Consider the following 113090-nt stretch of genomic DNA (forward strand, 5'->3'; position numbering starts at 1 on the left):
GCCCTCCAAGCACGCCGCGGCGGAGAAAGCATAGCGCGCGAGCTGGCCGGTGCGGCCAGCCCGCACGGCCAGCGCATCAGAGACGTCGACACGTTCGGCTCCGTGGGCGGGCAGTGGCGCCTACGGTGCCACCATCGACACGCCGTACTGCGCAAAGATGCGCTGCAGCTCGCCGCTGGCGCGCAGGGCATTGAGGGCGCTCTCCAGCGCCTGCGCCAGTTCACGTTGATCCGCCTTGACGGCCATGCCGATCGCCCAGCCGCGGGCGGGCAGTAGGGGCGACTGCAGCTCGGTCGCCACAAAGCGTGTGGCAGATGGATTCTGCGTCTTCAGCGCACTTTCATATTGCGCCCGCGTCACCATTGCCGCGGCAATCTGGCCGGAGAACAGCGCACGTAGCGCCTCGTTGGCCTCCGGGTAGATCTTCACCTTGTCGCGCAGGGCGCCGTTGGCGCTGGAAAGCAGCGCGCTTGCGCCGCCCGATCCCTGCTCGGCGCCAGTCGCCTGGCCGGCGAGGTCTTCGAAACTGCTGACCTTGCGGACGCGCTCGCTGTCGTACACCAGCACGTAGCCTTCGCGAAGGTACGGCGCGAAGATCAGCACCTGCCCATTCTGGCGAATGAAATTCGGGTCGACCGGCACATGCAGCATCACGTCGGCCGGGCCGTATCCCAGGTAATGCCCCTTCCAGACCATATTGCGCAGGTCGCCCGACATGCCGTCGTCATCCGCATCAAAGGGCAGCAACGACGCCGACAGGCCCATCTGCTTGCCGAGCGCATTGGCAAGCGCCACATCAATGCCGCTGAATTGCCCCCCGACGTTATCGGAGAACGGTGGCAGGCCCTTGTACAGCGCGACCTTCAGGGCGCCGCTCTGGCGGATCTTCGCCATGTCGGCGTGTGCCGGCACGGCGCCCAACACCATGGCTGACGCGGCAAGCAGGAGGCAGGCAAGGCGGCGAAAAACTCCGGCCGCAGCCAACCGAAAACGGGCGTTCATGAGACATCTCCAGGCGGAAAAAAATGAGCGAGCCGATGCACACGAAGGCAGGGACAGCACCGGCTCGCCAAGCTGCCAACTGAGGCAGGCCGACCTACTAGTCCTGTACGCGGCGCGATTCCAGATACGTCTTGATCGCCCAGACCGCTTCCTGGGTCAGCACGCCTTCAAACGGCGGCATGTAGACACGACCGTCACGGGTGCGGCCGTGGCGGACGGTGGCTGTGAAGTATTGCGACACCTCGCCGTAGCAGGCTTCCTTCTTCTTGGCGTCGGCCAACGACATGCAATCGGTGTCGAGCTTGCGCAGGTCGGGGGCGATCCCGCCCGAGATGGCCTCCAGCCCATGGCAGCGCGCGCAGTTCTGGTTGAACCCGGAGGAGCCGATCCGCAGCGCTTCGTCGTGTGCGGGACCGGTCCGGTATGGATTGTCCTGACGCCAATCGGCGCCGAGTTGCGGTAAGGTGTGCGTGTCTACGGCCTGCGGCGTGACATCGCCGTGAGCGGATGCGGTTGCGGGCAATCCCGCGGCCAGGAATGCGCAGGCAGAAAGCAGCGCGAGCAAGTTGCGAGGCGTTTTCAAGAGTGTCTCCTAGTTGTCGTTGAAACGATTTTTGGAGGCATTTCTGCAAGAGCCATACCAAGTCGAGAATCTGCCGGGAGACACCGCCAAGATCCGCCAAACGCTCCAGATATCGGAGGCATGGGTTGGCACAGGTGCTCAGGAATGCAACACCCTGGCAAGGGTCTTGCTTCATGGCGCAACACTTCCGGTTCGCTCCCTGCTTAAATGAAGCGATCCGGGCGACCCGCACACAGATTGCGGGCGAGGTTTTAGGAGACACACCATGACCCCTCACGCGGCAGCCGGCACGCGCGCTTCCGACAACGCCCCGGCCACGCTCGGTGACGCACCGCACGATCAGCCCGAACTGATCGCGCAATCGCACGAACGATCCAAGTCGTACGGCCTGCGGCCCTATGAATCGCCCGACTTCTGCCCGGTGCTGCATAACGAGCTGAAGACCGAGATCGAGCGCAGCCAGTCGCTGTTCACGCACGCGCTGCCCGTCATGGAGACGCTCTACAGCCAGATCGTCAACACGCAGAGCATGGTGATCCTGACCGATACGTCGGGCCTGATCCTGCATTCGATGGGCGACGACGATTTCCTGGCCCAGGCCAGCAAAGTGGCCCTGCAGCCGGGCGCGCTGTGGTCGGAAGCGAGCCGTGGCACCAACGCCATCGGCACGGCGCTGGCCGACGGCAAACCCACGCTGGTCCACGGCTCGGAGCACTACCTTGAGGCCAACCAGTTCCTCACCTGCTCGTGTGCGCCGATCTTCGATCCGTACGGCGCCACCGTGGGCGCGCTCGATGTGACGGGTGACCATCGTGGCTTCCACAAGCACACCATGGCGCTGGTGCGCATGTCGGCCCAGATGATCGAGAACCAGCTGTTTGCCAACACGTTCCAGGACGTGGTGTGCATCCACTTCCACTCGCGCCCGGAATTCATCGGCACGCTGGTCGAAGGGATCGCGGCCTTCACGCCGGCGGGGCGCTTCCTGTCGGCCAACCGCAGTGGCGAGTTCCAGCTCGGCCTGTCGATCCGCGCGCTTCAAGCACATACCTTTTCGTCGCTGTTCGGGCTGTCGATGTCGCAGTTGATCGACCGGGAACGTACCGCGGCGGCAGGCATCGTGCAGCTGCAGTTGCCCAGCGGCGTGAAGGTGTTTGCGCGCGTCGAATGGAAGCGGCCGGCCAACCGCATGGTGGGCGGCGCAATGGGCGCAGAACGTTCGACCGACCACGACACGGCGCCGCGCCGCGCCTACATCGAGCCATCCCGGCAACCGGCAAGCCTGGAGGCACTGGATACCGGCGACGCGCAGATCCAGACCGTGATCGGCAAGCTGCGCAAGGTCATCGGCAAGGACATTCCTGTCATGGTCCTGGGCGAAACCGGCACCGGCAAGGAACTGCTCGCGCGCGCCATCCACGCCGACAGCCCGCGCCATGCCGGCCCCTTCATCGCCGTGAACTGCGCGTCGATTCCGGAAGCGCTGATTGAATCCGAACTGTTCGGCTACGAAGAAGGCGCCTTTACCGGCGCGCGCAAGAAAGGCGGCATCGGCAAGATGGTGCTGGCCAACGGCGGCACGCTGTTCCTCGACGAGATTGGCGACATGCCGCTGCACCTGCAGGCCCGCCTGCTGCGCGCGCTGCAAGAGCGTGCGGTGTCGCCGCTGGGGAGCAACAAGCTGATCCAGGTGGATGTGACCGTCGTGTGCGCGACCCACCGCAACATGCGCGAGATGGTGGCCAGCGGGCAGTTCCGCGAGGACCTGTACTACCGCCTCAACGGCCTGGTCGTGCGCCTGCCGGCACTGCGCGAGCGCACCGACCTCGACGTGGTGGCCGACAAGCTGCTGAAGCTCGAACAGGCAGACGCGCCCCCCATCAGCGAAGCCGTGATGCAGATGTTCCGCTGCTACCACTGGCCCGGCAACATCCGCCAGCTCGGTAATCTGCTGCGCACCGCCCGGCTGATGGCCGAAGGCGCGCCGGAGATCACCGAAGACCATCTGCCCGACGATTTTCTTGAAGACTGGCAGGCGCGCCACGGCGACCAGCCGGCGGCAGACAACGCGGTGGCGCCGACAGCGGCTGTGCCGCCCGTCACTCAAAGCGTGGGCGGCTCCCAGCCCAAGCGGCTTGCCGATGTGGAGAGCATGACCATCATGGCGGCCGTGAAGGCGCACAACGGCAACATCTCCGCCGCTGCCAAGGCGCTCGGCATTTCACGCAACACGATCTACCGCAGGATCGACGAGGCAGGCGGTTTGCCCTCAGACACCGACTGACCACGCCGACGCACGGATGGCAGCGCCCAGCGCGTTCGCCATCTCCCCTACCGCCAGGTGCCCGCCCGGCACCCACACCAACCGCGCATGCGGTATCGCTGCAGACAATCGCAGCGCATTCCGGGGGTGGCAAACGTTGTCTTGCCGCCCATGCAGTAGTGTGACCGGCAATCCCCTCGCGCCGATACGCGCAGCCGCCCGCAGCAACGCAGCTTTCCCAAGCCCCGCCCGCCGATACAGGTAATGCGCCTGCAACTGATACTTGCGCACGAGAGCCATGCGCTGCTGCCATGTTTGGCGACGTGCCTGCGGCCGCAGCCCCAACAACCGATGCTCCGCACGCTGCCACGCACAGGCGATGTTCAATTTCTGAACAGTTGTACCAGGCTGCAACATGTCTGTTGCAACGAGAAGGCGACCACGGGCCGCGGGAAAACCCTCGCCGCGCGCGTCGACGCTCCGCAAGAGATCACGCCCGGCACCGCGCGCATTGAACAGCGCCTGCACATCGTCGAAACCGGTCAGGAAAGTGCCGCGCAGCACCAGCGCCGATACGGCATGGGGAAAGCGATCGGCATAGGCCAGCGCCAGCGCCGCACCCCATGACCCGCCGACCACGCCCCAGCGCGCAATGCCAAGTGCGGCGCGCAGTTGCTCAAGATCGGCCAGCAATGCCGTCACCGTATTGCGCCGTAGCGTGCCGGCCGGTCGCGAGCGCCCTGCGCCGCGCTGGTCCGGCAGCACGGCGCGATGCCGCAGCGGATCGAACCACGCGGCCATCGATGGCACGCAGCCGCTGCCCGGCCCGCCATGCAGCACCAGCCACGGTTCGCCGCAGTTAGGGCCGCATTGCCGCACATGCAAGCAGTGGCCGTCCGGCGCGCGCAGGTTGAAGCTGGTGGACGTGGTTGGCCAGTCGGAAGTGGGCATGGATGTTGCCTTGATGACGATGCGGCTGTGTTCGGCAAACGCCTGCGTCAGCCGCTGAACAACGCAGTGCACTCACTAACTATGCCAACCCTCAAGGAGGAGACATGAACTGGACGACGCCCGCCTATACCGAACTGCGACTCGGGTTCGAAATCACCATGTACATCGCCAACCGCTGATGCTGCGCGGCTGAGCACGCAAGGCTCCACGAGCCCGCCGGTTCTTCACGGCGGGCTTCTTTTTTTTCGGCGCGCGGCGCGCATGCCTCAGCGCCATGCCCTGGCCGACTTCTTGCTCAATCCGCCCGACACGTTGGATTTGCATCATGACCATACTCAGGGTTCTCGGCTCGGCCGCCGGCGGCGGTTTCCCACAGTGGAACTGCAACTGTCGCAACTGCGACGGCGTGCGGCGCGGCACCGTGCGTGCCACCCCGCGCACGCAGTCTTCCATCGCACTCGGCGACGGCCAACACAACTGGATCGTGGTGAATGCCTCGCCTGACATCCTCGCGCAGCTGCGCAGTTCGCCGGCGCTGCAACCGGCACGTGCGCCGCGTGATACGGGCATCGTGGGCGTCGTACTGATGGATGCGCAGATCGACCACGTGACCGGCCTCTTGATGCTGCGCGAGCATCGGCAAGCGCTGCCGGTCTATGCCAGCGCGGCCGTCATCAGCGATCTGTCCACCGCTTTCCCGCTCACACGCATGTTGTCGCACTACTGCGGGCTCGACACGCGCGCGCTGGCGCTGGACGGCACGGCGTTCTCGGTGCCGCCGCTCGACGACGTGGCGTTGACGGCCATCCCGCTGGAGAGCAAGGCGCCGCCCTATTCGCCCAGCCGCAACGCGCGCCGCGTGGGCGACAACATCGGCTTGCGCATCGTCGACAGAAAGAGCGGTCGGCGGGCGTTCTACGCCCCCGGCCTTGCCCGCGTCGAACCCCATGTGTTCGACGAACTGGGCGCGGCCGATGTGGTGCTGGTGGACGGCACCTGCTGGCAAGACGACGAAATGCTCGCCCTGGGTTTTTCCACCAAGACGGCAGCCGACATGGGCCACCTCGCGCAATCCGGCCCCGGAGGCATGATCGAAGTCCTCGACCAGCTGCCGGCCACGCGCAAGGTGCTCATCCACATCAACAACACCAACCCGATCCTCGATGAAGACTCGCCGCAGCGACGCGAGTTGGAGGCGCACGGTATCGAGGTGGCTTACGACGGCATGGAAATCTCGCTATGACACATCCTGTTGCCTGGACTGCCGAAGACTTCGAAGCGCGACTGCGCGCGAAGCAGGCGGGCTATCACATCCATCATCCCTTCAACCTGCGCATGCGCGCCGGCGAATGCACTCCCGAGGAAATCCGCACCTGGGTCGCGAACCGCTTCTACTACCAGGTCAACATCCCGCTCAAGGATGCGGCCATCCTGTCCAACTGCCCTGACCGGGCAACACGCCGTGAGTGGATCGTCCGCATTCATGACCACGATGGCGACGACGTCCAGCCGGGCGGCATCGAAAGCTGGGTGCGGCTGGGCGAAGCCGTGGGCCTCACGCGCGACGCACTGTGGTCTCACCGGCATCTGCTGCCGGGCGTGCGCTTTGCGGTGGATGCGTATGTGAACTTTGCGCGCCGCGCGCCTTGGCAGGAAGCGGTGTGCTCCTCCCTCACGGAGATGTTTGCGCCGGACATCCACAAGGAACGGCTGGCCGGCTGGCCCGATCACTATCCGTGGGTGCAGCCGGAAGGGCTGGCGTACTTCCGCTCACGCATTCCGCTGGCCTCGCGCGACGTCGAGCACGGCCTGCGCGTGACACTCGACTACTTCCGCACGCCCGAGCAGCAACAGCGTGCGCTGGACATCCTGCAGTTCAAGCTCGACATCCTCTGGTCGATGCTCGATGCCATCCAACAGGCCCACGCACATGAGCCCTCCCTTGCCTGATCCGGCCCACCCCATGCTGCACCGGACCTTCCGGCTGCAATGGGAAGACATGCAGCAAAGCTGGGTGCTGCTGTACCCCGAGGGCATGGTCACCCTCAATGACAGCGCCGCCGCGATCCTGCAGCGCTGCGACGGTGCCCATACCCTCGACATGCTGATCGACGACCTGCAGTCCGCCTTTGGCGTGCAGGGCATCGCTCCGGAGGTCCACGCCTTTGTCAAACATGCACTTGAACGCGGCTGGCTCGTTTGAGGCCGATTCGCTGCTGGCGCCGGCCGCTACGCCGATGCCCGGTCCGCCGCTCTGGCTGCTGGCCGAGCTGACCTATCGCTGCCCGCTGCATTGCGCCTTCTGCTCCAACCCGGTCGACTACACGCGGCACGACCAGGAACTCACTACCGAGCAGTGGTGCGATGTATTTACCCAAGCCCGGGCGCTAGGTGCTGTGCAGCTTGGCCTCTCGGGCGGCGAGCCGCTGTTGCGCAAGGATCTCGAAACACTGGTCGCGCATGCGCATGGGCTCGGGTTCTACGTGAACCTCGTGACGTCCGGGGTAGGCCTGACCGATGCGCGGCTTGGGGCGTTGCGCGCTGCGGGGCTCGACCATATCCAGTTGTCGTTCCAGGACTCCACGCGTGAGCTGAACGACTTTCTGTCGAGCACGCGCACCTTCGATCTGAAGCGCCGCGTGGCCGATCTGATCAAGGCCCACGGTTATCCGATGGTGATGAACTGCGTGATGCACCGGCACAACCTGCCGCACGTGGGGGCCATCATCGACATGGCGCTGGAGATCGGGGCCGAATACCTGGAACTCGCCAACACGCAGTACTACGGCTGGGCGTGGGAGAACCGCCTGGCGCTGATGCCCACCCTGGAGCAACTGCGCGACGCCGAGGCTGTCGTGAACGACTACCGGGCCCGCATCGGCAGCCGGTGCCAGTTGCTCTACGTCGTGCCGGACTACTTCGAGCAGCGCCCGAAGAAGTGCATGAACGGCTGGGGCACGACATTCCTCGGCATCGCGCCGGATGGCGTTGCGCTGCCCTGCCACTCGGCGCGCATGCTGCCGGGGTTGGAGCTGCCCAACGTGCTCAGCCAGCCGCTGCGCGACATCTGGCGAAGCAGCGACGCCTTTCAACGCTTTCGCGGCACGCATTGGATGCCGGAGCCATGCCAGTCATGCGAATCGCGCGAGGAAGATGCCGGCGGCTGCCGCTGTCAGGCGTACCTGTTGACGGGCGATGCGACACGCACGGACCCGGTGTGTGGAAAGTCGGCAGATCACGGCGCACTGCAGAAGGTGGTGCTGCAAGGCCGGATGGCTGCGATGAACGGGTTCGGGCAGATACGGGACACGCGCACCGGTGAAGTGCCGATCGTGTTTCGAACGGATGCCAACTCGCGCCGGCTGACACAGCCATAGAGCGCGGTCATCCATAGAAAGCGAAGAGGGCCGGACAATGCCGGCCCTCTGTTCTTTCCTTGCGAACAACGTCGAAACCTAGGAGCCTGAACTCAACACCCAGGCCACCAGCTGCTTCGCTTCGTCTTCCTTGAGATTGGGATGCGGGGGCATTGGGATACGGCCCCACGTGCCCTTGCCGCCGTCGCGCACTTTCTGCGCCAGCCTGGTCGGCGCATCGGCATCGCCCTTGTATTTTGCGGCCACGTCGGCAAAGGCGGGGCCGACGATCTTGGCGTGCATGCTGTGGCACGAGAAGCAGCCGCTCTTGTCGGCCAGGGCCTGCATGTCGGGGGCGGCGTGGGCAGGTGCCGCGCCAATTGCTGCGCACGCTACGGCCAGCAACGAAAACACTCCATTACGCATGATCACGATCTGAAACTCCATGAAGCTGTGCGAGAGGCTGCGCGCCGCACAGGGCGCACAGCGCTCAACTCAGCACGTCAGTTCTTGTGCAACTTGAACACCCAAACCGAACCGCCCTGCTCCAGGAAGTTCACGCGCTTGGCCACTTCACCGCCCCACAGCGGCACTGCACCACCCCAGCCCGACACCACGGCCACGAACTGCTCGCCGTTGTCTTCCCAGGTGACGGGCGGCGCAACGATGCCGCTGCCGGTCTGGAATTCCCACAGCTCCTTGCCGGTCTTGGCATCGGCCGCCTTCAGATAGCCCTCGGGCGTGCCCCAGAACACCAGTCCGCCGGCAGTCGTCATCACACCACCCCACAGCGGGGCGTTGTTCTTGATCTGCCATTCAATCTTGCCGGTCTTCGGGTTGATCGCGCGCAGTGCGCCGATGTAATCCTCATTGAGCGGCTTGATGGTGAAGCCAGCGCCCAGGTAGGCCGCGCCCTTTTTGTAGCTGACGGGCTCGTTCCAGATCTCCATGCCCCACTCGTTGGCGGGTACGTAAAACAGGCCGGTTTGCGGGCTGTAAGCCATCGGCATCTGGTTCTTTCCGCCCAGGAAGCCCGGCTCGGCAAACACCGCCTTGCCCTTTTTGTCTTCACCCGTGGCTTGCGCCGGGTCGCCCGGCCGGTGGTCCGGTGCGTAGTTCGGGCGGCCGGTCTTGAGGTCGATGCTGGTGGCCCAGTTGACCTTCACGAACGGGAACGCGTTGAGCAGCTTGCCACTCTTCGCGTCGTTCACGTAGAAGAAGCCATTGCGGTCAGCCTTCCCGCCGACGCGCTTGCCGTCCATGTCGAACGTGACGAACTCGTTCACGCCATCGAAATCCCAGCCGTCGTTCGGGGTGTTCTGGTAGTGCCAGACGATCTTTCCGGTGTCCGGGTTGATGGCCAGCGTCGACGACGAATACAGGTTGTCGCCCTTGCGCAGATGGCTGTTCCACGGGCCCGGGTTGCCGGTGCCGAAGTAGACCAGGTTGGTCTGCGGGTCATACGTGCCGCCCAGCCACGTCGATGCACCACCGGTCTTCCACGTCTCGCCGGGCCAGCTCGCGTTGAGCGTGCCCGTCATGCCGTTCTCGGTCTTGTTGCCGTCCTTGTCGTACTTGTAGCCCATGTGGCCTTCGACCGTCGGACGCGACCAGATCAACTGACCGGTCTTGGCATCGCGCGCTTCCACGCGGCCGACCACGCCAAACTCGCCACCCGACACGCCCGTCAGCACCATGCCTTTCACGATCAGCGGTGCAGCGGTCGTGGAGTAGCCCGCAGCGTAATCCTCGATCTTGTCTTTCCAGACGATCTTGCCGGTGTCCTGGTTGAGCGCGATCAGCTGCGCATCCAGCGTGGAGAAGATGACCAGGTTGTCGTACAGCGCAGCGCCACGGTTGACGACGTCGCAGCAAGGCATGATGCCCTCCGGCAGACGCTGCTCGTACTTCCACAGCTTCTTGCCGGTCTTGAGGTCGATCGCATAGATGCGCGAGTACGACGCCGTGACGAACATCTTGCCGTTGTAGATCAGCGGCTGGGCTTCCTGCCCGCGCTGCTTCTCACCGCCAAACGAGAACGACCATGCCGGCACGAGCTGGCTGACATTCTTCGTGTTGATCTTGGTGAGCGTGGAGAAGCGCTGCCCTTGCGTACCCATGCCCCAGGTCAGCACGTCGTTCGACGATTTCGCGTCGTTCTCGATCATGGCATCGGTAACGGGGGGCGTTGCCGCGTGCACGGCAACACTTGCTGCCGCCATTGCAGCCGCAAGTGCAATCACTCGTAGTGTCCTCATTCTTGTCTCCTCTACCTCTATTTATGGTCCAGGTCCGGCAGTGTGATGTCACACCGGTCGGACTCAGGGCAAATCCCGTGCCATCGAAAAACGCCGTAAAACCGCGGTTTCAGGCAACTTGCAGTGCGGTGTTGCGTGCCATACCGCAACACATCGTGTGTTCTGTTGCGAAATGGAACAACGCCATGCACGCAGCCCCCGCAAAGCCCGTGGCCTACAGCGCGCGCGTGCGCCCGCCCGGCAACATGCGCTGCACGCATCGCTGTGCATCGAGCCATTGGTGCTTGATCACCCCGGCAACGTGGAGCGCGACCAAGCAGAGAAGCAGATCGGCCGTCGTGCTGTGTACCGTGTAGAACATGTGCTGCAGTGCGCTGTCGACCCAACCCCAGCGCGGCAATGGCACGCCCCAGAAGCGCGTTCCGTATTGATTGAACGAAGACCCGAGGTAACCCGACAGCGGCATGACGACCATGCACATGTAGAGCAGGCGGTGCGTGATGCGCGCCAGCTCCGCCTCCCAGCAGTGCAGCCCCGGGATCGAAGGTGGCGCAACACGGCGCAAGCGCACGGCCACGCGCCACGCAATCACCAGCGCCGCCGTCAGGCCGAGCGATTTATGCAGATTCACCCAGGCGGCCTTTCCTGGCGCGCCCTTGGCCAGACCCGTCATGTAGTAGCCCAGCGCGAACAGCCCGCATAGGAGCAAGGCGCTGACCCAATGCAAAGCGATCGACAGGCCCGCATAGGCCGGTGCCGGGGCGATGGCGGGTCGATCAGCGGGGCGCATCAAGAGTGCCCACCGAGGTTGGATAAGTCACCACGCCCCAGGGCAGCTTGTAGCCCGGCAGCGCATCGACGACCGCGCGCTTCTGCGGGTCGATCACCTGCACAGTGTTCGAGCGGCCGCAGGCCAGCAGCAGCTTCTGGTCGCCCGGCGTGAAGCTGAAGTGCCAGCAACGCTTGCCAACCGGAATGGCAGCCACCGGCGCAAAGGTGCGGGCATCGAACACCTGCAGTTGATCTGCGCGGCTGGCAGCCACCCAGAGGTATCGACCCTCGCGGTCAAACGCGATGCCGTACGGCCCTTGCCCCGTCGGCACAGTCCTTATCGGCTTGAAAGCGGCATCCAGCAGCAACAGGTTGTTCGAATTTTCCAGCGTCACCACATAGGTCTTTCCATCCGGCGCGATCTTGATGCCGCGCGGCCGATTGCCGAACGGCGCAACATCCACGCTACGGATCTGCTTGAGCGTGGACAACTCATAGACGCCGACCGTGTTGTCACCCTCGTTCGCCACCAGCAGCAACTTGCCCTCTGGTGAAAACTCGATGGCTTCCGTCTCGCGGGCGGCCTTGATGCGGCCCACCACGGCCCACTGGTTGAGGTCGATGATCGCGACTTCAGCGGGGGCTTCGTCTTTCTCACCTTTCTCTTCCTTCCCAGCCTGCACGTTCTTTCCCGGTGGCCCGCCTTCCGACGAAGGCTCGTAGGTGACGAACGCTCGGCGGCCGTCGGGCGAGATGCGCATGAACTCGACATTCCTGCCGACCGCGATGCGTCTGATCTCCTTGCGCGTGGCCGTATCGACCACCGACACATCGGCGCTACCCTGATTGGCCGTCAGCAGCCAGCGGCCATCGGGCGTGACCGCGAGGCCGCGTGGGTCCTTGCCTACGGCAATCTCGTCAACCTGTTTGAGCGTGCGTGCATTCAGCACGGTCACGCCGCCGCCCTGATTCGTGACATAGGCGACGGGGTCGGGCACCTCGGCGACCGCCTGAAGCGTGGATACCAGGCCCACGCAAAGCAACGTGGCGATCCGGAAGTAATAGGTCAGAGCGTTCATGATGATCTCGTCTGCAGGGCTAGTCCTTGTCGGCATCGGAGGTCTTGCCTCCAAACGAATACGTCAGCCCAATCCAGATCGCGCGCGGCGGCGCGGGCGTCATGAACTGTTGCGTCGCGAGCGTGTAGATGCTCCGCATACCCGACAGGCCGTACGTGGAATAACGCTTGTTGAACAGGTTGCTGATGTAGGCGGAGATCTCGAGGTGCCTCGTCGGCTTGTAGTGCAGGTTCAGATTGACGAGACCGTAGCCGGCCACCTCGCCGTTCGGGTCGGCATTGCTTTCGTTGCCGTGCGCGATCTGCTTGCTGACCAGGATCACATTCCCGCCCATCGACAGGTTCGGGCTGAACGCGTACGACGCGCCGAGCTTGAGCGTCTTCGCGGGGATGCCGGGGATCTTGTTGCCGCTGACCACGTTCTGCCCGCTCGCCGTGGTGAATGCCGACTTGTAGATCGCGTCGACATAACCAAAGTTGGCTGACAACGACCACTTGTCGATCTTCGTGCTGGCACCCAGTTCAAAGCCGCGCCGCTCCGTCTTGCCGACGTTGGCGAAGTAGCCGTACGTGTTTGACGTGGCGATGAACTGGATGTCATTGCTCAGCCGCGAGTCGTAGACAGACGCGCTCCAGTAGGTGGACTTGCCCAGCTTTCCGCGGCCGCCGAACTCGATGGTTTTGGCAATCACGGCTTTCAGGTCCGGATCGCCGTTGAACCCCGTCGGAAGCGAGCATGGGCTGTTCGGATCTGCGCAGGACAACTCGATCGATGTTGGTGCGCGCATCGATTCGCTGTAGCTGCCGAAGATGCTCTGCCGCGATCCGAGGTCGTAGTTGAACCCGAGCGCCGGGTTGAACCGGTGATAGTGATGCGAGCCGGCGAGGCTGTTCGTTTCCGGCCCGGCCACCGCCCCTGCGGGGATACCGTTCGGAGCAGAGGCTGCGCCCGAACCCGAGTTCGAATATCGATAGGCGCTTTCGTAGCCGGGGTTGTAGTACGACACGCCCGAGACTTCGTCCGTCCAGGAGTAACCGCCGTCTCCGTTCAGGTACTTGTTATTGGCGCCGCCCTGGTTGAGCGTGGTGTAGTTGAAGCTGCCGGATGCCGTCACGCTCAGCTTTTCCGTCACGCTCAACGTATCGGTGAAGTACGCGCTGAAGTTGTTGACGTTGGACGACAGGCTGACCGCGCCGATGACGTTGCTGCCCGTGAAGAATGCCGGGTTCGATGCCGACGGAGCCAATCCATTGGCGGTGAATCCGTACGCCTGATTGGGAGTCACCACGGCCTGATAGTTGATCAACCGTGCCAGATACGTGGTCTGGTCATACGTGATGCGCGAATGGTCGAACGCACCACCCAAGGTGAACGTATTGTTGCGTCCCGCCAGCTGGCTGAAGTTCGACCACTGCAGGGAGGTGCCCAACGTGTCCTCATGCGTGGCGGAATCCACAACGCTCGTGTTGATCGCGTTGGTCCAGCGGCCGTAGCCGAGCGCCAACGCATTCGCACCGGTCACGGCATTCACTGCCGTACCGTTGGGCGCCTTGTTCGCGCATTTGTAAGTAGTAATGCCACCTGCGGTGGTCGTTGCCAGCGATCCGTCGTCGTTGAAGCAGCCATCGTCGAGCTGCGCGTTGCTGTTGACGTTGTGAAGGTTCGCCTTGCGGTAGTAGACGCTGCCAGCCAGTTGGTTGGTGTCGTTCAACCAATGGCTGCCCTTCAGGTTCAGCAGCGCCATCCGGTTCGAGATGGTGTCGGGCCACGTATAGGCCGCGCTGCGGTTCGCCATCATGTCCATCGGCAAAGACTGCGTGCCGCTCAGCGAGGTATCTGCGAGTGCAGCCGACAGCTCCAACTGGGTAGCGCCATCGTTGCCGTGCCACCGCGCCTTTCCGTACAGCTGCTTGACGTTAGAACCCGAGTGGTCGCGAAAGCCGTCCTGGCGGTCGATGTTGCCGGCGACGAAGTAATCGGTGCTGTGGGCCTTGTCGACGACCCCAGTCTCGAAGCTCAGCGCGCGGCGGCCAAACGATCCACCCAGCGCCTCGATCGACGTGCCGGCGTTGTCCTTGCCGTTCTTGGTGTTGACGACCAGCGCGCCGCCCAGGGTATTGAGGCCGAACATCGGGTTCGATCCCGGCAGGATGTTGACGCTGGACATCGCGTTCATGGGAATCAGGTCCCAGTTGACGATGGAGCCAAAGGGCTCGTTCATCCGCACGCCATCAAAGTAGACCGACACGCCAATGGGCACACCCAGCAGCGAAGACACCTGAAACCCGCGGTAGTTGATGTCGTTCTGGTACGGATTGCCCGCCCCATTGCTGATGCTGACCTGACCGAGGTTGTCGTTCAGCAGGTCGGCCAGGTTCGAACTGCGTTGCTCGCGGGCATCGGTTGCGCTGACGCGCTGGGCATTGGCAGGAAACTGAGACAAGGGCACGCCAATGCTGTCGATCGGGGTCGAGCCGACGACCTGGGCGGTAGGCAACGCCACCGCAATGATCTGGTCCTCGGCAAATGCCGGCGAGCACAGGCCCGCGGCAGCGAGCGCCGCTACCCCGCCGGCCAGACGCGGCGCGGCGTTGCGCAGACGGCTGGCGTCCTTGCCCGAACGGCTGGTATTCGAATGCACGGAGTGTCTCCCTGGTGTTTCACGCTCGCCGGGCCCGAGTGCGTCAATGGCGCATCTTCAGAAACAGACGTGGTGATGGCGATTCCCCTCAGGGAATCAGCGGCAATGGGGCAGACACCTGCGCGCCGTGCGGCGGTGCATGTGTGGGCGCATGGCCATGTCTCCTCTTCTTTTTTCGCCTGCGGGGTCTTTGCCTCGCAGGTTAGCGGCTGGCGCACGGGTGTCGATGACCATGCGCCAGCCGTCCTGCTACACCATCAGAAGAAGCCGAGCGGCTTGGTGTCGTAGCTCACCAGCAGGTTCTTGGTCTGCTGATAGTGGTCGAGCATCATCTTGTGGGTCTCGCGGCCCACGCCCGACTTCTTGTAGCCACCGAACGCTGCGTGCGCCGGATACAGGTGGTAGCAGTTCGTCCACACGCGCCCTGCCTTGATGGCACGGCCCACGCGGTAGGCGCGGTTGATGTCGCGCGTCCACAGACCGGCGCCCAGGCCGAAATCGGTGTCGTTGGCGATCTGCAGGGCCTGCGCTTCATCCTTGAACGTCGTCACGGCAATCACCGGGCCGAAGATCTCTTCCTGGAACACGCGCATGCTGTTGTCGCCCTTGAGCAGCGTCGGCTTGATGTAGTAGCCCTTCGACAGATTGCCAGGCAGCACTTCCACGTCGCCGCCGACCAGGCATTCGGCGCCTTCTTCCTGCGCGATCTCCAGGTAGCTACGGATCTTGTAGAACTGCTGCTCCGAAGCCTGCGCGCCAACCATCGTGTCGGTGTCGAGCGGGTCACCGCGCTTGATGGCGGCCACCTTGGTCATCACCGCATCCATGAAGCGGCTGTAGATGGATTCCTGCACCAGCGCGCGCGACGGGCACGTGCACACCTCGCCCTGGTTGAAGAAGCCCAGCACCAGGCCTTCGGCAGCCTTTTCGATGAAGCTCGGCTCGGCCTGCATGATGTCTTCGAAATAGATGTTGGGCGACTTGCCGCCCAACTCCACCGTCGACGGGATGATGTTCTCAGCCGCGCACTTCATGATGTGCGAGCCCACCGGCGTCGAGCCCGTGAAGGCGATCTTCGCGATGCGTTTGCTGGTAGCCAGGGCCTCGCCAGCTTCCTTGCCGTAGCCGTGCACGACGTTGAGCACGCCCGCCGGCAGCAAGTCGCCAATCAGTTCCATCAGCACGCAGATGCCCAGCGGCGTCTGCTCGGCCGGCTTGAGCACCACGCAGTTGCCGGCAGCCAGGGCGGGCGCCAACTTCCATGCAGCCATCAGCAGCGGAAAATTCCACGGGATGATCTGGCCGACCACACCAAGCGGCTCGTGGATGTGATACGCCACGGTGTGCTCGTTGATCTCGGCTGCGGAGCCTTCCTGCGCGCGGATGCAGCCGGCGAAATAGCGGAAGTGGTCCACGGCCAGCGGGATGTCGGCGTTCAGCGTTTCACGCACGGGCTTGCCGTTGTCCCACGTTTCGGTCACGGCCAGCAGTTCGAGGTTCTGTTCGATGCGGTCGGCGATCTTCAGCAGGATCAGCGAGCGGTCCTGCACCGAGGTGCGCCCCCAGGCGTCAGCGGCAGCATGCGCGGCGTCGAGCGCGCGGTCGATGTCTTCAGCGGTCGAGCGCGGGAACTCGCCGATCACCTCGCCCGTCACCGGGGTGGTGTTGGTGAAGTACTGGCCCTTGACCGGCGACACGAATTCGCCACCGATGAAGTTGCCATAGCGCGGCTTGAACGAAACGATGGCGCCGGGAGTGCCGGGATGAGCGTAACGCATGGGTTGTCTCCTGATGTTTGAGTGATGACCGCAGCGTCGTTGTCTGCGCTGTGTCCGCTCGTCATCTGCAAAACCCGGGCCATCCCCTGCGGTGGATGCTGCATCCATGCCCAATCGCCGGTTCACGCCGTTCGGCTCGCCTGACTGTTCCAGAATGGAACAACGGGTGTTGCAAAGCTCAACGCCCCATCACCTGAACAGCCGCGGGACGCGCATGCGGACCCACGGCGGGCATGGCATGACTTTCGCAACACAGGCCGTTCATCTGAACCTTGCAAGGCACACGATGAGAACGGCCTCACTCCATGCTGCCGCTGCCGCGTTGGCCGTTGCGTGCCTGTCCTGGCCGGCCCGCGCCGATACGAACATTGACCCGGCAGGCTCGCCGCTCTGGCCGACGATTCAGCAGGAGGTTTTTGGCGCGGCGCCAACAACGTTCGACAACCGCATCAGGATCACTGGCCCCGCATTTGCGGAAGACCCGATGCAGGTGCCGATTGCGTTTGACGCGTCGGCGCTCGGCAAGGTGGAGCGCATCGTCGTCGTGGTCGACCGCAACCCCATCCGCAAGGTGCTGGAGTTCGCGCCGATGCGCGTGCGCCCGGCCCTGTCGTTCCGGTTCAAGCTGCAGGAGGCCTCTGCGGTGCGCGTGGCGGCGCGTACGCAGGACGGTGTGTGGCATGTCGGCACCTTGCAGGTGGACGCCACCGGCGGCGGCTGCACGCTGCCCGGAGCCACCCGCCAGAACTCCACGTGGAGCACCACGCTGAACCAGGTGGAGTCGCGCGTGTTTCCGGGCTTCAACGGCGCAGGCAGGCGCATCCGCCTGCGCGTGATGCATCCGATGGACACGGGCTTGGTGGCGGGCATCCCGTCCTTCCATATCGAGCAGCTCAACCTGCTCGATGCCCGGCGTCAGCCCATGCTTGAACTGGCGCTGTACGAACCCGTGGCCGAGAATCCGATCTTCTCGTTCGATCTGGATGGCCCCGTTGAACACGGCATCAGCGTGGCCGGCGTCGACAACAACGGCAACCGCATCCGCGCACAGGTGACACGATGAGCCGACGCCACCAACGGTTGGGGCTCCTGCTGCTGTGCCTGGCAATGTGGACTGCCATCGCACGGGCAGAGCGCCCCGATTACCACCTCGTACCGCAGGCGGTTGCCCCAGACGTCTGGGTGCTCGAAGGCGCCAACGCGGATTTCTCTGCGCGCAACGGCTGCAACATCATCAATACCGCCTTTATTGATACCGGCGACGGCGTGCTCGTCATCAACACAGGGCCGTCACTGCTGTACGGCGAACAGCAGCGCCAGGCCATCCGCACGGTCACCTCGGCGCCGGTGCGCTGGGTGTTCAACCTCAACCTGCATCCCGACTACTTCTTCGGCAACCAGGCCTATGCGGATGTCGGCCCCCAGGCGCTGCCCGGCACCATTGCCGGTGCGCAACGCGAAGGCGCGGCCTATGCCGACAATCTCTACCGCATCTGCGGCGCGTGGATGCAGAACACCGTATCCACACCGCCCGGCGTCCCATTGACGCCCGGCACACGCACCATGGGGAGCCACCGCATCGACCTGATTCGGCTCGACGGGCATACCGATGACGATCTCGTCCTGGTGGACCGGACCAGCGGTGTCGTCTTCGCCGGCGGCATTGCCTTTCGAGACCGGATTCCCACGACGCCGCACGCCAACATTGCGCATTGGCTGGCCAGCCTGGACGCGTTGCAGAAGATCGTTGCCGACAGCGGAGCGCGCGTGTTGATCCCCAGCCACGGGCCCGCGCTCGGCAAGGCCGATGCCATCGCGCAGACACGCCAGTACCTGCAGTGGCTCGAGGCACGCATGCGCCGCGCGGCCGCAGAAGGGCGAGACCTGGCAGAGGTGATTGCCATGCCGGTAGACGCGCCCTACGCGCAATGGGGCGGAATGCCCGCGGAGTACATGCGCAACGTGACCCGCTTCTACCCACGCTACGAGAACGCCGCGCTGGCGCCCTGACATGGCGCCAGACCCCGCGCGGCGACGCTGGATGCGCATCATGCTCGCGACCCTGATCAATCCGGCGCCGACGGCGTCTGCGGCACCTGCCCGCGTTACGCTGTTGCGCCTGCAGGATGGCCTGTATGCCGCGCGCGCCGTCAACGCAGAAGCCTCGCGCGCGAATGCCGGAGAAGTCGTACCCACGCTGGTACACACGACCGGCAACGGCGTTCTCGTGGTGGACCCGGGCCCGCACGCGCGATGGGGACGCCATCTGATCGCGGCCATCCGGCACATCACGGCCGAACCCATCCGCTGGGTGGTCAACACGCACGCGCACCCGGAGCACGTGCTCGCCAACGCGGCGTTCGCACAACTGCAGCCACGCCCTGCGTTCCTGGCATCGGCCGCCACCGCCGACCTGATGCGCCGGCGATGCGAAACCTGTTTGGCCCGGCTGACCGCCCTGCTAGGTGCGCGCGTCATGCACGCAACGCAGATCGTCTATCCCGAGCCCGCATTGCGCGATGGCGACTGGCTGCACACCGGCAAGACAGCGTGGCAAGTCCACGTCTGTACGGCTGCGCACAGCGCTTCCGACACGGTGCTGTACGCGCCGCAGCGCGGCGTGCTGTGCACCGGTGGCCTGGCATATCGGCAGCGCATTCCAGACCTGCAGGACGGCTCGCTGATCGGCTGGCGTCAAGCATTGCAGGCGCTTGTTCAATTGCCCGCCACCATCGTCGTCGGCACCGCCATCGGCACGCCTGCGCAGATGCTGCGCCCGACGCTCGCCTATCTCGACATGCTCGACAGCGCGATCACGCGCGCCATTGAAGCCGGTGGCGATGCAGCTCGCGCGCTCGAGTACGTCCCGGGCGACGCCTATCGCGACTGGCGCAACTTCGACCCCCGCCATGCGCTGAACGTCGGACGTGCATGGCGCGAGCTCGAAGATCGCTGGATGCAAAGCGCGCCCAAGGTCTGACACACCTGCTCCACTGCGCAACAGAGAGCGGACATGTGTTGCATCAACTGTCCCGCCACGCCACATCACACAAACAGCCGCGGGCATCCGCAAACGTTAAGCAACGGACTGCAACTCCGTGCAATGCGCGGCGAACGTCGTGGTACGCATATTGCAAAGTTCCGCCGACGTTGAGCGCGCGCCCCGCGTGTTTGGCGCCAACACCGCATGCGTCCGAGCCAATTCCATAGACGCATCACACAACGACAATACGGAGACAACATGCAGAACACACGCCTTCGACCCTGCGTACTGACCGCCCTTGCTGCCGCCCTCGGCTGCGCAGCGAGCGGCGCCATCGCACAATCGTCGGTCACGATCTACGGCACAGTCGATGCCGGACTCCAGTATCAAAACCGCAGCGCAGCCGGCGGCAGCATCACGGAAATGCATTCGGGCGGCATCAGCCCAAGCATCTGGGGCCTCAAGGGATCGGAAGACCTGGGCAGCGGCATGAAGGCCAACTTCAACCTCGAAGGGCATTTCAGCAGCGACACGGGCACGCTCACCACCGGCCCGGGCTTCAGCTCGGAGCTGTTCCGCCGGCAAGCGAACGTTGGACTCAGCGGCAACTGGGGCGCGATCACGCTGGGGCGCCAGTACAGCCCCGCGCTCATCGGCACGATCGGCACCGAAGCGCGCGGCTTCAAAGAGCAGTTCTCGAATCTGTACGGCTGGGCATACAACCAACTGCCCGCACCGGGCAACGCGATGGGCGCTGGCACCAACCCCGGCAACGACGTCGGCGTGTTCATTGGCAATGCACTGCAGTACTCCAACAACTTCGGCCCGGTGTGGCTGGGCGTTGCCTATTCATTTGGCGAGACCGCCGGTAGCTTCAAGCGCGGCAATGAGCTGTCGCTGGGTGCCACGTATACGGGCCCGGTCACAGTCGGCCTCGGCTATCAGTCAACCGCGGACAGCGGCACAGGCGAGACCCTCAGCCGCTTGTGGAGCGCAGGTGTGGCCGTGCCGTTCAATGCCTTCACGGGCCGGGTGAACTACATCGGCGTGACCAACAATGCGCCGACCGGGCAACGCGTATCGGACGTCAAATCGATCGGCGTCGGGCTCGACTACAAGTGGAGCCCCGCCAATACCGCCACGCTGGCCGGCTACTACAGCAAGTACGAAAGCAGCGCCCACGACAGCTCGACCAAGTCGGTCGTGCTGAGCAACGACTACGCATTCTCCAAACGCACCACGCTGTATGCGCAGCTCGTGTACGTGAATGCGGGCGCGGTGGGCGCGGCCGACCCGCTGGAGAGCCTCAAGACGTCGATCGTTGCAGGCGGCACCGCGCCGGGCGCCAAGACGGTGCTGGCAGGTGTGGGGCTGAAGCATTCGTTCTGAGCTGGACCTGAGCAGGAAAAACCCTTGGCCAACGCCAAGGGTTTTTTTTTCGCCCTCAGGTACATAGCGTGAATCCTGACGCAGCGCATGGTCGGGCCGGCCGAACCGCGCTACGCTCACGTATCGTCAACATCACGATTCCTGTCTGCCGGAGCCACCCGGCAGCGCTCATTGGAGGTGCCTTGATTCGCGTCCTGCCTGCCTTTGTACTGGGCATGCTCAGCTCAATCCTGCTGGCCCTGAACACGCTGTTCTGGAGCGTGCCACTGTTCACGCTCTCGGCGTTCAAGCTGCTGGTGCCGGCAGCGGCCGTCCGCCGCCGGATCGACCCCATGCTCAACTGGGTCGCCACGTGCTGGATCGGTTGCAACAATGCCTGGATCGGCGTACTGCAACGCGAGCCGTGGAGCGTGGAAGGCGCCGACAACCTGCGCTACGCGGGCTGGTACCTCGTCAACTGCAACCATCGGTCTTGGGTGGACATCTTTGTGCTGCAGCGGGTGTTGAACCGGCGAATCCCGCTGCTCAAGTTCTTCCTCAAGCAGCAGCTGATCTACGTGCCGGTCATCGGCCTGGCCTGGTGGGCGCTGGATTTCCCGTTCATGCGTCGGCACACCAAAGCGGCGCTGCGCAAACACCCCGAGCTGCGCAATCAAGACCGCGAAACCACGCGTCGCGCGTGCGCCAAGTTCGCCCATGTGCCGACCAGCGTCATGAACTTTGCCGAAGGCACGCGGTACACACCGGCAAAGCACCGGACGCAGTCGTCCCCCTATCGCCATTTGCTCAAGCCGAAGGCCGGCGCCCTGGCGTTGACGCTCAACGCCATGGGCGGACGGTTCCAGTCGCTGCTCGATATCAGCATTGCCTATCCGGACGGCACACCGAGCTTCTGGCAATTGGCCTCCGGCCAGGCCGGCCGGGTCATGGTGCATATCCGCGAGCTGCCGATCCCGCCGGATTTCTGCACGCACGACTACAGCACCGACGCCGCCTTCCGTAGCGATTTCCACCGCTGGCTCGCCCAGCTCTGGGAAGAGAAGGACCAGCAGATCGAAAACATGTTGGCCCGGGCGGCCGGCCGCGCGGCGTGACCGCCGGTGGCGACGCCGTTTCGCCAGACGAAATCCAGACGCCAAACAAAAAGCCCCTTGGTCGGAAAACCAAGGGGCTTTTGCTACTGCTGGCGGAGAGGGTGGGATTCGAACCCACGGTACCGTCGCCGGTACGCCTGATTTCGAGTCAGGTACATTCGACCACTCTGCCACCTCTCCGGTAACTGGGTCGCTGAATCGCGAAACCGCGAGTATAACAAAGTTTTTCCGGCCCGATCAAGGGGGTCGGCATAACTCATCAAACTGCCGGTTTCAGCACTTCCTGGCCGCCCAGATACGGGCGCAGTACCGTCGGCACCGTGACCGAGCCATCCGCGTTCTGGTAGTTCTCCAGCACGGCCACCAGCGTACGGCCCACGGCGAGGCCCGAACCGTTGAGCGTGTGCACCAGCTCCGGCTTGCCCTGCGCGTTGCGGAAACGCGCTTGCATGCGGCGCGCCTGGAAGTCGCCCATGTTCGAGCACGAGCTGATCTCGCGGTACGTGTTCTGCGCCGGGATCCACACCTCGATGTCGTACGTCTTGGTGCTGCCGAAGCCCATGTCGCCCGTGCACAGTACGACGGTGCGGAACGGCAGTTCCAGCTTGCGCAGGATGTTCTCGGCGCAGTTGGTCATGGCGTCCAGCGCGGCGGCCGAGGCTTCGGGCTGCACGATCTGCACCATCTCGACTTTGTCGAACTGGTGCTGGCGGATCATGCCGCGCGTGTCCTTGCCGTACGAACCGGCCTCCGAACGGAAGCACGGCGAATGCGCCGCAAACATCATCGGCAAGGCGTCCGCAGCAACGATCTCATCGCGCACGAGGTTCGTCAGCGGGACCTCTGCGGTCGGGATCAGGTAGAAGTTCTCGACACGCTCGCCGTCTTCCCCTTCGGCGCTGTGCCCCATCTTGCGCGGCACGCGGAACAGGTCTTCCTCGAACTTCGGCAACTGGCCGGTGCCACGCATCGACGCGGCGTTGACGATGTACGGCACGTACGCCTCGGTGTAGCCGTGCTCCAGCGTGTGCGTGTCGAGCATGAACTGCGCGAGCGCACGATGCAGACGCGCCACCTGCCCTTTCAGGACAGTGAATCGCGCGCCCGACAGCTTGGCACCCGCGTCAAAATCCAGCCCCAATGCGGCGCCCAGGTCCACGTGGTCCTTCACCGGAAAGTCGAATGCGCGCGGCGTGCCTTCGCGACGCACTTCCACGTTCTGCGTTTCATCGCGGCCGGCCGGCACGCTTTCGTGCGGCAGGTTCGGGATCGACAGCATCAGGTCCTGCATCTTGGCCTGTACCACGTCGAGTTGCGCGGCAGACGCCTTCAACTCGTCGCCAATGCCCGACACCTCAGCCATCACGCCAGATGCATCCTCGCCCTTGCCCTTGAGCATGCCAATCTGCTTGGACAGACTGTTGCGGCGGGCCTGCAGCTCTTCGGTGCGGGTCTGGATGGCCTTGCGTTCCGCTTCGAGCGCGGCAAAGCCGGCCACGTCGAGCACGTAGCCACGATCTTTGAGGCGCGCGGCGACGGCATCGATGTCTTTGCGCAGCAGTTGGATATCAAGCATGGTGGGAAAAAGGAAACCGAAGATGGCGAGCGATCTGAACGATCGAAAACGCCGATTTTATCGTACCGGCCCGTCGGGATTATTTGTTGCGAGCGGATTTGTCCTGCTCGGCATGCCACTGCGCATCCAGCTCGCGCAGGTGCCGCAGCTTCTCACCGATCTTGCCTTCCAGGCCACGCGGCGTCGGCACGTACCAGTTCTGCGGGGGCAAATCGTCGGGGAAGTAGGTTTCGCCGGCGGCGTAGGCCTCGGGCTCGTCATGCGCGTAGCGGTAGGCGTGGCCGTAGCCGAGTTCTTTCATCAGCTTGGTCGGCGCATTGCGCAGGTGCACGGGCACGTTGCGCGACTTGTCCTGGCTGACGAAGGCGCGCGCGGCGTTGTAGGCGTTGTAGCCGGCGTTCGATTTCGGTGCGATGGCCAGGTAGATGACGGCCTGGGCCAACGCCAGCTCGCCTTCCGGTGAGCCCAGACGCTCGTACGTTTCCGCCGCGTCGAGCGTGATGCGCCCGGCACGCGGATCAGCCAGCCCAATGTCTTCCCACGCCATGCGCACGATGCGGCGTGCGAGATAGCGCGGGTCGGCGCCACCGTCGAGCATGCGGCAGAACCAGTAAAGCGCGCCGTCCGGATCAGACCCACGCACGGATTTATGCAGCGCACTGATCTGGTCGTAGAAGGCGTCACCGCCCTTGTCGAAGCGGCGCAGGTTTTCCGATAACGCCGATGCCAGCAGTGCCTCGTCGACCACCGGAACCGCATCGCCCTCAGCCTGCGAACGCGCGGCGCGCGTGACGATTTCAATGTTGTTGAGCAGCTTGCGGCCATCGCCATCGGCGGAGGCGACGATGGCGTCGACTGCGGTGGGCGCCCAATCCAATCCGCCCAGCTCCTGGCGCGCCCGTTCGGCCAACTGCTTGAGCTCATCGTCAGACAGGCTCTTGAGCACATACACCGCGGCACGCGAGAGCAATGCACCGTTCACCTCGAACGAGGGGTTCTCCGTCGTCGCGCCGATGAAGGTGAACAGCCCGCTTTCCACGTGCGGTAGAAATGCGTCTTGCTGGCTTTTGTTGAAGCGATGAACTTCGTCGACGAACACGAGCGTGCGGCGGCCATTGGCGCGGAATTGCTCTGCGCGCTCGACGGCCTCGCGAATGTCCTTCACCCCGGAGAGCACGGCCGACAGCGCGATGAATTCCGCATCAAACGCGTCGGCCATCAATCGGGCCAGCGTGGTCTTTCCAACGCCGGGCGGGCCCCAGAGGATCATCGAATGCGGCTCGCCAGAAGCGAAGGCCACGCGCAGCGGCTTGCCCGGCCCGAGCAGATGCTGCTGGCCGATCACTTCGTCGACAGAATGCGGGCGAAGGCGCTCGGCCAGCGGCATGTGGGCGGGCGCGTCCGGAAAGAGAGATGCGGAAGCGTTCATGCGGGGATTGTCGCAGAATCCGCCGGCCGACCGGTTTCCACGGCGGATCAGGCGGTGCGTGTGTCCAATGCCGATTCCCCGGCGATCAGTCGGGCCCGGCCGATCCACACAACGCACACCAGAGACAGCGCCGCAAAGCCGGCATAGAAAACCGCCATGGGCCACCACAGTGGGAAGAAGCGATCTGCAAGCACCGTGGCAAGCAGCGGTGTCAGGCCGCCAGCAAATGCGCCGCAGACTTGATACGACAACGAGATCGCCGTATAGCGGATGCGCGCCGCAAACATGCCGCTGACAAAGCCCGCAATGATCGCGTAATAGCCGGACTCGGCCAGCGTGGCGATGGCCACCCCTGCAAACACGGTGTGCGCCTCGCCCATGCGGACCAGCGGAAGCATGATGAACGGTACGACCACCGCGAAGGCAGCGAGAACGACCAGCATGCGGCGCGCCCCGAAACGGTCGGCCAGCGTGGCTGCGCCGAGCTGCACGAAGAACTGCAGCACGGCCACCCAGAACATGCAGTCGAGAATCATCGCGCGACTGAGCTGCAGATACTGCGTGGCATACGAAATCATGAAGATGTTGCTGAAGTAGACGCCAGCGATGCCGTACACGTTGGCGCCAATGGCCAGCGCGATCAGCGGCCATGCCTTGAGCGCCTCCGCCAGCGGCTGCTTCGCCACGTCGCCGGAGGCCCGCATCGCCTCGAACTCCGGCGATTCATTGACCGACATGCGGATCACAAAGCCCACGGCCAGCAGCACGGCACTCGCCAGGAATGGCAGGCGCCAGCCCCACGCCAGGAAGGCTTCCGGCTCGAGCCGGCTGACGGCCGAGAACGCCAGCATCGACAGGATCAGGCCACCGGCGCTGCCAAGCTGGGCGAACGAAGCGAAGAACGTACGCCGGCCTTTCGGCGCATGCTCGCCGGCCAGCAGCACCGCGCCGCCCCACTCGCCGCCCACGGCAATGCCTTGCAACACACGCAACGCCACCAGCGCGACCGGCGCAATCCACCCGGCCTGCGCATAGGTGGGCAGACAACCGATCAGCACGGTGGCGACGGCCATGAGGGTGAGCGTGCCCATGAGCGCGCGCTTGCGGCCGAGCTTGTCGCCGATGCGGCCGAACAGCACGCCGCCGATGGGCCGGGCGAGGAAGCCGATGGCGAACGAGCCGAACGAGGCCAGCAGCCCCAGCAAGCGGTTCTCTCCCGGGAAGAACAGCGGCCCGAAGACAAGCGCCGCCGCCGTGGCGTAGCTGTAGAAGTCGTACCACTCGATCGTGGTGCCGATGAACGATGCCATCGCCGCACGGCGCGGCTGGGCCGTCGATTGCGTTGTCTGCATGGGTCTCCTCTCCGTTTTTGTGGGTATCGCGTCAGGCGCGGTATTCGACGCCCGGTAGTACGCACAGCAGCTCGAACGCGAGATTGGCGCCAAGCAGCGCCGTCGTCCCGAACGGGTCATACGGCGGGGACACCTCGACGAGATCTGCACCGACGATGTCGAGACCGCGTGCGCCGCGCACGATCTCCAGCGCTTGCGGCACGGTCAGGCCGCCAATCTCCGGCGTGCCGGTACCCGGCGCATAGGCGGGGTCGATACCGTCGATGTCGAAGCTGATGTAGACCGGGCCGCCCTGCACGCGAGCGCGCACCTCTTCCATGAGCGGCACGAGCGATCGGTGCCAGCATTCCTCGGCCGTTACCACGCGAAAGCCCTGTTCGCGGCACCAGTCGAAATCTTCGGCCTCGTAGCCGGTCCCGCGCAGCCCGATCTGCGCCACGCGGTTGCAATCGAGGAGCCCTTCTTCCACCGCGCGGCGAAATGGCGTGCCGTGCGCGATCTTCTCGCCGAACATGGTGTCGTTGACGTCGGCATGCGCATCGACGTGGATCAGGCCAATGCGGCCGTATTTGGCATGCATGGTGCGCAGGATGGGCAGCGTGATGGTGTGATCACCGCCCAGGCCGATCGGGCGGCAGCCACCGGCGATGATCTCCCGGTAAGCCGCCTCGATGCGCGCGATCGAGTCATGCAGGTTGTAAGGGTTGGTCGGCACGTCGCCGATGTCGGCCACGCGCAGCGAGTCGAACGGCGCGGCGCGCGTGGCCATGTTGTACGGCCGCAGGAGGACGGATTCTGAGCGGATCTGCCGTGGCCCGAGCCGCGCACCGTTGCGGTTGGACGTGCCCAGGTCGAACGGCACGCCGACAAAGCAGGCGTCCAGCCCCGCCGCTGACGCTGCGGCAGGCAGCCGCATCATGGTGGCAATACCGCCAAAGCGCGGCATGGCATTGCCCGAGGCGGGCTGAAAGAGGTTGGCGCAGTCGTTCATGGCAGTCGAAGTATCACATCGTCTTCAGGCGATGTAATGAGTGGAGATAGCCTGCATTTTTGCCGATGGATTTCGTGCGTAGAATGCGAAATCTCCGACTTAAACATCGATTTCAATCGATGTATTCACCGCCGTGCTGGGCCAACCTTCCGATCTTGATCTGCGACTGATCCGCGTGTTTCTTGCCGTGGTTGACGCGGGCGGCATCACCCCTGCCCAGGCAACGCTGAACGTGGGGCAATCGACCATCAGCACCCAGCTGTCCACACTCGAGACGCGACTCGGCTATCGGCTATGCGAACGTGGCCGCAGCGGCTTCCGGCTCACCGCGCGCGGAGAACGGTTCGTTGATTCCGCACGCAAGCTACTGGGTGCGCTCGACGTCTTCAGCGCGGAAGCCCGCAAGGTGGGCCGCACACTGGTCGGAACGTTGAATCTCGGCTTGATCGGCCATGCGCCCGTGAATGCGAATGCGCGCATCAGCCAGGCCATCGAGCGCTTTCGGCAACGCGATGAATCCGTGCATTTCACGGTCTCGGTACGCCCGCCCGGGGAGCTGGAAGGACTGCTGCTCGACAACAAGATCCACATGGCGATCGGTTATTTCTGGCACCGCGTGCCGGCGCTGGACTACACGACGATCTTCCACGAGACGCAGCTTGCGTATGCGGGGCGTGGTCATCCGCTGTTCAGCAAGGCTGGGGACGTGACGCCCGCGCAGGCACTGGCGCACGCGTGGGCGTGGCGCAGCTATCCGCTGCCCGAAGCGGCGGGGTCGCCGGCCGAGCGGCCGGTGACTGCGGTGGCAGACAACATGGAAGCGGTGGCAATGCTGGTGCTTTCGGGCCGGCACCTAGGCTACCTGCCAGAGCACTTTGCGGCGCCCTATGTAGCCCAAGGCCTACTGACGCCGTTGGCACCTGCAGCCATGCGCTACGAGGTGCCGTTTGACATGGCGGTGCGCCGCGACGCCCGGCGCAATGATCTGCTGGCCGCCTTTATTGCCGACATGAAAGCGGCCCACGCCTGAAAAGGCGGGCAAGCCGTCAGTTCGATGCCCGCTGCACCAGCCCCATGAACGCCTTGGCCGGCAGCGGCCCATGACACGATTGCGCACCGTTGGGCGAGCGCAGCAGCAGCCAGACGTTCTCGCTGGCCGGCGGCTGAATCACGAACGGCTGACGCGCCGAAGCCTCGGGCAGGCGCGGATCAGCCGGCGCCTGGATCGGCACGACCTGCCCGGCGTGGCCCTTCACCAATGCGCTGCACTCGGCGCCGGGCAGCTCGGTCGCGTGCAGGAAATCCTTGTTGACCAAGGCCTCGGCCAGCACCGTGTCTGGCGCGGTGAGGAACGAATCGACGTCAAAACGGGACGCACCGGTGGAGGCGCATCCCGCAAAGACGGCCGCCGCTGACGCTGTAACGGCAACAGCGGCTGCACGGTGCAGCGACGTGGTGAACGGCAAAGGCATGGTCGGTCTCCTTGTCGAGGACAGCAACGGCGCCGGCCTGCACGCGTCATTGCTTGATGACGTCAGCCCCTTTGGGCGGCGTAAAGCGGAACACGTTGGCCGGCAGTTGCGGATTCTTCTGGATGTTCGAGAACGTCAGCAGGGTGGTGTTGCCAAAGGCGTCGCGCAGCTCCATCCCCTGCAGCTCGCCGCTGCGAAAGCCGATGGCGATGCGCTCGAACTGGGTGTCCTTTGCCTTGGGGGTGAGTTCGACCCAGTCGATACCGTCCTTGGTGCCACCCTCCTTGAGCGTGAAATTCTTGGCCAGGTCGTTGCTGCCGAACAGGATGGCGGCGGGGCTGGAACCCAGCGACGCATCAAGCTTGCGCTCCGTGATCTGGTTGAGGTCCTTGTCGAAGATGTAGAGCATCTGGCCGTCGGCCGAGAGCTGCTGCTCGTACGGCTTCACATAGCGCCAGACAAAGCGGCCCGGGCGCGAGAAGACGAAATCGCCGTTGGACGTGCCGGCCACGCGCAGCGGGCTGCCGTTGGTGCCGCCCTTCACTTGCCGCTGCACGAACTCGCCGCGCGCAGTGCTGACGTTGCTCACGAAGGCGTTGAGCTGTTCGACCGCGCCCGCATAGGCGCCGGCGGACCATGCCGCCAGCGAAACCAGCCCGGCGGCCATCAGGTGACGTGCTTTCAACACAAACATAGGAATCCCGGTTTCAGTTGATCTTGTTGTTAGTGGCCGGCCGCGACGGAACATTCCGCCCGCGCGGTAACGCGATGTAACTGCAAATGCGGGCAGCGTCATTCCTCTTCGACGACGTTGCCGTTGCGGTTGGGCGCCAGGATTTCGCGGTTGCCGTTGCCTGACATGGCGGACACGAGCCCCGCCTTTTCCATGTCTTCGAGCAGGCGTGCGGCGCGGTTGTAACCGATGCGCAGGTGACGCTGCACCAGCGAGATCGACGCGCGGCGATTCTTGAGCACCACGTCGACGGCCTGGTCGTACAGCGGATCGGCCTCGCCACCGCCCGCACCGACAAGTCCCGCGCCGCCGCCAAAACCATCGCCGCCGCCCTCGCCATCGGCCACGCCGCCTTCGAGAATGCCCTCGATGTAGTTCGGCTCGCCTTGCGATTTGAGGTTATCGACGATGCGGTGGACTTCCTCGTCTGAGACGAACGCGCCGTGCACACGCACCGGCAAGCCCGTGCCGGGCGCCAGATACAGCATGTCGCCCATGCCCAGCAGCGCTTCGGCGCCCTGCTGGTCCAGGATGGTGCGCGAGTCGATCTTGCTGCTGACCTGGAAGGCGATCCGCGTCGGCACGTTGGCCTTGATCAGGCCCGTAATCACGTCCACCGACGGACGCTGCGTCGCCAGCACCAGATGGATACCGGCAGCACGCGCCTTCTGGGCAATCCGCGCGATCAGCTCTTCGACCTTCTTGCCGACCACCATCATCAGGTCGGCCAGTTCGTCGATCACGATGACGATCATCGGCAACTTGTCGAGCGGCTCCGGCGCGTCCGGCGTCAGGCTGAACGGGTTGGGAATCTTCTCTTCACGCGCTGCAGCTTCTTCGATCTTCTTGTTGAAGCCCGCCAGGTTGCGCACGCCCATCTTGCTCATGAGCTTGTAGCGGCGCTCCATCTCGCCCACGGCCCAGTTGAGCGCGTGGCCAGCCTGACGCATATCGGTAACGACCGGGCACAGCAGGTGCGGAATGCCTTCGTAGATGCTCAGCTCCAGCATCTTCGGGTCGATCAGGATCAGGCGCACCGCATCGGCCTTGGCTTTGTACAGCAGCGACAGGATCATCGCGTTGATGCCGACCGACTTGCCGGAGCCCGTGGTGCCGGCCACCATGCAGTGCGGCATCTTGGCCAAGTCGGCCACCACCGGCTTGCCGGCGATGTCCTTGCCCAGTGCCAGCGTGAGCTGCGATGCGCTCTCGTTGTAGACCTGCGAGCCGAGAATCTCCGACAGGCGCACCGCCTGACGCTTCGGATTCGGCAGCTCCAAGCCCATGTAGTTCTTGCCCGGAATCGTCTCCACCACGCGGATCGACACCAGCGACAGCGAACGCGCCAGATCCTTGGCGAGGTTGACGATCTGGCTGCCCTTCACGCCTGTGGCAGGCTCGATCTCATAGCGCGTGATGACCGGCCCCGGATAGGCCGCCACCACCTGCACTTCCACGCCAAAATCCTTGAGCTTCTTCTCGATGAGGCGAGACGTGAATTCCAGCGTCTCGGCGCTCACGGTTTCCACAACCGGCGGAATCGGGTCGAGCAACGCGAGCGGCGGCAGGTCGGAATCGTGAATGTCGACAAACAGCGGCTGCTGCTTCTCGCGCTCCACGCGCTCGCTCTTGACCACGGCGGTCGGACGCACGATCTGCACCGGCGGCGATTCTTCAATGCGCACACGGCGGGTTTCGACCACTTCTTCGCGCTCGACCTTGGCTGCCTCACCAATGGCCCGGTCCTGTTTGCTTTCGCGGCGCGTCTTGAAGCCGACGAACAGCATCTCGACGCCCGCGCCGATCTGCTCGGCCAGGTTCAGCCACGAAAAATGGAAGAACAGCGACAGCCCGACCAGGAACGTGAACAGCAGCGCCAGCGTGCCGCCGGTAAAGCCCAGCGAATGCTGCATCGCCCCGCCGATCACGTCGCCCAGCACACCCCCGGGCGCACGCGGCAGCTTCATGTGCAGCGAGTACATGCGGATGGCTTCCAGACCCATGCTGGAAGCCAGGATGAGCGCAAAGCCGATCCACGTGACACTGGCGTCAACACGCGGCATGGAGGTGCGCGGCAGGCGTTCGTCCGACATCAGCTCGCGCCAGCCGCGCCAGACCTTGCGCACAAGCAGCACCGCCCACCAGTAGGCGGACGCGCCAAAGACAAACAGCAGGAGATCGGCCAGCCACGCGCCCACGCGGCCGCCCAGGTTGCGGATCTCGTCGACCTGGCTGGCGTGGGTGAAACCGGGGTCAGCCCGGTTGTATGACAGAAGAATGATCAGGAAGGCGATGGTCACCGCCAGCAACAGGAACCAGCGGACCTCCCCCAGCAGCCGGCCAATGCGGGACGGCAGTGCGGAGGGATCGGTGCGGGTTGTCGGAGTGGTGGAAGCTCGAGCCATGCGGGAGACGCGGAGAGACGGATGTGCCGCTTGGGTAAGGCCACGCGGCTTGGGACAGCACAAATGCGATGGCAAGGATTGTAACGCGGCCCTATCACCGCCATTGGAATTTACAACCGGGCGGACGAGGGGGTGCCACTTTATAATGGCGCCCGTCACCCTCACCTAGCCTGCACGGCGGCGCTCCACCCCTCGTGCCGCGCACACACAGAACGCATCATGGCAAAACACGCAAAAGTGCTGATCCTTGGCTCCGGCCCCGCCGGCTACACGGCCGCGATTTACGCTGCCCGGGCCAACCTGAACCCCGTGCTGGTTACCGGTCTGGCGCAGGGCGGCCAGCTCATGACCACCACCGACGTGGAGAACTGGCCTGCTGACAAGGAGCACCTGCAGGGCCCCGAGTTGATGCAGCGCTTCCTGGAGCACGCCGAGCGGTTCAAGACCGAAGTGCTGTTCGACCACATCCACACCGCGCATCTGAACGAAAAGCCGATCCGCCTCGTGGGCGATTCGGGTGAATACACCTGCGACGCGCTGATCGTCTCCACCGGCGCTTCGGCCCAATACCTGGGCCTGCCGTCGGAAGAAACCTTTGCGGGCCGTGGCGTGTCTGCCTGCGCAACGTGCGACGGCTTCTTCTACAAGGGCCAGGAAGTGGCCGTGGTGGGCGGTGGCAACACCGCTGTGGAAGAAGCGCTGTACCTGGCCAACATCGCCAGCAAGGTCACGCTCATCCACCGCCGCGACAAGTTCCGCGCCGAGCCGATCCTGATCGACCGCCTGCATGAGCAGGAGAAGAAAGGCAAGATCGCGATCAAGACCAACATGGTGCTCGACGAGATCCTGGGCGATGACTCCGGCGTGACGGGCGCGCGCCTGAAAGGTACGAACGAGAACGAAGGCAAGATCGAAGAGCTCAAGGTGGCCGGCGTGTTCATCGCCATCGGCCACAAGCCGAACACCGACATCTTCCGCGGCCAGCTCGACATGAACGACACGGGCTACATCCGCACGAAGAGCGGCCTGGACGGCATGGCGACGGCCACCAATATCCCGGGCGTGTTTGCCGCCGGCGACGTGCAGGACCACATCTACCGCCAGGCCATCACCAGCGCCGGCACGGGTTGCATGGCCGCACTCGACGCCCAGCGCTACCTAGAAAGCCTGGAATAAGCTTCACCGCCCCGGTTTTCCCGGGCGCAAACAACGCGGCCGATGGGTAACCATCGGCCGTTTTGCCATATGCGGCGCCTTCGTATAATCGACAGACGCTCCATCCGATGTGCACGCCTGCCCTTCACCATGAAACGCGCTTCTTCCCCCGCCAACAAGCTCAGCCTGACCGACCTGGCCGGCCTGCGTGACCAGCTCAAGCACGAGACGGAGGCACGCGAAGCCGAACGCCAGCGCGCCGAAGCCGCCGCGCGCAAGGCCGCAGAAGAAGCCAACGTGTTTCGTGCCAGCATCGGCGAGGTCAGCGCGCTGCGCCAGAACAAGCGCGTCGAGCATCCGCGCAATCCGCCCGCCCCGGATCCCGTGCATTCGCGTGCCGAAGAGCAAACCGTGCTGCGCGATTCGCTGTCGGATGAATTTGACGTGGACAACCTGCTGGAAATCGACGACACGCTTTCCTACCGCCGCCCCGGCATCGGCGACGACGTGCTCAAGAAGCTGCGCCGCGGCGAGTGGGCCACGCAAGACCAGATCGACCTGCACGGCATGCGCCGCGAAGAAGCCCGGGAGGCACTGGCCGCCTTCCTGCGCCGCGCCGTACAGCGTGGCGTCCGCTGTGTGCGCGTGATCCACGGCAAGGGCCTCGGCTCGCCCGACAAAACGCCCGTTCTCAAGGGCAAAGTGCGCTCGTGGCTGGTGCAGAAGGAAGAAGTGATCGCTTTTGTCGAGCCGCGTAACACAGCCGGGGGCGCTGGCGCGGTGCTGGTGCTGCTGCGACAGCCGCACGGCTCCTGAACCCCAATCCTCCCATTCGCCCGCTCATCACAAGAACAACACGCATATGCACGTGACCCGCCTGCAGTTGGTGATGCACTGGGTGGAGATCCTCGCGGTCTTCTCGTTTGCCGTCTCGGGACTGGCGGAGGCCAAACGGCGCCGGCTCGACGCCGTGGGCGCGTTCATCGTGGCATTCCTGACCGCGTTCGGCGGCGGCACACTGCGCGATCTATTGCTGGATCGGCGGCCCTTCTACTGGATCGAGCACGAGCAATATCTGCTTGCGCTGTTCGTGATGAGCCTGTTCGCCAACTGGGTGATCCGGCTGGTCAGCCAACTGGTGTCTGATCGCGTGCTGATCGTGGCCGACGCTATCGGTATGGGGCTCTTTGGCGTGCTGGGCACGCAACTGGCGCTCGATGCGGGTGTGCCGATCTTCGTGTCGGTGATGATGGGTGTGATCACGGCGGCGTTTGGCGGCCTGCTGCGCGACGTGGTCTGCAATGAAGTGCCGATGCTGCTGCGGGACAATCACCCGTACGCAACGTGCGCGTTTCTCGGGTGCTTCCTTTACGTCGGGCTGACGCACACGGACTTGCTTCCGAGCGTGTCCGTGGTGATCGCAACGCTGGCGATCGTGATCGGGCGGCTGGCCACGCTGCGCTGGAACATCACCCTGCCGCGTTGATCAGCGCTGACCGGCGCGAGCGCGCCGGCCACGGGCCGCGGCTTCAGACCGCTGCTTCGTCCTTCTCGCCGGTGCGGATGCGGATCACCTGCTCCACCGGCATCACGAAAATCTTGCCGTCGCCGATCTTGCCGGTCTTGGCCGCCTTGACGATGGTGTCGATCACGTTTTCGACCTGGCTCTCGGCCACCACCACCTCGATCTTGATCTTCGGCAGGAAGTCGACCACGTATTCCGCACCCCGATACAGCTCGGTGTGGCCCTTCTGACGGCCAAAACCCTTGACCTCGGTGACGGTCAGGCCGGTCACCCCCACGTCGGCGAGCGACTCGCGCACTTCGTCCAGTTTGAAGGGCTTGATGATGGCGGTGATTTGTTTCATGGTGTCTCGCTCACTAGTTGGTGAAGTATTCAAGCGTCCAATAATACTGGAGCCGGTTAATGCGCACATCCTGGGCGATGCCGGCCACGGTCTGCAGCAGCGTCGGATCGTCGGGAAAGTTCTTCAGCACATCGTGCTCGCTGCCGTCGCGCAAGGGGCGGCGCTGCCACGTGTTGCCATGTTCGTCGTTGTAGGCGATGGGCGTGCTTGAGCCGAACACATACTGGTTATCGAACCACAGGACACGCACGCCCGGTCCAAGCGCGCGGTGCAGCCCTTCGACGTGCTGGCGCAAGTCCTGCAACGGCACATGCGACCACCAGCAACCTGCCGTCATCACGTCGAATGTGCCCGGCGCAAACGGCAGCGCGTCATTGTCGGCACGCACAAACGACGCTCCGGGGATGCCCTTGCCGCGCGCGATGCGCAGCACGGTGTCGTTGAAATCCGCGCCGACGATGCTGCGCGCTTCCGTCATCGCTTCGGTCCAGAAACCGGTGCCGCATGCCAGATCCAGCACCCGCGCGCCGCGCGTCAGCTCGCGCACGCGCGCCTTCAACCACGCCAGATCGCCCTGCCGCTCGGGCTTCGTATAGATGCGCTCGTATTCGGGAGCGCGCTTGGCGTAGTAGTCGAGCATGGCGGCGGCCTATTCTTTGAAGCGCGACGTGATCGGATACCGCCAGTCGCGCCCGAACGCCCGCTGCGTCACGCGGATGCCCACTGGCGCCTGACGCCGCTTGTACTCGTTGATCTTGATGAGGCGCACGATCTTCTGCACGTCGGCCTCGGCAAACCCTGCAGCGATGATGTCGGCCACTGGCTGGTTCTGCTCCATATAGCGCTGCACGATGGCGTCGAGCGCGTCGTATTCGGGCAGGCTGTCCTGGTCAGTTTGGTTCTCGCGCAGTTCGGCCGACGGCGCGCGGGTCAGGATGCGCTCCGGAATCACTTCCGACAACGCATTGCGGTAGCGGCACAGCCGGTAGACCAGCGTCTTGAAGATGTCCTTGATGACGGCAAAACCGCCGGCCATGTCACCGTACAAGGTGCAATAGCCGACCGCCATTTCGCTCTTGTTGCCGGTCGTCAGCACGATCCGGCCGCTCTTGTTGGACAGCGCCATCAGCAGCGTGCCGCGAATGCGCGCCTGGATGTTCTCTTCCGTCGCATCTTCGGGCAGCCCGCGGAACTCCTCCGCCAACGCGCCCTTGAATGCGTCGAACATCGGGCTGATGGCGATTTCGTCGTACTGCACGCCCAGGCGGGCCGCCATGTCGCGGGCATCCACCCACGAGATATCTGCCGTGTAACGCGAGGGCATCATCACCGCGCGCACGCGATCGGCGCCCAGCGCATCGACGGCAATCGCCAGCACCAACGCTGAATCGACGCCACCCGACAAGCCGATGATCGCGCCCGGGAAGCCATTCTTGCCGAGGTAATCGCGCACGCCCAGCTTGAGCGCCTCGTACACCCGGGCTTCAAGCGGAGCTTCCGGCACGATCGTGCCCGGCAGCGCGCGTCCGCCGTCGAACTGCGCGTAGCCGACGCCCTCCACAAACTGCCCCATCCGCACGACGACGTTGCCTTCGGCATCAAGCACGAACGAGCCGCCATCGAAGACGAGCTCATCCTGCCCGCCGACCAGGTTCGCATACACATGCGGCAAGCCCGATTCCTTCACCCGGTCACCAATGATCCGTTCGCGCAGGTCTTCCTTGTCGAGGTGGTACGGCGAGGCATTGGGGATCAGCACAACCTGCGCGCCGGCGGCCTTGGCGTAGGCCGTGGCCGTGGCATACCAGGCGTCTTCGCAGATGACGACGCCGAAGCGCGTGCCATCCACTTCAAACACAAAGGGCTCGGTGCCGGGCTGGAAGTAGCGCTTCTCGTCAAAAACCTCGTTGTTGGGCAGCTCCAGCTTGTTGTACCGGCCGACCACGCGGCCGTCCGCGACCACCGTGGCGCTGTTCGTCGGCTTTGGCAGCACGCCCGGCGCCGGGGCTTCCAGCGAGAGTTGCGGGTGCCCGATCAGCACGTGCAACCCCGGGAAGGCGGCCAGTTCGGCGATCAGCGCGTCGAGCGCGCGCGCGCTGGCATCGATAAAGGCCGGGCGCAGCAGCAGGTCTTCGGGCGGATAGCCCGTGAGCGACAGTTCGGGCGTGAGCAGAATGCGCGCACCAGCCTGGTGCGCTTCGCGCGCAGCGGCGACGATGCGGGCAGCATTGCCGGCGAAATCGCCGACGGTGCAGTTGATCTGGGCGAGAGCGACAGAGACGGTCATGGGGGCAATGTGGATTGCAAGCGCGGCATTCGAAGCTGGAATTAGAATCGGCGGCATGACTTCTCGCCCCCTTGCTCCCGAGCCCCAAGCGCGCGCTGGTTCGCGACACGAATTGGCCAATTATCGCACGCGACTTGTGACCGATCTGCGCGACATCGGCCGCAATGCGTGGGACGCCCTGCTCGCCCTGCAGCCCGAGGCGACGCCCTTCCTGCGCTTCGATTTCCTGCATGCGCTGCATGAAAGCGGCAGCGCATCGCCTGACACCGGCTGGTCGCCGCAATACCTGACGCTGTGGGAAGACGGCGCCGACAGCGAAGTGCTCGCTGCGGCCGTACCGCTGTATGTGAAGGGCCACTCCTATGGCGAGTACGTCTTCGACTGGGCGTGGGCCAATGCCTACGCGCAGCATGGGCTGGAGTACTACCCGAAATGGCTGTCGGCCGTACCGTTTACACCGGTACAGGGTGCGCGGTTGCTGGCGCGCGATGCGGCTGCGCGTGCGGCGCTGCTCGACACGTTGCTGGCGGTTGCGCGGCAGAGCGAGTTGTCATCGCTGCATGTGCTCTTTCCCACCGCTGGCGAGGCCGAGCAGATGCGTGCGGCCGGCATGCTGCTGCGGCAAGGGGTGCAGTTCCATTGGTGCAATCCGGGCTTCGCCAGCTTCGACGACTTTCTGGCCGCGCTGGAGCAGAAGAAACGGAAGAACATCCGCGCCGAGCGCCGCCGCGTGCACGACGCCGGTATCACTTTCCGCCACGTGCCTGGCGCAGCGGCGACAGACGCCGACTGGCGCTTCTTCCACCGCTGCTATCGCACCACCTACCGCGAGCATCACTCGTCGCCGTATCTGAACCTCGAGTTCTTCCGCCAGATCGGCCAGACGATGCCGGAAAACCTTCTGCTGGTGGTCGCCTCGCGCAACGGCAACGACATCGCCAGCGCGCTGCTGGTGGTCGACACGCGACCGGAAGCGTCGGTCATGTACGGCCGCTACTGGGGCGCGATCGAGCACCACCCTTGCCTGCACTTTGAGACGGCGTATTACCAGCCGCTGACGTACTGCATCGCGCACGGCATCCGCACATTCGAAGGTGGCGCGCAAGGCGAGCACAAGATGGCGCGCGGCTTTGAGCCGGTGGCGACGCTGTCGGCACACTGGCTGGCGCACCCGGCATTTGCCGATGCAGTGAGTAGGTTCCTCGACCGCGAAACGGCAGGTATGGAGGCGTATCTCGACGAACTGACAGACCGCTCGCCCTTCAGGCAGCGACCAGAATCGGATTAGCAGGAGAAAACAGCGGAGGCAGGAAAGACAGCGTCCGCACGAACGGCGGACGCGGAGATGAAACTTAGGGCGCGGAAGGCTTCTGGTGAGCGATCACGCAGTGTGCAGTGTTTGAATCCACCGCCACAGGGGCCGATGCGACGGCACGCTCGCCAGCGTGGGCAGCGTCCGGCGGCCCAACCAGCAGCGCCCACACAGTGAATGCGGCCATGGCCACAGCGGAAAGCACGGGAACGACAACGGTCTTGTTCAACATCGCAGTACCAGGGGTTGGAGTCAAACTTGACGGGGAGTCTAGAGGGGCCGTTTCCGGTGGGCAAATGAGCGTTTCTTAAATCTCTGTGTAGCAGAACTACCGGGCGGTAAGTATGCACAATTCGTGAAAAATATCATGGAACGCATACTGCAGCCCTGTCCCGGGTGCAAATGGCGGCCGGACGCGAGTCGACAAATCTCCGCGTGCTGCGCTGATGACCGCTGCGCAAAGAAAAAATCCCGGCGCTCCATCCGGAGGCCGGGATTTGTCAGACATGCCGTACGGCAAAATCCTGAAATCGCTTACTTCTTATAGTTGGCAACGCCGTCGGCGATTTCCTTGTGGGCTTCTTCAATGCCGCCCCAGCCTTCGACCTTGACCCACTTGCCGGCTTCCAGCGCCTTGTAGTGCTCAAAGAAGTGCTTGATCTGGTCCAGCAGGTTCTGGCCGATGTCCGACAGGTCGGTCATGTGAGCCGTGGCCGGGCTCAGCTTGTTGACAGGCACGGCAACCAGCTTGGCATCCACGCCGGACTCGTCCGTCATCTTGAGCATGCCCAGGGCACGGCAGCGCACCACGCAACCGTGGATGAGCGGGAACGGCGTGACGACCAGCACGTCGACCGGGTCACCGTCGCCCGACAGCGTCTGCGGGATGAAGCCGTAGTTGGCCGGGTAGCGCATGCCGGTGCCAACGAAGCGGTCCACGAACAGCAGACCGGTTTCCTTGTCGGCTTCGTACTTGACCGGGTCGCTTTGCGCCGGGATCTCGATGATGACGTTGAAGTCGTTGGGGATGTCCTTGCCCGGCGAGACGTTGTTGAAGCTCATGGAAATGCTCCGGAATGCGCGAAGTGCGTAAAAACGCGACGCAAATGGTTAGAAAGAAGCGTGAAAAACTGTCGGCGGGCATTATAGCTCCTGACACCCGGCCGCTTCCCCTGACAACGCCGCGCCCGTGCGAAAATCGCGCGTTGCCGATCTTTTGCAGGAACCTCCCATGCATGCCCAGCACTTCATCGCCAACCGTCTGATGTCGCCCGACTCGGGGATGCGCATCAAGGTGTTCGATCCGTCCGACGGCCAATCCTTTGCCGAGATTGCGCGCGGCAACGCCACCGACATCAGCGTGGCCGTGCATGCGGCACGGCGTGCGTTCGAGGGCGTCTGGGGCCAGTTGGCGCCTGCCGAGCGCAGCCGCTTGCTGATGCGCGTGGCCCTGCGCCTGGCCGATCACGAAGAAGAGTTGGCCCGCCTGGAAGCCCGCGACACCGGCAAGCCCATGCGCCAGGCCCGCGCCGACGCCCGCGCCGTGGCCCGCTACTTCGAGTTCTACGCCGGTGCGGCCGACAAGCTGCACGGGCAAACCATCCCCTACCCGGCCGATACCACGGTGCTGACCGTGCGTGAGCCGCATGGCGTGACGGCGCACATCATCCCGTGGAACTACCCGATGCAGATCTTCGGGCGCAGCGTGGGCGCCGCATTGGCAGCGGGCAACGCGTGCGTGGTCAAGCCGGCGGAAGACGCATGCCTGTCGATCCTGCGCGTGGCCGAGCTGGCCGCCGAGGCAGGCCTGCCCGATGGCGCACTCAACATCGTGACCGGCTATGGCCACGAAGCGGGTGCCGCACTGGCGGCGCATCCCGGGATCAACCATGTGTCGTTCACAGGGTCACCGGAAACGGGCAAGGCGATTGTGCGTGCGGCCGCTGAAAACCACGTGCCCGTGACGCTGGAGCTGGGCGGCAAATCTCCGCAGATCGTGTTTTCAGATGCAGATCTGGAGGCGGCCATTCCGGCCGTGGTGAACGGCATCATCCAGAACGCCGGGCAGACGTGCTCCGCCGGCAGCCGCGTGCTGATCGAGCGCAGCATCTACGAGGCGATGCTGGACCGGTTGGCCACGGTGTTCGAATCCATCAGGGTCGGCCCGTCGTCGCTGGACCTGGATTGCGGCCCGCTCATCAATCCCAAGCAGCAGCAGCGCGTGTGGGATTTCGTCTCGGATGCGCAGCACGCCAACATTCCGGTGATGGCGCAGGGCCAGGTGGTGCCCGAGGCGCCCGAGACCGGCTACTACCAGGCGCCGATGCTGCTGCGCGATGTGCCGCACACGCATCGCCTCGCGCAGCAGGAAGTGTTCGGCCCGCTGCTGGCTGCCATGCCGTTCGATAGCGAAGCCGAAGCGCTTGCCCTGGCCAACGGCACACCGTACGGCCTGGTGGCCGGCGTGTGGACGAACGACGGCGGCCGCCAGATGCGCCTCGCGCGCAAGCTCAGGGCCGGCCAGGTCTTCATCAACAATTACGGCGCGGGTGGCGGCGTTGAATTGCCCTTCGGCGGGACGGGCCAATCGGGTCACGGGCGCGAAAAGGGCTTTGAAGCGCTCTACGGCTTCACCACGCTCAAGACCATCGCCATCCGTCACGGTTAAGGCGCAACGCAGCATCCACCCACAACACGAGGAGACATCATGCGGCTTGCCGGCAAAATCGCCATCGTCACGGGCGCGGGTTCGGGTTTTGGAGAGGGCATTGCCAACACCTTTGCCCGCGAGGGCGCGCGCGTCGTCGTCAATGACTTGAATGCGGAGGCCGGTGAACGCGTGGCCAGCGCCATTCGCGTGGCCGGCGGCGATGCACATTTCGTGCAGGCCGACGTCTCGAATGGGGACTCCGTCGCCAAACTGCTCGGCGCCACGCTGGCGCGCTATGGCGATCTGCACATCGTCGTGAACAATGCCGGCACCACGCACAAGAACAAGCCGCTGCTGCAGATCACCGAAGACGAGTTCGACCGCGTGATGGCCGTCAACGTGAAGAGCATTTACTGGACGGCGCATCACATCGTCCCGCACTTCCGCGAGCGCGGCGGCGGCGTGTTCGTCAATGTGGCATCCACGGCGGGCATCCGGCCCCGCCCCGGGCTCGTCTGGTACAACGCGAGCAAGGGCGCTGTCATCACTGCCAGCAAGGCGATGGCGGCGGAGCTTGGCCCCGACAAGATCCGCGTGAACTGCGTGAACCCGGTGATGGGCGCTACGGGCCTCATCGAGCAGTTCATGGGCGTACCCGACACGCCCGAGAACCGGGCGCGCTTCCTGGCGACGATCCCGATGGGGCGGCTTTCCACGCCGCAGGATGTAGCCAACGCATGCCTGTATCTGGCGTCGGACGAAGCCGAGTTCATTACCGGCACATGCCTGGAAGTGGACGGCGGGCGCTGCGTATAAACCCTGCCGGCGGGCGTCTTGGCGCGCCCGTCCGAGAAGCGCAGAATGCTGTGGCGGTTTTCCGGGCCGAGGTAGGTAACGAGGAGCACTCGGCCTGAACTCACAATAACGCTGGAGACCCGATGGCCATCACCACCCCACCCACCTCACCGGTCGGCGGCGCAGGCACGCTGACGAGCCAATCCACAAGTGCATTTGAAGAAGCCACCTACCGCAAGGTGACGTGGCGCCTGGTTCCGTTCCTGCTGCTGTGCTACGTGGTCGCGTACCTCGATCGCGTCAACGTGGGCTTTGCCAAGCTGCAGATGCTGAACGACCTCAAGTTCAGCGAGACCATCTACGGCCTTGGCGCCGGCATCTTCTTCATCGGCTACTTCCTCTTTGAAGTGCCGAGCAACGTGATCCTGCACCGCGTGGGCGCGCGTATCTGGATCGCGCGGATCATGATCTCGTGGGGCATCATCTCGGCGGCCATGATGTTCGTCACCACGCCGGCCATGTTCTACGTGATGCGCTTTCTGCTGGGTCTGGCAGAGGCGGGCTTCTTCCCAGGCATCATCCTGTACCTCACGTACTGGTATCCGGCGCAGCGGCGCGGGCGCACCACCACCTTCTTCATGACGGCGATTGCGTTGTCGGGCGTGATCGGGGGCCCCATCTCGGGCTGGGCGATGAAGGCGTTTGGCGGCGTTTACGGCCTGGCCGGCTGGCAGTGGATGTTCCTGATCGAGGGCATTCCGTCGATCATCGTCGGCATCTTCGTGCTGGCCTATCTTGACGATCGCATCAGCCACGCGAAGTGGCTGACCGACGAAGAGAAAGCGCTGCTCGCCCGCAACATCGCCGCGGAAGACGCCGAGAAAGAAGACCCGCCCATCCGCACCGTCATGGCCAGCCCGCGCGTGTGGCTGATGAGCCTGATCTACTTCAGCTTCGTGATGGGCTTGTACGGCGTGAGCTTCTGGCTGCCGACACTGATCAAGCAGACCGGCGTGGCAGATCCCTTCTCGGTGGGCTTGCTGACGGCGATTCCGTACGGCGCGGCAGTCGTCGCCATGGTCTTGGTGGCCCGCAGCGCCGACCGCCTGCGTGAGCGCCGGTGGCACATCGCGATTCCCGCAGTGGTGGGGGCAATCGGCCTCGTACTGTCGGCCGTGTGGCACACCGACACCACGCTCGCCATGGCCGCCCTCACGCTCGGCACCATGGGCATCCTGACCACGTTACCGCTGTTCTGGAGCCTGCCGACTGCGTTCCTGGCCGGCACGGGCGCTGCCGCTGGCATTGCGCTCATCAATTCGCTGGGCAACCTTGCGGGCTTCCTGAGCCCCTACGCCGTCGGCTGGCTGAAAGACGCCACGCAGAGCACGGATTCCGGCATGTATTTGCTGGCTGCATCGATGGTGCTGGGAGCGATCCTCACGCTTTCCGTACCGGCACGGATGGTGAACAAATAGGCGACGCCACCGGCAAGAAAAAAGGCCGGGGTGACCCCGGCCTTTTTCATTTGACTGCAAGCAATGCGCTTTGCCGGTAGTGGCGCTGCGCGTCTTCCATGCGCTCGGTCTGCTCGAACATCTGTGCAAGCGCCAGATGTGCATGGGCGCGGAGGTTGCCGGAGTGATCCGCATCGGCATACTTCAATGCCGACTCCAGGTTCGACTGCGACTTCCCCCAGAGCTGCTCCTTGAAGCACAGCATGCCGAGCGTGTAGAACAGATCGGCATCCACCGGATGCTGGGCGAGCCATTTCTCGGCTTGCTGGATCAGCGGCAGCGCCTTGCCCGGCACCGCGCAATCGGCATAGCGGCGGATCAGGCGGCTATCCCAATGCGTCTTCAGGCCGTCTTCGACGATGCGCTTGGCGTCATCGGTGCGGCCAAGCTGCGCGAAATACAGCGCCGCCTGCGACGCAATGCGCGGCGAGCGGCGTTCTTCCGTGGTCAGCTCGCGCCAGAAGCTGTTCAGCGCATCGGCATCGTGGCGGCGCTCGGCCAGCAGCGTTTCACACGCCATCTGCTTGAGTCGGGCGGCCAGCACGGAATGGATGGCGTTGCGCTTTTCCAGGGCGCGCGTCAGGCGCAGCACCTCGCTCCAGTTCTTCAGATGCTGATGCGCACGCAGGGCAATGCGTTGCGCCTGAATCTGCCGCGAGCCCTGCGATTGCAGTTGCGCGATCTTCTCCAGCGCACCTTCCGCATCACGTGCGTCGACCAGCAATTCGGCCATCGACACAAGCTTCGCCTGCTCACGATCGGGCGAGGAGACTTCGGCCATCCACGCATCGCGGCGCTCGGTCTCCTGCATGCGGTGTGCGGCACGGGCACCGATCAGCGCGGCCGTCTCACGCTGAGGTTCCCAAGCCTGGGCTTCGCGCGCCTGGCGCTCCGCATGGCCAAAGCGCCCGGCAAACAGGCTTTCCATTGCCTCGCGCAGCGCGGCAGATGCCTTGAGGATGCGATTGCGCTCGCGATACGCCGCAGCACGCGCCGGCATACCGGCCACATGGTGGAAAAGGCGCATCACAAGATGCAGCACCACAAACGTCGCCAGCAGCGCCGCCAGCACGAAATTGAGCGACATCTCCACCCGGTACGGCGGGTAGAACAGCACGACGTTGCTCAGGTTCAGTTCCGTAAATAGCGCCAGCCCGACGGCGGCGGCAAACAGGAGCGCGACCCAGAATACCCAGCGCATGCTCACTCCTTGCCCGAACCGCGCACGGCGGCAAGGCTGTCAGCCAGCGTCGGCACCTGCAGCGTGCCAACCATCGCGCGCACCTGCGACAGTTGATTCTGCACCGTGGTCACGCGCGAAGACTGCGTATCGAAGTAGCGCGCCAGCAGCGTATCGGCGCGACCCAGATCGGCGCGGAACACGGCGTCATTGCGCGAGAGCAACGCCAGGCGCGCATTCATCAGGCGCAGCTTGAGGTTTTCACGCAGGAACCACGCTTGGTCGGAAGACAGCAGCAGTGCCTCGGTCTGATCGACGCGGCGCACCTGCACGATTTGGCCCAATTCGCCGCGCACGTCGCTCCACAGGCGCCCCCACCAGGCGCGCACGCCTGCCGACCATCCGGCGTCGTTTGACGGCATCGAGGCCACCGGCGCCGACGCAGCCGCAGCCGCGGCGTGCGCCTTCGCATTCTTCGTGGGTTTCACGGCAGCATGCGGCGCCTGCGCGGCCTGTTCCGCCTCCAGCGGCTGTGCCGACGAGATGAGCGGCAGCGTGTCTACAGCATTGATGGCGTCATCCAACCGCAGCGCAGCACCCGCCAGATCAAACGACGGCATCGCCTTGAGCTTGGCCATATCGCGCGATACCGCCCGGCGCGCGGCGTTGAACTGCGACTTGTCGAGCGTGGCCAGGCGCGCGTCAACCGTTTGCAGCGCAGCCAGTGCGCCGGCGACATTTCCCGTCAGTTGCAGTTGCTCGGCAGTGACCTCCAGCGAACGCTGGATCTCGGCGCGCTGCCAGTCATCGCGATTGCGCAGAAGGTCTTGGTTGGCCTGCTCCAGCGCGGCTTGACGATCGCGCGTTTCAGCGGTGCGGGCATCCAGCGCGCCGAATTTCTGCTGCAACTGGGAAACCGAATCCTGGTCCGCACGCGACAGCACGCGCATCTGCTGCGCCAGCGCTTCGTTCGTCTGGGCGTGCTGACGGATCTCGCGTGCCAGGCGCTCATTGCGCACCTGCAGCGCAGCCACCGCCGCCACGACCGCGACGAGCGCCACCCAGATCAGCCAACCGCCGCTGCGTGGCGCATGGTTGACCGTCATGGTGGGCGCAAACGCGGCCGGCGGAGCACTGGGCGCAGGGGCCGGGCTTGGCTTGGCTGCCGCAGATGCGGGCGCCGGTGTCGAAGCAGGGGCAGAAGCGGGAGCCGCCGAGGGAACGGGAGTCTGCGTCACAGTGGAAGAAGAAGTAGACGGGTTTGATTCAGCTGACGCCTTTGCCGGGGCTTGCTCGGCTGCCGGCACCGGCCCAGCCCACGCGAGCACGCTGGCGAGGAGCCGGTCGTCGCCGGCGCCGGTGAGCGTCACGTCGCGAAAGCCCAGCGATTTGGCCTGTTCGACGATGCGGGCGTGCGAAGCAAAACATGGTGCGCCGTGCAGCGTATCCAGATCGGCGGGCGACAGATTGGCGCGGGCCAGTTCATCGAGATTGCGGACGGCCTCGGAGCTGGTGAGCGTCCAGGCATGGCGTGCCGAAAGCACGGCACGCAAGGCGAGCCACGCCGCAGCATCGGGCACCGGCACGCTGCGGCGATAGGCTTCCACCGTGCGGACCGATGCGCCGGCTTCGCGCAGTTGATCGGCCAGCCATTCGCGGCCACCGTTGCCGCGCACGATCAGCACTTCACGGCCGCTCAACGAGGGCACGTCCAGCCGCGCGTAGAGCGCTTCGGAATCCTGGCGCGCGTCGTCGGCATGCGTGTCGGGCTTGATCACGCGGTGCGCGGGCGGCGCAACGCCGTGCTGGGCAAGCGCCTGTGCGCTCGCTGGGCCCACCACCGCTACCGGCACCTCCTGCGGCCAGTGGAAACCTTCCGGCATGGCGGCAAATGCCTGCTGCACGGCGTTAGGACTGACGAACACCACCAGTGCGTAGCGCGAGGGATCGCCCAGCGCGGCACGCAAGTCGTCGAGATTGGGGGTCGGCGCAATGTCGAGCAGCGGAAACTGATGCGTGCGCAGGCCGTGGCGCTCAAGCGCCGCCACCAGCATGGGCGCCTGCGCGCGCGGACGCGTGACCACCACCACGGGCGGGGTTGCCGGTTGAACAGGCGGCGTGCTGGATGCGGGCGACGATGGTGACAAGCGCAGTGGCAAGTGGTCGTCCATGGCGAGCCGTGGGAGTTAGGTAGCAGGTGGGGCGTCAGTGCCCAGCATGGCAAGGATGTCGCGTGCACCGCCGGCCAGCATCTGCTGGGCCACGCGCACGCCCAGTGCGTCGGCGTCGGCCAGCGTGGACGGCGTGGTTTCGCCATCCGCGGCAAGTTTGCGGGTACCGTCCTGCGAAGCGACAAAGGCGCGCAGGCGCAGCGTGCCGGCATCCGACCACTGCGCAAACGAGGCGAGTGGCACCTGGCACGAACCGCCAAGAATGCGCGAAACAGCACGCTCAGCAGTCACGGCCAGCGCTGTGGGCTCATCGTGCAGCGGCGCGAGACACGCTCGCACGTCTGCGCGATCGGCGCGAATCTCGATGCCGAGCGCACCCTGCCCTGCTGCCGGCAGCGATTCCTCCGGCGCAATGGTCGAGCGGATGCGATCGGCCAGCCCCAGGCGTTTGAGCCCGGCAGCGGCCAGGATGATGGCAGCGTAGTCGCCACGGTCAAGCTTGCCGAGGCGCGTATCGAGGTTGCCCCGCAGCGGCTGGATGACCAGATGCGGGAAGCGCGCCCGCAGCGAAGCCTCGCGGCGCAAGCTGGACGTGCCCACGACGGCGCCTGCCGGCAGCGAGGCCAGATCGGCGTAGTCGTTCGAAACAAAGGCATCGCGCGGGTCTTCGCGTTCGAGGATGGCCGATAGCGCAAAGCCTTCGGGCAATTCCATCGGCACATCCTTGAGCGAATGCACGGCGAGATCGGCGCGTCCCTCGGCCAGCGCGACTTCCAGTTCCTTAACAAACAAACCTTTGCCCCCCACCTTGGCGAGGGAGCGGTCGAGAATCTGGTCGCCACGCGTGGTCATTCCAAGGATGGACACGTCGCACGCGGGATAGTATTTTTGCAATGCAGCACGCACGTGTTCGGCTTGCCAGAGGGCAAGCCGGCTTTCGCGCGAGGCAATGACCAGCTTGGTCGGCGCCTGGGCTGCAGGAGTCGTTGCAAGCTGGGATTGACGGGAAGTCGGGTGGGCGTTGGAAGACATGCGGCAATGGTAGCACGCAGCTTTTTCGCGACAGCCCGGCTATCACGTTGAAGTGATGCAGAAAAGAGGGCCGTTCAGGCACCTTCGAGCAGGCGATTCCGCCTGCTCGCCACCCAACCTAGGAGACACCATGACGCAGCCCGCCGCGCGCCGCGCTTCCTCGCGCGCGACCACCGCCCGCAAGGCTTCGGCCGCCCCCGCCAAGACCAGCAAGACCCCCAGGGCCATCAAGGCTGCCAAACCCGTGGCAAAGGCCAATGGCGCGGACGAAGCCAACGGCGCATCACTCGGCCCCACTTCCCGGCGCTCGTCGGGTAGCGCCGCGGCCAAGGATCAGCCGCTGAAGGAAGACATCCGCTTCCTCGGGCGCCTGCTGGGCGACGTGCTGCGTGACCAGGAAGGCGGCACCGTCTTCGAAACGGTCGAGACCATCCGGCAGACTGCCGTGCGCTTCCGCCGCGACGGCGACCGCCAGGCCGAGCAGGATCTCGACCGGCTGCTGAAAACGCTCTCGCGCGACCAAACCACGTCGGTGGTGCGCGCCTTCAGCTATTTCTCGCACCTGGCGAACATCGCTGAAGACCAGCACCACAATCGCCGCCGCCGCGTGCACGCGCTGGCCGGATCGCCGCCGCAGCCGGGCAGCCTGATGCGCGCGCTGCTGTCGGCCGCCGATGAGGGCATGTCGGGCGATGTGTTGCGCCGATTCTTCGAAACCGCGCTGATCGTGCCGGTGCTGACCGCCCACCCGACCGAGGTGCAGCGCAAGAGCACGCTCGACGCACAACGCGAAATCGCCCGCCTTCTGGCCGAGCGCGACGCACCGCTCACCGCGCGCGAACGCGAACGCAACACCGCGCTGCTGCGCGCCCACGTCACCAAGCTGTGGCAAACGCGCATGCTGCGCACCACGCGCCTGATGGTGGCCGACGAGATCGAAAACGCGCTGTCGTACTACCAGACCACCTTCCTGCGCGAAATTCCCGCGCTGTACCGCGAGCTGGAAGAAGACATCGCGACCGTCTTCCCGCGTCGGGGCGCACGTGGCGAGCCGGCACCGCTGCCGCCCTTCTTCCAGATGGGCTCGTGGATCGGCGGCGACCGCGACGGCAATCCCTTCGTCACCGCAACGACCTTGCGCGACGCTGCACGGAAGCAGGCGAGCGTGATCCTCGCGTGGTACCTGGAAGAGATTCATGCGCTGGGCGCGGAGCTGTCGATGTCGACGTCGCTGGTGGACGTGAGCGCAGAGCTGCAGGCGCTGGCCGAGCGCTCGCCCGACCATTCCGAACACCGCGTGGACGAGCCGTACCGCCGTGCGCTGATTGGCGTCTATGCGCGCCTGGCCGCCACCTGCCATGAGCTGACGGGCGAAGACGCAGGCCGCCACGCCGTCGGCCCCGCTCCGGCTTACAACAACGCAGAAGAACTGCGTGCCGACATCCAGATCGTGATCGACTCCTTGGCGGCGCACCACGGCGAAGTGCTGGCCGACGCACGACTGGCGTCGCTTGCGCGCGCGATTGATGTGTTCGGCTTCCACCTGTCGTCGATCGACCTGCGTCAGGTATCGGACGTGCACGAAGCGACCGTCGCCGAGCTGTTGAAGGTTGCGGGCGTGGAAGGCGCCTATGCGGCGCTGTCCGAGGCCGACAAACGCACGCTGCTGCTGCGCGAGCTGCAACAGCTGCGCGTGCTGACGCTGCCGTTCCACGCGTACAGCGAGCAGACTACGTCGGAAATCGACATCTTCCGTGCTGCCCGCGAAGTGCGCGCCCGCTACGGCAACCGCATCGTGCGCAACTACATCATTTCGCACACCGAGACGCTGTCCGATTTGCTGGAAGTGATGCTGCTGCAGAAGGAAGCCGGCATGTTCCGCGCCGGCACGAACGGCAGCGGCGGTGCAGGTTTGGACGTGATGGTGATCCCGCTGTTCGAAACCATCGAAGACTTGCGCAACGCCCCTGAAATCATGGGCGACCTGCTCGCTCTGCCCGGCTTCGATGCCGTGCTGGCGGCGCAGGGCAACGAGCAGGAAGTCATGCTCGGCTATTCGGATTCGAACAAGGACGGCGGCTTCCTCACCTCCAACTGGGAGCTGTACAAGGCCGAACTGGCGCTGGTGGAGCTGTTCGAGCGCAAGGGCGTGCGCCTGCGCCTGTTCCATGGGCGCGGCGGCACGGTGGGCCGCGGCGGCGGCCCGACGTACCAGGCCATCCTGTCGCAACCGCCGGGCACGGTGAACGGGCAGATCCGCCTGACCGAGCAGGGCGAAATCATCTCCAGCAAGTTCGCCAATCCGGAGATCGGCCGGCGCAACCTGGAAACCATCGTCGCGGCCACGCTGGAAGCGACGCTGCTGCCCACGCGCAACCGCCCCAAGGGCCTGGAAGAGTTCGAAGCCGCCATGCAGGCGCTGTCGGATAACGCCTTTGCCGCGTACCGCAACCTCGTCTACGAAACCCCGGGCTTCAAGGACTACTTCTTCGCCACCACGCCCATCACCGAGATTGCTGACCTGAACCTCGGTTCACGCCCGGCCTCGCGCAAGCTGATGGACAAGAAGCACCGCCGCATCGAAGATCTGCGTGCGATTCCGTGGGGCTTCTCATGGGGCCAATGCCGTCTGCTGCTGCCGGGCTGGTTCGGCTTTGGCAGCGCGGTGCAACGTTGGCTGGACGATGCCGGCAACGCCAAGGCGAAGGCGGCGCGCCTGGCCACGCTCAAGCGCATGCACAAGCAGTGGCCGTTCTTTGCGAACCTGCTCTCGAACATGGACATGGTGCTGTCCAAGGCCGATCTGAATGTGGCCTCGCGCTACGCGCAGTTGTGCGATGACCGCAAGCTGCGTAACGCGGTGTTCTCGCGCATCTCGGCGGAGTTCACGTTGACCGAGCAGACGCTGGCCGCCATCACGGGGCAGTCGGAGCGCCTGGCCGACAACCCGCTGCTGGCGCGCTCCATCAAGAACCGCTTCCCGTATCTCGACCCGCTGAATCACTTGCAGGTCGAGTTGCTCAAGCGCTTCCGCTCGGGCAAGGCCGGCAGCGACGATGCACGCGTGCGGCGCGGCATCCATCTGTCGATCAACGGGATTGCGGCGGGCCTTCGCAATAGCGGCTGATCAGGCAGCCAGCGCGGTGGCGGCCGGGCGTCGGCTGATCCACGCCATCGCCATCGCGCCGGCATATGACAGCGTCATCAGGCCAAACACCAGCGGCGAGGCATGCGCCAGACCGGGCACCACCGTCACGACCGCGCCCGCCGCTGCCACGCCCAGCAAGCTTCCGGTCTGCCGCGCGGCGTTCAGCAAGCCCGACGCCGTGCCGGCCAGCTCGCCCGGCGCTGCAGACAGGATGGTCGACGTCATGGGCGCAATCGCCAGCGCGGTGCCGCCCCCGTAAGCCATCATCGTTGCACTCACCACCCAGATGTGTACCTGTCCGGTCAGCGCAGCCGACGTGGCGAGCAAACCGGCCGCGCCGATCACGAGGCCACTCAGCATCATCGTGGGCGTGGAAAAACGCGCCATCAGCTTGCCCGCGAAGATGTTGCCCGCCGACAGGCTCACCGCCATCGGTAGCATGACCAGGCCGGTCTGGCGTGCGCTCAGGTGTTCGACGTTCTGTAAATGCAGGCTCAGCACGAACAACGCGCCGTAATAGCCGAAATTCAGCAGGAACCCCACGCCGTTGACCGCGCCCAGCGTGCGATGCCCCAGCCAGGCCAGCGGCACCAGCGGCGCGCGCGCCCGGCGTTCAGCCAGGACGAACAGCACGCCGGCCGCCACCGTCAGCAGCGCGGCACCCCACACCCACGGCGATTGCGTTCCGCGCACCGGCCATTCAATCGCGGCAAAACACAGCGCCGCGAGCATCACGGCGCTCGTCACCTGCCCCGCCCAATCAAACGGCTTGGCGCGCGCAGGCTGCACGTGGCGCACGATAGCCCAGGTGCCCAGCATGCCAGCCACGCCCAGCGGCACGTTGATCAGGAAGGCACTGCGCCAGCCGTATGTGTCGACCAGCACGCCACCCAGCGCCGGGCCCACGGCTGCGGCAGTCGCGACGATGGCGCCCCACAGGCCAATGGCCCAGGCGCGCTCGCGCGGGTCTTCAAACGTGCTGCGAATGAGCGACAGCGAACTCGGCAGGAACATCGCCGCCCCCACGCCCTGCAGGATGCGCGCAGCAATCAACGTGGTGACTGAAGGCGCCAGCCCACAACCTGCCGAGGCCACGATGAACACCGCCATCCCCGCCATGAACACGGTGCGCGCGCCAATCCGGTCGCTCAGCAAGCCACCAGTGAGGATGAACGCGGCAAAGGCCAGCGTGTAGGCATCAACAATCCAGGCAAGTTCTGCGACGCTGCTGTGCAGGCTGTCGCGCATGGCGATGAGCGCCACGTTGACCACGGTCGTATCCAGCACCGCCATGAACACGCCCGAGGTGAGAATGCCCAGCGTGGCGTTGCGGCGCCATCGGCTGAGATCTGGTTGCAGGTTGCCCCGGTGAGCGGCAGCAATGGTATGGGCGTTGCACGAAGACATGGCGGAACCGTTTGGCAATTTCATGCAGCCCAGTGTAGGCTGGAGAACGCATGCAAAAAAGCAGCGTTTTTGCATCGCAACGCTGCAAATTTGCATCGCTCATCTACGAATATTCGGAGCCCGACGTGAACTGGGACAACGGACGCTTTTTCCTGGCCGTGGCGCGCACCTGCACGCTGCGCGGCGCGGCCCAGCGCCTGGGCGTGGATCAGGCCACGGTGGGCCGCCGCATCGCCGCGCTGGAAGAGGAGCTATCGGCCAAGCTGTTCTTGCGCACGTCGACCGCGCTGGTGCTCACACCCGCCGGCGAAGCGCTGATCGGCCCAGCCGAAGCAATGGAGCAGGCGGCACACACCATCGAGCGCCGCGTTGCCGGCATCGACGACCAACTCGCGGGCACGATCCGCGTGGCCACGACCGACACGATGGCGGCCACCTTCGTGCTGCCGGCCATCGCGCAGTTGCGGCAGCGGCATCCAGGCATCGACGTCGTCTGCATGGCTTCCAAGAGCATTGCCAATCTGACCAAGCGCGAAGCCGACGTGGCCGTGCGCACGCTGCGGCCGGATTCGCCCGACCTCATCGCGCGGCGCATCGGCCAAATGGAAACCGGTATCTATGCGAGCCGAAGCTACGTCGCAGCGCGCGGTGAGCCTGAGGAAGGGACGGCCTTTGCGGGGCACGACCTGGTGCTGTATCCGCGCAATGAAGTGCCGTGGATGTGGGAAGACCTGTGCGGCGAGCCGATCACGCGCGGGCGCGTCGTCTTGCAGAGCAACTCGGCGCTGGCGCTGTTCGAGGCGGTCGCCGCAGGCATTGGGATCACCGAGCTGGTCTGCCGCCGCGCGGAGGCCTATCCGGCGCTGGTGCGCGTGCTGCCCAACCGCCGCAGCATGCAGGACGTCTGGCTCGTCACGCACGCCGATCTGCACAAGACCGCGCGCGTGCGGGCCTTGCTCGATTGCATCGTCGAAGCATTCGACGCGCACAAAAAAACCGCCACACCGTAACGAGCAGCCGGTGTGGCGGCCCAACAAACCTCTCAGCTGATGAACGGCACCGGCACCGGGTCTTCACCGAGCACGGAGAGCAGCACCGCCCAATGCATTGTCTCGTCGCCCAGAATGCTGGCGGCGGCCTTGGTCAGGTCGCGCGTGTAGAAATTCGGCATCACGCCCAGATACGCTGAAGCGGCGCCCTTCTCCAGCCCGGCGGCAAAACGCAGCACGTCGGCCTGCGTCTTGAGCTGGCTGACCGGGAAGTTGTACTCCGCCACCTTCTTTTCCATGACCGGCGTACCACCCAGCTTGGACACCGTTCCCGCCAGCACCGCCGCGTGTGCCTTGTGGTGGCCCTGGAACTTCACGGCAGTCGCGAGCACGGGTTTTTGCAGCAGGCCGCTTTCCGCGCCCACCTGATATGCGGCGATGGCTTGGTACTCCAGCCCGAGCGCCACGTTCAAAATGTTGACGTCGTCTTTCACGCTGCCTGATTGGGACTGGGCCCAGGCCGGCATCGACTGCCCCAGCGACACCGCCGCCAGCGAACCCAGCGCCATCAGCCCGGGCGCGCGCAACAGCACGCGGCGGCGCGCATCGATGCGCGGGATGTCATTCTCCAACTGATCCATCTCTTTGGTTGCGTCCATCGTCGGTCTCCTTGCAGATGCGGGGAAGATGCGCGACCCGTGCAGTGCGTAGTGCGGATCGCCGGCGTTTGTCCAGCGCCTGACCGCTTATACGAAGGGCGGGCCCAACTGGATGCAAACCGCAGCGCCGCCCACGTGAATCCCCCCCACGACCGAGGTTTCTTCCTACACTTTGGGCAGAACCGTCCACAAAAGCCGTCTACGTGCTCACCTTCCAGCGCACCGCCGAAGACCACGCCGCGCAAGACGCCGATCCGCCGACGGCGGCCGCGGCAACTCGCCCCCCCAGCGCCGACGCGGAAGAACTGGCGGCGCTGCTCCAGCGCATCGGCCTGGGCGACCGCGACGCCCTGCGCACGCTATATACGCGCTGCGCACCGAAACTGTTTGGGCTCGCGCTGCGTATCTTGGTCAGGAAAGACTGGGCCGAGGACGTCTTGCAAGAAAGCTTCGTCAACATCTGGCGCCACGCCGGCGATTACCGCCCGCACCTGGCCGCCCCCATGACGTGGATGACCACCATCGTGCGCAACCGCGCACTCGATTGCTTGCGCCGGCAGCACGCCGAGCGCGTGCAGGAATCCGTGCCGCTGGATGACACCTACGCCGATGTCCTGGCCGACCACGCCCCTGGCCCGGCGGACTTGGCGCTTGCCGGCCAGCAGGCCCGCGCGCTGGCCGAATGCCTCAAGCGCCTGGACCCGAAGCGGCGCGAGGTCGTGTCGCTCGCCTATCTGCGAGACCTGTCGCACAGCGAGCTGGCGCAAGCGTTGTCACTGCCGCTGGGCACCGTCAAATCCTGGATGCGGCGCGGTCTCGACCGCCTGCGCGAATGCCTCGGAGCACCCTGATGGACCCGCGCCGCCACCCCGATCTCGTCGACAAGCTGGCCGCCGAATATGCGGTCGGAACATTGCGCGCCGGCGCGCGCCGCCGGTTCGAGCAGATCATTCGCCACGACGACGCCGTGCGCGCCACGGTCGAACGCTGGCAGCGCTATCTGGCCGACCTGCCCGCGCTCCAGCCGGCCACGGCGCCGCTACCGGAAATCCTCTGCCGCGTTGAAGTGCAACTCGGCTGGCGCGAGCCTGCGCCGGCGCGGAAAGCCCTTTGGCAACGGCTTTGGCAAGGCACCGGCTTCTGGCGCGGCGCCACCGCAGTCGCGGCGCTGGTCGGGGCGGTGGCGATCGGGCTGAACCTGCGACTGGCGCAGCAATTGCGCGAGGCGCCCGTCGCCAACGCCGTGGCCGTGCTGCAGGACGCGCAGGCCCGGGCGGCCGTCCTCGTCACCTGGGATGCGCGCACCGGCACGCTGTCGCTCAAGCGGCTGGATGCCACGCCGCTCAACACTGAGCAGGCCTTGCAGCTCTGGGCGCTGCCGCCGGGCGGGCATCCTCAGTCACTTGGGGTGATCGGGCACCAGCGCGCGGTGCGGCTGACAGTCGCGCAGCCGTTGCGCCAGGTGCCCGCACTGGCCATCAGCGTGGAACCGCGTGGCGGCTCGCCCAACCCGAATGGGCCGACGGGGCCGGTGGTCTTCAAGGGTGCGCTGATCGACAGCACGCTGTAGGCACCGCTGCGTGGGGGCCGGAAGGCCCTGCGGGCGATATAATCGCGGTTTCCTGAATTTGCGGCTGGTGCCTCGCTGGCCGCGCTCCTCCAGCTGTCCGCCCATGACCTCCCAACTCGCCAAGAAGGCCGAAGCGTGGTCCGCCCGCTTTAACGAGCCGGTGTCCGATCTCGTCAAGCGCTATACCGCGTCGGTGTTCTTCGACAAGCGCCTCGCACTGTTCGACATCCAGGGCTCGCTCGCGCACGCCGCCATGCTCGCCAAGCAGGGCATCATCGCCGAAGCCGACCGCGCTGCCATCGAAAAAGGTATGGCGCAGATTCGCCAGGAGATCGAGGCCGGCACGTTCGAGTGGAAGCTGGACCTGGAAGACGTTCACCTGAACATTGAAGCGCGCCTGACCGCCATGGCGGGCGACGCCGGCAAGCGCCTGCACACCGGCCGCTCGCGCAACGATCAGGTCGCCACCGACATCCGCCTGTGGCTGCGCAGCGAGATCGACAACATCGTCGGTCTGCTCAAGGCCCTGCGCAGCGCGCTGCTGGACTTGGCCGAGCAGCACACCAACACCATCGTCCCGGGCTTCACGCATCTGCAGGTCGCGCAACCGGTGGTGTTCGGCCACCACCTGCTGGCCTACGTCGAGATGTTCACGCGCGACACCGAGCGCATGCTCGACGCCCGCAAACGCGTCAACCGCCTGCCGCTGGGCGCCGCGGCGCTTGCTGGCACGAGCTACCCGATCGACCGCGAATTCGTCGCGCAGCAACTGGGCTTTGACGGGGTGTGCCGCAACTCGCTGGATGCCGTGTCCGACCGCGACTTCGCCATCGAATTCTGCGCCGCCGCCGCGCTCGTCATGACGCACGTCTCGCGCTTCTCTGAAGAGCTGGTGCTGTGGATGAGCCCGCGCGTGGGCTTTATCGACATTGCGGACCGCTTCTGCACCGGCAGCTCGATCATGCCGCAGAAGAAAAACCCGGACGTACCGGAACTGGCACGCGGCAAGACCGGCCGCGTCAACGGCCACCTGATCGGCCTGCTCACGCTGATGAAGGGCCAACCGCTGGCGTACAACAAGGACAACCAGGAAGACAAGGAACCGCTGTTCGACACCGTCGATACCGTGGTCGACACGCTGCGCATCTTTGCCGACATGGTGCCGGGCATCACCGTCAAAGCCGACGCCATGCGTGCCGCTGCGCTGCAGGGCTACGCGACCGCCACCGATCTGGCCGACTACCTGGTCAAGCGCGGCCTGCCCTTCCGCGATGCACACGAAGCCGTGGCCCACGCCGTGCGCGCGTGCGACGACCTGCGCTGTGATCTGGCAGACCTGTCGGTTGCGCAACTGCGTGACATCTGCGGCCTGGGCGACAAGTCCGACCTCATTAGCGACGATGTGCACGCCGTGCTGACGCTGGAAGGCTCAGTCGCTTCGCGCAACCACATCGGCGGGACAGCGCCGGAGCAGGTCAAGCAAGCCATTGCGTTCGCACGGGCCGCGCTGGCTGAATAATCGGCTGCACGCTTCAAACAAAAACGCCGCGCTGATCAACTCAGCGCGGCGTTTCTGTTTTGTGTGGCTGAAACTCAGCGCACGCAGTCGACGAAATACCCCATCTTGCCGTCGACCTCTTCCTCGACCAGACCATGAATGTCGGTCTCGAAGCCCGGGAATAGCTTGTTGAACTGGCGGGCGAATTGCAGGTACTGCACGATCGTCTTGTTGAAGCGCTCGCCAGGAATCAGCAGCGGAATGCCCGGCGGATACGGCGTCAGCAGGATGGCGGTGATGCGGCCTTCCAGGTCGTCGATTGCCACGCGCTCGGTTTCACGGTGAGCCATCTTGGCCCAGGCGTCCGACGGCTTCATCGCCGGTTCCATGTTCGAGAGGTACATTTCCGTCGTCACGCGGGCCACGTCGTTGGCCTGGTAGACGCTGTGGATGCTGTCGCACAGCTCGCGCAGCCCGATGCGCTCGTACTGCGGATACTGGCGCACGAACTCCGGCAACACGCGCCATAGCGGCTGGTTGTTGTCGTAGTCGTCCTTGAACTGCTGCAGCTCGGTCACCATCGAGTTCCAACGGCCCTTGGTGATGCCGATGGTGAACATGATGAAGAACGAGTACAAGCCGGTCTTCTCGACGATGATGCCGTGCTCAGCCAGATAACGCGTCACGATGGCGGCCGGGATGCCCGAGTCGCTGAACTTGCCATCGACGTCCAGGCCCGGGGTGATGATGGTGGCCTTGATCGGGTCGAGCAGGTTGAAATCTTCGGCCAGGTTGCCGAAGCCGTGCCAGCGCTCGTTGGCCTTGAGCATCCAGGCTTCGCGGTCCTCGATGCCTTCGTCGGACAGGTCGTTCGGGCCCCAGACCTTGAACCACCAGTCGTCGCCACGTCCACTGCCACCGTTCGTGCCGACGTATTCCTGCTCCACCTTGCGCATGGCGCGGCGGAAGTCCAGCGCTTCGGCAATGCTCTCTTCCACCAGCGCAGTGCCGCCCGGCGCTTCCATCATTGCCGCGGCCACGTCGCACGAAGCGATGATCGAGTACTGCGGGCTCGTCGACGTGTGCATCAGATACGCCTCGTTGAAGCGGTACGTATCGAGCTTGCGCGTTTCCGAATCCTGCACGAGGATCTGCGAAGCCTGCGACAGGCCGGCCAGCAGCTTGTGCGTGCTCTGCGTGGCAAACACCAGCGCGTCCTTGCTGCGCGGGCGGCCGTGACCAATCGCGTGCATGTCCTCGTAGAACGGGTGGAACGACGCATGCGGCAGCCACGCTTCATCAAAGTGCAGCGTGTCGATCTCGGTCGACAGCATGTTCTTGATCATCTCGGCGTTGTACAGCACGCCGTCGTACGTGCCCTGCGTGATGGTCAGGATGCGCGGCTTCTTGTTTTTGGCCTGGCTGGCGAACGGGTGATCGGCGATCTTCTTGGCGATCGTTTCGGGCTCGAACTCGCTCTTCGGGATCGGCCCGATGATGCCGAAGTGGTTGCGCGTCGGCATCAGGAACACGGGGATCGCGCCCGTCATCATGATCGCGTGCAGGATCGACTTGTGACAGTTGCGGTCCACCACCACGATGTCGCCGGGCGCCACGTTGGCGTGCCACACCATCTTGTTCGACGTCGACGTGCCGTTGGTCACGAAGAACATGTGATCGGAGCCGAAGATGCGCGCGGCGTTGCGCTCGGACGCGGCCACCGGGCCCGTGTGGTCGAGCAACTGGCCCAGTTCTTCCACTGCGTTGCAGACGTCGGCGCGCAGCATGTTCTCGCCAAAGAACTGGTGGAACACCTGCCCCACCGGGCTCTTCAGGAACGCCACGCCGCCCGAGTGCCCCGGGCAGTGCCACGAATACGAGCTGTCCTGCGCGTAGTCGATCAGCGCCTTGAAGAACGGCGGCGGCAGTGAATCGAGGTAGTTGCGGGCTTCACGGATGATGTGTCGGGCCACGAACTCAGGCGTGTCCTCGAACATGTGAATGAAGCCGTGCAGCTCGCGCAGCACGTCGTTCGGCAGATGGCGCGAGGTACGCGTTTCGCCGTACAGGAAGATGGGAATGTCAGCGTTGCGGCGACGCACCTCGGCCACGAAGGCGCGCAGGTTTTCAACCGCCTGCGGTTCGGGCTTGTCGTTGTCAGGGTTGATGAATTCATCGTCGTCGATCGAGACGATGAAGGTGGACGCGCGGCTCGACTGTTGGGCGAACGAGGTCAGGTCACCATAGCTGGTGAGGCCGGTCACCTCCATCCCCTCATGCTCGATGGCCTGGGCCAGCGCGCGAATGCCCGACCCGGAGATGTTCTCGGAGCGGAAGTCCTCGTCAATGATGATGACGGGAAAGCGGAATTTCATCGTGGTTCCTTATGGATGAAGCTAAAGGCACCGCTCCGGATACGCCTGAACGCGCGGAAACGGACTACAAAAACTAGGTCTTGGGCAACGTCACACCGTGCTGGCCCTGGTACTTGCCACCACGATCCTTGTACGAGGTTTCGCATTCCTCGTCGCTCTCGAAAAACAGCACCTGTGCGCAGCCTTCGCCGGCGTAGATCTTGGCAGGCAGCGGCGTGGTGTTGGAGAACTCCAGCGTCACGTAGCCCTCCCATTCGGGCTCGAACGGCGTGACGTTCACGATGATCCCGCAGCGCGCGTACGTGCTCTTGCCAAGACACACGGTGAGCACGGTGCGCGGGATGCGGAAATACTCCATCGTGCGGGCCAGCGCGAACGAGTTCGGCGGGATGATGCACACATCGCCCTTGAAGTCGACAAACGACTTCTCGTCGAAGTTCTTCGGATCGACGATGGTGCTGTTGATGTTGGTGAAGATCTTGAATTCGTCGGCGCAGCGGATGTCGTAGCCGTAGCTCGAGGTGCCGTAGGAAACGATGCGGCGGCCGTCGGATTCACGCACCTGGCCGGGCTCGAACGGCTCGATCATGCCGTGCTGCTCGGCCATGCGGCGGATCCACTTGTCGGATTTGATGCTCATGGAGCGTCCAGATACCTTGGATGAACAAATGGGGGCAGGCTTCGCGGTGCGAAAACTGTCCCCATTTGGTCACGCCAGCAGGCCGGCCCGCGGCTGGGGCCGGTTTGGAACGCGGATTGTACTCCCAAACCTGTGACGGAAAACCCCGTGGCAGCCGATGGCTTGCTCTGGCCTTATCGAACCAACCAGGGCAGATCAGCGGCTGGATTCCGCCGCCTGGGGCAACTCTCCGCGCGGCCCCACGGTGCCTGCCATCTCTGGTTCGGCCACGAACCGGTCTCGCCCCGTGTAGAGCAAAAAGTGCCGCCCAGTGCACCGCGCAAACAGCGTCAGATTGACGCGCTGCGCCATCTGGTGGCCCATCTGCGTAACGCCCGAGCGCGACAGCAGGAACGGAATGCCCATCTGCGCGCCCTTGATGACCATCTCGGAAGTCAGGCGGCCGGTGGTGTAGAAGATCTTGTCGCCGCCCTCCATTCCTTCAAGCCACATGAGGCCGGCGATCGCATCCACGGCATTGTGGCGGCCCACGTCTTCGATGAAGTGCAGCAGCCCGCCGTGCGCATCGAACAGCGCACAGCCATGCACCGAACCCGCTTGCTTGTAGATGGACTGCTGCAGGCGGATGGTGTCGACCACGCGATACAGGGTTGTTTGTGTCATGCGCGCGTCGGGCGGCAGATGGATGCCGTCGATCTCGTCCATCAGCGAGCCGAACACGGTGCCCTGCCCGCAGCCGGTGGTCACGGTGCGGCGGGCGGTCTTCTCATCCAGATCGGCAATACCGCCGCGCGTGGTGACGGCAGCGGATTCGGTTTCCCAGTCGACCTGGATGGAGGCGATGTCTTCGATGCTGCCGATCAGGCGCTGGTTACGCAGATAGCCGAGTACGAGCGCTTCCGGGGCACCGCCCAGCGTCATCAGCGTGACCAGTTCGCGCTTGTCGAGGTAGACGGTGAGCGGGCGCTCACCGGGGATGAAGACACTGCGTGCGCGGCCCAGCTCGTCGAGCACTTCAACCTCGTCAAGCAGTGGAACGGAAGCGTTGGTCAGTTCAGGGCGCAGCGGCATCAATGTCTTAGTTCAAATAAAAATGCGCACGGCAAGCGTGCGCATGGTGCGGCTGGTACCTGCCCGGGAGCAGGTACCGCGGGCGGGCGATCAGTTCGCCACGATCACGCCGCAGGCGATGCGCCCGCCGGAATTGCCGGTGGGCTGGGTCATGTAGTCGTCCTTGCCTGCGTGGACGACCAGCGCGCGGCCGACCAAGCTGGTGGGCCCAGGCGACAGCGTCACGCCGGAAAGAACGATCGAGCCGACGGCCTTGCCGTTGGCATCGGATTGCAGCATCGGAATGTCGCCGGCATGGTGCGCGCCGTGGCGCGGATCACCGTGCTGCTGGCCGGTCGGGTTGAAGTGGCCGCCAGCGCTATTGCCATCCGCCGACGAGCAATCGCCCTTTTCATGCACGTGGAAACCGAACATGCCGTTAGCCGGCAAACCGGAAATATCCACGGCGATGGCAACCCGATTGTCGCCTTGCTGCGCGAGCTTCACGCTGCCTTGCACGGTACTGCCGCTCTTGGGTGCCAGCACGGCCGAGGCCGCCATGGCGCCGTCACCGGCATTCGCCGCCTTGGCCGTCGACGCTGAGTTCGATGCGCAGCCGGCCATCAGGCCGATCGCGGCGAGTGCAATCACGAGTTGCTTCATGTGTCACCTCCAGTCAGGGTTCACTCGGGGAGCGGACGATTGTACTGCCGGATGATGAACACGCAACATTGGCAACAACGGTTCACCCTTTGGCCGCCGCTGCAGGTGCAGGAGGCGCGGGCGCGACAAACGGCCCCGGGTCAACGCACGGCGCGCCCGGTTGCGTATGCGCAGCCTTGCCGCCGGCCTGGTAGGACGCCGCCACCTTGTCCTGGGCCTTGCATGTCTGGAACGCGGCCACCTTGTCGCCCCAGGCTGCCTTGGCTTTCGCCAGATCCGCCTGTGCCTTCTGTTCTTCCGTCGGTGCCGGCAGCTTGGCGCCGGCCAGTCCGCTTGTCAGGCTCAGCATGGCGGCAGCAAGTGCCATACCTGCGGCGCGGCTCAGAGCGGATGCATGCATGGTGAGGTTCCTTGAATCGGTGGCGGTCGATGGCGTCATGACTTGGCGGGCTGCTCGCTCGGTGCCGGCGGCGCAGGCGGTTGGGTCCGCTGCACAGGAATCTTGCCGGCCTTGACGTCGTCGTACCATAGCTCGTGGTGCTCTTTCGCCCACGCTTCGTCGACATAGCCGTCGCGCATCGCGCGGTAAGCGCCTTCCATGCCGATCGTGCCCATGTAGATGTGGCCCAGCGACATGCAGATCATGCCCACTGCCGCAATGGCGTGAATGACCTCGGCCAATTGCATTGTGCTGCGGTAGTAATCCACGCCGGGGACGATGCGATCGAGCGTCCAGCCCGAGGCCGACAGGACCAGCCCGAACACGACGAGGCCGCCCCAAAACCAGAGTTTCTCCCCGGCGTTGAAGCGATGCGAGGGCACTTCGGCGCCGTGCTCTCCGGCAAACATGCCGCCCAGGCTCAGTAGCCATTTCATGTCGCCACTGCGGGGCAGGTTGTCGCGCACCCACATGACGAAGGCCACGATGATGCTGACCGTGAACAGCGGCCCCACCAGGTTGTGGAGATTCTTCAATATGTACGTCAGCCAGCCGAACAACTGGTGCCCAAGGATCGGCAGCAGAAAATGCTTGCCCCACAGCATGACGATGCCCGAGACGCCCAGCGTGACGAAGGAAATCGCCATGGTCCAGTGCACGTAGCGTTCGGTCGGCGTGAAGCGCTCGATCTTGCGGCCGGTAGGCGCTTCCTTCAGGGGAATCGTGCCGCGCCACAGGAAGAACCCCAGGATGAGCAGCGGCACCAGCACCACGAGCCAACCGCCCCACACGGTGATCACGCCATTGCGGAACAGCCGCCATTTCTGCCCCGTGCGCTGGATCAGCACGCCGGCTTCCAGCCCCGGAATGCTGGCGTAATGCGCCTGGTCGGAGTTCACCTCGCGCCAGACAGGCGCGTTGTTGCCGGGGCGCGTGACGCGGCGTGCGGCCTGGTCCCGCGCCTCTTTAGCGAGATCACGCTTCTGGAGATCAAACACATTCTCCGAGACGATGTTGGAGAACGGTTGCGCCGGTTGAACGGCCGGATTGACGGGGGCATTGTTGGCCGCCGGCGCGCTGGCCGGCTGCTGCGCGCTCGCCAACGCCGCCGCTGCGCCGAGCAACACGGCCATCGCAAAGTGCTTCCAGGAAGTGCCCATGGACGAACCTCCGCTCGTACGTGTCATGGCGTCACGGCGTCTTGTTGTACTCGTTCTGATATTGGCCGCGCGCTCGGATCTGGTTCTCCCAGCTCGTGCGGTCACCGGGCGTCCAGTTCTTGGCCATGAACGGATCGCCTTCTGCGCCCTTGTAGGCTGGCGCGTCGTCCTTGCGGTGCGAGGCAAAGGCGGTTTGCGGGCGTTCGCCGCAGGCACCGAGCAACAGCGCGGCGCCAAGGGCGATCAGCAGGCTGGTCGAGCGGGCCCGGGCGGTCATGATTGCGCCCCCGGCGTTGAAGCAGGCGCGGCGGGGGCGGCGGGGGTAGCCGGCGCTGCCTGGCTGCCTTTGCCGTGCCCACCGCCGTAGGCCGTGCCCCACCCGAACAACTCGGCGCCCTTCCCGCGCTTCATGACCCGGTTACGCAGGATGTCGGAAATCACATCGCCATCGCCGCCGAGCAGCGCCTTCGTCGAGCACATTTCCGCGCACAGCGGAAGCTTTCCTTCAGCCAGGCGGTTGCGACCGTACTTCTCGAATTCTTCCTCGCTGCCGTTCTTCTCGGGGCCACCCGCGCAGAACGTGCACTTGTCCATCTTGCCGCGCACGCCAAACGTACCTTGGCTCGGGAACTGCGGCGCGCCGAACGGGCACGCGTAGGAGCAGTAGCCGCAGCCGATGCAGACGTCCTTGTCGTGCAGCACCACGCCGTCTTCGGTGCGGTAGAAGCAGTCGACCGGGCAGACCGCCATGCACGGCGCATCGGAACAATGCATGCACGCCACGGAGATGGATTTCTCCGCACCGATCATGCCGTCGTTGATGGTGACCACGCGGCGCCGGTTCACGCCCCAGGGCACCTCGTGTTCGTTCTTGCAGGCCGTGGCGCAGGCGTTGCATTCGATGCAGCGCTCGCTGTCACAGATGAATTTCATGCGTGCCATGTTGATCTCCCCGTCCTTATGCGAACCGCTCGATCTGGCAGACCGTCGTTTTCGTTTCCTGCATCATCGTCACCGAGTCGTAGCCGTAGGTGGTGGCCGTGTTGACGGCCTCGCCACGGACGATCGGGTGTGCGCCTTCCGGGTAGTAATCGAGCAGATCCTTGCCCTGCCACCAGCCCGAGAAGTGGAACGGGATGAAGGCGTGGTCGACCCCCACACGCTCCGTCACCAGCGCACGCACCTTGATCTGGGCGCCGGTCGGCGTCTTGACCCAGACGAAATCGTTGTGGCGGATACCACGGTCGGCTGCAGCCTTCGGGTTGATCTCGACAAAGTTCTCCTGCTGCAGCTCGGCCAGCCACGGGTTGGAGCGCGTCTCCTCGCCGCCGCCCTCGTACTCCACCAGGCGGCCGGAGGTGAGGATGATCGGGAATTTCTCGTAGACCTTGTTCTCGATATTGCGCTGCTGCACTGTCTTGTACAGCGTGGGCAGGCGCCAGAAGGCCTTCTTGTCGTCATGCGTGGGGTACTTGGCAACCATGTCGGGCCGCGTTGAATACAGCGGCTCGCGGTGCTGCGGAATGCCGTCTGGGAAGTTCCACACGATCGCGCGGGCCTTGGCGTTGCCGAACGGATGGCAGCCGTGCTTCATCGCCACGCGCTGGATACCGCCCGACAAATCGGTCTTCCAGTTCTTGCCTTCGGCGGCCTTCTTCTCGGCGTCGGTCAGGTCGTCCCACCAGCCCAGTTTCTTGAGGAACACGTGATCGAACTCGGGGTAGCCTGTCGTCAACTCCGAGCCCAGCGAGAACGAGCCATCTTCGGCCAGCAGGTTGACACCGTCGCGCTCCACGCCAAAGTTGGCGCGGAAGTTGCCCCCGCCCTCCATCACATGCTTGCTTGTGTCGTACAGGTTGGGCGAGCCAGGGTGTTTGAGTTCCGGCGTGCCGTAGCACGGCCAAGGCAGGCCGAAGTAATCCCCGGTGAGGTCGTAGCCTGTTTCGGCGTCCTTGCCGCCCTTGCAGCGCAGCGTACGCACATCAAACAGATGCATGTTGCGCATGTGAGCTTTCAGGCGTTCCGGCGATTGGCCGGTGTAGCCGATCGTCCAGTTGCCGCGGTTGATCTCGCGCAGGATCGATTCGATCTCCGGCTCGCGCCACGTCATGCCGGCGCGCTTGTATTCCGTGATCTTGTAGTTCTTCGACAGCTCCTTGCCGAAGCCAAGGCGATCAGCAAAGGCCTGCATGATCACGTGGTCGGGCTGCGATTCGAACAGCGGCTCGATGACCTTTTCGCGCCATTGCAGCGAGCGGTTCGACGCCGTGCAAGAGCCCGACGTTTCGAACTGCGTGGCGGCCGGCAGCAGATAGACGGCACGGTTCGGATTGGGCGGCGTACCGTCGGCGGCTGGCATGTTGGCCATGGCCGCCGTGGCTGACGGGTATGGGTCGATCACCACGAGCAGGTCGAGCTTGTCGAGCGCACGCTTGATGTCCATCCCGCGCGTTTGCGAGTTCGGTGCGTGGCCCCAGTAAAAGACCGCGCGAACGTTGTTGTCCTGGTCGATCAGCTCGTTCTTCTCGAGCACCGCGTCGGCCCAGCGCGAGACGGTGGTGCCAGACTTTTCCATCATCGCCTGCGAGGCGAAGCGGCCCTTGATCCAGTCGTAATCGAGGCCCCACACGGAGGCAAAATGCTTCCACGCGCCAGCAGCGAGGCCGTAATAGCCGGGCAGCGAGTCCGGATTGGGCCCCACGTCGGTCGCGCCCTGAACGTTATCGTGGCCACGGAAGATATTGGCGCCCCCGCCCGACCTGCCGATATTGCCCAGCGCCAATTGCACGATGCACGATGCGCGCACGATGGCATTGCCGATGGTGTGCTGCGTCTGGCCCATGCACCACACCAGCGTGCTCGGGCGGTTCATCGCCATCATCTCGGCAACCTTGTGCACCTGGGCCTCAGGCACGCCGCACACTTCCTCGACCTTGTCCGGCGTCCACTTGGTGAGCACTTCCTCGCGCACCTTGTCCATGCCGTAGACACGATCGTGGATGTACTGCTTGTCTTCCCAACCGTTCTTGAAGATGTGATACAGCACGCCGAACAGGAAGGCGATGTCGGTACCCGAGCGGATGCGCACGTATTCATCGGACTTGGCGGCCGTACGCGTGTAGCGCGGGTCGACCACGATGACCTTGCAGCCCGTTTCCTTGGCGTGCAGCAGATGCAGCATCGACACGGGGTGCGCCTCGGCCGCGTTCGAGCCGATATACAGCGCGCACTTGGCGTTCTGCATGTCGTTGTACGAGTTCGTCATCGCGCCGTAGCCCCAGGTGTTGGCCACGCCGGCCACGGTGGTGCTATGGCAGATACGCGCCTGGTGGTCGCAGTTGTTGGTGCCGAAGAACGACACCCACTTGCGCAGCAGGTACGACTGCTCGTTGCTGTGCTTGGACGAACCCACGAAGAAGAATGAATCCGGCCCCGTTTCCTGGCGGATCGTGTTCATCTTGGCGACGATCTCGTTGAGCGCCTGCTCCCAACTGATGCGCTGGTAGCGGCCGTCCACGAGCTTCATTGGCGTCTTCAGGCGGTATTCACCGTGACCGTGCTCGCGCAGGGCAGCGCCTTTGGCGCAGTGCGCGCCCAGGTTGATCGGCGAGTCGAATACCGGTTCCTGGCGCACCCACACGCCGTTCTGCACGACGGCATCCACCGAGCAGCCGACCGAGCAGTGCGAGCACACCGTGCGGCGCACGACGATATCGCCCTTGCCTTCGGCGGCCTGGGCCTCCCCCACCACCGATTTCTTCACCAGCGAAAGCTGCGTCGCGGCCAGCCCTGCGCCAACGCCGATACCGGAGCGCTTGAGGAAGGTGCGGCGGTCCATGGTCGGCAGCGCGCCGGCCAGGCTGCGAGCCAGACTGCCGGCAAGCGATGCGGCGCCCTGGCCGTTTGAACGTCGGGCCGGTGCGGCTTTGGTGTCCTGTACCGCCGGTTTGCGGGTCAGAAGCATGAGGTCACCTGAGGATGAGGGGTGCGTGCAATGACGATGGAGTAGCAGCGGCGCGCATGCGGCCGTGTCAGATCCACGTCGTCTTGTAGTACTTGCGAATGTGTTCGCTCAGCCGGTAGCCGGTGGCGCCGTCATCAGCGGCGTCAGCCGGTGGCGAGGCGGTGGCGGCGGGCGCTTGCACCAGATGGCTGGCCGTGGCGGCGGTGCCTGCTGCGGCAGCGGCCACCGCGGCGCCCATCAGGAAGCGGCGGCGCGTGGGGCCGGATTCAGCGGAATCCGCCTCGGGGCGGGCGTGAGGGACGGTGTTCGGACCTGGCATTTCGATGCTCCCCGGCTCATTCAAACCGATGACCGAATGTAATAGGAATTTTTGAACACATTTTAGGAGTAACGGCATGGGAAAACCATGCCTAAAACCCCTCACACAGGGATTTTCCTGACGATTTACCGATGAATTTTTTCAATGAGTACGATTTGAACCGGTCCGCCGTGACGCGGACGGGGCGCGACTCTTGGCCGACCGCTCAATTTTTAGGCAGTCGACCACATTGCAGTCACGCCAATTCCAGCGCGAGCCGCTCGACGTCGAAAAACGCCTTCGCCAATCCCGCCACGTCGGCATAAAAAGCGGCGCGCGGATGCTGCAATACAGCATCACAAGCTGTATCGACCCATGGGGCCAGATGGCGCTGGAAAAAAGCGCGCTGCTCCTCAACGCGGGCAACAGCAACATCGTCCCCGGCGATGAGGTAACGCATAACCTCGCACAGCGTAGCGAGGTGATCTTCGGTTTCCGTGATGCCCTCGGCGCGCTCCAGGCCGTAGCGGCGCAAGTCGTCGCGCAACACCACGAGCGGCTTTTCGTTCATGAAACCGGCCTGGTAGTACGAGCCGTACAAGAACACTTCGGGCTTGCCGACGCCGATAAACAGTTCGGTGTATTCGTCGTCGGCCTGCTCGGCGGTGGTCTTGCCGGCGCGGGCAACAAGCTTTCGCCACGCCTGGGTGAGCGCGCTGCTGGCGGCAGCTTCCGCATCGGCCGGGGCGATAGCGTCGTCGCCCGACGGGTCCAGCGGCGCGGCGGCGATGCGCTGCAGCAAATCAGCGTCGGCCGCGCGGAAGAACAGCGTGGCCAGCAGGCCGTACAGGTCCGCACGGGCGAGATCCTCGGCGCTGTCGGCAGGCGTGGCGGCGGGCTGGAATTGCAGGGGCTGGGCGTCGGTCATGGGATCAGGGATCGGCTTCAATGCGCGGCTTCAATGGGCGGTTTTCAGTGCGGGGCGCCAGGGCGTTCGCCGTGCTGCATCATGTCGATCACGCGGCAATCGCTGCACATCTTGAGACGCTCAGCGGCGGCACCCGAGAACGCCGGATGCGCGCCCAGCTTGGCCAGCATCGTCGCGACCATCTGCGCGGTGCCAAACGGCTTGTTGCAGCGGATGCAGTGAAACGGCTGGGCCTCGTTGAGCGTGATCGATTGGCGAGCTTCGGCCGACAGGTTCAGACGCGGGACGAGGGCGATGGCGCTTTCAGGGCACGTGGTTTCGCACAGGCCGCACTGGACGCAGTTGCGCTCAATCATGGCCAGTACGGGGCGCTCGGCCTGATCGCGCAGTGCCTGCGATGGGCACGCGCCCACGCACGCCATGCACAGCGTGCAGCGTTCGCGGTTCACGGTGATGGAGCCGAACGGTGCGCCGGCCGGCAACGGGAAGACGGCCTCGGTGGCCTTGGCGTGACGCGCGAGATGGTCAAGCGCGAAGTCCAGCGTCTCGCGCTTTGCCGCGGCCACTGCAAAGGTGGCAGCCGCCATGTCACGGCGGAAACCGCGCAGCGGGGCCGATACGTCAGCGCTGCCCAGGCGCGCGTCGAGCGCCACCGCATCCGCCACGTCGATCAGCACCACGCCCGCCTCATCCGCCGGTTCGCCAAGGCCCTGCAGCATGGCCTGCGCCACGGCAACCTGCTCGACCAGCATCGCGCGGTACTGCGGTGCATCGTCTTCCGTCAGCAGGATGGCGATGCGCGCGGCGCCGTAAGCCAATGCGGATAGCCATAAGTCCAACCCCGTCGATGCCGCATGGAATACCTCGACCGGCAGCACATTCACTGGCACGCCCTGGGCGTTGCCGATACGCGCGGCCCGGCCAAGTTGCTCGATCAGCGTGCGGCCGCGCCCACCGTTATGCAGCAGCACTACGGCATCACGCCCACCCGCCGATGCATACGTGCTCAGCAGCGTCTTGAGCTTGCGCCCCTGGTACGGCGCGCTGGGATAGGCATAGGTGATGGCGCCGGTCGGGCACGCAGTCGTACACGCGCCGCAGCCCACGCACAGATTGGGCGTGACGTGCACGCTGCCGCGGCCATCCTTCCACTGCGGCGCAATCGCCGACGCGGAACACACTTGCACGCAAGCGTCGCAGCCGACCTGGCCGTTACGCCCGTGCGCGCAGATGGATTCCTTGTATTGGAAGAACTTGGGCTTCTCGAACTCGCCCACCATCTGCAGCAGTGCCAGCGAAGCGGTCAATTGGCGGCCCGCGTCTGCGCCCGCATGGAAGTAGCCTTGCGGCGGCTGATGCCGCGCAAACGCCGGCGCATCGTTCAAATCGAAGATCAGGTCGAATTGGCCCGATAGCGCCCGGGGGGCCTCCACCCGGCTGAAATCGATGGCCATTGCATCGCCGCAAGCCTTGACGCACGCGCGATGGTCGCGGCATGCATCCAGGTCGATCTGGTAAAGCGCGTCGATGGCGCCTTCCGGGCAGACATCGATGCAGGCGTTGCAGTGCGTGCAGCGGTCAAGGTCGATCGGATTGCGGTTGCGCCACTGCACCTCGAACGCGCCAAGCCAGCCGGTCACCTCCTGCAGCTCGCCCGCGTGAACGGGCCAGCGACGCGCCATCGGCGGGGCGAGCGGGCCGCTTGCGCGATCGCGTCCGGTGGCGAGCACCGTCACGCTCAGTTGGTCGGCCAGGCGTTCCGCCCAGGGCATCGCACGCTCAGCCGGACCGACAATCAGCACGTTGCCGTCGGAGCGGTAATCGACCACCGGCACGGGGTCAGGTGCCGGCAACCCAGCGACGGCCAGCAGCGCCGCTGTCTTGGCACGGAAACCACGCGCATCGCGCTTGGCCCCCGCCGACCACCCGCCCGTTTCGCGCACGTTGACGAAATGGATCGGCGCCGTCACGCCCTCGTGCTGCGCGGCCACCTCTGCAAACAACGCCTTTTCCTGCGTGCAGGCGACGATGACGTCTTCCGTACCCTCCAGCGCCTGCGTGAACGCGCCGATCTCGCGGCGGCACAGCAGGTGGTGCGTCTTGCCTGGCGCGTCGACGGCGGCGTCGGACGCGCGCAGGGCGTCGCCCACCGCATCGGCATCGATGGGCATGGTGTGATTGCAACTGCAGAGCAGCGTCGGCATGGATTTGTGCGTGAGCGCCCACGTGCATGGCGCGGGCTGTGGAGACATGGCCGCGCGGTCGTTGCCGCGCGGTACTTTTTTTATTCTACGGACGGCGGCTTAGCGCCGCCATGCGGGGTTGCCTGGGCCGGGTCCTCAACAAGGGGCGACACGGCATCGGCGGGTTCAGGCGGCGTCTCGCCGGTCACAACGGGCGAAGCAGGCGAAGCGTCCGATACTGGTTCGATTCCTGCTGGCGCAGCCGCATCCTCTTCTTCCAGCGGCTCGAACAATCGCAATCCCGCCGTATGGCGCAGCTCGCGCAGCATCTCAGGCGGGATGGGGTCGGGCTGCGAATAATCGTCGATGTAGGTATCGAGGCCGTCCATCACATTGAAATGCGGATCGGCAAAGAGCTTCTTGAGCGCGGCACGCTTGACGGCCTCGTCCACGCCGTGCGCGACGAAAGGCGCGAAATCATCGGATGGCGTCAGCTTGGCGGCATCTTCCAGCGTGAGCGGGGGTGGTACCTCGGGCGCGGGTTCGACCGTCGACGCTTCGGGCACGACAACGGGCGCCGGCTCGGGGGGCGGGGCCGCTTCCGGTTCGGGTTCGCCCCGCCGCTCTGCTGCCTTGCGGCGTGACCAGCGCGAGAGGAAAGTTTCGTCGCTCACAGCGGCCTCACTCAGAACTTCGCGCGATCTTCCGGCGGCAGGAACGACTCCGGCCGGCGCCGCTTCTTCGGCTCGGGCCGGTAGTTTTCAGCCACGTACGCCTGCAGCCATTCCAGCGCTGCGGCGTCCAACGGCACATTTTCGACCGTCTCGCCACCGTCGAGCCAGCGGCCAGCCTCGTTGTAGCTCAGCGAAACCGTATGCGGAATCGCCCGGCCCTCGTCGGCCGTACCCGACTCGCCTAGACGCCACAGCACAAACCAGCAGGGCGCGGCGGAAGTCACGTTCAGGTAGTAGCCTTCGGCCTCGTCGCGAAACAGCGTGACGGAGAAGCCAGGCGTAAGCCAGCGCTCGTCACCCTTTTCATCGTCGGCACGATCCAGGCAGCGCGGTGCGGTGCCGTATTCGCCCAGATCGGGCACGACAGCCTCCAGCCGCCACTGGAACGGCTGCCAACGGCTGGCCGTCGGGCGGCGGCACAGCACCACCGCCACCCGTACGGACGGGCGCTCCGTCTGACGATCGTTGGACAACGGCTCGCTGGCATCCATGGTTTTTCGCTCAGGTGTTCTGCACGACGATCGACGGGAACTTGCTCGTCATGTCCTTCGCCTTCTCGGCCACGGCAATGGCGACGCGGCGCGCGATCTGCTTGTAGACGCCGGCAATTGCGCCGTCGGGATCGGCCACCACGGTCGGGCGGCCCGAATCGGCCTGCTCGCGAATCGACATGTTCAGCGGCAGGCTGCCCAGGAACGGGACGCCGTATTGTTCGCACATCTTCTCGCCGCCGCCGGCGCCGAAAATGTGCTCGGTATGGCCGCAGTTCGGGCAGCAATAGACCGCCATGTTCTCGACCACGCCGATGATGGGAATTCCCACCTTCTCGAACATCTTCAGACCCTTCTTGGCGTCGAGCAGCGCGATGTCCTGCGGCGTGGTGACGATCACCGCGCCCGTCACAGGCACCTTCTGCGACAGCGTGAGCTGGATATCGCCCGTGCCCGGGGGCATGTCGACGATGAGGTAATCCAGGTCGCGCCAGTTGGTCTGCTTGAGCAGTTGTTCCAGCGCCGAGGTCACCATCGGGCCGCGCCAGACCATCGGATTGTCCTGCTCGATCAGGAAGCCGATCGAGTTGGCCTGCAGGCCGTGCCCCTCCATCGGCTCCATCGTCTTGCCATCTGCCGACTCGGGCTGGCCCTGGATGCCCAGCATCATCGGCTGGCTCGGGCCGTAGATATCGGCGTCAAGAATGCCCACGTTGGCGCCTTCCGCAGCCAGCGCGAGCGCCAGATTCACGGCGGTGGTCGACTTGCCCACGCCGCCCTTGCCGGATGCCACCGCGATGATGTTCTTCACATTCGGCATGAGGTGCACGCCGCGTTGCACCGCGTGCGCGACGATCTTCATCGACACCTGCACGCTCACATTCTCGACACCTTGCACCTTGCGCAGCGCCCCGATGACCAGCTTGCGGATCGGCTCGAATTGGCTCTTGGCGGGGTAGCCGAGTTCCACATCGAGCGACACCTCGCCGCCGTCGACCCGGATGTTGCGCGCCGATTTGGACGACACAAGGTCGCGCTCGGTATTGGGATCCACCACGCCGCGCAGGGCTTCGGTGATCTGTTCGATGGTTACGCTCAACATTTGCTCCACAAATCTAATGCGAATGGGGGACGGGCCAACGGTGACGCGGCATGAACTTTGCGGCGCCCTGGCCACTCTATCTACTGTTTTGCTATTGTATTTTGCCGGCGCGTCGTTCGTCCGATTCTCCCCAATATCCCTCTGATGCGCCGGATATCGGCAAACCCACAAGAACCGATCCCGTTACCCGTAGGAGAAACCATGAAAGCCAAGCTTATTTCCGTCTCGCTGATCGCCCTGCTGGCCGCCGGCTGCGCCACCGAGCAGCAGAACCAGACCGCCATGGGCACCGGCGTTGGCGCGGCCGTGGGTGCTGGCATCGGCGCACTGGTCGGCAACGGCAAGGGCGCCGCCATTGGCGGTGCGCTGGGCGCGGCAACCGGTGCAGCCGTCGGCTACAACTGGGGCGCCATCAAGTCCAAGCTGGCTGGCGATACGGCCGGCACCGGCACGCAAATTTCGGAGCAGCCCGACGGCTCGCTCAAGCTGAACATTCCCAGCCAGGTTTCGTTCGATACCGACAGCGCGGTGATCAAGCCGTCGTTCCGCGGCCCGTTGGATAGCGTGGCGCAAACGCTCACGCAACATCCGGAACTGGCCGCCAATGTGGTCGGCCACACGGACAGCACCGGCAACCCCAACTACAACATGACGCTGTCGCAAAAGCGCGCCCAGAGCGTGGCGAACTACCTGACCGACCGAGGCGTGGCCCGCAACCGTCTCTCGGCTGAAGGCCGCGGCCAGAACCAGCCCGTTGCCGACAACGCGACCGAGGCCGGCCGCGCTCAAAATCGCCGCGTCGAAATTTATTTGAAACCAATTCAGGGCTAACCCTGTCATAGAAAACAGGTGCCGCTTGCCACACGTTGCTGGCTCGCGATGCGTGGCTGACCTCCCGGGCGGTACCTGATTTCTCCTCCTTTTCCGTTGTGGAAAGCTGCGCCGGCTCTGACCGGCGCTTTTTTTTGGTTTACACCATGCGCGGCATCGTGACGCATGGGTCAACCCCACGATCACACCCGCGAGTCCGCAGATTGCTCCCTGACGGGCTTGCCGCCGCCGGGCGCGCTAAAATATGCGTTTCTCCGCGCGCCGCGCCCTGTTTGCGGCCCGCCCGCACCTTTCTGGCCTGCCCATGTCCGAACGTCGCATCCTCGTCACTTCCGCACTGCCCTACGCAAACGGACCGATTCACATCGGCCACCTGGTCGAGTACATCCAGACCGATATCTGGGTGCGCTTCCAGCGCATGCGCGGGCATGAGACCTATTACGTGGGCGCCGACGATACGCACGGCACGCCCGTCATGCTGCGCGCCGAGAAGGAAGGCCTGACCCCGCGGCAGCTCATCGAACGCGTCTGGACGGAACACAAGCGCGACTTCGACAACTTCCTCGTCTCGTTCGACAACTACTACAGCACCGACTCCGATGAAAACAAGGAGCTGTGCCAGAGCGTCTACCTCAAGCTCAAGGAAGCTGGCCTGATCGACGTGCGCGAGGTCGAGCAGTTCTACGACCCGGTCAAGGAGATGTTCCTGCCGGACCGTTTCATCAAGGGCGAATGCCCGAAGTGCGGCGCGAAAGACCAGTACGGCGATTCCTGCGAAGTCTGCGGCGCGACGTACCAGCCGACCGACCTGAAGAATCCGTATTCCGTGGTGTCGGGCGCAACGCCAGTGCGCAAGTCGTCGGAACACTACTTCTTCAAGCTGTCTGACCCGCGCTGCGAAAATTTCCTGCGCGAATGGGTGGCCGACCTGGCGCAGCCCGAAGCCACCAACAAGATGCGCGAATGGCTTGGCGATGAAGGCGAGGCCAAACTGTCGGACTGGGACATCTCGCGTGACGCGCCGTACTTCGGCTTCGAGATTCCGGGCGCGCCGGGCAAGTATTTCTATGTGTGGCTGGATGCGCCGGTCGGCTACTACGCCAGCTTCAAGAACCTGTGCGCCAAGCGCGGCCTTGATTTCGACGCGTGGATCAACGAACACTCGACCACCGAGCAGTACCACTTCATCGGCAAGGACATTCTGTATTTCCACACGCTGTTCTGGCCGGCGATGCTCAAGTTCTCCGGCCACCGCACGCCGACCAACGTGTTCGCCCACGGCTTCCTGACCGTGGACGGCGCCAAGATGAGCAAGTCGCGCGGCACGTTCATCACGGCACAGAGCTACATCGACACCGGCCTGAACCCGGAATGGCTGCGCTACTACTTCGCCGCCAAGCTGAACGCGACGATGGAAGACCTGGACCTGAACCTGGACGATTTCATCGCCCGCGTGAACAGCGATTTGGTGGGCAAGTTCGTCAACATCGCCAGCCGGTCGGCGGGCTTCCTGGTCAAGCGCTTCGAAGGCCGCGTAAGCGACGCCGCACTGGGCCACCCGCTGATGGTGCAGCTGCGCGAAGCCGCCCCGCAAATCGCCGATCTGTACGAAAAACGCGAGTACAGCAAGGCGCTGCGCGCCGTGATGGAGCTGGCCGACGCCGTCAACGCCTTCGTCGACACAGAAAAGCCGTGGGACCTGGCCAAAGACGAAGCCAACCGCGAAAAGCTGCATGCCGCGTGCTCGGTTGCGCTGGAAGCGTTCCGCCTGCTGGCCGTGTATCTCAAGCCGATTCTGCCGACCACCGTCGAGCGCATCGAAGCGTTCCTCAACGTTGAGCCGCTGACGTGGCGATCGATCGATTCGCAACTCTCGTCGGACAAGCCGATCCAGCCGTACTCGCACCTGATGACGCGCGTGGACAAGAAGCAGGTGGATGCGCTGGTGGAAGCCAATCGCCAGTCGCTGCAGGCCACCGCAGAAGCAACGGTTGCTGCCGCCAACGGTGTTGCCGCGATCGAGCCGATGGCCGAGACCATCACCATCGACGACTTCGCCAAGATCGACCTGCGTGTGGCCAAGATCGTCGCCTGCCAGCGCGTGGAAGGATCAAACAAGCTGCTGCAGCTGACGCTGGATGTGGGTGAAGGACAGACGCGGAATGTGTTTTCGGGCATCCAGTCGGCGTATGCGCCGGAAGATCTGGTCGGCAAGCTGACCGTGATGGTGGCCAACCTCGTACCGCGCAAGATGAAGTTTGGGATGTCGGAGGGGATGGTGTTGGCGGCTTCGGCTGCCGATGAGAAGGCTCAGCCGGGGCTTTATATTCTTGAGCCGCATGCTGGGGCGGTGCCGGGGATGCGGGTGCGTTGATTTGGTTTGATGGGGAGTTGGGCTTGGTGGTCCACCCCCCTTTCGGTCCCGGCAGGGTACGACACGGGGGATGCACCACAAAAAAATCCAGAGCCAAAAACCCAAACAACAAAAACCCCTACCCCCCATTCAACCGATCATCACTACGCGAAGTCGTCGTAACACGCCCATCCGCCCCAAAGTGCACATTGAAGAAAGCCCGTTCAGTCGCGCTTTCCATCCACCGATACCCCCAAACCTCTTCCTGCTTCAGCTTAAACACCTCGACCTTCCCAGGTTTGCCGAGCATGCGGCGGATATCGTCCTTGCTCTGCCCCACACGTACGCGTCCAAAATTCTCGGCGGTCAACACCTGCTCGATCTTCTGCACGTGCCCGTCAGGCCCGATCGTCACCATCCACGTTGAAGTCCCTTCGGGTCCGCGCGGATACTCAAGCTGCCGCGTGCCACCTTCGTTCTCCCAGATCATCTCGGGCTGGCCGGCGGTGGCCCTGACATCGTCCTCGGTGGATTGCCCCGCCACGATACCCTTGAACAGCAGGTTGTCCGGCTTGGCCGATTGCCATGCCCGCTTGGCGGCATCGCCCACACGATCCACAGCCTGGTCGACCTTCTGCTGATCACAGCCGAACAGCCCCAGCAATGAAGCCAGAACGCCCATGGTGACTCCCACTTGTGCGAGTTGACGAAGATGCGGCATGGAACTCCTCGTGTGAAACATGTACCCGCCGCCATTCTGGCAGCCGGGCCAACTGATTACCAACGCTTGTTGAACAGGACCGACGCGCCGTTGATCGTGCCGCCGCGTGCCACCACCGACCACCGCCGCGAAAACTGCCATGTCAGTTTGACGATGGAATCGGCCGTGGACAGGCTCTGCTCGTAGCCAACGGTGATGCGCTCCGAGATTGCCTTGCCCAGGCTCACCACCTGCGGGTCGGTCAGGCCAGCGGTGGAAGGCCCAATCGAGAACTCGTCGAGCCCGAAGCGCCGCGCCACGTTCTTGCCAGCCACGTTGCCCAACAGGCCAAGTGCCGCGCCGGACATCGCCTGCTGCTGGCCGAGGCCAGCGTTTGATGCGCTATAGCCGAACATCAACCAGGAGAGCTTGTCTTCATCGGGCACGTTGGGCTCGGAGACGAGCTTGACGCGCGGCTGGCGCACCGTGCCGGTCACTTGCACACCGGCTTCGACTTCCTGGTTACGCCGCATGGCGGTGATGTTGAACGACGGGTTGTTGATCGGCCCCACGAAGTTCAGCACGCCGCGTTCGATGGCCAGCTTGCGGCCGAACGCCTCGTACGTGCTGCCCTCGCGCACGTAGATCGTGCCGGTGCCGCGCAGGGGCACGAGCGGTTCGCTGTGCACATGCATCTGACCGCCGAGTGACAGGTCTGCACCGGCCCCTTTGAAGCGGAAGTTGTCGCCAAAATCGACATCAACATCCACGACCGGGCTGAAGCGGCCAGCCGGCTTTTCTTCCCGCTTGACGCCACGTTCGGCCTGGTTGCGTGCTGCATCGGCACGACGGACGATGACCACGTCGTCGCCGAGTGACGGCGCTCCGTCCTTTGGCAAATCGAACAGGCCGCGGTCGACCTTGAACTTGCCGGTGATGGCCACGCGGTCGTTATCGTTGGCAATGCGGGCCTGCCCTGACAGCACCAGCGTGCGGTCCGGATCGGCAAAGAGTTGAAGCTTGTCGGCAACGATGGAGCCTGCCAGGTTCGGGTTCGCCTCGCCAAGCTGCACGCGGCCCTGCGCCCGCACCGTGCCGTCTCCGCCATGGAACACCACCTCTTGCAGGTCAACCACGTTCTGGTCGAGCGCCACGCGCACCACGCCCTTGGTCAGGCGGATGCCCTGGTCGTACAGCGCCACGTCAACGTCCTGGCCGGTCAGGAAGCCGCTCACCTTGGGCTCGCCCACCGTACCGGCGAACGTCAGGCTGGCCGCAAGCTGCCCGTCCGTTGCGACGTCCGGCCCAAGCAGGTCCCCGATGCTCTTGAGTTGCGGCAGGCTGATCGTCAAACCGCCGGAGAGCGGCGACGAGGGCGCCATGAGCGCCAAGGTGCCAGGCCCCGGATCACGCACAAGCCCGACACCCGCATCGAGGTAAAGGTTGCCGACGCGCGTTGACTGCACATTCCCGCGCAGCCCCAGGCGCATGCCTTCGCCGCGCGCTTCCACGGTCGCTTCGGTCAGCCCCAGCGGCGTGAAACCACGGCCGGCGTTGATCGACAGATCGCCGCTGCGCCGGGCGATGCGCGCCGTGCCGGTGGCCGTGGTGCCGAGGTCAAGATCCCATTGGCCATCGACGACAAGATCCGTGCGTACCGGCGGAGCCTGGCCAGTCCAGGTGCGCACCAGCTCCAGCACCCGCGCGATCTGTAAACCATCGAAGCGGCCGGCGCTGCGCACGTGGCCCTGGGTCGATTCGACACGCTCGATGTGGATGGGCGTCTGGTCCAGCGTCAGGTCTGCGCGGCCCATCATCAGGCGGCCCGGTGCCACCGATAGCTTCACCGGCGCCGTGAGTTGCAGGTTAGGCGCACCCTGGGCCGACAACGTGGAGATCGTGCCGTCCCACCCATCGCCGTCCTTGCCGGGTGTGAGCGCACCGTCGCCTGCCAGCGCGAACTTGAACGGCTGATTGCGTACGTTGCCGTCAGCGTCGGCGCGGAAGCGGTGGGCGCGCCGCGTGCCGTCCAGCGTGGCATGCACTTCTCGCAACGACAGGCTCGGACCCGTCACACGTTGCGCGGTCAGTTCGAACTGCAATGGCCCGTCGATCCCGTCGCGGATCTGCGCGCGGCCGTTGGCGGTGTCGATCTTGTTTCCCTGATAAGCCAGTTGGCTCCCGCGGAAGGTCGCGTCTACCTGTGGGCGCTTGATCGTGCCAGAGACATCGCCGGACAAGGTCAGCGCCCCACTCACCCCAAGCTGCAAGCGTGCGAGCTGCGGCGCATCGACTTCGACATGCATGCGGTCGCCCACGCCGCCAAAGCTGCCCCGCAGGCTGGCTTTGTTGCCGGCCACGTCGAGCTTGGCGTCGCTGGGCAGCAGGCGTTCGCCGCGCACGTGGACGTTGCCGTCGCCGGTCATCGGCAAGCCGGCGTAATCGCTATCGCGCACCGCAAACTTGATGGCGGCGTCGATCGGCTCACCAAGCGTGCCGCGCGCGTCGAACTCGGCATTGATGCGGCCCTTGGCCACCTTGGCCAGCCGCGACGGATCGAACTCCGCCAGGTTGCCCTTGAAGGCGAACGACTGCGCATCGTCGTGCTTGAGCGTGCCCGCCAGTGTCAGGCGCGAGCGCCCCAACGACACCTGGGCGCGCTCCACCGCAATCTGCGCCGCATCGAGCACGGCGTTCGCTTGCGCGCGCATGTCGCCGCCCGCCAGATCAAGCGCCACACGCTGCGTGCCACCCGCAAAATCCACGGTGACGGGGCCAGCGAGTTTCGTCTTCTCCAGCGATGCGTGCAGCGCCTGCAGATCGAGCTGGCGCACATCCACGCGGAGTGCGCCATGCCCCTTCTGCACATCGGCGCCGCCCGTGAGCACTGCGCCGCCCAGCAGCCGCACGTCGAGGCCGGTGAGTTGCTGATCGTTTTCGTTCAGCCGCACCTGAGCACGCAGCGATTGCAGCGGCAGCTTCTGTTTGTCGAGCGTGCCGGGCTGTGCGTTGTCGATCTGGATGGGGCCCGCCACCGTCAGCGTCTTGGCTTTCTCGTCAGGACGCAGGTCAGCGTGGATCGACAACGATGCTTCTGGCGCGCCCGGCGCAAACGCACGCGGATTCACATGCTCCGCCGATACGACAGCGCGCGACAAGGCCAACGCGCCGAACGGCGTGGCATCGATCAGCGCCTGCGCGGTCAGCTTGGCGCCGGTCCCGGTCGCCTCGATATGCAACGCCTCCAGCGAGCCCGACAGTTGCGCCGACACCGCCGCATCCTGCTTCTGCCCGTTCACCTCGAACTGCGTAGCCAGCGTTGCGGCGCCGGTGAGTGGATACGGGCGCGTACCGGTCATGCGCAGCGTGGCGGCCAGCTTGCCGGCAGGCGTCTCCATACCGTCGAGCAGCACGTTGTGATGCGTGCCGTCGGTGTGCAGGCTGCCGGCAATCGATTTCAGTTCGGTGGTCGACGTGCCCTGCCGGATGGCAAGCCGCTCTACGGCGAGGCGGTCCACATCCAGTGCCAGCGGCAGCACCAGCGAATTGGGCGGACCACTCGGCGGTGTGGGCGGCGTCGGATGCAGGATCACCTCGACATTGCCGGCACGGAGATACGCGAAGTGCGCATGCCACGGGCCACGCGTGATGGCCCAGCGGCCCTCCACATGGTCAATGCGCACTTCCGTGCTGCCGGCGCGCACGTGCAGATCGCGCAGCGACAGGCCCTCGCGCACCGTGCCGCCTTCCAGCTTGCCCGACACATAAGCGTTGCCAAAGCGCGTAGCGAGCGACCACAACTGCGCCGTGCCCGATTGCGAATGGATGGCCCAAACCAGCCAACCGGCGAGTGCCAGCACAATCGCCAGCAGAAGGGCGATGAACACGCCGAACCAGCGCAGCGTGCGGCGGCCCCAGCCGCGCTGTGGACGCTCGGGGCGCGGTGTTTCGGGTTGCTTCGGTTCGGGCGTTTGCGGATCGGTCATCGTCATGTTCAGAACGCGATGCCCAGCGACACGCTCGGCCGGAACTGCTTCTGCTGGATGCCATAGGCCATGTCGAGCTGGATCGGTCCGACCGGGCTCTTCCAGCGCACGCCGACGCCCACCCCGTTGAACCAGCGACGCTCCGACCAGTTGTCGGTGGCGGTGCCGGTATCCCAGAACACGGCGGCGCCCCATTGCGGCAGGAACCAGCGTTGATACTCCACCCCGCCGGTGACGAGGAACTTGGCCGGCAATGTGCTGCCGTTGACGTCGTTACCGATGCTCTGGAAGTCGTAACCGCGCACCGACTGCGTGCCGCCCGTGCGGAAGCGCAGCGTGGCCGGCACGCCATCGCCGGAACCGGAGGTGATGACCGCGCCCAGCTCGCCACGCGCGACGAAGATATCGCGCTGCCCCACAGGCACGAACTGGCGGATGCGGCTGTATGACCGCACGAACGATTGGTCCGTCAGCACGCCCTTGACTGCCGCGCCGATCTGCGTGGTGATGATGTTGCCGCGACGCGGGAACAGCGGGTCGTCCACGTCGCGGCGCGTCCAGGCGAACCCCGGGACAAGGGCTTTGCTCAACTGCCGCTCGGCACCATCGGGGCGCAGATCGTCGTAGTAGAAATCAACGGTGAACGACGTCTCATAGATGCCGCGTACGCGCGTCTGCTTGAAGCCGGAACGATAGCTGCGCGTGTCGGTGCCCGACGTGTCGGTGCGGTCCATGCTGGTGTAGAGACTGTTGACGTATTGCTTGTCGTCGGGGGGCACGGTCACGCCGGCAAACAGGTACTGACGGCGCTGTTCGATGCGGGCCTGCGTATCGAGCACCCATGCCTTGCTGAACAGATTCAGATATTGATAGCGCCCTTCCACCGAGGCGCCGGTGTCCGTGCCGTAACCCACACCACTGGTGATGCGGTTGGGCGGGTACTCCCGCACGCGCACGCGCACCGGCGCGTTGACCGGGTTCTTCGGGTCGTCACCCAGGTCAACGATGGCATTGGAGAAATACGGCTGCCCCTGGATGGCAGCCTGCAACGATTGCAGCCGATCGGCTGAGTAGTCTTCACCCACGCGCAGCGGATTCACGTGGTTGATGATGCTGAGCGGGTAGCGCGACAAGCCCTGCACTTCCAGCGGCCCCAGCGTGTAGGCCGGACCACTGTCATAGCCCACCGACAGGTCTGCCTTGCTTTCGTCCGGATCCACACGTGCCTGCGACGACGTCTGCTTGGCCGCGTAATAACGTTTGCTCTGGAGAGCGGCCAGACTGTCGTCCTTGGCCTTATCCCAGCCCGACTGGCGGAAGGCCATGCCGTGCTGCAGGCTCCACGATTTTTTCAACTCGTCGATGCGCTTGGCGTCTTGCGTGATGGCCCCGGTAAAGTCGAGCGCCACGGTGTCGATGGTGGTACGCGGGCCGGGCTCGACCTTCACATTGACTACACGGTGGTCCGGCGGGCCGTCCAGCTTCGCGGTCGCCTTGGGCACGAAATAGCCTTCGGTGGCCGTCAGCTTGGTGACCTGGTCGCCAATGGTCTCGACCATGTATTGGAGCTGGTCGTCGGTGATGTCCTTGCGATCCTTGTAACGCGACAGGTCCAGATGGCGCTCGAGCAAGTCGCGAATGGACTTCGGCGCGTCGATCTTGACGTCGTATTCAGCGTGCGCCGGGGCCCAGGCGAGGGACAGCGCAAAGCCGGCCGCCAGCGCGGCGGCGGGCAAACCCAGAAAACGGAAGCGTGGTGGTCGTGACGGTCGCGATGGTCGATTGGAGCCGGTCATCGTGGCAAGCGTGGCGCCGCCCCACGGGTCGGCTGAATCGAAGGAAAGGCGTATTTGACCATACCGGGCCCGGCGGGTGCCGAGGCAAATGCAACGAATGCGGCCTTCCGGATCGGCCCGAGGGGTTTCGCACGTGCCGTGCCCAAGGCCGTTAGGACAGCCAATACGGTAAAATGCGCCGGTTTTCCGCCCGGGACCTTTCCGCGCGGGCAAGATCACCCAACATCACATACCGCCATGGCCCTGTACAAGTCCGAGATCACCCAGTTCCTGGAAGAACTCAAGACCCAGAAGCCCGACCTGGAAGCGCAGCAGCGCCAAGGCCGGTCCCTGCTGTGGGACAAGGACCCGATCGACCTGGAAGAGCGCGCCCGCGCCAAGTCTGCCCGCGTGCCGCAAAAGCCGTACGTCTACTCGCTGGACTGATCGGCCAACCGGCCCTCGGCCCGCCAGGCTCACCGCCGCATGACCACTTCCGCGCAGGACAAGCTGCCACTGCCCGTCGAGCTGCCCAGCGTGGCGCCCGATCAGGATTCCACGCCCGCGCAGGTCGACGGCCTCGCCTTTGCGCGGCTTTACGGCGAGCCGCTGTTCAAGCTCCCGCAAGATCTCTACATCCCGCCCGACGCGCTCGAGGTCTTTCTCGAAGCGTTTGAAGGGCCGCTGGACTTGCTGCTGTACCTGATCCGGCGCCAGAACTTCAATGTGCTGGACATTCCGCTGGCGCAGGTCACGCGGCAGTATCTGGCGTACATCGAGCAGATCCGCACGACCAACCTTGAGCTGGCTGCCGAATACCTGCTGATGGCGGCCATGCTCATCGAGATCAAGTCGCGCATGCTGCTGCCGGTCAGGAAGACCGACGAAGGCGTGGAGCCCGAAGATCCGCGCGCCGAACTGGTCCGCCGCCTGCTCGAGTACGAGCAGATGAAGCTCGCGGCACAGAAGCTCGACACCGTGCCGCAACTGGGCCGCGATTTCCTGCGCGCACAGGTCTATATCGAGCAGAGCCTCGCGCCGCGCTACCCCGACGTCAATTCCGACGACCTGCGTGTCGCCTGGGCAGACGTCCTGCGCCGGGCCAAGCTCACGCAGCACCACAAGATCTCGCGCGAAGAGCTGTCCGTGCGCGAACACATGAGCCAGATCCTGCGCCGCCTGCAGCACGCGCGGTTCATGGAGTTCACCGAGCTGTTCGAAGAAGCGATCCAGTCCGGCAAGGGCGCACCCATCGTGGTCGTCAACTTTGTCGCCATGCTCGAGCTTTCGCGCGAATCGCTGCTCGAAATCACGCAGGCCGAACCGTACGCACCCATCTACGTGCGCCTTGCCTACTCTCCGACGTAATCGGTCGGATCACCACCAAAGCGAATGAAAGTCATCTCGTCGATCCAGGAGTTGCGCGATCAGCTGCGCGGCCAGAACCGCGTCGCCTTCGTGCCGACCATGGGCAACCTGCATGAGGGCCACCTGAGCCTGATGCGCCTGGCGCGCCAGCATGGCGATCCGGTGGTAGCGTCCATTTTCGTGAACCGCCTGCAATTCGGCCCGAACGAAGATTTCGACAAGTACCCGCGCACGCTGCAGGACGACATCGAGAAACTGCAGAAGGAAGGCGTGTACGTGCTGTTTGCGCCCACCGAGCGCGATATGTACCCCGAGCCGCAGGAGTACCGCGTCGAGCCGCCGCACGACCTGGGCGACACGCTGGAAGGCGAATTCCGCCCCGGCTTCTTCAAAGGCGTGTGCACGGTGGTGATGAAGCTGTTCTGCTGCGTGCAACCCCGCGTGGCCGTGTTCGGCAAGAAGGATTACCAGCAGTTGATGATCGTGCGCCGCATGGCGCATCAGTTTGCGTTGCCGGTCGATATCATCCCCGCCGAAACGGTGCGCGCGGATGACGGCTTGGCGCTGTCGTCGCGCAACGTCTACCTGACCAACGAAGAGCGCGCAGAGGCCCCCGAGCTGTACCGCACGCTGCATCAGGTCCGTCAGGACGTGCTGGAAACCGTGCTGCAAGGCCAGGCTTCGCACGAAGAGGTGACCACCAAGGCGATGGAGTACCTGCGTGGCCGCGGCTGGCAGCCCGACTACGTGGCCGTGCGCCGCCGCTCCGACCTGCAGAAGCCGACGCCCGAGAACATCGCTGCAGGCGAACCGCTGGTCGTGCTGACCGCCGCGAAGCTCGGCAAGACACGCCTGATCGATAACCTCGAGATCTGAGCGATGTAGCCTCGCCCCACGAAAAAGCCCGGCAGTGCCGGGCTTTTTTTCATGCCGCCGCCGACGTGTCGGTAGCGCTCGCCTGCGTAGGCGCTTCCCCCAACCAGTCGAGAATGCCGCTCCACTGCTCCACGTCCTTGGCCACGCGCGAGGGCGCCACGTCCCACAGCGTCAGGCCATGCGCGGCGAGCTGGACGTAGTTCTGGGTATCCCGCAGATAGCCGAGGATAGGTACGTCCAGCCCCTGCACGAAACGCTGGAGCTGTTCCGCCGCGCGCGTGCGCATATCCACGCGCATGCCGACCACACCCAACTTGACCTCGCCATGGCGCACGGGTTTTTCATCGGCCAGTTTGCGCAGGAAGGTCTGCGTGGCAAGGATGTCGAACATGGAAGGCTGCAACGGCACGATCACGTAACCGGACATCTTGACGAGATCCCCCAGCCGCCAGCCATGGAGGCCCGCCGGCGTGTCGAGCACGACATGCGTCGTCCCCTTGGGCGGCTTGGCGATGTGGTCGGCGTTGATTTCCCACGTGCGGATGGGCTTGGCGGTTTCGGGGCGCAAGGCGAGCCATTCGCGTGAGGACTGCTGGCGATCGGTGTCGCCCAGCATCACGGCATGGTCCCGCGCCGCAAAGTAGCCGGCCAGATTGGTGGCCAGCGTGCTTTTGCCCACTCCGCCCTTCGGATTCGCTACAACGGCCACCGGCATGCCTGCCTCCTTGCGCTCGTCGAATCATGTGCCGAGTTAGTCACCCAGCGGATCTGTCCATCCGGTAATTATGGCTCACCCTGCACGTGGCAGCGTTCGGAACAGCGTGGCGAGGTCCAGATGCGCTTCGCACGTGTCGGCAAGGCGCTCGAGCGATGCCTCGCGCAATGCGGCGTAGTCCTGCGCCTGCACATCGCGCACGCCGGCCCAGGCAAGCAACGCTCGGCACGCATCGGGCGTGTCGAACAAGCCGTGCAGGTAAGTCGCCAGGATTTGCCCGTCTGCGGAGATCGCGCCATCTGCGCGGCCATCGTCGAGGTGCACGGCGGGGCGCGTGAGCGCCGCCCCCTCGGTCACGCCCATGTGGATTTCGTAGCCGGCGATGGCCGCACCGCTTTCCGCCAAGGAGCCACGCACCTGACGCAACTGCTTGGCAGCCTCCAGCGTCGTCTCGAAATCGAGATAGCCGAAACCCTCGATGCTGCCAGCTGCGCCTTCCAGCCCGTGCGGATCATGCAAGCGCCGCCCCAGCATCTGCATGCCGCCGCAGATGCCGATCAGCTTGCCGCCGTAGCGCAGATGCCGCGCGATGGCCGCCTCCCAGCCATTGGCACGCAGCCAGGCGAGATCGGCCTGCACGCTCTTGCTGCCGGGCAGGATGATGAGGTCGGCGGGCGGAACCGGCTGGCCTGGCCCGACCAGGCGGACATCCACCTGCGGGTGCGCGCGCAACGCGTCGAAATCGGTGTGGTTGGACACACGCGGCAACACCGGAATGACGACGCGTAGCGCATCGGCTGAGGCTGTGTGCTGCGCCGTCTGCACCGCGTCTTCTGCGTCGAGGTGAAGGCCATGCAGATACGGCAGCACGCCAAACACCGGCTTGCCCGTCTGCGCGGTCAGCCAGTCGAGCCCGGGCGTGAGTAGAGAAATATCGCCGCGAAACCGGTTGATGATGAACCCGCCCACGCGCGCACGTTCGCTGTCAGACAAGCAGGCGAGCGTGCCGACAAGGTGCGCGAACACGCCACCGCGATCGATGTCAGCGACGAGCACGACGGGGCAATCGACGGCTTCGGCAAACCCCATGTTGGCGATGTCCCTGTCGCGCAGGTTGACCTCCGCCGGGCTGCCCGCACCCTCTACGAGCACGAGGTCGTAACGCGCGCGCAGCCGCGTGTGCGATTCGAGCACGGCAGCCATGGCGGTGGGCTTGTAGTCGTGATACGCGCGGGCATCGAGGTCGCACCGCGGCTGACCGTGGATGATGATCTGCGCGCCGGTGTCGCTGCTGGGCTTGAGCAGCACGGGGTTCATGTCGACCGTGGGGGCAACGCCCGCCGCCTGCGCCTGCAACGCCTGGGCGCGGCCGATCTCGCCACCGTCTGCGGTGACGGCGCTGTTGAGTGCCATGTTCTGCGGCTTGAACGGCGCCACGCGCACACCCGCACGATGCGCAACGCGGCACAAGCCGGCCACCAACGTGCTCTTGCCAGCATCGGACGTGGTGCCCTGGATCATCAGCGTGCCCCGAAGCGAGTCTGGCGGCACAGGAAATGGAGCTTTCGACATGCGCGGATTATCGCACCCGCTTTCTAGTGCTTCACCCCTGCGCCCTCGCTAAAATGCCGGAATGTCACGCCGCCTCACACTCGTTCTTGGGGGTGCCCGCTCGGGCAAGAGCCACCACGCCGAACAGCTCGCGCTGCAATGCGCGGGCCCCGTCACGTACGTCGCCACCGCCGGCGAGGGCGATGAAGAGATGCAATTGCGCGTGGCCCTCCACCGCGCGCGACGCCCGGCCAACTGGGGGCTGGTCGAAGAGCCCGTGCGCCTGGCCGAAGCGCTCTACACGCACGCGCAGCACGGTGGCTGCGTGCTGGTCGATTGCATGACGCTGTGGCTCAACAATCTGCTCTTATCGGAGCACCACGAATACCCCGAAACAGGCCTCGTCACGCCGCCCACGGCCTGGACGGCCGAGATCGATGCGCTCCTTACCGCCCTGCCGCTGCTGCCCGGTGAGGTCATCCTTGTCAGCAACGAAATCGGACTGGGCGTAGTGCCGATGGGCGCCGTCACGCGCTTCTACGTGGACGAGCTTGGCCGGCTGAACCAACGCCTCGCCGCGCTGGCCGACAACGTACATCTGCTGGTGGCCGGCATTCCGATGGTGGTGAAAGGGCCGGCACCCGGCGCTGCAACGTGAGCGTGTCGTCGGGCGGCGTATTCGATCTCGGATGGGCGCTCGTGACGCTGGCCGCGCTCGCGGGCGTGCTGCTCGACCGGCTGTTCGGCGAGGTGCCGCGCTGGCATCCGCTGGTCGGATTTGGGGGCATCGCCACCGCAATTGAACACGCTATGAACCGCGTACCTGCTGCAGTAGCGTGGTCGCGCGTCGTCGGTCTCGTTGCATGGGCAGTCGCCGTTTTGCCGTTTGTGCTGCTGGCGGGATGGCTCGTCGTCATTGCGCGTGATGTGTCACCGTGGCCGGTGGCAGCGCTTGACGCCATCGCGCTCTATTTCGCCATCGGCGCGCGTAGCCTGCATGACCACATCGCGCCGATCGCGCTTGCGCTGCGCGATGCGGATCTGCCGCGTGCACGCGCCCTCGCCTCGCGCATTGTCTCGCGTGACCTCACACAAGCCACCGATGAGCCCATCGCGCGCGCCGCCGTGGAATCGACGTTGGAGAACGGCAGCGATGCCGTCTTCGCACCGCTGTTCTGGCTTGTGGTGGCAGGCGCCCCGGGCGTCGTGCTGTATCGGCTGGCCAATACGCTTGATGCAATGTGGGGCTACCGCAATGCGCGCTTTACCGGCTTTGGCTGGGCGGCGGCCCGCATCGACGATGTGCTCAACTGGATGCCCGCGCGACTCACTGCAATCAGCTACGCGCTACTCGGCCACACCGCCGATGCGCTGCGCTGCTGGCGCACGCAAGCCCCGCAATGGTCGAGCCCCAACGCTGGCCCGGTGATGGCTGCTGGTGCAGGCAGCCTGCGCGTTCAGCTCGGCGGCGCAGCGCGCTACGAAGGCGTGGACGAAGCGCGCCCTTCGCTTGGCACCGGAGAAATGGCGGCCGCAGCCGATATCGCGCGGGCATTGACACTCGTGTCGCGCACGTTGTGGTTGTGGCTCGGCGTACTGAGCCTGATCGCAGCGTTGGCGTGGCGCCTGTCGTGAACGCCATCGTCCACGGTGGCAATCTCGCGGCCGCACGCGTGCAGTACGGAGAGCCTGCCGGCGGCTGGCTTGACCTGTCCACAGGCATCAACCCGCACGGCTACCCCATCCCGCCGATCCCACCCGATGCCTGGTTGCGCCTGCCCGAAGACGATGGCCTCGAAGCGCAGGCCGCCGCGCACTACGGCGTGATCGACGCGCGGGCCGTGCTGGCGGTTGCAGGTTCGCAAGCAGCAATCCGCACCCTTCCGACCCTGCTGCCGCGCGGGCGTGCCGGCATCGCGCAGATCGGCTATAGCGAATACGCGCCCGCCTTTGCGCGCGCCGGCCATGACGTCGTGCCGCTGCCCGAAGCCGCCTTCCTCGGTGACCTGCCAAGCGACCTGCGGCACTTGGTTGTCGTCAACCCGAACAACCCGACGGCACGCGTGCTGCCCGCAGAGACCCTGCGCGATTGGCACACGCGCCTGCATGCGCGCGGCGGGTCGTTGATCGTGGACGAGGCATTCATCGAAGCGTTCGACGATGGCCCCACATTGGCGCCCCTGGCTGGCGTGCCGGGGCTCGTCGTGCTGCGCTCGATCGGCAAGTTCTACGGGCTGGCGGGCGCGCGCATCGGCTTCGCGCTGGCTGCGCCTGAGCTGGTGTCTGCGCTGCGCGAGGCGCTCGGGCACTGGACCGTCAACGGCCCCGCCCGTGCTGTGGTACGTGCGGCGCTGGCCGATACCGCTTGGCAAGTTTCAACGCGCACGCAACTGCAGCATGCGGGGGCGCGGCTCTCGGCGTTGCTGGATCGCCACGGCTTGCCAAATGCCGCCACCCCGCTGTTTGCCTGGGCACGCGCGCCGCATGCACCGGCCCTCCATGCAAGCCTGGCGCGCCTTGGCATCTGGACCCGCCTGTTCGATGTACCCGTCAGCGGCCTGCGCTTCGGCTTGCCGCCGGATGAGACTGGATGGCAACGCCTTGCCGATGCGCTAGCATCGCTGTCGCACCCTGCTTGACCTGCCCCCCCCGATGCCCGCTTGCCTCTCTCGTCTCACCCGTCGCGTGCTTGCGTGCGGCCTCTCCGCCATTGCGCTCACGATCGCTGCCGCACCGGCACTTGCCGCCATTTCCGTCACAGACGATAGCGGTGCCACGGTTACGCTGCAGCGCCCCGCTCAACGCATCGTCAGCCTCGCCCCGCATGCGACCGAGCTGCTGTTCGCGGCCGGCGGCGGCGCACGCATCGTCGGCACCGTGGCTTACAGCGACTACCCGCCTCCTGCGCGCGACATTCCTCACGTGGGAGATAACCGCTCGCTCGATCTGGAGCGCATTGCCGCCCTCAAGCCCGATCTGGTGGTGGTCTGGCGCCACGGCAATGCGCAGAAGCAGATCGACCGGCTGCGTGCGCTGGGCATTCCGCTGTTCTTCTCCGAGCCGCATCGCATGAGCGATATTCCGCGCTCGATCGAGGCACTCGGTACGCTGCTCGACACCCGTGCCAGCGCGCACGACGCGGCCCAGCAATTCCGCCAACGCGCCGATGCATTGCGCCAGCGCTACGCGAGCCGGCCGCCGGTTTCGGTGTTCTACCAGGTATGGGAACAGCCGCTGATGACGCTCAACGGCCAGCACATCTTCTCTGACATGCTGACGTTGTGCGGCGGCCGCAATGTGTTTGCGGGCGAGCCCTTGCTGGTGCCGACCGTTTCGCCCGAAGCCGTCATCGCTGCGAACCCCGAAGTGCTGCTGACCGCGAGCATGGGCGCCACGCAAGGCAGCCGCCCGATCGACACGCTCGACGCGTGGAAGCGTTGGCCGCAATTGCTGGCCGTGCAGCGCGGCAACCTCTTCACCATCAATGGCGACCTGATCAACCGATTCGGACCACGCTTGGTGGAAGCGGCAACGCTGTTGTGCGAAGACCTGGAGCAAGCCCGCATGCGGCGCCTCGGTTCACAAACCACCAACGGGTTGAGCCGCTGAACCGCGCCGCCGGTCAGCGGTTCCAGAACAGCAGCACCGGTAATGCGTCAGGCTGCACGCGAAAGCCGCAGGCTGCGCCCCATTGCAACGGCCATTGCAGCGTCTCGGCCAACGGCCGCTGCAACCAATGCGACGCCAGTGCACGCATACAGCCGGCATGCGTCACCGCCCACACGCAAGCCGCGGGCGTCGCGCTTGTTGCCTCGGCCCAGGTCGTCATGCGCGCCAGCAAATCCGCCGCCGACTCTCCGCCATGCGGATTACCGTGCACAAGATCACGCGCCCACTGGTCGATTTCTGCGCGCGGGATGTCATCCCACTGGCAGCCTTCCCAGGCGCCGAAATCGAGTTCCATCAATTGCACATCGATCTCGATCGCGGGAAGTTGAGCCGCTTGCGCTAAGGCTTCGGCCGTCAGACGGCTGCGCTGCAATGGACTCGCCAACAGGCGATGTGGGGCGTGGGCGCTGAGCTTCTCGACGATGGCTGAAGGCGCAGGGTCCATCGGCAAAGCCAGATCCAGATCGGTGCGGCCATAGCAGAGACCGGCCGCCATGGCAGGCCGCGCGTGGCGGATCAGGATGACATCCATGCCAGCAACCCCCACAGGATCAGCAGCTCGAAAATCTGCTGCGCCATGCCCAGGCAATCGCCCGTGATGCCACCGATGCGGCGCACGAAATATCGACCCAGCAGCCAGCGCGCAACGAACAACCCGCCAGCAATGAACGCCGCGCACACCGGCCCAAACCACAGCAAAGGCGCGATGCCGAACACGCCGGCCCACAAGGCATCGCTCCGTCGCATGCGTTGCGCAACGGGCTTGGCCTTGCCTTCAGCGCGCACGTAGTCGTGGGTGAGCAGGTAGCTGACGGCCGCCGCGCGGCTTGCAGCGTGCGCAGCCACCATTGCAACGAGGATGCCCATGCCATGCGGCGCCATCGCGCTGAGCAATTGCCACTTCAGCAGCAACGCCATGCACACGGCAATCGCCCCGAACGCGCCGATGCGCGAGTCGTGCATGATGCGCAGCCGGTCTTCTGGCGTGTAGCCGCCACCAAAGCCGTCTGCGCAATCGGCCAGACCGTCCTCATGAAACGCGCCGGTCAACAACAGCGTAGCCACCATCGACACGGCTACCGCCACACCGGGCGCGGGCACCGTGCGTGACACGAGCCAATACACCGCGGCTGCCACGGCGCCCACCAACCACCCGATCAGCGGAAAGTAGCGCGCCGCGCGATTCAGCCCCGCTTGCGAGAACCCAACCGACGCCGGCACGGGGATGCGGGTGAAATACCCGACCGCCGTCCACAGCGCCTGCCAGTGTTCACGCAAGGCGTTCATGGCGATGCGCGCCCGCTCACGCCTGCGCTGGCGAAGGTCGCCATCTCGCGCAGGAACGCCACGGCTGACACGACCACCGGATACGCCAGCACCGCACCGCTGCCCTCTCCCAACCGCAACGACAACGACAGCAGCGGCCGCGCATCGAGCACCTCCAGCAGCGCGCGATGCCCACGCTCGTCTGACACATGCCCGAATACGCAATAGCGCAGCACGTCGGGCGCCACCTGCGCCGCCACCAGGACCGCGGCCGTGGCAATGAACCCGTCGACGAGGATGACCATGCGCCGCTGCGCCGCCTCGAGTACCGCACCCACCATCGCCGCGACCTCGAACCCGCCGAAGCACGCAAGCACGTCCAGCGGATCACGTACGTCTGCATGCTTGGCCATTGCAGCCTCCAGGACGGCACGCTTGTGGGCAAGGCCGTCATCGTCGAGCCCGGTGCCGCGGCCAACGCATTGCGCGACCGGCAAATCGCACAACCGCGCCATCAGGCACGCGGCAGAGGCCGTGTTGGCGATGCCCATTTCGCCCAGCGCGATCACGTTGGTGCCGAGCGCCGCGTGGTGTGCCACGCGTTGCGCGCCGAGTGCCATGGCGCGGTCGCGTTCGTCGGCGTTCATGGCGGCCTGCGTAGCACCCTCGTCGGCGAAGTTGCGCGTGCCGGGGCCGACAGGTGCGTCGACCAGGCCGGGCGTATCCGCAGTCCACAACGGTGTGGCGACCCCGGCGTTCACCACCTCCAATGCAAACCCATGCTGGCGGCAGAACACATTGACAGCCGCACCACCCGCGATGAAGTTGAGCACCATCTGGGCGGTCACCGCTTGCGGGTAGGCGCTCACTCCGGCATGGGCGATGCCGTGGTCGGCGGCAAACACCACCATTGCAGGGCGCGTGAGCTGCGGCGTATCGGTGTTCTGGATCAGGCCGATCTGCACGGCCAACGATTCGAGCCGGCCCAGCGCGCCGAGCGGCTTGGTCTTGCTGTCTACGGCGACCTGCAGGCGCGCGCGCAGCGCATCATCAAATGGTGGAATGTGCATGGCTGGGTTCATCACAGCTCGACTCCCGGCTGCGCCTGGATGCCTTGAGAAAAAGCATGCTTGACGAGCGTCATGTCGGTCACGGTATCTGCGGCGTCGATCAATTCGGGCGGCGCACCGCGCCCGGTAATCACCACATGCTGCGCCGGCGGCCGCGCACCCAAATCGGCCAGCACCGTCTGCACGTCAAGGTAGTGGTACTTGAGCGCAATGTTCAGTTCATCCAGCAGCACGAGGCCGACGGTCGGATCGTTCAACAGCTCGCGCGCGCACGCCCATGCGGCTTGCGCCTTTTCAATGTCGCGCGTGCGGTCCTGCGTTTCCCACGTGTAGCCCTCGCCCATCACGTGGAAGCTGCATTGCTCGGGAAACCGGCGCAGGAAACGCTCCTCTCCCGTTGGGATCGCGCCCTTGATGAACTGCACCACGCCGACCTGCATATCGTGGCCCATGGCGCGGATCACCATGCCAAAGCCGGAGCTGGATTTGCCCTTGCCGTTGCCGGTGTTGACAAGCAACACGCCGCGCACGTCGGTGGCGGCGGCGATCTTGGCATCCACTACAGCCTTCTTGCGCTGCATGCGCGAGCGGTGGCGCTCGTTCAGCGCGTCATTGTTGTCTTCAGTCGTCATCGGAGTCATCGGGAATCAAGGCCGTACGGCGGCCGTCGGCCACCTCGGCAATTGGCGTGCGCAGCACGCGCGCGCAGTGCTCGGGGGTGAGCACATCGGCAGCGATGCCGGCGGTGGTATGCCCTTCGCCGTCGATCAGCAGCGCGTGCGTGGCGAAGCGGCGCGCGAGGTTCAAGTCATGCACCGTCAGCACGACCAACCAGCCGTGTTTGCGGCAGCCTTCGCGCAACAGGCGCAACACCGCAACCTGCTGATGCAAATCGAGGTGCGCAACGGGCTCATCGAGCAGCAGCACGCGCGCCTCTTGCGCCACCACGGCAGCCATCGCCACGCGCTGACGTTCACCGCCAGAAAGCGTGCGCACATCGCGTTGTGCCAGCGACTGCAACTGCAGCGCAGACACCGCGGCATCTACAGCGCGTGCATCCGCATCGCCCTCCCACTCCCAGCGCGCGAGATGCGGGTGGCGGCCGGTCATCACGGCGTCGTACACCGTGATCGGAAAGGTGTCATGCAAGGTCTGCGGCAGAAACGCGCGGCGGCGGGCCATCGCCAGTGCAGGCCAGTCGGCAAGGGCCACACCGTCGAGCGTGACGCTGCCGCCGTCCGGCAAGCGCAAACCAGCCAGCACGGCAAGCCATGTCGACTTGCCCGCGCCGTTCGGTCCGACCACGCACCAGAGTTGGCCTGCCGTGGCCGTCATCGACAACCGCTCGATCAACACGCGTCCATCGATGGTCACCCGCAGATCGCGCAGCGCAAGTTCGGGCTCCGCATCCAACTGCGCGCATGCGTCCGTTGCGGGACGTGGACGGCGCCACCAGCTCATCGCGCGCTCCGCATGAGCAAGTAAAGAAACGTCGGCACCCCCAGCAGGGTGGTGATCACGCCCACGGGCAGTTGCGTGGGGGCGATCAGCGTTCGGGCGATCAGGTCGGCCAGCATCAGCAGCCCGCCGCCAGCCATCGCCGTGGCAGGCAGGTGGATGCGCACGTCGCGTGTCCACGCCAGGCGCACCATGTGCGGCACCAGCAGGCCGACAAAGGCGACCGAGCCCGCAATGGTTACCGCCACCGCCGTGCATAGCGAAGCCACCACATAGATCAACGCACGCACACGTGCTACTGGCACACCCAGCGCACGGGCACGGGTTTCGCCGGTCAGCAGCACGTTCAGGTCGCGCGCATGGGGCAGCACCACCGCCACCGCCACCACGAGCGCCATCAAGGCGCCCGCGTAACGATCGGCGCCCCCCAAGTCGCCGACCATCCAGAAAATCATGCCGCGCAGCTTGTTCTCGGGCGCCACTGTCAAGATAAGCGTGATCAGGCCGACCCAGCCGGAGGCCATGACCACGCCACCGAGCAACAAGCGCGCGTTGGCCTCGCCGGGCTCGCCACGCCACAGGTGCTGACGCGCCAACGCCGCCACCAGCGCCATCGACAGCAATGCTCCCGCGCCGGCACTCGTCTGCACGGCCCACCACGGCAGCGAAAACAACATCGCCGTGAGCGCCGCCACGGCCCCGCCGCCGGACACGCCCAGCACATACGGATCGGCCAGCGGATTGCGCAGCAGCATCTGCATGAGCGCCCCGGCAAAGGCCAGCAGCCCGCCGGCAGCAAACGCAGCGCCCGCACGCGGCAGGCGCAATTCGGTGACGATGCCTGCAGCCAGGCTGTCGCCACCGCTATTGCCAAAAAAGAGGGCCCGCCAGACCTCGGCGGGCGACAGCTTCACACTGCCGAGCATCAATGACGCCACCAGCACCACCACGCACGCAAGCGCCAGCAGCAACCACAGTCGCCAGGCAAAACCGCGTGCGGGCAGTGCAGGTGTTGTCATCGCTTCGGTTCGTGCTGTTGCCACGACAGCGTGAAGAACACCCCACGCGATGCCGTGTTGTACGGATAGATCAACTGGTAGTTCTTGTTCGTCACGTTTTCAACACGTGCCGACACCGCCCAGTCAGGCGTGATCTGGTAGCGGCCGACCAGGTTCAGCAGGCCATAGCCGCCGAGTGTCTTGGTCGAATCCTGACGATCGCCCGCAGCATTCCACTCCACACCCGCCGAGAACGGCCCGAACGTCTTGTACGCCGAAACGCTGCCAAAGTGCCGCGCACGGCGCGACAGCAGCTGGTTGGCCGACAAGTCCTGCGGGTTCTGCATGGTAAAGCTCGCACGCAGGTCCACGCCATAGATCGAACCCCGATACGACGTCTCGAGCCCGTTCACACGTGCGCGGTTGACGTTGGCTGCGGAGCAATTGAAGTCTGCATCGCATACGGCCGTGATCAGGTTGCTGTAGTCCGTCTCGAACGCCGTTATGCGCACCAAGCCGATCGCGCTGCTGTATTCCACGCCGCCTTCCACCGAGCGCGCCTTCTCGGGCTGCACGTTCGGGTTGCCGAAGAACGGGTAGTACAGTTCATTGAAGCTTGGCGCGCGGAAGGCGTTGCTCACGCTCGCCACCGCCTTCCATTGCGGGTTGAACGCGAAGCCGTAACCGGCGTAGTAGCTGTTGGCGCCGCCAAAGTCCGAGTAGCGGTCGCGACGCACGTTCAACTGCAACTGGTGCGGACCGAACTTGCCTTCGTAACCGATGTAGGCGGAATCGACGTTGCGCGTGGGCACGTCGTAGGCGTCGCTGTCGATGCTCGTCTGCAGATGCTCCAGCCCCACCTTGAGCAACTGATTCGGCATGAAGGCCCAGTCGTTCTGCCAGCTCGCCGTTTGGTTGCGCGTGTTGAAACGCGCCGGCACCTGCAACACGCCGTTCGTGTAGTTCAAGCTGCGGTCATCGCCTTGGGACAGCGTCACACGCGTCTTCCAGTCCTGCGTCACCTTACCGTCTACGTAGGCCGACATCGAGCGCACCACGTTGTGCGCGACGTTGATGTCGGTAGGCTGGCCGAAGGCGCTGTCGTAGCTGACATCGCCCCAGGTCTGGAGGTAGGTCAGCCCGGCCTGCCAGTCTGCCGAGAACCGATGCGACAACTGTGCCGACACGCTCTTGTTCGTGTAGTAGTTGTCGTTCGGGTTGGCGTTCGGCGCCTGCAACGGGTTGATGGAGGAGAAGCCATTCGTCTTGAACTCCGACACCGACAGCGCGAACGACGTATCGCCCCGCTCGCCCAGCGAGCCGCCGATGCCCGCCTGCGCCCGCCTGGTATTGCGCGCGCCGTACTCGATTTCCGCATTGGCCAGCGGCGGATGTCCCTTGCCGCTGCGCGTAAAGATTTGCACCACGCCGCCAATCGCGTCCGAGCCGTACAGCGCAGAGACGTTTCCGCGCACGATCTCGATGTGATCGATCTGATCGGCCATCAGCTGGTCGATCTGGGCGCTGCCCGTGGTTCCGGAACTCACGCGCACACCGTCAATCAGAATCAGCGTCTGGTTGGAACTGGCGCCACGCATGAAGATGCTGGCGGTGGAGCCGGGGCCACCGCTCTGCGCGATCTCGATGCCGGCTTCGCGGCGCAGCAGCGTCACGGCATCCGGCGCCTGCGAGCGCTCAATGTCGGCGCGCGAGATCACCGTGGTATGGGGCAACGCATCCGATAGGGGCTGCTCGCTGCGCGAGGCGGTCACCACCGTCGGGTTCAGTTCACCCACTGGCGTGCTGGCTGCCTGTGTATTGCTTTGTGCCCAGGCCGGCGCAACTGCACCTGCCATAACCCCCGTTAGTGCGCCGGCAAGCGCGCGCATGGCCGTCCGGGGCATCCGGAGTGGCCGCTTTGTAGTCAAGCTCATGTTGAAAAGACAAGAAGCGTCAGCCGGACCCGTTCCCCCGCGGGTCGCTGGCAGCAGGATCTCGATGCGGTTCCCTCCAGGGTTGCACATCGGCTCTGAGATCCACCGTCCTGGCCGGTATCCGGGCTGGCGAAGCGGCCTGTCCGCCTTCCCATTCCCGAGGGAACAGTGGCGTATGGACAGACCGCGCGGCACCCATCTTCTTTGCGAGATGGCGGGCGCACGCGACGTTCGCTTACCGTTGCGGGGGCAGCGCAGGTTGGCGCATCGCTTGGGGCGCGCGCTCCCTGCTTCCCGTTTAACTGCAGATGGTGCTGCGGGCACCAGGACGCCGCGAAGTTTAACGGAAAAGGCGCGTAAAACTTGCCGCATTCGCGGTAAAAACACACCCTACGCCCGCCGTGCCGGCTGCGTCGCCTCATTCCGCCGCATATTGCGCATCCGTATGGAGGACAGGCGCGACGCGCATGATCGGCTAAAATCCCCCCACTCGATTCTGATTGACACCCAATGCTGAACGAACTCGAACAACTTGCCGGCAAGATCGCGCGCGTGCTGCGTCACGCCGATGCGCTAGCCGCCGAGAACCAGCGCCTGCGCGCCGAAGTCGAGCGGCTTCAGGCGGAAGCCGAGGCCTCCAAGACCGAGCGCGACGCGATGGTCGCCGATCGCAGCGTGCTCAATGCCAAGATCGAAGAAGCGCAACTGCGCATCCAATCGATTCTCGACAAGCTGCCCACGGCCACCGACGCGCGCCAGCTTGACCTCCTCGGCCAGGCCGCCGGCGCCGAAGAAACAACGGCCGCCCCCGCCCCGCACTCGGAGACCTAAGCATGAGCAGCAAGCAAATTGAAGTGAACATCGCCGGGCAGCCCTACAAGTTTGCTGTCTCGGTCGATAACGAAGCGGCCCTGCGTGAAGCCGCAGCCATGGTCGACAACCAGATGACCCGCATCAAGAACGGCTCGAACACCAAGGGCATCGAGCGGGTTGCCGTGATGGCCGCCATCAGCATCGCCTCGGATTTGCTGTCGATGCAACGCCAGGCCGCCTCCGATTCCGCCCTGCCGATCGACACGATTCGCGCAAAGCTCGCCGACCTGAACGCCCGCACGGACGAGGCGCTGCGCCAGTACGGCGAAGTCATTTGACTCAATACAAAACGTGTTTGTAACCGGATCGCATCCGGGCTTGGGTTCGGATGCGAACGGGTGTATAGTGTCACCCAATGGCTTCCGGGATCTCCCGCAAACCCTTGCAGCATAAGGCTTTAGCGGCTACAGGGTAGAGAAAAACGGTTGCCTGCGATGAATCTTTCAGACGCATCGCCATGCGCTCAAAATACAGCGTGATGATGCGTCTGACAGTTTCCCTGCCTGGTTCGCCATGGCCATTAATTCCTTGAACCGATAAGCATTGCTTGGTGCGGGATATGCCGTGTGGGCGAGCGCGTCTTCCAGTGCATAGCGTGCGACGCAAGTCGTGGGCTCCCTGTGCCGGTGATGTACCCGAAATGCGGCTTCCGCTGCCACTCTGAACCTCACTTGGGTTCAGGATGCGGGTCTAGCGGCCAAGGTGGGGACCCAATAAAAGGCGGTAGTGCACATGTGCGCTACCGCCTTTTTCTTTGTCTATCCTCGATACGCCCGCCATTGCCACAGCGCCAATGGCGAGGCCGCAGCCGTGTTGCTATGCTGCGCACACCGTCACCTCCCTGCACGTCGCCCGCGCACCCCACACGATGGCCACCCAATACTGGTTGATGAAGTCCGAGCCCGACGAGGCCAGCATCGACACGCTGCACGCCGAAGGCACCTTGCCCTGGACCGGCGTCAGAAACTATCAGGCACGCAACTTCATGCGCGACCGCATGCGCGTCGGCGATGGCGTGCTGTTCTACCACTCTTCCTGTCCGCAGCCCGGCATCGCGGGGCTGGCGGAAGTCTGCTCGACCAGCTATCCCGATCCCACACAATTCGACGCCAAGAGCCATTACCACGACCCCGCCTCGAAGCCGGAAGCGCCGCGCTGGATGCTCGTCGACGTGAAGTTCGTGCGCAAATGCGCGTTGATCGATTTGCCCACGCTGCGCGCACAGGAACAGCTCGCCGACATGACGGTGCTGCAACGCGGCAACCGCCTTTCGATCACGCCCGTCACGCCCGCGCAATGGCGTTACATCACAACCAAATTGATGCGCGATCCTGAGTGAATGGTCCGCATCGGCAGGGAATTGTTACAAACGTGATGAACGATGCGCGTAACAGCCAGTCAGACGCATCACATTGCTTTTTTGGGAGAACACAATGAAATCTGTCCTGGCCGCAACCATTTTGGGGACTGCAATGATGACGACTGCTTTCGCACAAGCCGCTCCTGAAACGAATCATTCGGGCGTGCTGTCGCTGGACGCGCAGGCCGTGGCCGAAGTGCCGACTGACACTGTCACGCTCACGCTGAGCGCCGAGCAGGAAGGTGCCGACCCGGGCGCGATTTCCACGGCTCTGTCGCGCAAGGCCGATGAGGTGATCAACCAGGCAAAGCGCACGTCCGGCGTGCAGGCAGAAACAGGCGGTTTCAATATCTATCCAAACACCGATCGCAACGGCAAGATCAGCGTCTGGCGTGGCCGTGCGGAGGTGCGCATCACGTCGAAGGACTTTGCAGCCGCGTCCAAGCTGGCAGGCCAACTGGCCAACCAGATGCAGGTGCAAAACGTGAACTTCACGCTCTCGCGCGAGGCGCGCACGGCGGCGGAAGCCAAGCTGGTGGACCAGGCCGTGAACTCGTTCCGCGACAAGGCCCTGACGACCACCAAGCTGTTCGGCTACACGAGCTACACGATTCGCGATGTGCACGTGAGCGAGGGCAGCAACAACCCGGGCCCGCGTCCGATGATGCGCATGGCAGCCGCTCCGGCATCGTTCGATTCGGCGCCGGTGCCTATCGAAGGCGGCAAGGCGCAGGTAACGGTGACCGTTTCCGGCGCCGTGCAGATGCTGAAATAAGCAGCGAGCCGCTCCATGAAAAAAGCCACCGACATTCGGTGGCTTTTTCTATGTGTGCGGTAGCAGCGTCAGGCGTGCGCCTGGTTTTTTGCGCCGTTGCCTGCACGACGGTAAGACCAAACCAGCATGGCGATGCCGATCAGGATCATCGGCAGCGACAGCCACTGCCCCATCGACAGGTTCGCCGCCAGCAGGCCGAGGAAGTTGTCCGGCTCACGCGCAAATTCGGCAGCGAACCGGAACACGCCATAGCCGAGCAGGAATGCGCCCGACACCGCGCCCGTCGGCCGCGGCTTGCGCGCATACAGCCACAGGAGGATGAAGAACAGCACGCCTTCGCCGAGGAACTGATAGATCTGCGAGGGGTGGCGCGGCAGCATGTGGTACTGGTCGAACAGGGCCTGCATGCCGCTGGTGACGGCCTCGTGCGCGTGCGAGAGCAGCCACTCCCGGTCTTCGCCTTGCGCCTGCGGGAACATCATCGCCCACGGCAGATTGGGCGACGACACGCGGCCCCAGAGCTCGCCGTTGATGAAGTTGCCGAGGCGCCCCGCTGCGAGGCCGCACGGCACCATCGGCGCGATGAAATCGGTCACCTGCATCCACGAGCGGCCGCGCATGCGCGCATACAGCATCATCGCGACGACCACGCCGAGGAAGCCGCCGTGGAAGGCCATGCCGCCTTCCCAGACCTTGAAGATGTCGAGCGGGTGGGCGAAATACCAATCCGGCTTGTAGAACAGGACGTAGCCGAGGCGCCCGCCGAGAATCACGCCGAGCACGCCATAGAAGAGCATGTCGTCAAGGTCGCGGCCGCTCCAGCCTTCGGCGGCGATGTGCGGCTGGCGCGTGCGCAGGCGGCCGAACCACAGGAACATGATGAACGCCGCCAGATACATCAGGCCGTACCAGCGGATGGCGAGCGGCCCCAGATGCAGGGCGACGGGATCGAATTGCGGATGGATGAGCATGAATCCTGTGGGTTTCAGGTTTGGTTGTCTTCTTGCAGCTTGGCAACGGCTTCGGCACTGGCCACGAACCACGGCAGCACCGGCGAAGCCGCATCTCGCCGCCACACCAGCCCGGTCTCGATGAACGGGCTTGGCGCGGCGAGTTCGAGATAGACCACGCCGGTCCGCTGCAGGTTGCATAGCGATGCCGGGACCAGCGCAATCCCCATCTCAGCGGAGACCAGGCTGACGATGGTCTGCATCTGGATGGCTTCCTGGCCGATCCGCGTGGCAGCCCCGGGTTCTTCGGGCCGGCCGCCGTGCGCGGCATGATAGCCGGTAATGATGTCATACAGCGCAGGCGCTGATCGACGCGGGAAGATGATCAGCGGTTCGGTCGCGACATCCGCCAGCGCTATCGGCTGACCGGGCTCCACGCCCCATTGCGCCGCGCGCGACGCGGGCACCGCCAGCACGAGACGCTCGCGCACCAGTGGACGGTATTCCAGTTCGCCCGGCACGGAGCCGGCGTGATGCGCAATCACGACACCGGCATCCACATCGCCGGCCAGGAGCGCTTCGATCTGCACATCGCTGGTGGCCTCGCGCAGCAGAAGCTGCACGTCGGGACGCGCATCGCGGAAGTGCCGCAGCAAGGCGGGCAGGATGCCGTAATCGGCGGTGCTGACGAAGGACAGCGACAGCGAGCCGACCTCCCCGCGCGCCAGCCGCTGCGCGAGGCCGGGCAGCGCATTCGCCTCGGCCAGCACACGCCGCACCTCGACCAGCCAGCGCGCACCGACGGCCGTCAGCGCCACGGAGCGCTGCGTGCGATGGAACAGCGTGACGCCCAGTTCGTCTTCCAGCGCGCGAATCTGCTGCGACAGCGGTGGCTGCGTCATCGAAAGCCGCTCAGCTGCGCGCCCGAAATGCAGTTCTTCGGCAACGGTCACGAAGTAGCGAAGCTGGCGCAGATCCATAGCGTCGATTGATAGTTTTTTCGACTGAATAGATCGAAAATAATATATTTGACGCTCTATTTCTCCAAGCGCATGCTGGGCGCCAGGCTGTTGACTACAACGATAGTGCCGACCCCACGGAGACTCCCATGCCAGACAACAAGCGTTCGCAGCACATCACCCAGGGTGTGGCGCGCTCGCCCAACCGCTCGATGTACTACGCGCTGGGCTACACGAAAGACGACTTCAACAATCCGATGATAGGCGTGGCCAACGGCCATTCGACCATCACGCCGTGCAACTCGGGCCTGCAGAAGCTGGCCGATGCCGCCGTGGCAGCGGTAAAAGAAGCCCACGCGAATCCGCAGACTTTCGGCACGCCCACCATTTCCGACGGCATGTCGATGGGCACCGAGGGCATGAAGTTCTCGCTGATCTCGCGCGAGGTGATCGCCGACTGCATCGAGACCTGCGTCAACGGCCAATGGATGGATGGTGTCGTCGTCATCGGTGGCTGCGACAAAAACATGCCGGGCGGCATGATCGCGCTGGCACGCACGAATGTGCCGGGCATCTACGTGTACGGTGGCACCATCAAGCCGGGTCACTGGAAGGGCAAGGATTTGACGATCGTGTCGTCGTTCGAGGCCGTGGGCGAATTCACGGCCGGCCGCATGAGCGAGGAAGACTTCGAGGGCATCGAGAAGAACGCCTGTCCGTCGAGCGGTTCTTGCGGCGGCATGTACACGGCCAATACGATGAGTTCTTCGTTTGAAGCGCTGGGCATGTCGCTGCTGTATTCGTCGACGATGGCCAATCCCGATCAGGAGAAAGTCGACAGCGCAGCCGAATCCGCGCGCGCGCTGGTAGAAGCCGTGCGCCGCGACCTGAAGCCGCGCGACATCATCACGCGCAAATCCATCGAAAACGCCGTGGCCGTGATCATGGCCACCGGCGGCTCCACCAACGCCGTGCTGCACTACCTGGCCATCGCCCACGCGGCAGAAGTGGAATGGACGATCGATGACTTCGAGCGGGTGCGCCAGCGCGTGCCCGTCATCTGCAACCTCAAGCCCTCGGGCCAGTACGTGGCCACCGACCTGCACGAGGCCGGCGGCATTCCGCAGGTGATGAAGCTGCTGCTCAACGCCGGCCTGCTGCATGGCGATTGCATCACCATCACCGGCAAGACGCTGGCTGAAGAACTCGCCCACGTGCCCGACCAGCCGCGCGCTGATCAAAACGTGATCCTGCCGATCGACAGGGCGCTCTACAAGGAAGGCCACCTTGCCATCTTGAAAGGCAATCTTGCCGAAGAAGGCGCCGTGGCGAAGATCACCGGCCTGAAAAACCCCGTCATCACCGGCCCGGCCCGCGTGTTCGACGATGAGCAAAGCGCGATGAGCGCAATCCTGGGCGACCAGATCAAGGCAGGCGACATTCTCGTGCTGCGCTATCTGGGGCCGAAGGGCGGCCCGGGCATGCCGGAGATGCTGGCCCCGACCTCAGCCATCATCGGCAAGGGCCTGGGCGAGTCGGTCGGCTTCATTACCGACGGGCGCTTCTCGGGCGGCACGTGGGGCATGGTGGTCGGCCACGTCGCTCCGGAAGCGTACGTGGGCGGCACGATCGGCTTGGTGCATGAAGGCGATTCGATCACCATCGACGCGCACCAGCGATTGCTGCAGTTGAATGTGCCTGACGATGAGCTTGCGCGCCGCCGTGCAGCATGGAAGCAACCCGCGCCGCGCTATACGCGTGGCGTGCTGGCGAAGTTTGCAAAACTGGCGGCAACGGCCAGCAAGGGCGCGGTAACGGACTAAGCTGGGGCCATATCAACAAAAAACCCGCCGGACGGCGGGTTTTCTTTGTGCGATCAGCGCTGCGGCGGCTTCTGCTGCGCGGCCAACGCATCGTCCAGCGCCGCGCCCAGCCAATCCATCAGGCGGGCCTCCAGCGTGCGGGTCAACTCCGCCGCCAGCTGTTCACTCAGCAGCGACAGGCGCGACTCCATGGCGGCACGGCACTGCGCCTCGATCAACGCCGGCCATTCGGATTGGAAACGCCACATCACGTCACCCATCACGCGCGCCGCGTCGGTGCCTGCGGGCGGCATGGCCGAAGTGGGCGCAAGGCCCTGCTCGCGTAGGGCGGGCGGGACGTCCACGTTGGGAGCTTCAGCAGACGTGGGCGGATTCGCGGCGGGCGCTGCCGCAGGTGCCGCGTCCTCCAGCTCGACAATCTCCGTCAGGACGGGGATGTTGTTGTCCGTATGGGACCCGGAATAGCGTCCGTCGGTCATGCGCGCCCCACGTCGTGGTGTTGGATCGGATAACCGCGATCGCGGTAGAAACGGAAGCGATCGCGCGCAGCGGCGCGGTCGGCATCGTCATCGCCCACGATTTCGATCAACCGGCTGAAGCGCGCGAACAGTGCTGGCGGTTCAGGCGACAGGTTGACCAGGATGTCGTGATGCGGCGCGTCGTCCAGCGGCTCCGTTGCATCGGCCAGCAGGATGGGCGTCTGCGCAGCCAGCGGATGCCGCAGGCCGCAATGCGGCAGGAAATCGAGCTGGCTGAACGTCCACAACTGCGTGTCGAACGCTTCCAGCGCAGCATGATCTCCGACCACGATCACTTTCTGGCCCGCGCCGTAGGCCTTGCGCACGAGCCGGCAGGCATAGGCCAGCTTGCCGGGCACGTTGCTGTGGAAATCGACGCGGGTCATACGGTACCTTGCCTCTGCGTGATCAACCGCGGTCCATCAGGAAGCGTGTCAGCAGCGGCACCGGGCGGCCCGTGGCGCCCTTGGCCGCGCCGCTCTTCCAGGCCGTGCCGGCGATATCCAGGTGGGCCCAGTCGTACTTTTCGGTAAAGCGCGCCAGGAAGCAGGCGGCCGTTACGCTACCGGCCGGGCGGCCGCCAATGTTGCCCATGTCGGCAAAGTTGGACTTGAGCTGTTCCTGGTATTCCTCATCCAGCGGCATGCGCCACGCGGTATCGAGCGATTGCTTGCCGGCCGCCACCAGCGCGCCCGCCAGCGCATCGCTGCGGGCGTACATGCCGGTGTTGATGTGGCCGAGCGCGATGATGCAGGCGCCCGTGAGCGTTGCCACGTCGATCACCACCGCCGGCTTGAAGCGCTCCACATAGGTGAGCGCATCGCACAGGATCAGGCGACCTTCGGCATCGGTGTTCAGGATCTCGATGGTCTGGCCAGACATGCTGGTCACCACGTCGCCCGGCTTGGTGGCAACACCGCTGGGCATGTTCTCGCAGGTCGGCACCACGGCGATGACGTTCTGCTTGAGGCCCATTTCAGCCACAGCACGCAGCGTGCCCAGCACCGAAGCTGCGCCGCACATGTCGTACTTCATCTCGTCCATGCCTTCACCCGGCTTGAGCGAGATGCCGCCCGTATCAAACGTGATGCCCTTGCCAACCAGCACCACCGGGGCCTGCTTGGCCGGGCCACCCTCGTAGCGCAGCACGATGAACGCGGGCGGCTCCACGCTGCCCTTTGTCACGGCCAGGAAGGCCCCCATCTTCAAGGCTTCGATCTGCTTGCGGCCGAGCACTTCCACCTTGAGCTTGAAATCCTTGGCAATCTGGCGCGCGGTGTTGGCCAGGTAAGTCGGCGTGCAGATGTTGGATGGCAGGTTGCCCAGATCACGCGTGAGGTCCATGCCGTTGGCGATGGCGGTACCGCGCGTGGCGGCTACGCTGGCGGCCTTGGCGTCCGCTGCCGGCACGGCCAGCACGAGCTTGCGCAGACTGGTGCCGTTCTTGTCGCGCTTGCTCTTGAGTTCCGGATGACGCTCGATGAAGCGGTAGCTGGCCTCGCGGATGAGCGTGACTGCGGTCAGGACGGCCCAGGCGGTGTCCTTGTCGCGCGCGGCGTGCTCGGTGAGCGTCCACGTCACGCTGGCGGCCTTGGTGCCGGCCAGGGCGCGCAGTGCGGTACGCACGGCTTCGGCGTAGGCGCGGTCGGTGAAGTCGGCTTCCTTGCCCAGGCCGACCAGCAGCACGCGGGCAGCGCCCACGCCGGCCACTTCGTGCAGCAGCAGCGACGTGCCGCGCTTGCCTTCAAAGTCGCCCAGCTTGACGAGGCGGGCGACCAGGCCCTTGGTGGCCACGTCCAGCGCCTTTGCGGCGCCAGCCAGGGTCTGCGACTCGAACAGACCGATCACGAGGCAATCGCTCTTGGCGGCCAGGGCGCCTGCTTTGGCCCAGTCCAGGGCTTTTGTGCTAAATTCCATCGCGCTTCTCTCTATGAGGCGAGTCAACGAAAGCCCACATTATCCGCCATTTTGCGCGGGGGCTCCGATGGAACCTAGTGGGGCACGCATCGTCCCAACCTGGCCTAGACCTCGCCCTCCCTTCCCGCATCCGCATGATTTTTGAACAAGCCCTGCGACGCGAACTGTCCTTCACCGCCGGCGCCGTCTTCCTCGTGCTGCTGACGTTCATGCTGACCACCCTGGTGATCCGCATTCTCGGCATGGCTGCCAACGGCGAAGCGAACCCGAACGACGTCCTGCTCCTGATCGGCCTGGCAACGCTGGGCTACCTGGCGATCCTGCTGTGCGCCACGCTCTTCATCTCGGTATTGCTGGTGCTGACGCGCTGGTACAAGGATTCCGAGATGGTGGTGTGGTTCACCTCGGGCATCAGCCTGACGGATTTCATCCGCCCGGTGCTGCGCTTCTCGCTGCCGTTCATCGTGCTGGTGGCGCTGCTGGCCCTGTTCGGCTGGCCGTGGGCCAACCAGCAGAGTGCATTGTTCAGAGACCGCTTCGAGCAACGCGACGTGCTGTCGATGATCTCCGCCGGCCGCTTCATCGAGCCCGCGCACGGCAACTACGTCCTCTTTATCGAGGGCGTCGATAACGGCATGAAGCACGCCCGCAACCTGTTCGTCGCCAATGCCGAACAGGACAAGATCGGCGTGGCGATGGCCAAGACCGGCGAATTCAAGACCATGCCAAACGGCGACCGCTTTGTCGTGCTCGACAAGGGCCGCCGCTATGAAGGCACGCCCGGCAAGCTCGATTACCGCATCGTCGAGTTCGACAAATACGGCGTGAAGGTCGCCAACAAGCCGCCGCAGGCAGACGCCAACCTGCCCACCAAGAGCCGCTCCACGAAGGATCTGCTCGCCAACCCGACGCCCGAGAACCTCGGTGAGCTGGTCTGGCGGATCGGCCTGCCGCTGCTGGCGCTGAACTTCGTGCTGATCGCCATTCCGCTGGCCTACGTCAACCCGCGCCTGGGCCGCTACACACCGATGATCTTCGCGGTGCTGATCTACCTGACGTATTCGAACCTGCTGAACCTGTCGCAGGCGTGGGTCTCGCAGGGCAAGATGAATGTGTTCATGGCATGGTGGCCGATCCACCTTGTCGCCTTCATCTGCGCGGTGCTGCTGTTCCGTTTCCGCCATTACAGCGCGGCGGGCCTGAAAGGGATTTCCGCCTTGCTCGGCTTCGCGCCCAAGAAGGCGGGTGCGTGATGAAGATGCCGGTCTATGAGAAGTACTTCGCGCGTCAGATCTACGGCGTGTTCGTCTTCATCCTGTTTGCGGTGCTGGCGCTGTTCATCTTCTTCGACATGCTGGGCGAACTGGGCTCGGTGGTCGGACGCTACACCACGCTCATCGCGTTCTTCCACGTGATGCTGCAGGCGCCGACGCGCGTGTACGAAGTGATTCCGGTGGCGGCGCTCATCAGCGCCATCTATGTGTTCTCGCAGATGGCGAGCCAGTCGGAGTTCACGATCTTTCGCGTGGCCGGGCTCGATACGCGCCGTGCACTGCTGTCGCTGTTCAAGATTGCACTGCCGCTGGCACTGGTGACGTACATCTTTGGCGAATTCATCGGCCCGAAGGCCGAAGAGTACGCACAGAAGGTGCGACTGGAAGCACTGGGCGCGACGGTGTCGGCCGGCTTCCGCTCCGGCGTGTGGGTCAAGGATCGCGGCCCTGCCAAGCCGGACGGCACGGGTGGCGAAGTCACCCGCTTCGTCAACGTGGGCGCGCTGCAGCCGGACCAATCCATCAAGGGCCTGCGCATCTATGAATTCGATTCCGACTACCGCCTGAGTTCGATCCGCGTAGCCGAGCAAGCGCGCTACCAGGGCCACCAGAACTGGCAATTGAACGACGTGACGGAGACGCGTTTCATTGAGTTCCCGCGCAAGCCCGGCAGCGTAGCCCCGCAGGACACTGTGCAGGCCGTGCCCGGCGCACCCGATGCACTGGCGCCTGACTTCCGCGGCGAGCAGATCAAACTGCCGCAGCAGGAGATGCGCTCCGAACTCACGCCGCAGATCCTGTCCGTGCTGATGGTCACACCCGACCGCATGGCTACGCTGGACCTCTTCCAGTACATCCGTCATCTGCGCGACAACAAGCAGGACACGCAGCGCTACGAGATCGCGCTGTGGAAGAAGGTGGTCTATCCGTTCACCGTGCTGGTGATGATGGCGCTGGCCCTGCCGTTTGCGTATCTGCATGCGCGGGCGGGGGCGGTTGGCCTGAAGGTGTTCGGGGGCATCATGCTAGGGTTGTCGTTCCAGCTGGTGAACAACCTCTTCTCGCACGTCGGCCTGTTGAACACGTGGCCGGCCATCTTCACGGCCATCGTGCCGGGCGCGCTGTATCTTGCACTGGCGCTGGTCAGCCTGCGCTGGGTGGAGCGCCACTGATGGCCGACCGCGCACTTGTCCTCTTCGCGCATGGCGCTCGCGATGCCCGCTGGCGTGAACCATTCGATCGCCTGCATGCGCGTTTGGCTGCGCAGCAGCCTGACGTCGACACGCGCCTCGCCTTTCTTGAACTGATGGCGCCCGATCTACCGGGCACCATCGACGACCTGGCCGCAAACGGCACGCAGAGCATCACCATCGTGCCTGTGTTCTTCGGCCAGGGCGGACACCTGCGGCGCGATCTGCCGGCGCTGGTCGCGCAATGCGCGCAGGCCCATCCCACGCTCTCCATCCGCTGCGCCGATGCCGTTGGCGAAGACGACGCCGTGCTCGACGCCATCGCCGGTTACTGCGTGCGGCAACTCGGCTAAGCCAGACGTCCTACTGCGGTTCCGCGACGCGCGCAAAGCGCGCATGCACGTTGTTCTCGACGTGAAAGCCATGCGCGTCGAACTCCACCAGCTCCAGCGTCAACCCGAGATAGCGGCGCGCAAACACGTCGACCAGATGTGCGCACATGGCGGCGAACATCGCGGCGCAAATCGGGCCCGTCACGGCTTTTTGCCGGCCCGCCTTGATGCGGAAGGTCACGTGGATGAAGGCGTCGTCTTCCGCGCCGTCGGCCATGCGGTACTGATCGAGCCGCAGCGCGCGCGTGCGAATGCCACCAACGGGAAACACATCCGCATGGCCGATCAGCACATCGTTGAGCACGCGCATCAGCTCAGGAATGCGCGCATCGGCTTCGACATTGGCGGTGTATTCGATGATGACGTGCGGCATTCGCGGGCGTCCAGAAATGGCATAGGTGATTAACGCGCCACTGCCGCGCCGGTGGACAGCGCCGATTCGAGCGCATCCACCACCCGCGCCATGCGGCCGAGCGACGGTGCGCGCTGCACGCAGACGTCCCACTCGGCGGGCGCCGAGGTGAGCTTGTGCACCGACAGCGAACCCTCAGCGATTTGCTGTCCGATCAGCCTCACGGGCGCAAACCCGAGCCCGAAGCCTTCGGCCACCAGCGCGTGCTGTAGCGGCACCGATTGCACTTCTGCCGCGACGTTTGGCGTCAACCGATCCGCTTCGAAGCGGCCGAGAAGCCAGGCGCGCATCTCGCATCCGGTGGGGTTCAGCACCCACGCTTCGTCAGTGACCTGCGCCATCGACAGCGTGGCCGGCAGCTTGCGCGCGGGCGCGGCAATCAGGCTGACGGGCTCGGTGCCGATCACGCGAATTTCCGCATCGGCATGGTTACCGCGGGCGTTGGACGGCGTCAGCCACAGCGCGGCGTCCAGCTCAGCGCGTTTCAAGCGTTCGCGCAGCACACCGCCCCACTCGCAGCTCAGGCGGAATGACACGGCCGGAAAGCGCTCTCGCAAGCCCGACAATACGCGCGCAAACCGCGCATCGCCCACCGCATGGCTCACGCCCACGCGCAGCGAGCCCTCCGGTTCGCCACTCGCGCGCACGCTGGTGCGCAGCGCCTCGAACTCCCCCACGATGGCGCGACAGCGTGCCAGCACTGCTTCGCCTTCAGCTGTCAGGCGGAACGGCTTGACGCGCCGGTCGAATAGCACCGTATCCAGCGCGCGCTCCAGCCGCTGGATCTGCTTGGTGACGGCCGGCTGCGTGAGCGGCAGGCGCTCGGCCACACGGGCAATCGAACCGGTCTGCGCCAGCAGCACGAAGGTGCGCATTTCCTCAAGCATGAAGACATTCCCAATTGTTATGTTTTGTTTGAGCAAATTGAATTGGATTCATCTTAGGCAAGGCGCCACAGTATCGCCAGACGCGCTGTTGCGTTGCTTTCCCCCACGGAGGACACGGACACCATGAAAGCCCTGGCACTGACCGACGGTTACGGCATCGACGCCCTGCGCCCCATCGAGCGCGACACGCCCACACCCGCCCCCGACGAAATCATCGTGCGCACGCACGCCGCGTCGCTCAACTACCGCGATCTGGAAATTGTCTCCGGCACGTTCTTCACGCGCTTTCCGCTGCCGCTGATCCCGCTGTCGGATGGCGTTGGGGAAGTCGTGGCCATTGGCGAGAACGTGACGCGCGTAAGCATTGGCGATCGTGTCGCAGGCACCTTCTGGCAACGCTGGGACGGCGGAGACTTCCGCAACGCCGACACGCGCCGCATGCTCGGCGGCCCGATCGACGGCTGGCTGGCCGATACCATCCGCCTGGACGCGGGCGGCGCGGTGGTTGTGCCGCCGCACCTGAGCGACACCGAAGCCGCCACCCTGCCCTGCGCGGGCCTCACCGCCTGGCATTGCCTGATTGAGGCTGGCGGCCTGCAGCCCGGCGAGACGGTACTCGTGCAGGGCACCGGCGGCGTCTCAATGTTCGCGGTGCAGTTCGCACTGATGGCGGGGGCGAGGCCCATCGTGCTGTCGAGCAGCGACGCCAAGCTGGAGCGCGTCCGGGGGCTGGGTGTGCCGGAGTCGGACACGATCAACTACCGCGCGACGCCCGAATGGCACGAAGCGGTGCTCGCGCGCACGGACGGCCGCGGCGTCGATCACGTCATCGAAGTGGGTGGCGGGGGCACGCTGCAGCGCTCGCTGAAAGCGTTGCGGGTGGGCGGGCAGATCCACTTGGTCGGCTATCTGGCCGGGCGCGAGGGTGGCGTGAATCCGCTGGAGATTTTCGCGCGCAAGGCGGTGATCCGGCCGGCGTCGGTCGGATCGCGCGCGTCATTCGAGGCGATGAACCGGGCGTTGGCGCTGCACGGCTTGCACCCGATCGTCGATCAGGTACGGCCGTGGCAGGAAGCGCGGGAGGCGTTCCGGGCGATGGAAACCGGAACGGTGTTCGGGAAGGTGGCGCTGGCGTTCTGAGCTTCGCTCAGGCGGCCAGGATGTGCGGCTCGCTGACGAGGACTTCCGGCGCGGATGCCGTGGCCCGCGCGGCAAACGCGTCGCCGATCATCAGCAAGCTCGGATGCTCAGGGTTGATCCACTGCGCGGCGGCGCCATCGGCCATTTGCCGCAGCGTGAAACAAGCCGAGCGCTGCTCGGGCGTGGTTGCAGCCTCGACCACCCAGGCAGGCGTCGACGGGGCGCGGCCACGGGCGATCAGGTCTGCAGCGATGGAAGCGGCTTGATCGCGGCCCATGTAGTAGACGAGCGAATCGGCCTGCGCCACGGGTTCCGGCACAATGCCTTCGGGTTGCGGCGTATCCGGATCGGCCGCCTTGGCTTGCGTAACAAACGCGACGCTGCGGGCGACGCCGCGCTTGGTTAGCGGCTGGCGGATGGCGGACGCGGCTGCCAGCGCTGCCGTAATGCCCGGAACGATTTCGTATTCGATGCCGGCCTGCTCGAGCGCCTGCAGTTCCTCGTCAGCACGGCCAAACAGCATCGGATCGCCGCCCTTCAGACGCACGACGCGCTGGTACTTGGTGGCCAGGTCGACGAGTTGGCGATTGATGAAGCGCTGCGCGGTCGAACGCTTGCCGCAGCGCTTGCCGACCGCAATCAGCACGGCCTGCGGGCAGTACTGGAAGACCTCGGGCGAGACCAGTGCGTCATGCAGCA

General features: G+C 64.9%; 104 protein-coding genes, 1 tRNA gene, 1 other RNA gene and 1 riboswitch (2 of these 107 running past the window's edge). Of the genes, 44 read left to right on the forward strand and 62 right to left on the reverse strand.

Annotated features, from left to right (window positions below; all coding sequences use genetic code 11):
- On the forward strand, positions 1–34 hold the 3' end of the coding sequence (locus ACU8YE_RS09165) for a hypothetical protein (protein WP_232040683.1). Its footprint begins 407 nt before the window's first position; the window shows 34 of its 441 coding nt (coding positions 408–441); its start codon lies off the left edge, out of view; it ends in the stop codon at positions 32–34.
- An 86-nt stretch (positions 35–120) separates the two neighbouring features.
- Here the strand turns inward: ACU8YE_RS09165 and ACU8YE_RS09170 are convergent, their stop codons facing one another.
- Positions 121–1002, reverse strand: coding sequence for a substrate-binding periplasmic protein (locus tag ACU8YE_RS09170; protein WP_232040684.1), 882 nt, complete (start codon positions 1000–1002; stop codon positions 121–123).
- A 97-nt stretch (positions 1003–1099) separates the two neighbouring features.
- Positions 1100–1585 carry a cytochrome c-550 PedF gene (gene pedF / locus ACU8YE_RS09175; protein WP_232040685.1) on the reverse strand — a complete coding sequence of 162 codons (486 nt, stop codon included), beginning with the start codon at positions 1583–1585 and terminating at the stop codon, positions 1100–1102.
- Between the two features lie 265 nt (positions 1586–1850).
- Between pedF and ACU8YE_RS09180 the strand changes: the two genes are divergently transcribed.
- On the forward strand, positions 1851–3869 hold the full coding sequence (locus ACU8YE_RS09180) for a sigma-54-dependent Fis family transcriptional regulator (RefSeq protein ID WP_414560890.1): 2019 nt from the start codon (positions 1851–1853) through the stop codon (positions 3867–3869).
- On the opposite strand, the gene ACU8YE_RS09185 is transcribed toward ACU8YE_RS09180, so the two are convergent.
- A complete protein-coding gene (locus ACU8YE_RS09185) occupies positions 3855–4799 on the reverse strand; it encodes an alpha/beta fold hydrolase (protein WP_446928555.1) in 945 nt (314 codons plus the stop codon). The genes ACU8YE_RS09180 and ACU8YE_RS09185 overlap by 15 nt on opposite strands.
- Before the next feature lie 104 nt (positions 4800–4903).
- Between ACU8YE_RS09185 and pqqA the strand changes: the two genes are divergently transcribed.
- From pqqA to pqqE, 5 genes are all read left to right on the forward strand, one after another.
- A complete protein-coding gene (gene pqqA, locus ACU8YE_RS09190) occupies positions 4904–4978 on the forward strand; it encodes a pyrroloquinoline quinone precursor peptide PqqA (protein ID WP_009277446.1) in 75 nt (24 codons plus the stop codon).
- A gap of 146 nt (positions 4979–5124) precedes the next feature.
- A complete protein-coding gene (gene pqqB, locus ACU8YE_RS09195) occupies positions 5125–6042 on the forward strand; it encodes a pyrroloquinoline quinone biosynthesis protein PqqB (RefSeq protein WP_316878872.1) in 918 nt (305 codons plus the stop codon).
- Entirely contained in the window at positions 6039–6749 is a 711-nt protein-coding gene (gene pqqC / locus ACU8YE_RS09200; protein WP_232040689.1) for a pyrroloquinoline-quinone synthase PqqC, read from the forward strand. The genes pqqB and pqqC overlap by 4 nt, the downstream gene beginning before the upstream one ends.
- Positions 6730–7002, forward strand: a complete 273-nt coding sequence (gene pqqD / locus ACU8YE_RS09205) for a pyrroloquinoline quinone biosynthesis peptide chaperone PqqD (RefSeq protein WP_045206002.1) — start codon at positions 6730–6732, stop codon at positions 7000–7002. Before pqqC ends, pqqD begins: the two co-directional genes overlap by 20 nt.
- Positions 6974–8176 (forward strand): pyrroloquinoline quinone biosynthesis protein PqqE, encoded by a 1203-nt coding sequence (gene pqqE / locus ACU8YE_RS09210; RefSeq protein WP_260801944.1) that lies wholly within the window; start codon positions 6974–6976, stop codon positions 8174–8176. Before pqqD ends, pqqE begins: the two co-directional genes overlap by 29 nt.
- A gap of 78 nt (positions 8177–8254) precedes the next feature.
- Here pqqE and ACU8YE_RS09215 read toward each other — a convergent pair whose 3' ends face one another.
- The 6 genes from ACU8YE_RS09215 to exaC form a co-directional block, all read right to left on the reverse strand.
- Positions 8255–8587 carry a c-type cytochrome gene (locus ACU8YE_RS09215; protein WP_232043036.1) on the reverse strand — a complete coding sequence of 111 codons (333 nt, stop codon included), beginning with the start codon at positions 8585–8587 and terminating at the stop codon, positions 8255–8257.
- A 71-nt stretch (positions 8588–8658) separates the two neighbouring features.
- A complete protein-coding gene (locus tag ACU8YE_RS09220; protein ID WP_260801945.1) occupies positions 8659–10413 on the reverse strand; it encodes a PQQ-dependent methanol/ethanol family dehydrogenase in 1755 nt (584 codons plus the stop codon).
- A 214-nt stretch (positions 10414–10627) separates the two neighbouring features.
- On the reverse strand, positions 10628–11203 hold the full coding sequence (locus tag ACU8YE_RS09225) for a cytochrome b (protein WP_446928556.1): 576 nt from the start codon (positions 11201–11203) through the stop codon (positions 10628–10630).
- Positions 11190–12263 (reverse strand): beta-propeller fold lactonase family protein, encoded by a 1074-nt coding sequence (locus ACU8YE_RS09230; protein ID WP_446928557.1) that lies wholly within the window; start codon positions 12261–12263, stop codon positions 11190–11192. Before ACU8YE_RS09230 ends, ACU8YE_RS09225 begins: the two co-directional genes overlap by 14 nt.
- A gap of 19 nt (positions 12264–12282) precedes the next feature.
- On the reverse strand, positions 12283–14904 hold the full coding sequence (locus ACU8YE_RS09235) for a TonB-dependent receptor domain-containing protein (protein ID WP_446928558.1): 2622 nt from the start codon (positions 14902–14904) through the stop codon (positions 12283–12285).
- A 257-nt stretch (positions 14905–15161) separates the two neighbouring features.
- Entirely contained in the window at positions 15162–16682 is a 1521-nt protein-coding gene (exaC, locus tag ACU8YE_RS09240) for an acetaldehyde dehydrogenase ExaC (RefSeq protein ID WP_024972380.1), read from the reverse strand.
- A gap of 286 nt (positions 16683–16968) precedes the next feature.
- Between exaC and ACU8YE_RS09245 the strand changes: the two genes are divergently transcribed.
- From ACU8YE_RS09245 to ACU8YE_RS09265, 5 genes are all read left to right on the forward strand, one after another.
- A complete protein-coding gene (locus ACU8YE_RS09245) occupies positions 16969–17745 on the forward strand; it encodes a quinoprotein dehydrogenase-associated SoxYZ-like carrier (RefSeq protein WP_446928615.1) in 777 nt (258 codons plus the stop codon).
- Positions 17742–18692 carry a quinoprotein relay system zinc metallohydrolase 1 gene (locus ACU8YE_RS09250; protein ID WP_446928559.1) on the forward strand — a complete coding sequence of 317 codons (951 nt, stop codon included), beginning with the start codon at positions 17742–17744 and terminating at the stop codon, positions 18690–18692. Before ACU8YE_RS09245 ends, ACU8YE_RS09250 begins: the two co-directional genes overlap by 4 nt.
- A 40-nt stretch (positions 18693–18732) precedes the next feature.
- On the forward strand, positions 18733–19662 hold the full coding sequence (locus tag ACU8YE_RS09255) for an MBL fold metallo-hydrolase (protein WP_316869970.1): 930 nt from the start codon (positions 18733–18735) through the stop codon (positions 19660–19662).
- 261 nt (positions 19663–19923) lie between these two features.
- Positions 19924–21054: a porin gene (locus tag ACU8YE_RS09260; RefSeq protein ID WP_232040697.1), complete on the forward strand. Its 1131-nt coding sequence runs from the start codon at positions 19924–19926 to the stop codon at positions 21052–21054.
- Between the two features lie 182 nt (positions 21055–21236).
- Positions 21237–22148, forward strand: coding sequence for an acyltransferase (locus ACU8YE_RS09265; RefSeq protein ID WP_446928560.1), 912 nt, complete (start codon positions 21237–21239; stop codon positions 22146–22148).
- A gap of 90 nt (positions 22149–22238) precedes the next feature.
- Here ACU8YE_RS09265 and ACU8YE_RS09270 read toward each other — a convergent pair.
- The 5 genes from ACU8YE_RS09270 to speB all read right to left on the reverse strand — a co-directional run bounded on the left by ACU8YE_RS09270 (position 22239) and on the right by speB (position 27496).
- Positions 22239–22328, reverse strand: a tRNA-Ser gene (locus ACU8YE_RS09270).
- Positions 22329–22407: 79 nt separating this feature from the next.
- Positions 22408–23724, reverse strand: coding sequence for a serine--tRNA ligase (serS, locus tag ACU8YE_RS09275; protein WP_232040699.1), 1317 nt, complete (start codon positions 23722–23724; stop codon positions 22408–22410).
- Between the two features lie 79 nt (positions 23725–23803).
- Positions 23804–25111 carry a replication-associated recombination protein A gene (locus tag ACU8YE_RS09280; RefSeq protein ID WP_446928616.1) on the reverse strand — a complete coding sequence of 436 codons (1308 nt, stop codon included), beginning with the start codon at positions 25109–25111 and terminating at the stop codon, positions 23804–23806.
- A gap of 89 nt (positions 25112–25200) precedes the next feature.
- Positions 25201–26505, reverse strand: a complete 1305-nt coding sequence (locus tag ACU8YE_RS09285) for an MFS transporter (RefSeq protein WP_446928561.1) — start codon at positions 26503–26505, stop codon at positions 25201–25203.
- A 31-nt stretch (positions 26506–26536) separates the two neighbouring features.
- Positions 26537–27496: an agmatinase gene (gene speB / locus ACU8YE_RS09290; RefSeq protein ID WP_446928562.1), complete on the reverse strand. Its 960-nt coding sequence runs from the start codon at positions 27494–27496 to the stop codon at positions 26537–26539.
- A gap of 133 nt (positions 27497–27629) precedes the next feature.
- Here speB and ACU8YE_RS09295 point away from each other — a divergent pair, with 133 nt between their 5' ends.
- Positions 27630–28526 carry a LysR substrate-binding domain-containing protein gene (locus ACU8YE_RS09295; protein WP_440076130.1) on the forward strand — a complete coding sequence of 299 codons (897 nt, stop codon included), beginning with the start codon at positions 27630–27632 and terminating at the stop codon, positions 28524–28526.
- A 16-nt stretch (positions 28527–28542) separates the two neighbouring features.
- On the opposite strand, the gene ACU8YE_RS09300 is transcribed toward ACU8YE_RS09295, so the two are convergent.
- The 3 genes from ACU8YE_RS09300 to ACU8YE_RS09310 form a co-directional block, all read right to left on the reverse strand.
- Positions 28543–28968, reverse strand: a complete 426-nt coding sequence (locus ACU8YE_RS09300; RefSeq protein ID WP_446928563.1) for a hypothetical protein — start codon at positions 28966–28968, stop codon at positions 28543–28545.
- 46 nt (positions 28969–29014) lie between these two features.
- A complete protein-coding gene (gene lolA / locus ACU8YE_RS09305; protein ID WP_440076131.1) occupies positions 29015–29662 on the reverse strand; it encodes an outer membrane lipoprotein chaperone LolA in 648 nt (215 codons plus the stop codon).
- 98 nt (positions 29663–29760) lie between these two features.
- Complete coding sequence (locus ACU8YE_RS09310) at positions 29761–32106, reverse strand: DNA translocase FtsK 4TM domain-containing protein (protein WP_440839452.1); 2346 nt, start codon at positions 32104–32106, stop codon at positions 29761–29763.
- 219 nt (positions 32107–32325) lie between these two features.
- Between ACU8YE_RS09310 and trxB the strand changes: the two genes are divergently transcribed.
- The 3 genes from trxB (at position 32326) to ACU8YE_RS09325 (ending at position 34747) form a co-directional block, all read left to right on the forward strand.
- The gene (gene trxB, locus ACU8YE_RS09315) at positions 32326–33282 is read left to right on the forward strand and encodes a thioredoxin-disulfide reductase (RefSeq protein ID WP_232040706.1); all 957 of its coding nucleotides are present in this window, start codon (positions 32326–32328) and stop codon (positions 33280–33282) included.
- Positions 33283–33411: 129 nt separating this feature from the next.
- Entirely contained in the window at positions 33412–34077 is a 666-nt protein-coding gene (locus ACU8YE_RS09320) for a Smr/MutS family protein (RefSeq protein WP_260801960.1), read from the forward strand.
- Between the two features lie 46 nt (positions 34078–34123).
- Entirely contained in the window at positions 34124–34747 is a 624-nt protein-coding gene (locus tag ACU8YE_RS09325) for a trimeric intracellular cation channel family protein (RefSeq protein WP_446928564.1), read from the forward strand.
- A gap of 43 nt (positions 34748–34790) precedes the next feature.
- Here ACU8YE_RS09325 and ACU8YE_RS09330 read toward each other — a convergent pair whose 3' ends face one another.
- The 3 genes from ACU8YE_RS09330 to ACU8YE_RS09340 are packed head-to-tail and all read right to left on the reverse strand — an operon-like array spanning position 34791 to position 37416.
- The gene (locus tag ACU8YE_RS09330) at positions 34791–35129 is read right to left on the reverse strand and encodes a P-II family nitrogen regulator (protein ID WP_004631293.1); all 339 of its coding nucleotides are present in this window, start codon (positions 35127–35129) and stop codon (positions 34791–34793) included.
- A 13-nt stretch (positions 35130–35142) separates the two neighbouring features.
- Positions 35143–35769: a class I SAM-dependent methyltransferase gene (locus ACU8YE_RS09335; RefSeq protein WP_446928565.1), complete on the reverse strand. Its 627-nt coding sequence runs from the start codon at positions 35767–35769 to the stop codon at positions 35143–35145.
- A 9-nt stretch (positions 35770–35778) separates the two neighbouring features.
- Entirely contained in the window at positions 35779–37416 is a 1638-nt protein-coding gene (locus ACU8YE_RS09340; RefSeq protein WP_446928566.1) for an NAD+ synthase, read from the reverse strand.
- A gap of 55 nt (positions 37417–37471) precedes the next feature.
- Between ACU8YE_RS09340 and ACU8YE_RS09345 the strand changes: the two genes are divergently transcribed.
- Positions 37472–38704, forward strand: a complete 1233-nt coding sequence (locus ACU8YE_RS09345) for a GNAT family N-acetyltransferase (RefSeq protein ID WP_446928567.1) — start codon at positions 37472–37474, stop codon at positions 38702–38704.
- Between the two features lie 64 nt (positions 38705–38768).
- Here the strand turns inward: ACU8YE_RS09345 and ACU8YE_RS09350 are convergent, their stop codons facing one another.
- Positions 38769–38960: a hypothetical protein gene (locus ACU8YE_RS09350; RefSeq protein WP_446928568.1), complete on the reverse strand. Its 192-nt coding sequence runs from the start codon at positions 38958–38960 to the stop codon at positions 38769–38771.
- Positions 38961–39262: 302 nt separating this feature from the next.
- Complete coding sequence (gene ppa / locus ACU8YE_RS09355; RefSeq protein ID WP_024975070.1) at positions 39263–39790, reverse strand: inorganic diphosphatase; 528 nt, start codon at positions 39788–39790, stop codon at positions 39263–39265.
- Between the two features lie 169 nt (positions 39791–39959).
- Here ppa and ACU8YE_RS09360 point away from each other — a divergent pair, with 169 nt between their 5' ends.
- From ACU8YE_RS09360 to ACU8YE_RS09370, 3 genes are all read left to right on the forward strand, one after another.
- Complete coding sequence (locus tag ACU8YE_RS09360) at positions 39960–41396, forward strand: aldehyde dehydrogenase family protein (RefSeq protein WP_446928569.1); 1437 nt, start codon at positions 39960–39962, stop codon at positions 41394–41396.
- A gap of 39 nt (positions 41397–41435) precedes the next feature.
- Positions 41436–42194 (forward strand): SDR family oxidoreductase, encoded by a 759-nt coding sequence (locus ACU8YE_RS09365; RefSeq protein WP_027680820.1) that lies wholly within the window; start codon positions 41436–41438, stop codon positions 42192–42194.
- Positions 42195–42316: 122 nt separating this feature from the next.
- Positions 42317–43651, forward strand: a complete 1335-nt coding sequence (locus ACU8YE_RS09370) for an MFS transporter (RefSeq protein ID WP_232040714.1) — start codon at positions 42317–42319, stop codon at positions 43649–43651.
- 46 nt (positions 43652–43697) lie between these two features.
- Here the strand turns inward: ACU8YE_RS09370 and ACU8YE_RS09375 are convergent, their stop codons facing one another.
- From ACU8YE_RS09375 to hemC, 3 genes are read right to left on the reverse strand one after another with little or no spacing between them, the layout of a single operon-like run.
- Positions 43698–44891 carry a heme biosynthesis protein HemY gene (locus tag ACU8YE_RS09375; protein ID WP_232040715.1) on the reverse strand — a complete coding sequence of 398 codons (1194 nt, stop codon included), beginning with the start codon at positions 44889–44891 and terminating at the stop codon, positions 43698–43700.
- A 2-nt stretch (positions 44892–44893) separates the two neighbouring features.
- Complete coding sequence (gene hemDX, locus ACU8YE_RS09380) at positions 44894–47041, reverse strand: fused uroporphyrinogen-III synthase HemD/membrane protein HemX (RefSeq protein ID WP_446928570.1); 2148 nt, start codon at positions 47039–47041, stop codon at positions 44894–44896.
- Between the two features lie 15 nt (positions 47042–47056).
- Positions 47057–48073: a hydroxymethylbilane synthase gene (gene hemC, locus ACU8YE_RS09385; protein ID WP_260801965.1), complete on the reverse strand. Its 1017-nt coding sequence runs from the start codon at positions 48071–48073 to the stop codon at positions 47057–47059.
- A 130-nt stretch (positions 48074–48203) separates the two neighbouring features.
- Here hemC and ppc point away from each other — a divergent pair, with 130 nt between their 5' ends.
- Positions 48204–51200 (forward strand): phosphoenolpyruvate carboxylase, encoded by a 2997-nt coding sequence (ppc, locus tag ACU8YE_RS09390; RefSeq protein WP_446928571.1) that lies wholly within the window; start codon positions 48204–48206, stop codon positions 51198–51200.
- Here ppc and ACU8YE_RS09395 read toward each other — a convergent pair whose 3' ends face one another.
- Entirely contained in the window at positions 51201–52628 is a 1428-nt protein-coding gene (locus tag ACU8YE_RS09395) for an MFS transporter (protein ID WP_446928572.1), read from the reverse strand. It lies immediately after the preceding gene.
- A gap of 125 nt (positions 52629–52753) precedes the next feature.
- Here ACU8YE_RS09395 and ACU8YE_RS09400 point away from each other — a divergent pair, with 125 nt between their 5' ends.
- Positions 52754–53638, forward strand: coding sequence for a LysR family transcriptional regulator (locus tag ACU8YE_RS09400; protein ID WP_316870216.1), 885 nt, complete (start codon positions 52754–52756; stop codon positions 53636–53638).
- Positions 53639–53670: 32 nt separating this feature from the next.
- On the opposite strand, the gene ACU8YE_RS09405 is transcribed toward ACU8YE_RS09400, so the two are convergent.
- Positions 53671–54276: a ferritin-like domain-containing protein gene (locus ACU8YE_RS09405; protein WP_446928573.1), complete on the reverse strand. Its 606-nt coding sequence runs from the start codon at positions 54274–54276 to the stop codon at positions 53671–53673.
- A 203-nt stretch (positions 54277–54479) separates the two neighbouring features.
- On the opposite strand from ACU8YE_RS09405, the gene ACU8YE_RS09410 reads away from it, so the two are divergent.
- The 3 genes from ACU8YE_RS09410 to argH all read left to right on the forward strand — a co-directional run bounded on the left by ACU8YE_RS09410 (position 54480) and on the right by argH (position 57365).
- Complete coding sequence (locus ACU8YE_RS09410) at positions 54480–55127, forward strand: RNA polymerase sigma factor (protein WP_446928574.1); 648 nt, start codon at positions 54480–54482, stop codon at positions 55125–55127.
- Positions 55127–55846: an anti-sigma factor gene (locus ACU8YE_RS09415; protein WP_414560923.1), complete on the forward strand. Its 720-nt coding sequence runs from the start codon at positions 55127–55129 to the stop codon at positions 55844–55846. Before ACU8YE_RS09410 ends, ACU8YE_RS09415 begins: the two co-directional genes overlap by 1 nt.
- A gap of 103 nt (positions 55847–55949) precedes the next feature.
- Positions 55950–57365, forward strand: coding sequence for an argininosuccinate lyase (gene argH, locus ACU8YE_RS09420; protein WP_232040723.1), 1416 nt, complete (start codon positions 55950–55952; stop codon positions 57363–57365).
- Between the two features lie 74 nt (positions 57366–57439).
- Here the strand turns inward: argH and ACU8YE_RS09425 are convergent, their stop codons facing one another.
- From ACU8YE_RS09425 to apbC, 15 genes are all read right to left on the reverse strand, one after another.
- A complete protein-coding gene (locus ACU8YE_RS09425; RefSeq protein WP_232040727.1) occupies positions 57440–59719 on the reverse strand; it encodes an arginine/lysine/ornithine decarboxylase in 2280 nt (759 codons plus the stop codon).
- 73 nt (positions 59720–59792) lie between these two features.
- Positions 59793–60359, reverse strand: coding sequence for a dCTP deaminase (gene dcd / locus ACU8YE_RS09430; RefSeq protein WP_004632155.1), 567 nt, complete (start codon positions 60357–60359; stop codon positions 59793–59795).
- A gap of 195 nt (positions 60360–60554) precedes the next feature.
- Positions 60555–61430: a formate dehydrogenase accessory sulfurtransferase FdhD gene (locus ACU8YE_RS09435; RefSeq protein ID WP_322017400.1), complete on the reverse strand. Its 876-nt coding sequence runs from the start codon at positions 61428–61430 to the stop codon at positions 60555–60557.
- 90 nt (positions 61431–61520) lie between these two features.
- Entirely contained in the window at positions 61521–62072 is a 552-nt protein-coding gene (locus tag ACU8YE_RS09440) for a superoxide dismutase family protein (protein WP_232040729.1), read from the reverse strand.
- Between the two features lie 82 nt (positions 62073–62154).
- Complete coding sequence (locus ACU8YE_RS09445) at positions 62155–62472, reverse strand: hypothetical protein (RefSeq protein ID WP_316878823.1); 318 nt, start codon at positions 62470–62472, stop codon at positions 62155–62157.
- A 35-nt stretch (positions 62473–62507) separates the two neighbouring features.
- The gene (locus ACU8YE_RS09450; RefSeq protein ID WP_446928575.1) at positions 62508–63671 is read right to left on the reverse strand and encodes a formate dehydrogenase subunit gamma; all 1164 of its coding nucleotides are present in this window, start codon (positions 63669–63671) and stop codon (positions 62508–62510) included.
- A gap of 31 nt (positions 63672–63702) precedes the next feature.
- The gene (locus tag ACU8YE_RS09455) at positions 63703–63948 is read right to left on the reverse strand and encodes a hypothetical protein (protein ID WP_232040732.1); all 246 of its coding nucleotides are present in this window, start codon (positions 63946–63948) and stop codon (positions 63703–63705) included.
- Positions 63945–64613 (reverse strand): formate dehydrogenase FDH3 subunit beta, encoded by a 669-nt coding sequence (fdh3B, locus tag ACU8YE_RS09460; protein WP_232040733.1) that lies wholly within the window; start codon positions 64611–64613, stop codon positions 63945–63947. Before fdh3B ends, ACU8YE_RS09455 begins: the two co-directional genes overlap by 4 nt.
- Positions 64614–64629: 16 nt before the next feature.
- Positions 64630–67635, reverse strand: a complete 3006-nt coding sequence (locus ACU8YE_RS09465) for a molybdopterin-dependent oxidoreductase (protein WP_446928576.1) — start codon at positions 67633–67635, stop codon at positions 64630–64632.
- A 67-nt stretch (positions 67636–67702) separates the two neighbouring features.
- Positions 67703–67954, reverse strand: a complete 252-nt coding sequence (locus ACU8YE_RS09470; protein WP_232040735.1) for a ubiquinol-cytochrome c reductase iron-sulfur subunit N-terminal domain-containing protein — start codon at positions 67952–67954, stop codon at positions 67703–67705.
- Between the two features lie 235 nt (positions 67955–68189).
- The gene (locus ACU8YE_RS09475; RefSeq protein ID WP_232040736.1) at positions 68190–68861 is read right to left on the reverse strand and encodes a TorD/DmsD family molecular chaperone; all 672 of its coding nucleotides are present in this window, start codon (positions 68859–68861) and stop codon (positions 68190–68192) included.
- A gap of 44 nt (positions 68862–68905) precedes the next feature.
- The gene (locus tag ACU8YE_RS09480) at positions 68906–71065 is read right to left on the reverse strand and encodes a 4Fe-4S binding protein (RefSeq protein WP_446928577.1); all 2160 of its coding nucleotides are present in this window, start codon (positions 71063–71065) and stop codon (positions 68906–68908) included.
- 80 nt (positions 71066–71145) lie between these two features.
- Positions 71146–71718: a DUF3306 domain-containing protein gene (locus tag ACU8YE_RS09485; RefSeq protein WP_446928578.1), complete on the reverse strand. Its 573-nt coding sequence runs from the start codon at positions 71716–71718 to the stop codon at positions 71146–71148.
- An 11-nt stretch (positions 71719–71729) separates the two neighbouring features.
- A complete protein-coding gene (locus tag ACU8YE_RS09490; protein WP_316869999.1) occupies positions 71730–72269 on the reverse strand; it encodes a DUF3305 domain-containing protein in 540 nt (179 codons plus the stop codon).
- 10 nt (positions 72270–72279) lie between these two features.
- A complete protein-coding gene (apbC, locus tag ACU8YE_RS09495; protein WP_446928617.1) occupies positions 72280–73368 on the reverse strand; it encodes an iron-sulfur cluster carrier protein ApbC in 1089 nt (362 codons plus the stop codon).
- Between the two features lie 204 nt (positions 73369–73572).
- Between apbC and ACU8YE_RS09500 the strand changes: the two genes are divergently transcribed.
- Positions 73573–74202 carry an OmpA family protein gene (locus tag ACU8YE_RS09500; protein ID WP_232040740.1) on the forward strand — a complete coding sequence of 210 codons (630 nt, stop codon included), beginning with the start codon at positions 73573–73575 and terminating at the stop codon, positions 74200–74202.
- A 304-nt stretch (positions 74203–74506) separates the two neighbouring features.
- Positions 74507–76576: a methionine--tRNA ligase gene (metG, locus tag ACU8YE_RS09505; RefSeq protein ID WP_446928579.1), complete on the forward strand. Its 2070-nt coding sequence runs from the start codon at positions 74507–74509 to the stop codon at positions 76574–76576.
- A 118-nt stretch (positions 76577–76694) separates the two neighbouring features.
- On the opposite strand, the gene ACU8YE_RS09510 is transcribed toward metG, so the two are convergent.
- The 3 genes from ACU8YE_RS09510 to ACU8YE_RS09520 form a co-directional block, all read right to left on the reverse strand.
- A complete protein-coding gene (locus ACU8YE_RS09510) occupies positions 76695–77237 on the reverse strand; it encodes a hypothetical protein (protein WP_260801979.1) in 543 nt (180 codons plus the stop codon).
- A 95-nt stretch (positions 77238–77332) separates the two neighbouring features.
- Complete coding sequence (locus tag ACU8YE_RS09515; protein WP_446928580.1) at positions 77333–81241, reverse strand: translocation/assembly module TamB domain-containing protein; 3909 nt, start codon at positions 81239–81241, stop codon at positions 77333–77335.
- Between the two features lie 8 nt (positions 81242–81249).
- Positions 81250–83037, reverse strand: coding sequence for an autotransporter assembly complex protein TamA (locus ACU8YE_RS09520; protein WP_316878811.1), 1788 nt, complete (start codon positions 83035–83037; stop codon positions 81250–81252).
- A 237-nt stretch (positions 83038–83274) separates the two neighbouring features.
- Here ACU8YE_RS09520 and ACU8YE_RS09525 point away from each other — a divergent pair, with 237 nt between their 5' ends.
- The 3 genes from ACU8YE_RS09525 to panC are packed head-to-tail and all read left to right on the forward strand — an operon-like array spanning position 83275 to position 85260.
- Positions 83275–83463: a DUF3460 family protein gene (locus ACU8YE_RS09525; protein WP_024975037.1), complete on the forward strand. Its 189-nt coding sequence runs from the start codon at positions 83275–83277 to the stop codon at positions 83461–83463.
- Between the two features lie 39 nt (positions 83464–83502).
- Positions 83503–84384, forward strand: coding sequence for a segregation and condensation protein A (locus ACU8YE_RS09530; RefSeq protein WP_446928581.1), 882 nt, complete (start codon positions 83503–83505; stop codon positions 84382–84384).
- Positions 84385–84408: 24 nt separating this feature from the next.
- The gene (gene panC, locus ACU8YE_RS09535) at positions 84409–85260 is read left to right on the forward strand and encodes a pantoate--beta-alanine ligase (protein ID WP_232040745.1); all 852 of its coding nucleotides are present in this window, start codon (positions 84409–84411) and stop codon (positions 85258–85260) included.
- A gap of 49 nt (positions 85261–85309) precedes the next feature.
- Here the strand turns inward: panC and ACU8YE_RS09540 are convergent, their stop codons facing one another.
- Positions 85310–85975 (reverse strand): ParA family protein, encoded by a 666-nt coding sequence (locus tag ACU8YE_RS09540; protein WP_232040746.1) that lies wholly within the window; start codon positions 85973–85975, stop codon positions 85310–85312.
- A 75-nt stretch (positions 85976–86050) separates the two neighbouring features.
- Positions 86051–87547, reverse strand: coding sequence for a cobyric acid synthase (locus ACU8YE_RS09545; protein WP_446928582.1), 1497 nt, complete (start codon positions 87545–87547; stop codon positions 86051–86053).
- A gap of 61 nt (positions 87548–87608) precedes the next feature.
- Here ACU8YE_RS09545 and cobU point away from each other — a divergent pair, with 61 nt between their 5' ends.
- From cobU to ACU8YE_RS09565, 4 genes are read left to right on the forward strand one after another with little or no spacing between them, the layout of a single operon-like run.
- Positions 87609–88184, forward strand: coding sequence for a bifunctional adenosylcobinamide kinase/adenosylcobinamide-phosphate guanylyltransferase (gene cobU / locus ACU8YE_RS09550; RefSeq protein ID WP_260801982.1), 576 nt, complete (start codon positions 87609–87611; stop codon positions 88182–88184).
- A complete protein-coding gene (gene cbiB / locus ACU8YE_RS09555) occupies positions 88181–89161 on the forward strand; it encodes an adenosylcobinamide-phosphate synthase CbiB (protein WP_446928583.1) in 981 nt (326 codons plus the stop codon). The genes cobU and cbiB overlap by 4 nt, the downstream gene beginning before the upstream one ends.
- Positions 89158–90165 (forward strand): threonine-phosphate decarboxylase CobD, encoded by a 1008-nt coding sequence (gene cobD / locus ACU8YE_RS09560; protein ID WP_322017413.1) that lies wholly within the window; start codon positions 89158–89160, stop codon positions 90163–90165. The genes cbiB and cobD overlap by 4 nt, the downstream gene beginning before the upstream one ends.
- 13 nt (positions 90166–90178) lie before the next feature.
- Positions 90179–91135 (forward strand): cobalamin-binding protein, encoded by a 957-nt coding sequence (locus ACU8YE_RS09565; RefSeq protein ID WP_260801985.1) that lies wholly within the window; start codon positions 90179–90181, stop codon positions 91133–91135.
- A 13-nt stretch (positions 91136–91148) separates the two neighbouring features.
- Here ACU8YE_RS09565 and cobC read toward each other — a convergent pair whose 3' ends face one another.
- From cobC to ACU8YE_RS09600, 7 genes are read right to left on the reverse strand one after another with little or no spacing between them, the layout of a single operon-like run.
- Entirely contained in the window at positions 91149–91727 is a 579-nt protein-coding gene (gene cobC, locus ACU8YE_RS09570; RefSeq protein WP_316878802.1) for an alpha-ribazole phosphatase, read from the reverse strand.
- Positions 91712–92482, reverse strand: a complete 771-nt coding sequence (locus ACU8YE_RS09575) for an adenosylcobinamide-GDP ribazoletransferase (RefSeq protein WP_446928584.1) — start codon at positions 92480–92482, stop codon at positions 91712–91714. The genes cobC and ACU8YE_RS09575 overlap by 16 nt, the downstream gene beginning before the upstream one ends.
- Positions 92479–93543, reverse strand: coding sequence for a nicotinate-nucleotide--dimethylbenzimidazole phosphoribosyltransferase (gene cobT, locus ACU8YE_RS09580; RefSeq protein WP_446928585.1), 1065 nt, complete (start codon positions 93541–93543; stop codon positions 92479–92481). Before cobT ends, ACU8YE_RS09575 begins: the two co-directional genes overlap by 4 nt.
- Positions 93543–94163 carry a cob(I)yrinic acid a,c-diamide adenosyltransferase gene (gene cobO, locus ACU8YE_RS09585; protein WP_440817265.1) on the reverse strand — a complete coding sequence of 207 codons (621 nt, stop codon included), beginning with the start codon at positions 94161–94163 and terminating at the stop codon, positions 93543–93545. Before cobO ends, cobT begins: the two co-directional genes overlap by 1 nt.
- The gene (locus tag ACU8YE_RS09590) at positions 94153–94992 is read right to left on the reverse strand and encodes an ATP-binding cassette domain-containing protein (RefSeq protein ID WP_440817261.1); all 840 of its coding nucleotides are present in this window, start codon (positions 94990–94992) and stop codon (positions 94153–94155) included. The genes cobO and ACU8YE_RS09590 overlap by 11 nt, the downstream gene beginning before the upstream one ends.
- Positions 94989–96008, reverse strand: a complete 1020-nt coding sequence (locus tag ACU8YE_RS09595) for a FecCD family ABC transporter permease (RefSeq protein WP_316870017.1) — start codon at positions 96006–96008, stop codon at positions 94989–94991. The genes ACU8YE_RS09590 and ACU8YE_RS09595 overlap by 4 nt, the downstream gene beginning before the upstream one ends.
- The gene (locus tag ACU8YE_RS09600) at positions 96005–97891 is read right to left on the reverse strand and encodes a TonB-dependent receptor domain-containing protein (protein ID WP_316870018.1); all 1887 of its coding nucleotides are present in this window, start codon (positions 97889–97891) and stop codon (positions 96005–96007) included. The genes ACU8YE_RS09595 and ACU8YE_RS09600 overlap by 4 nt, the downstream gene beginning before the upstream one ends.
- A 125-nt stretch (positions 97892–98016) precedes the next feature.
- Positions 98017–98264, reverse strand: a riboswitch (cobalamin riboswitch).
- Between the two features lie 167 nt (positions 98265–98431).
- On the opposite strand from ACU8YE_RS09600, the gene ACU8YE_RS09605 reads away from it, so the two are divergent.
- The 5 genes from ACU8YE_RS09605 (at position 98432) to ACU8YE_RS09625 (ending at position 100929) form a co-directional block, all read left to right on the forward strand.
- Positions 98432–98752, forward strand: a complete 321-nt coding sequence (locus ACU8YE_RS09605) for a hypothetical protein (protein ID WP_260801993.1) — start codon at positions 98432–98434, stop codon at positions 98750–98752.
- A gap of 2 nt (positions 98753–98754) precedes the next feature.
- Positions 98755–99072, forward strand: a complete 318-nt coding sequence (locus tag ACU8YE_RS09610) for a cell division protein ZapA (RefSeq protein ID WP_092972874.1) — start codon at positions 98755–98757, stop codon at positions 99070–99072.
- Positions 99073–99287: 215 nt separating this feature from the next.
- A non-coding RNA gene (ssrS, locus tag ACU8YE_RS09615) (6S RNA) lies at positions 99288–99507 on the forward strand.
- A 155-nt stretch (positions 99508–99662) separates the two neighbouring features.
- Complete coding sequence (locus tag ACU8YE_RS09620) at positions 99663–100133, forward strand: EVE domain-containing protein (protein ID WP_232040760.1); 471 nt, start codon at positions 99663–99665, stop codon at positions 100131–100133.
- Positions 100134–100227: 94 nt separating this feature from the next.
- Positions 100228–100929, forward strand: coding sequence for an SIMPL domain-containing protein (locus ACU8YE_RS09625; protein WP_260801996.1), 702 nt, complete (start codon positions 100228–100230; stop codon positions 100927–100929).
- A 68-nt stretch (positions 100930–100997) separates the two neighbouring features.
- Here the strand turns inward: ACU8YE_RS09625 and lgt are convergent, their stop codons facing one another.
- Positions 100998–101900, reverse strand: a complete 903-nt coding sequence (gene lgt / locus ACU8YE_RS09630; RefSeq protein ID WP_446928586.1) for a prolipoprotein diacylglyceryl transferase — start codon at positions 101898–101900, stop codon at positions 100998–101000.
- Between the two features lie 14 nt (positions 101901–101914).
- A complete protein-coding gene (locus tag ACU8YE_RS09635; RefSeq protein WP_232040763.1) occupies positions 101915–102859 on the reverse strand; it encodes a LysR substrate-binding domain-containing protein in 945 nt (314 codons plus the stop codon).
- 128 nt (positions 102860–102987) lie between these two features.
- Between ACU8YE_RS09635 and ilvD the strand changes: the two genes are divergently transcribed.
- Positions 102988–104661, forward strand: a complete 1674-nt coding sequence (ilvD, locus tag ACU8YE_RS09640) for a dihydroxy-acid dehydratase (RefSeq protein ID WP_446928587.1) — start codon at positions 102988–102990, stop codon at positions 104659–104661.
- Positions 104662–104714: 53 nt separating this feature from the next.
- On the opposite strand, the gene ACU8YE_RS09645 is transcribed toward ilvD, so the two are convergent.
- Genes ACU8YE_RS09645 through ACU8YE_RS09655 form a run of 3 tightly spaced genes read right to left on the reverse strand, consistent with a single transcriptional unit; the run spans position 104715 to position 107096 of the window.
- Positions 104715–105140, reverse strand: a complete 426-nt coding sequence (locus ACU8YE_RS09645; protein ID WP_446928588.1) for a DUF2486 family protein — start codon at positions 105138–105140, stop codon at positions 104715–104717.
- Positions 105137–105565: a DNA polymerase III subunit chi gene (locus ACU8YE_RS09650; RefSeq protein WP_027680768.1), complete on the reverse strand. Its 429-nt coding sequence runs from the start codon at positions 105563–105565 to the stop codon at positions 105137–105139. The genes ACU8YE_RS09645 and ACU8YE_RS09650 overlap by 4 nt, the downstream gene beginning before the upstream one ends.
- A gap of 22 nt (positions 105566–105587) precedes the next feature.
- Positions 105588–107096, reverse strand: a complete 1509-nt coding sequence (locus ACU8YE_RS09655; protein WP_232040766.1) for a leucyl aminopeptidase — start codon at positions 107094–107096, stop codon at positions 105588–105590.
- A gap of 134 nt (positions 107097–107230) precedes the next feature.
- On the opposite strand from ACU8YE_RS09655, the gene lptF reads away from it, so the two are divergent.
- The 3 genes from lptF to ACU8YE_RS09670 are packed head-to-tail and all read left to right on the forward strand — an operon-like array spanning position 107231 to position 109913.
- Positions 107231–108349 (forward strand): LPS export ABC transporter permease LptF, encoded by a 1119-nt coding sequence (gene lptF, locus ACU8YE_RS09660; RefSeq protein ID WP_147213297.1) that lies wholly within the window; start codon positions 107231–107233, stop codon positions 108347–108349.
- On the forward strand, positions 108349–109542 hold the full coding sequence (gene lptG / locus ACU8YE_RS09665) for an LPS export ABC transporter permease LptG (RefSeq protein WP_260802000.1): 1194 nt from the start codon (positions 108349–108351) through the stop codon (positions 109540–109542). The genes lptF and lptG overlap by 1 nt, the downstream gene beginning before the upstream one ends.
- The gene (locus ACU8YE_RS09670; RefSeq protein ID WP_446928589.1) at positions 109542–109913 is read left to right on the forward strand and encodes a sirohydrochlorin chelatase; all 372 of its coding nucleotides are present in this window, start codon (positions 109542–109544) and stop codon (positions 109911–109913) included. The genes lptG and ACU8YE_RS09670 overlap by 1 nt, the downstream gene beginning before the upstream one ends.
- 10 nt (positions 109914–109923) lie before the next feature.
- Here ACU8YE_RS09670 and ACU8YE_RS09675 read toward each other — a convergent pair whose 3' ends face one another.
- Both ACU8YE_RS09675 and ACU8YE_RS09680 read right to left on the reverse strand, forming a co-directional pair.
- Positions 109924–110325: a 5-carboxymethyl-2-hydroxymuconate Delta-isomerase gene (locus ACU8YE_RS09675; protein ID WP_446928590.1), complete on the reverse strand. Its 402-nt coding sequence runs from the start codon at positions 110323–110325 to the stop codon at positions 109924–109926.
- Positions 110326–110354: 29 nt separating this feature from the next.
- The gene (locus ACU8YE_RS09680) at positions 110355–111251 is read right to left on the reverse strand and encodes a LysR substrate-binding domain-containing protein (protein WP_440476854.1); all 897 of its coding nucleotides are present in this window, start codon (positions 111249–111251) and stop codon (positions 110355–110357) included.
- Positions 111252–111374: 123 nt separating this feature from the next.
- Between ACU8YE_RS09680 and ACU8YE_RS09685 the strand changes: the two genes are divergently transcribed.
- A complete protein-coding gene (locus ACU8YE_RS09685; RefSeq protein WP_446928591.1) occupies positions 111375–112391 on the forward strand; it encodes a zinc-dependent alcohol dehydrogenase family protein in 1017 nt (338 codons plus the stop codon).
- A gap of 7 nt (positions 112392–112398) precedes the next feature.
- Here ACU8YE_RS09685 and cobA read toward each other — a convergent pair whose 3' ends face one another.
- Positions 112399–113090, reverse strand: the 3' portion of a protein-coding gene (gene cobA / locus ACU8YE_RS09690) for a uroporphyrinogen-III C-methyltransferase (protein ID WP_232040772.1). The gene runs 115 nt beyond the window's last position; the window shows 692 of its 807 coding nt (coding positions 116–807); its start codon lies off the right edge, out of view; it ends in the stop codon at positions 112399–112401.

It is taken from the genome of Ralstonia sp. VS2407, assembly GCF_052950655.1.

Excerpts from the sequence above, each read along its gene's own strand:
- ACU8YE_RS09170 (WP_232040684.1), bottom strand. The coding sequence starts at position 1,002 with ATGAACGCCCGTTTTCGGTTGGCTGCGGCCGGAGTTTTTCGCCGCCTT.
- ACU8YE_RS09180 (WP_414560890.1), top strand. The coding sequence starts at position 1,851 with ATGACCCCTCACGCGGCAGCCGGCACGCGCGCTTCCGACAACGCCCCG.
- ACU8YE_RS09185 (WP_446928555.1), bottom strand. The coding sequence starts at position 4,799 with ATGCCCACTTCCGACTGGCCAACCACGTCCACCAGCTTCAACCTGCGC.
- pqqB (WP_316878872.1), top strand. The coding sequence starts at position 5,125 with ATGACCATACTCAGGGTTCTCGGCTCGGCCGCCGGCGGCGGTTTCCCA.
- pqqC (WP_232040689.1), top strand. The coding sequence starts at position 6,039 with ATGACACATCCTGTTGCCTGGACTGCCGAAGACTTCGAAGCGCGACTG.
- pqqD (WP_045206002.1), top strand. The coding sequence starts at position 6,730 with ATGAGCCCTCCCTTGCCTGATCCGGCCCACCCCATGCTGCACCGGACC.
- pqqE (WP_260801944.1), top strand. The coding sequence starts at position 6,974 with ATGCACTTGAACGCGGCTGGCTCGTTTGAGGCCGATTCGCTGCTGGCG.
- ACU8YE_RS09220 (WP_260801945.1), bottom strand. The coding sequence starts at position 10,413 with ATGAGGACACTACGAGTGATTGCACTTGCGGCTGCAATGGCGGCAGCA.
- ACU8YE_RS09225 (WP_446928556.1), bottom strand. The coding sequence starts at position 11,203 with ATGCGCCCCGCTGATCGACCCGCCATCGCCCCGGCACCGGCCTATGCG.
- ACU8YE_RS09230 (WP_446928557.1), bottom strand. The coding sequence starts at position 12,263 with ATGAACGCTCTGACCTATTACTTCCGGATCGCCACGTTGCTTTGCGTG.
- exaC (WP_024972380.1), bottom strand. The coding sequence starts at position 16,682 with ATGCGTTACGCTCATCCCGGCACTCCCGGCGCCATCGTTTCGTTCAAG.
- ACU8YE_RS09245 (WP_446928615.1), top strand. The coding sequence starts at position 16,969 with ATGAGAACGGCCTCACTCCATGCTGCCGCTGCCGCGTTGGCCGTTGCG.
- ACU8YE_RS09250 (WP_446928559.1), top strand. The coding sequence starts at position 17,742 with ATGAGCCGACGCCACCAACGGTTGGGGCTCCTGCTGCTGTGCCTGGCA.
- ACU8YE_RS09255 (WP_316869970.1), top strand. The coding sequence starts at position 18,733 with ATGCTCGCGACCCTGATCAATCCGGCGCCGACGGCGTCTGCGGCACCT.
- ACU8YE_RS09260 (WP_232040697.1), top strand. The coding sequence starts at position 19,924 with ATGCAGAACACACGCCTTCGACCCTGCGTACTGACCGCCCTTGCTGCC.
- serS (WP_232040699.1), bottom strand. The coding sequence starts at position 23,724 with ATGCTTGATATCCAACTGCTGCGCAAAGACATCGATGCCGTCGCCGCG.
- ACU8YE_RS09280 (WP_446928616.1), bottom strand. The coding sequence starts at position 25,111 with ATGCCGCTGGCCGAGCGCCTTCGCCCGCATTCTGTCGACGAAGTGATC.
- ACU8YE_RS09285 (WP_446928561.1), bottom strand. The coding sequence starts at position 26,505 with ATGCAGACAACGCAATCGACGGCCCAGCCGCGCCGTGCGGCGATGGCA.
- speB (WP_446928562.1), bottom strand. The coding sequence starts at position 27,496 with ATGAACGACTGCGCCAACCTCTTTCAGCCCGCCTCGGGCAATGCCATG.
- ACU8YE_RS09300 (WP_446928563.1), bottom strand. The coding sequence starts at position 28,968 with ATGCCTTTGCCGTTCACCACGTCGCTGCACCGTGCAGCCGCTGTTGCC.
- lolA (WP_440076131.1), bottom strand. The coding sequence starts at position 29,662 with ATGTTTGTGTTGAAAGCACGTCACCTGATGGCCGCCGGGCTGGTTTCG.
- ACU8YE_RS09310 (WP_440839452.1), bottom strand. The coding sequence starts at position 32,106 with ATGGCTCGAGCTTCCACCACTCCGACAACCCGCACCGATCCCTCCGCA.
- trxB (WP_232040706.1), top strand. The coding sequence starts at position 32,326 with ATGGCAAAACACGCAAAAGTGCTGATCCTTGGCTCCGGCCCCGCCGGC.
- ACU8YE_RS09320 (WP_260801960.1), top strand. The coding sequence starts at position 33,412 with ATGAAACGCGCTTCTTCCCCCGCCAACAAGCTCAGCCTGACCGACCTG.
- ACU8YE_RS09325 (WP_446928564.1), top strand. The coding sequence starts at position 34,124 with ATGCACGTGACCCGCCTGCAGTTGGTGATGCACTGGGTGGAGATCCTC.
- ACU8YE_RS09330 (WP_004631293.1), bottom strand. The coding sequence starts at position 35,129 with ATGAAACAAATCACCGCCATCATCAAGCCCTTCAAACTGGACGAAGTG.
- ACU8YE_RS09335 (WP_446928565.1), bottom strand. The coding sequence starts at position 35,769 with ATGCTCGACTACTACGCCAAGCGCGCTCCCGAATACGAGCGCATCTAT.
- ACU8YE_RS09340 (WP_446928566.1), bottom strand. The coding sequence starts at position 37,416 with ATGACCGTCTCTGTCGCTCTCGCCCAGATCAACTGCACCGTCGGCGAT.
- ACU8YE_RS09345 (WP_446928567.1), top strand. The coding sequence starts at position 37,472 with ATGACTTCTCGCCCCCTTGCTCCCGAGCCCCAAGCGCGCGCTGGTTCG.
- ACU8YE_RS09350 (WP_446928568.1), bottom strand. The coding sequence starts at position 38,960 with ATGTTGAACAAGACCGTTGTCGTTCCCGTGCTTTCCGCTGTGGCCATG.
- ppa (WP_024975070.1), bottom strand. The coding sequence starts at position 39,790 with ATGAGCTTCAACAACGTCTCGCCGGGCAAGGACATCCCCAACGACTTC.
- ACU8YE_RS09360 (WP_446928569.1), top strand. The coding sequence starts at position 39,960 with ATGCATGCCCAGCACTTCATCGCCAACCGTCTGATGTCGCCCGACTCG.
- ACU8YE_RS09365 (WP_027680820.1), top strand. The coding sequence starts at position 41,436 with ATGCGGCTTGCCGGCAAAATCGCCATCGTCACGGGCGCGGGTTCGGGT.
- ACU8YE_RS09370 (WP_232040714.1), top strand. The coding sequence starts at position 42,317 with ATGGCCATCACCACCCCACCCACCTCACCGGTCGGCGGCGCAGGCACG.
- ACU8YE_RS09375 (WP_232040715.1), bottom strand. The coding sequence starts at position 44,891 with ATGCGCTGGGTATTCTGGGTCGCGCTCCTGTTTGCCGCCGCCGTCGGG.
- hemDX (WP_446928570.1), bottom strand. The coding sequence starts at position 47,041 with ATGGACGACCACTTGCCACTGCGCTTGTCACCATCGTCGCCCGCATCC.
- hemC (WP_260801965.1), bottom strand. The coding sequence starts at position 48,073 with ATGTCTTCCAACGCCCACCCGACTTCCCGTCAATCCCAGCTTGCAACG.
- ppc (WP_446928571.1), top strand. The coding sequence starts at position 48,204 with ATGACGCAGCCCGCCGCGCGCCGCGCTTCCTCGCGCGCGACCACCGCC.
- ACU8YE_RS09395 (WP_446928572.1), bottom strand. The coding sequence starts at position 52,628 with ATGTCTTCGTGCAACGCCCATACCATTGCTGCCGCTCACCGGGGCAAC.
- ACU8YE_RS09405 (WP_446928573.1), bottom strand. The coding sequence starts at position 54,276 with ATGGACGCAACCAAAGAGATGGATCAGTTGGAGAATGACATCCCGCGC.
- ACU8YE_RS09415 (WP_414560923.1), top strand. The coding sequence starts at position 55,127 with ATGGACCCGCGCCGCCACCCCGATCTCGTCGACAAGCTGGCCGCCGAA.
- argH (WP_232040723.1), top strand. The coding sequence starts at position 55,950 with ATGACCTCCCAACTCGCCAAGAAGGCCGAAGCGTGGTCCGCCCGCTTT.
- ACU8YE_RS09425 (WP_232040727.1), bottom strand. The coding sequence starts at position 59,719 with ATGAAATTCCGCTTTCCCGTCATCATCATTGACGAGGACTTCCGCTCC.
- dcd (WP_004632155.1), bottom strand. The coding sequence starts at position 60,359 with ATGAGCATCAAATCCGACAAGTGGATCCGCCGCATGGCCGAGCAGCAC.
- ACU8YE_RS09435 (WP_322017400.1), bottom strand. The coding sequence starts at position 61,430 with ATGCCGCTGCGCCCTGAACTGACCAACGCTTCCGTTCCACTGCTTGAC.
- ACU8YE_RS09440 (WP_232040729.1), bottom strand. The coding sequence starts at position 62,072 with ATGAAGCAACTCGTGATTGCACTCGCCGCGATCGGCCTGATGGCCGGC.
- ACU8YE_RS09445 (WP_316878823.1), bottom strand. The coding sequence starts at position 62,472 with ATGCATGCATCCGCTCTGAGCCGCGCCGCAGGTATGGCACTTGCTGCC.
- ACU8YE_RS09450 (WP_446928575.1), bottom strand. The coding sequence starts at position 63,671 with ATGGGCACTTCCTGGAAGCACTTTGCGATGGCCGTGTTGCTCGGCGCA.
- ACU8YE_RS09455 (WP_232040732.1), bottom strand. The coding sequence starts at position 63,948 with ATGACCGCCCGGGCCCGCTCGACCAGCCTGCTGATCGCCCTTGGCGCC.
- fdh3B (WP_232040733.1), bottom strand. The coding sequence starts at position 64,613 with ATGGCACGCATGAAATTCATCTGTGACAGCGAGCGCTGCATCGAATGC.
- ACU8YE_RS09465 (WP_446928576.1), bottom strand. The coding sequence starts at position 67,635 with ATGCTTCTGACCCGCAAACCGGCGGTACAGGACACCAAAGCCGCACCG.
- ACU8YE_RS09470 (WP_232040735.1), bottom strand. The coding sequence starts at position 67,954 with ATGCCAGGTCCGAACACCGTCCCTCACGCCCGCCCCGAGGCGGATTCC.
- ACU8YE_RS09475 (WP_232040736.1), bottom strand. The coding sequence starts at position 68,861 with ATGACCGACGCCCAGCCCCTGCAATTCCAGCCCGCCGCCACGCCTGCC.
- ACU8YE_RS09480 (WP_446928577.1), bottom strand. The coding sequence starts at position 71,065 with ATGCCGACGCTGCTCTGCAGTTGCAATCACACCATGCCCATCGATGCC.
- ACU8YE_RS09490 (WP_316869999.1), bottom strand. The coding sequence starts at position 72,269 with ATGGATGCCAGCGAGCCGTTGTCCAACGATCGTCAGACGGAGCGCCCG.
- ACU8YE_RS09500 (WP_232040740.1), top strand. The coding sequence starts at position 73,573 with ATGAAAGCCAAGCTTATTTCCGTCTCGCTGATCGCCCTGCTGGCCGCC.
- metG (WP_446928579.1), top strand. The coding sequence starts at position 74,507 with ATGTCCGAACGTCGCATCCTCGTCACTTCCGCACTGCCCTACGCAAAC.
- ACU8YE_RS09510 (WP_260801979.1), bottom strand. The coding sequence starts at position 77,237 with ATGGGCGTTCTGGCTTCATTGCTGGGGCTGTTCGGCTGTGATCAGCAG.
- ACU8YE_RS09515 (WP_446928580.1), bottom strand. The coding sequence starts at position 81,241 with ATGACCGATCCGCAAACGCCCGAACCGAAGCAACCCGAAACACCGCGC.
- ACU8YE_RS09520 (WP_316878811.1), bottom strand. The coding sequence starts at position 83,037 with ATGACCGGCTCCAATCGACCATCGCGACCGTCACGACCACCACGCTTC.
- ACU8YE_RS09525 (WP_024975037.1), top strand. The coding sequence starts at position 83,275 with ATGGCCCTGTACAAGTCCGAGATCACCCAGTTCCTGGAAGAACTCAAG.
- ACU8YE_RS09530 (WP_446928581.1), top strand. The coding sequence starts at position 83,503 with ATGACCACTTCCGCGCAGGACAAGCTGCCACTGCCCGTCGAGCTGCCC.
- panC (WP_232040745.1), top strand. The coding sequence starts at position 84,409 with ATGAAAGTCATCTCGTCGATCCAGGAGTTGCGCGATCAGCTGCGCGGC.
- ACU8YE_RS09540 (WP_232040746.1), bottom strand. The coding sequence starts at position 85,975 with ATGCCGGTGGCCGTTGTAGCGAATCCGAAGGGCGGAGTGGGCAAAAGC.
- ACU8YE_RS09545 (WP_446928582.1), bottom strand. The coding sequence starts at position 87,547 with ATGTCGAAAGCTCCATTTCCTGTGCCGCCAGACTCGCTTCGGGGCACG.
- cobU (WP_260801982.1), top strand. The coding sequence starts at position 87,609 with ATGTCACGCCGCCTCACACTCGTTCTTGGGGGTGCCCGCTCGGGCAAG.
- ACU8YE_RS09565 (WP_260801985.1), top strand. The coding sequence starts at position 90,179 with ATGCCCGCTTGCCTCTCTCGTCTCACCCGTCGCGTGCTTGCGTGCGGC.
- cobC (WP_316878802.1), bottom strand. The coding sequence starts at position 91,727 with ATGGATGTCATCCTGATCCGCCACGCGCGGCCTGCCATGGCGGCCGGT.
- ACU8YE_RS09575 (WP_446928584.1), bottom strand. The coding sequence starts at position 92,482 with ATGAACGCCTTGCGTGAACACTGGCAGGCGCTGTGGACGGCGGTCGGG.
- cobT (WP_446928585.1), bottom strand. The coding sequence starts at position 93,543 with ATGAACCCAGCCATGCACATTCCACCATTTGATGATGCGCTGCGCGCG.
- cobO (WP_440817265.1), bottom strand. The coding sequence starts at position 94,163 with ATGACGACTGAAGACAACAATGACGCGCTGAACGAGCGCCACCGCTCG.
- ACU8YE_RS09590 (WP_440817261.1), bottom strand. The coding sequence starts at position 94,992 with ATGAGCTGGTGGCGCCGTCCACGTCCCGCAACGGACGCATGCGCGCAG.
- ACU8YE_RS09595 (WP_316870017.1), bottom strand. The coding sequence starts at position 96,008 with ATGACAACACCTGCACTGCCCGCACGCGGTTTTGCCTGGCGACTGTGG.
- ACU8YE_RS09600 (WP_316870018.1), bottom strand. The coding sequence starts at position 97,891 with ATGCCCCGGACGGCCATGCGCGCGCTTGCCGGCGCACTAACGGGGGTT.
- ACU8YE_RS09605 (WP_260801993.1), top strand. The coding sequence starts at position 98,432 with ATGCTGAACGAACTCGAACAACTTGCCGGCAAGATCGCGCGCGTGCTG.
- ACU8YE_RS09610 (WP_092972874.1), top strand. The coding sequence starts at position 98,755 with ATGAGCAGCAAGCAAATTGAAGTGAACATCGCCGGGCAGCCCTACAAG.
- ACU8YE_RS09620 (WP_232040760.1), top strand. The coding sequence starts at position 99,663 with ATGGCCACCCAATACTGGTTGATGAAGTCCGAGCCCGACGAGGCCAGC.
- ACU8YE_RS09625 (WP_260801996.1), top strand. The coding sequence starts at position 100,228 with ATGAAATCTGTCCTGGCCGCAACCATTTTGGGGACTGCAATGATGACG.
- lgt (WP_446928586.1), bottom strand. The coding sequence starts at position 101,900 with ATGCTCATCCATCCGCAATTCGATCCCGTCGCCCTGCATCTGGGGCCG.
- ACU8YE_RS09635 (WP_232040763.1), bottom strand. The coding sequence starts at position 102,859 with ATGGATCTGCGCCAGCTTCGCTACTTCGTGACCGTTGCCGAAGAACTG.
- ilvD (WP_446928587.1), top strand. The coding sequence starts at position 102,988 with ATGCCAGACAACAAGCGTTCGCAGCACATCACCCAGGGTGTGGCGCGC.
- ACU8YE_RS09645 (WP_446928588.1), bottom strand. The coding sequence starts at position 105,140 with ATGACCGACGGACGCTATTCCGGGTCCCATACGGACAACAACATCCCC.
- ACU8YE_RS09650 (WP_027680768.1), bottom strand. The coding sequence starts at position 105,565 with ATGACCCGCGTCGATTTCCACAGCAACGTGCCCGGCAAGCTGGCCTAT.
- ACU8YE_RS09655 (WP_232040766.1), bottom strand. The coding sequence starts at position 107,096 with ATGGAATTTAGCACAAAAGCCCTGGACTGGGCCAAAGCAGGCGCCCTG.
- lptF (WP_147213297.1), top strand. The coding sequence starts at position 107,231 with ATGATTTTTGAACAAGCCCTGCGACGCGAACTGTCCTTCACCGCCGGC.
- lptG (WP_260802000.1), top strand. The coding sequence starts at position 108,349 with ATGAAGATGCCGGTCTATGAGAAGTACTTCGCGCGTCAGATCTACGGC.
- ACU8YE_RS09670 (WP_446928589.1), top strand. The coding sequence starts at position 109,542 with ATGGCCGACCGCGCACTTGTCCTCTTCGCGCATGGCGCTCGCGATGCC.
- ACU8YE_RS09675 (WP_446928590.1), bottom strand. The coding sequence starts at position 110,325 with ATGCCGCACGTCATCATCGAATACACCGCCAATGTCGAAGCCGATGCG.
- ACU8YE_RS09680 (WP_440476854.1), bottom strand. The coding sequence starts at position 111,251 with ATGCTTGAGGAAATGCGCACCTTCGTGCTGCTGGCGCAGACCGGTTCG.
- ACU8YE_RS09685 (WP_446928591.1), top strand. The coding sequence starts at position 111,375 with ATGAAAGCCCTGGCACTGACCGACGGTTACGGCATCGACGCCCTGCGC.